Source organism: Streptomyces sp. NPDC107471 (assembly GCF_055582845.1).
Genome location: NZ_JBVJPC010000005.1, coordinates 602323 through 716476 on the forward strand (window position 1 = coordinate 602323; position 114154 = coordinate 716476).

General features: G+C 72.1%; 98 protein-coding genes, 2 tRNA genes and 1 pseudogene (1 of these 101 cut by a window edge). 70 read left to right on the forward strand and 31 right to left on the reverse strand.

Annotated features, from left to right (window positions below; genetic code table 11):
* The 20 genes and pseudogenes from ACZ66S_RS20220 to ACZ66S_RS20315 all read left to right on the forward strand — a co-directional run.
* Positions 1-438 (forward strand): annotated as a pseudogene (locus tag ACZ66S_RS20220) (NAD-dependent epimerase/dehydratase family protein); the annotation flags it as partial.
* 347 nt (positions 439-785) lie between these two features.
* A complete protein-coding gene (locus ACZ66S_RS20225; protein ID WP_469902862.1) occupies positions 786-1409 on the forward strand; it encodes a TetR family transcriptional regulator in 624 nt (207 codons plus the stop codon).
* 30 nt (positions 1410-1439) lie between these two features.
* A complete protein-coding gene (locus ACZ66S_RS20230) occupies positions 1440-2201 on the forward strand; it encodes an SDR family NAD(P)-dependent oxidoreductase (protein WP_469902863.1) in 762 nt (253 codons plus the stop codon).
* 71 nt (positions 2202-2272) lie between these two features.
* On the forward strand, positions 2273-3079 hold the full coding sequence (locus ACZ66S_RS20235) for a carbon-nitrogen family hydrolase (RefSeq protein WP_469902864.1): 807 nt from the start codon (positions 2273-2275) through the stop codon (positions 3077-3079).
* Between the two features lie 263 nt (positions 3080-3342).
* Positions 3343-4026, forward strand: a complete 684-nt coding sequence (locus ACZ66S_RS20240) for a hypothetical protein (protein ID WP_469902865.1) — start codon at positions 3343-3345, stop codon at positions 4024-4026.
* Positions 4023-4226: a hypothetical protein gene (locus ACZ66S_RS20245; protein ID WP_469902866.1), complete on the forward strand. Its 204-nt coding sequence runs from the start codon at positions 4023-4025 to the stop codon at positions 4224-4226. The genes ACZ66S_RS20240 and ACZ66S_RS20245 overlap by 4 nt, the downstream gene beginning before the upstream one ends.
* Before the next feature lie 186 nt (positions 4227-4412).
* On the forward strand, positions 4413-6104 hold the full coding sequence (locus tag ACZ66S_RS20250) for a GH3 family acyl-acid amido synthetase (RefSeq protein WP_469902867.1): 1692 nt from the start codon (positions 4413-4415) through the stop codon (positions 6102-6104).
* A 37-nt stretch (positions 6105-6141) separates the two neighbouring features.
* The gene (locus tag ACZ66S_RS20255; RefSeq protein ID WP_469902868.1) at positions 6142-7023 is read left to right on the forward strand and encodes an alpha/beta fold hydrolase; all 882 of its coding nucleotides are present in this window, start codon (positions 6142-6144) and stop codon (positions 7021-7023) included.
* The gene (locus ACZ66S_RS20260) at positions 7013-8158 is read left to right on the forward strand and encodes an enolase C-terminal domain-like protein (RefSeq protein WP_469902869.1); all 1146 of its coding nucleotides are present in this window, start codon (positions 7013-7015) and stop codon (positions 8156-8158) included. The genes ACZ66S_RS20255 and ACZ66S_RS20260 overlap by 11 nt, the downstream gene beginning before the upstream one ends.
* Positions 8159-8192: 34 nt before the next feature.
* Complete coding sequence (locus tag ACZ66S_RS20265; RefSeq protein ID WP_469902870.1) at positions 8193-9059, forward strand: FAH family protein; 867 nt, start codon at positions 8193-8195, stop codon at positions 9057-9059.
* On the forward strand, positions 9056-10348 hold the full coding sequence (locus tag ACZ66S_RS20270; RefSeq protein ID WP_469902871.1) for a hypothetical protein: 1293 nt from the start codon (positions 9056-9058) through the stop codon (positions 10346-10348). Before ACZ66S_RS20265 ends, ACZ66S_RS20270 begins: the two co-directional genes overlap by 4 nt.
* 154 nt (positions 10349-10502) lie before the next feature.
* Entirely contained in the window at positions 10503-11975 is a 1473-nt protein-coding gene (locus ACZ66S_RS20275) for an IS701 family transposase (RefSeq protein ID WP_469902872.1), read from the forward strand.
* On the forward strand, positions 11975-13216 hold the full coding sequence (locus ACZ66S_RS20280; protein WP_469902873.1) for an MFS transporter: 1242 nt from the start codon (positions 11975-11977) through the stop codon (positions 13214-13216). The genes ACZ66S_RS20275 and ACZ66S_RS20280 overlap by 1 nt, the downstream gene beginning before the upstream one ends.
* A gap of 6 nt (positions 13217-13222) precedes the next feature.
* Positions 13223-13978 (forward strand): SDR family NAD(P)-dependent oxidoreductase, encoded by a 756-nt coding sequence (locus ACZ66S_RS20285; protein WP_469902874.1) that lies wholly within the window; start codon positions 13223-13225, stop codon positions 13976-13978.
* A 50-nt stretch (positions 13979-14028) separates the two neighbouring features.
* Complete coding sequence (locus ACZ66S_RS20290) at positions 14029-14331, forward strand: YciI family protein (protein ID WP_469902875.1); 303 nt, start codon at positions 14029-14031, stop codon at positions 14329-14331.
* Positions 14332-14414: 83 nt separating this feature from the next.
* The gene (locus tag ACZ66S_RS20295) at positions 14415-15815 is read left to right on the forward strand and encodes an aminotransferase-like domain-containing protein (RefSeq protein ID WP_469902876.1); all 1401 of its coding nucleotides are present in this window, start codon (positions 14415-14417) and stop codon (positions 15813-15815) included.
* Entirely contained in the window at positions 15812-17086 is a 1275-nt protein-coding gene (locus ACZ66S_RS20300) for an ATP-grasp domain-containing protein (protein ID WP_469902877.1), read from the forward strand. The genes ACZ66S_RS20295 and ACZ66S_RS20300 overlap by 4 nt, the downstream gene beginning before the upstream one ends.
* A gap of 49 nt (positions 17087-17135) precedes the next feature.
* Positions 17136-18245: an LLM class flavin-dependent oxidoreductase gene (locus ACZ66S_RS20305; RefSeq protein ID WP_469902878.1), complete on the forward strand. Its 1110-nt coding sequence runs from the start codon at positions 17136-17138 to the stop codon at positions 18243-18245.
* Positions 18246-18561: 316 nt separating this feature from the next.
* Positions 18562-19038 (forward strand): flavin reductase family protein, encoded by a 477-nt coding sequence (locus ACZ66S_RS20310; RefSeq protein ID WP_469902879.1) that lies wholly within the window; start codon positions 18562-18564, stop codon positions 19036-19038.
* Positions 19039-19382: 344 nt separating this feature from the next.
* Positions 19383-20357: a ScbA/BarX family gamma-butyrolactone biosynthesis protein gene (locus ACZ66S_RS20315; RefSeq protein WP_469902880.1), complete on the forward strand. Its 975-nt coding sequence runs from the start codon at positions 19383-19385 to the stop codon at positions 20355-20357.
* A gap of 246 nt (positions 20358-20603) precedes the next feature.
* Here the strand turns inward: ACZ66S_RS20315 and ACZ66S_RS20320 are convergent, their stop codons facing one another.
* Positions 20604-20792, reverse strand: a complete 189-nt coding sequence (locus ACZ66S_RS20320) for a hypothetical protein (protein WP_469902881.1) — start codon at positions 20790-20792, stop codon at positions 20604-20606.
* Positions 20793-21389: 597 nt separating this feature from the next.
* Here ACZ66S_RS20320 and ACZ66S_RS20325 point away from each other — a divergent pair.
* Positions 21390-21962 (forward strand): dihydrofolate reductase family protein, encoded by a 573-nt coding sequence (locus ACZ66S_RS20325; protein ID WP_469902882.1) that lies wholly within the window; start codon positions 21390-21392, stop codon positions 21960-21962.
* 266 nt (positions 21963-22228) lie between these two features.
* Here ACZ66S_RS20325 and ACZ66S_RS20330 read toward each other — a convergent pair whose 3' ends face one another.
* A complete protein-coding gene (locus ACZ66S_RS20330; protein WP_469902883.1) occupies positions 22229-22705 on the reverse strand; it encodes a lamin tail domain-containing protein in 477 nt (158 codons plus the stop codon).
* 529 nt (positions 22706-23234) lie between these two features.
* Between ACZ66S_RS20330 and ACZ66S_RS20335 the strand changes: the two genes are divergently transcribed.
* The gene (locus ACZ66S_RS20335) at positions 23235-23552 is read left to right on the forward strand and encodes a hypothetical protein (RefSeq protein WP_469902884.1); all 318 of its coding nucleotides are present in this window, start codon (positions 23235-23237) and stop codon (positions 23550-23552) included.
* 191 nt (positions 23553-23743) lie between these two features.
* On the opposite strand, the gene ACZ66S_RS20340 is transcribed toward ACZ66S_RS20335, so the two are convergent.
* The 3 genes from ACZ66S_RS20340 to ACZ66S_RS20350 all read right to left on the reverse strand — a co-directional run bounded on the left by ACZ66S_RS20340 (position 23744) and on the right by ACZ66S_RS20350 (position 25741).
* Positions 23744-23817: transfer RNA gene (locus ACZ66S_RS20340), tRNA-Pro, on the reverse strand.
* A gap of 34 nt (positions 23818-23851) precedes the next feature.
* The gene (locus ACZ66S_RS20345; RefSeq protein ID WP_469902885.1) at positions 23852-24637 is read right to left on the reverse strand and encodes a Pr6Pr family membrane protein; all 786 of its coding nucleotides are present in this window, start codon (positions 24635-24637) and stop codon (positions 23852-23854) included.
* Positions 24638-24814: 177 nt separating this feature from the next.
* The gene (locus tag ACZ66S_RS20350; protein ID WP_469902886.1) at positions 24815-25741 is read right to left on the reverse strand and encodes a metallophosphoesterase; all 927 of its coding nucleotides are present in this window, start codon (positions 25739-25741) and stop codon (positions 24815-24817) included.
* Between the two features lie 100 nt (positions 25742-25841).
* Between ACZ66S_RS20350 and ACZ66S_RS20355 the strand changes: the two genes are divergently transcribed.
* Positions 25842-26306: a GatB/YqeY domain-containing protein gene (locus ACZ66S_RS20355; RefSeq protein WP_469902887.1), complete on the forward strand. Its 465-nt coding sequence runs from the start codon at positions 25842-25844 to the stop codon at positions 26304-26306.
* Between the two features lie 125 nt (positions 26307-26431).
* Here the strand turns inward: ACZ66S_RS20355 and ACZ66S_RS20360 are convergent, their stop codons facing one another.
* Positions 26432-28717 (reverse strand): transglycosylase domain-containing protein, encoded by a 2286-nt coding sequence (locus tag ACZ66S_RS20360; protein ID WP_469902888.1) that lies wholly within the window; start codon positions 28715-28717, stop codon positions 26432-26434.
* A gap of 507 nt (positions 28718-29224) precedes the next feature.
* On the opposite strand from ACZ66S_RS20360, the gene wblA reads away from it, so the two are divergent.
* Positions 29225-29563: a transcriptional regulator WblA gene (gene wblA / locus ACZ66S_RS20365; RefSeq protein ID WP_030324083.1), complete on the forward strand. Its 339-nt coding sequence runs from the start codon at positions 29225-29227 to the stop codon at positions 29561-29563.
* A 132-nt stretch (positions 29564-29695) separates the two neighbouring features.
* Here wblA and bagB read toward each other — a convergent pair whose 3' ends face one another.
* A complete protein-coding gene (bagB, locus tag ACZ66S_RS20370) occupies positions 29696-31093 on the reverse strand; it encodes an ATPase BagB (RefSeq protein WP_469902889.1) in 1398 nt (465 codons plus the stop codon).
* Positions 31090-32067: an ATPase BagA gene (gene bagA / locus ACZ66S_RS20375; RefSeq protein ID WP_469902890.1), complete on the reverse strand. Its 978-nt coding sequence runs from the start codon at positions 32065-32067 to the stop codon at positions 31090-31092. Before bagA ends, bagB begins: the two co-directional genes overlap by 4 nt.
* A 117-nt stretch (positions 32068-32184) precedes the next feature.
* On the opposite strand from bagA, the gene ACZ66S_RS20380 reads away from it, so the two are divergent.
* The 4 genes from ACZ66S_RS20380 to ACZ66S_RS20395 all read left to right on the forward strand — a co-directional run bounded on the left by ACZ66S_RS20380 (position 32185) and on the right by ACZ66S_RS20395 (position 34852).
* Positions 32185-32349 carry a DUF4177 domain-containing protein gene (locus tag ACZ66S_RS20380; RefSeq protein WP_007383662.1) on the forward strand — a complete coding sequence of 55 codons (165 nt, stop codon included), beginning with the start codon at positions 32185-32187 and terminating at the stop codon, positions 32347-32349.
* Entirely contained in the window at positions 32346-32816 is a 471-nt protein-coding gene (locus ACZ66S_RS20385; RefSeq protein WP_469902891.1) for a RidA family protein, read from the forward strand. The genes ACZ66S_RS20380 and ACZ66S_RS20385 overlap by 4 nt, the downstream gene beginning before the upstream one ends.
* A gap of 339 nt (positions 32817-33155) precedes the next feature.
* A complete protein-coding gene (locus ACZ66S_RS20390) occupies positions 33156-34025 on the forward strand; it encodes an NUDIX hydrolase (RefSeq protein WP_469902892.1) in 870 nt (289 codons plus the stop codon).
* On the forward strand, positions 34022-34852 hold the full coding sequence (locus ACZ66S_RS20395; protein ID WP_469902893.1) for an MBL fold metallo-hydrolase: 831 nt from the start codon (positions 34022-34024) through the stop codon (positions 34850-34852). Before ACZ66S_RS20390 ends, ACZ66S_RS20395 begins: the two co-directional genes overlap by 4 nt.
* Here ACZ66S_RS20395 and ACZ66S_RS20400 read toward each other — a convergent pair.
* Positions 34845-35669, reverse strand: a complete 825-nt coding sequence (locus ACZ66S_RS20400; RefSeq protein WP_469902894.1) for a nucleotidyltransferase domain-containing protein — start codon at positions 35667-35669, stop codon at positions 34845-34847. The two genes, ACZ66S_RS20395 and ACZ66S_RS20400, sit on opposite strands and share 8 nt — an antisense overlap.
* 231 nt (positions 35670-35900) lie before the next feature.
* Complete coding sequence (locus ACZ66S_RS20405) at positions 35901-36575, reverse strand: Crp/Fnr family transcriptional regulator (protein ID WP_007383667.1); 675 nt, start codon at positions 36573-36575, stop codon at positions 35901-35903.
* A gap of 336 nt (positions 36576-36911) precedes the next feature.
* Between ACZ66S_RS20405 and nth the strand changes: the two genes are divergently transcribed.
* The 3 genes from nth (at position 36912) to ACZ66S_RS20420 (ending at position 40110) form a co-directional block, all read left to right on the forward strand.
* Positions 36912-37844: an endonuclease III gene (nth, locus tag ACZ66S_RS20410; protein ID WP_469902895.1), complete on the forward strand. Its 933-nt coding sequence runs from the start codon at positions 36912-36914 to the stop codon at positions 37842-37844.
* 286 nt (positions 37845-38130) lie between these two features.
* Positions 38131-38820, forward strand: coding sequence for an NUDIX hydrolase (locus ACZ66S_RS20415; RefSeq protein WP_469902896.1), 690 nt, complete (start codon positions 38131-38133; stop codon positions 38818-38820).
* Positions 38821-38910: 90 nt separating this feature from the next.
* Positions 38911-40110, forward strand: coding sequence for a MarP family serine protease (locus tag ACZ66S_RS20420; protein ID WP_469902897.1), 1200 nt, complete (start codon positions 38911-38913; stop codon positions 40108-40110).
* 22 nt (positions 40111-40132) lie between these two features.
* Here ACZ66S_RS20420 and ACZ66S_RS20425 read toward each other — a convergent pair whose 3' ends face one another.
* The 6 genes from ACZ66S_RS20425 to ACZ66S_RS20450 all read right to left on the reverse strand — a co-directional run bounded on the left by ACZ66S_RS20425 (position 40133) and on the right by ACZ66S_RS20450 (position 48542).
* On the reverse strand, positions 40133-40318 hold the full coding sequence (locus ACZ66S_RS20425; protein WP_356462429.1) for a hypothetical protein: 186 nt from the start codon (positions 40316-40318) through the stop codon (positions 40133-40135).
* A gap of 127 nt (positions 40319-40445) precedes the next feature.
* Positions 40446-41387: an alpha/beta fold hydrolase gene (locus ACZ66S_RS20430; protein WP_469902898.1), complete on the reverse strand. Its 942-nt coding sequence runs from the start codon at positions 41385-41387 to the stop codon at positions 40446-40448.
* Entirely contained in the window at positions 41384-41890 is a 507-nt protein-coding gene (locus ACZ66S_RS20435) for a phage holin family protein (protein WP_469902899.1), read from the reverse strand. Before ACZ66S_RS20435 ends, ACZ66S_RS20430 begins: the two co-directional genes overlap by 4 nt.
* Before the next feature lie 75 nt (positions 41891-41965).
* Entirely contained in the window at positions 41966-43384 is a 1419-nt protein-coding gene (gene nhaA, locus ACZ66S_RS20440) for a Na+/H+ antiporter NhaA (RefSeq protein WP_469902900.1), read from the reverse strand.
* A 150-nt stretch (positions 43385-43534) separates the two neighbouring features.
* Complete coding sequence (gene acs / locus ACZ66S_RS20445; RefSeq protein ID WP_469902901.1) at positions 43535-45493, reverse strand: acetate--CoA ligase; 1959 nt, start codon at positions 45491-45493, stop codon at positions 43535-43537.
* 640 nt (positions 45494-46133) lie between these two features.
* Positions 46134-48542 (reverse strand): bifunctional SulP family inorganic anion transporter/carbonic anhydrase, encoded by a 2409-nt coding sequence (locus ACZ66S_RS20450; protein WP_469902902.1) that lies wholly within the window; start codon positions 48540-48542, stop codon positions 46134-46136.
* Between the two features lie 297 nt (positions 48543-48839).
* On the opposite strand from ACZ66S_RS20450, the gene ACZ66S_RS20455 reads away from it, so the two are divergent.
* Entirely contained in the window at positions 48840-50111 is a 1272-nt protein-coding gene (locus tag ACZ66S_RS20455) for a polysaccharide deacetylase family protein (protein ID WP_469902903.1), read from the forward strand.
* A 70-nt stretch (positions 50112-50181) separates the two neighbouring features.
* Here the strand turns inward: ACZ66S_RS20455 and ACZ66S_RS20460 are convergent, their stop codons facing one another.
* Positions 50182-51168 (reverse strand): ATP-binding protein, encoded by a 987-nt coding sequence (locus ACZ66S_RS20460; RefSeq protein WP_469902904.1) that lies wholly within the window; start codon positions 51166-51168, stop codon positions 50182-50184.
* A gap of 101 nt (positions 51169-51269) precedes the next feature.
* On the opposite strand from ACZ66S_RS20460, the gene ACZ66S_RS20465 reads away from it, so the two are divergent.
* Entirely contained in the window at positions 51270-52094 is an 825-nt protein-coding gene (locus tag ACZ66S_RS20465; RefSeq protein WP_469902905.1) for a Fic family protein, read from the forward strand.
* Positions 52095-52429: 335 nt separating this feature from the next.
* Here ACZ66S_RS20465 and ACZ66S_RS20470 read toward each other — a convergent pair whose 3' ends face one another.
* The gene (locus ACZ66S_RS20470; protein ID WP_053848156.1) at positions 52430-53263 is read right to left on the reverse strand and encodes an HAD family hydrolase; all 834 of its coding nucleotides are present in this window, start codon (positions 53261-53263) and stop codon (positions 52430-52432) included.
* A 608-nt stretch (positions 53264-53871) separates the two neighbouring features.
* Between ACZ66S_RS20470 and ssd the strand changes: the two genes are divergently transcribed.
* The 7 genes from ssd (at position 53872) to ACZ66S_RS20505 (ending at position 59871) form a co-directional block, all read left to right on the forward strand.
* Positions 53872-54996, forward strand: coding sequence for a septum site-determining protein Ssd (ssd, locus tag ACZ66S_RS20475; protein ID WP_469902906.1), 1125 nt, complete (start codon positions 53872-53874; stop codon positions 54994-54996).
* On the forward strand, positions 54993-56363 hold the full coding sequence (locus ACZ66S_RS20480) for a TadA family conjugal transfer-associated ATPase (protein ID WP_469902907.1): 1371 nt from the start codon (positions 54993-54995) through the stop codon (positions 56361-56363). Before ssd ends, ACZ66S_RS20480 begins: the two co-directional genes overlap by 4 nt.
* 85 nt (positions 56364-56448) lie before the next feature.
* Entirely contained in the window at positions 56449-57384 is a 936-nt protein-coding gene (locus ACZ66S_RS20485; protein ID WP_469903038.1) for a type II secretion system F family protein, read from the forward strand.
* Positions 57381-58169, forward strand: coding sequence for a type II secretion system F family protein (locus ACZ66S_RS20490; RefSeq protein WP_469902908.1), 789 nt, complete (start codon positions 57381-57383; stop codon positions 58167-58169). The genes ACZ66S_RS20485 and ACZ66S_RS20490 overlap by 4 nt, the downstream gene beginning before the upstream one ends.
* A 139-nt stretch (positions 58170-58308) precedes the next feature.
* Entirely contained in the window at positions 58309-58530 is a 222-nt protein-coding gene (locus ACZ66S_RS20495) for a DUF4244 domain-containing protein (protein ID WP_037717709.1), read from the forward strand.
* Positions 58517-58882, forward strand: a complete 366-nt coding sequence (locus tag ACZ66S_RS20500; RefSeq protein WP_469902909.1) for a TadE family type IV pilus minor pilin — start codon at positions 58517-58519, stop codon at positions 58880-58882. The genes ACZ66S_RS20495 and ACZ66S_RS20500 overlap by 14 nt, the downstream gene beginning before the upstream one ends.
* Positions 58883-59430: 548 nt before the next feature.
* Complete coding sequence (locus ACZ66S_RS20505; RefSeq protein ID WP_469903039.1) at positions 59431-59871, forward strand: Rv3654c family TadE-like protein; 441 nt, start codon at positions 59431-59433, stop codon at positions 59869-59871.
* Here ACZ66S_RS20505 and ACZ66S_RS20510 read toward each other — a convergent pair.
* Positions 59777-62290 (reverse strand): DEAD/DEAH box helicase, encoded by a 2514-nt coding sequence (locus tag ACZ66S_RS20510; RefSeq protein ID WP_469902910.1) that lies wholly within the window; start codon positions 62288-62290, stop codon positions 59777-59779. The genes ACZ66S_RS20505 and ACZ66S_RS20510 overlap by 95 nt on opposite strands.
* An 80-nt stretch (positions 62291-62370) precedes the next feature.
* On the opposite strand from ACZ66S_RS20510, the gene bldG reads away from it, so the two are divergent.
* The 12 genes from bldG to ACZ66S_RS20570 all read left to right on the forward strand — a co-directional run bounded on the left by bldG (position 62371) and on the right by ACZ66S_RS20570 (position 81335).
* Positions 62371-62712, forward strand: a complete 342-nt coding sequence (gene bldG / locus ACZ66S_RS20515) for an anti-sigma factor antagonist BldG (RefSeq protein WP_006132569.1) — start codon at positions 62371-62373, stop codon at positions 62710-62712.
* 120 nt (positions 62713-62832) lie between these two features.
* Positions 62833-63270, forward strand: coding sequence for an ATP-binding protein (locus ACZ66S_RS20520; RefSeq protein WP_469902911.1), 438 nt, complete (start codon positions 62833-62835; stop codon positions 63268-63270).
* A gap of 290 nt (positions 63271-63560) precedes the next feature.
* Positions 63561-65966 (forward strand): sodium-translocating pyrophosphatase, encoded by a 2406-nt coding sequence (locus ACZ66S_RS20525; protein WP_469902912.1) that lies wholly within the window; start codon positions 63561-63563, stop codon positions 65964-65966.
* Between the two features lie 197 nt (positions 65967-66163).
* Positions 66164-66781, forward strand: coding sequence for a small secreted protein (locus ACZ66S_RS20530; protein WP_469902913.1), 618 nt, complete (start codon positions 66164-66166; stop codon positions 66779-66781).
* A gap of 204 nt (positions 66782-66985) precedes the next feature.
* Positions 66986-68512 carry a DUF7059 domain-containing protein gene (locus tag ACZ66S_RS20535; RefSeq protein WP_469902914.1) on the forward strand — a complete coding sequence of 509 codons (1527 nt, stop codon included), beginning with the start codon at positions 66986-66988 and terminating at the stop codon, positions 68510-68512.
* Between the two features lie 197 nt (positions 68513-68709).
* Positions 68710-71010 (forward strand): serine/threonine-protein kinase, encoded by a 2301-nt coding sequence (locus ACZ66S_RS20540; RefSeq protein WP_469902915.1) that lies wholly within the window; start codon positions 68710-68712, stop codon positions 71008-71010.
* A 276-nt stretch (positions 71011-71286) separates the two neighbouring features.
* Complete coding sequence (locus ACZ66S_RS20545) at positions 71287-71484, forward strand: hypothetical protein (RefSeq protein WP_053853023.1); 198 nt, start codon at positions 71287-71289, stop codon at positions 71482-71484.
* A 259-nt stretch (positions 71485-71743) separates the two neighbouring features.
* Positions 71744-74566, forward strand: coding sequence for a type I DNA topoisomerase (topA, locus tag ACZ66S_RS20550; RefSeq protein WP_469902916.1), 2823 nt, complete (start codon positions 71744-71746; stop codon positions 74564-74566).
* Between the two features lie 149 nt (positions 74567-74715).
* A complete protein-coding gene (gene tmk / locus ACZ66S_RS20555) occupies positions 74716-77943 on the forward strand; it encodes a dTMP kinase (RefSeq protein WP_469902917.1) in 3228 nt (1075 codons plus the stop codon).
* A gap of 234 nt (positions 77944-78177) precedes the next feature.
* Positions 78178-79383 (forward strand): DNA polymerase III subunit delta', encoded by a 1206-nt coding sequence (locus tag ACZ66S_RS20560; protein ID WP_469902918.1) that lies wholly within the window; start codon positions 78178-78180, stop codon positions 79381-79383.
* 103 nt (positions 79384-79486) lie between these two features.
* Positions 79487-81154, forward strand: a complete 1668-nt coding sequence (locus tag ACZ66S_RS20565; RefSeq protein ID WP_469902919.1) for an alpha/beta hydrolase — start codon at positions 79487-79489, stop codon at positions 81152-81154.
* A gap of 107 nt (positions 81155-81261) precedes the next feature.
* Positions 81262-81335, forward strand: a tRNA-Thr gene (locus ACZ66S_RS20570).
* A 64-nt stretch (positions 81336-81399) separates the two neighbouring features.
* Here ACZ66S_RS20570 and ACZ66S_RS20575 read toward each other — a convergent pair.
* Together ACZ66S_RS20575 and fxsT are read right to left on the reverse strand one after the other, a co-directional pair.
* The gene (locus ACZ66S_RS20575) at positions 81400-84684 is read right to left on the reverse strand and encodes a family 78 glycoside hydrolase catalytic domain (protein ID WP_469902920.1); all 3285 of its coding nucleotides are present in this window, start codon (positions 84682-84684) and stop codon (positions 81400-81402) included.
* A 97-nt stretch (positions 84685-84781) separates the two neighbouring features.
* A complete protein-coding gene (gene fxsT / locus ACZ66S_RS20580; RefSeq protein WP_469902921.1) occupies positions 84782-87847 on the reverse strand; it encodes an FxSxx-COOH system tetratricopeptide repeat protein in 3066 nt (1021 codons plus the stop codon).
* A gap of 1411 nt (positions 87848-89258) precedes the next feature.
* Here fxsT and ACZ66S_RS20585 point away from each other — a divergent pair.
* Both ACZ66S_RS20585 and ACZ66S_RS20590 read left to right on the forward strand, forming a co-directional pair.
* The gene (locus tag ACZ66S_RS20585) at positions 89259-91469 is read left to right on the forward strand and encodes a glycogen debranching N-terminal domain-containing protein (RefSeq protein WP_469902922.1); all 2211 of its coding nucleotides are present in this window, start codon (positions 89259-89261) and stop codon (positions 91467-91469) included.
* A gap of 75 nt (positions 91470-91544) precedes the next feature.
* A complete protein-coding gene (locus ACZ66S_RS20590; protein ID WP_469902923.1) occupies positions 91545-92714 on the forward strand; it encodes a glycosyltransferase family 4 protein in 1170 nt (389 codons plus the stop codon).
* A 20-nt stretch (positions 92715-92734) separates the two neighbouring features.
* Here the strand turns inward: ACZ66S_RS20590 and ACZ66S_RS20595 are convergent, their stop codons facing one another.
* Together ACZ66S_RS20595 and ACZ66S_RS20600 are read right to left on the reverse strand one after the other, a co-directional pair.
* Entirely contained in the window at positions 92735-93022 is a 288-nt protein-coding gene (locus ACZ66S_RS20595) for an SCO4225 family membrane protein (RefSeq protein WP_469902924.1), read from the reverse strand.
* Between the two features lie 129 nt (positions 93023-93151).
* Positions 93152-93289: a hypothetical protein gene (locus tag ACZ66S_RS20600; protein ID WP_469903043.1), complete on the reverse strand. Its 138-nt coding sequence runs from the start codon at positions 93287-93289 to the stop codon at positions 93152-93154.
* Positions 93290-93439: 150 nt separating this feature from the next.
* On the opposite strand from ACZ66S_RS20600, the gene ACZ66S_RS20605 reads away from it, so the two are divergent.
* The 4 genes from ACZ66S_RS20605 (at position 93440) to ACZ66S_RS20620 (ending at position 99965) form a co-directional block, all read left to right on the forward strand.
* Positions 93440-93634, forward strand: coding sequence for a hypothetical protein (locus ACZ66S_RS20605; RefSeq protein WP_469902925.1), 195 nt, complete (start codon positions 93440-93442; stop codon positions 93632-93634).
* 1007 nt (positions 93635-94641) lie between these two features.
* On the forward strand, positions 94642-95064 hold the full coding sequence (locus tag ACZ66S_RS20610; protein WP_469902926.1) for a DUF3052 domain-containing protein: 423 nt from the start codon (positions 94642-94644) through the stop codon (positions 95062-95064).
* Between the two features lie 152 nt (positions 95065-95216).
* Positions 95217-96110 (forward strand): glycosyltransferase family 2 protein, encoded by an 894-nt coding sequence (locus ACZ66S_RS20615; protein WP_469902927.1) that lies wholly within the window; start codon positions 95217-95219, stop codon positions 96108-96110.
* Between the two features lie 363 nt (positions 96111-96473).
* The gene (locus tag ACZ66S_RS20620) at positions 96474-99965 is read left to right on the forward strand and encodes a BTAD domain-containing putative transcriptional regulator (protein WP_469902928.1); all 3492 of its coding nucleotides are present in this window, start codon (positions 96474-96476) and stop codon (positions 99963-99965) included.
* Here the strand turns inward: ACZ66S_RS20620 and ACZ66S_RS20625 are convergent, their stop codons facing one another.
* The 3 genes from ACZ66S_RS20625 to ACZ66S_RS20635 all read right to left on the reverse strand — a co-directional run bounded on the left by ACZ66S_RS20625 (position 99966) and on the right by ACZ66S_RS20635 (position 103695).
* Positions 99966-101657 (reverse strand): bifunctional 3'-5' exonuclease/DNA polymerase, encoded by a 1692-nt coding sequence (locus ACZ66S_RS20625; protein WP_469902929.1) that lies wholly within the window; start codon positions 101655-101657, stop codon positions 99966-99968.
* A gap of 605 nt (positions 101658-102262) precedes the next feature.
* On the reverse strand, positions 102263-103006 hold the full coding sequence (locus ACZ66S_RS20630) for a Clp protease N-terminal domain-containing protein (RefSeq protein WP_469902930.1): 744 nt from the start codon (positions 103004-103006) through the stop codon (positions 102263-102265).
* A 59-nt stretch (positions 103007-103065) separates the two neighbouring features.
* Positions 103066-103695 (reverse strand): LysE family translocator, encoded by a 630-nt coding sequence (locus tag ACZ66S_RS20635; protein ID WP_469902931.1) that lies wholly within the window; start codon positions 103693-103695, stop codon positions 103066-103068.
* A gap of 66 nt (positions 103696-103761) precedes the next feature.
* Between ACZ66S_RS20635 and ACZ66S_RS20640 the strand changes: the two genes are divergently transcribed.
* Complete coding sequence (locus ACZ66S_RS20640; RefSeq protein ID WP_469902932.1) at positions 103762-105003, forward strand: DUF2786 domain-containing protein; 1242 nt, start codon at positions 103762-103764, stop codon at positions 105001-105003.
* Here ACZ66S_RS20640 and ACZ66S_RS20645 read toward each other — a convergent pair.
* From ACZ66S_RS20645 to rpmB, 4 genes are all read right to left on the reverse strand, one after another.
* Positions 104984-105523, reverse strand: a complete 540-nt coding sequence (locus ACZ66S_RS20645) for a DUF4232 domain-containing protein (RefSeq protein ID WP_469902933.1) — start codon at positions 105521-105523, stop codon at positions 104984-104986. The genes ACZ66S_RS20640 and ACZ66S_RS20645 overlap by 20 nt on opposite strands.
* A gap of 182 nt (positions 105524-105705) precedes the next feature.
* Positions 105706-106197 carry a hypothetical protein gene (locus tag ACZ66S_RS20650; protein WP_469902934.1) on the reverse strand — a complete coding sequence of 164 codons (492 nt, stop codon included), beginning with the start codon at positions 106195-106197 and terminating at the stop codon, positions 105706-105708.
* Positions 106198-106262: 65 nt separating this feature from the next.
* Positions 106263-106568 (reverse strand): 30S ribosomal protein S14, encoded by a 306-nt coding sequence (gene rpsN / locus ACZ66S_RS20655; protein ID WP_469902935.1) that lies wholly within the window; start codon positions 106566-106568, stop codon positions 106263-106265.
* Between the two features lie 21 nt (positions 106569-106589).
* The gene (gene rpmB / locus ACZ66S_RS20660; protein ID WP_053850665.1) at positions 106590-106826 is read right to left on the reverse strand and encodes a 50S ribosomal protein L28; all 237 of its coding nucleotides are present in this window, start codon (positions 106824-106826) and stop codon (positions 106590-106592) included.
* Between the two features lie 62 nt (positions 106827-106888).
* Here rpmB and rpmG point away from each other — a divergent pair, with 62 nt between their 5' ends.
* From rpmG to ACZ66S_RS20700, 8 genes are all read left to right on the forward strand, one after another.
* On the forward strand, positions 106889-107053 hold the full coding sequence (rpmG, locus tag ACZ66S_RS20665) for a 50S ribosomal protein L33 (RefSeq protein ID WP_015658813.1): 165 nt from the start codon (positions 106889-106891) through the stop codon (positions 107051-107053).
* A 2-nt stretch (positions 107054-107055) separates the two neighbouring features.
* On the forward strand, positions 107056-107304 hold the full coding sequence (locus ACZ66S_RS20670) for a type B 50S ribosomal protein L31 (protein ID WP_469902936.1): 249 nt from the start codon (positions 107056-107058) through the stop codon (positions 107302-107304).
* Positions 107304-108482, forward strand: a complete 1179-nt coding sequence (locus tag ACZ66S_RS20675) for a CobW family GTP-binding protein (RefSeq protein WP_469902937.1) — start codon at positions 107304-107306, stop codon at positions 108480-108482. The genes ACZ66S_RS20670 and ACZ66S_RS20675 overlap by 1 nt, the downstream gene beginning before the upstream one ends.
* Complete coding sequence (rpsR, locus tag ACZ66S_RS20680) at positions 108482-108715, forward strand: 30S ribosomal protein S18 (RefSeq protein WP_469902938.1); 234 nt, start codon at positions 108482-108484, stop codon at positions 108713-108715. The genes ACZ66S_RS20675 and rpsR overlap by 1 nt, the downstream gene beginning before the upstream one ends.
* A 65-nt stretch (positions 108716-108780) precedes the next feature.
* The gene (locus tag ACZ66S_RS20685; protein ID WP_469902939.1) at positions 108781-109152 is read left to right on the forward strand and encodes a VOC family protein; all 372 of its coding nucleotides are present in this window, start codon (positions 108781-108783) and stop codon (positions 109150-109152) included.
* A gap of 10 nt (positions 109153-109162) precedes the next feature.
* The gene (locus tag ACZ66S_RS20690) at positions 109163-109531 is read left to right on the forward strand and encodes an ArsR/SmtB family transcription factor (protein ID WP_469902940.1); all 369 of its coding nucleotides are present in this window, start codon (positions 109163-109165) and stop codon (positions 109529-109531) included.
* Positions 109528-109989: an SRPBCC family protein gene (locus ACZ66S_RS20695; protein ID WP_469902941.1), complete on the forward strand. Its 462-nt coding sequence runs from the start codon at positions 109528-109530 to the stop codon at positions 109987-109989. The genes ACZ66S_RS20690 and ACZ66S_RS20695 overlap by 4 nt, the downstream gene beginning before the upstream one ends.
* 148 nt (positions 109990-110137) lie before the next feature.
* A complete protein-coding gene (locus ACZ66S_RS20700) occupies positions 110138-110380 on the forward strand; it encodes a DUF397 domain-containing protein (protein ID WP_031042736.1) in 243 nt (80 codons plus the stop codon).
* An 88-nt stretch (positions 110381-110468) separates the two neighbouring features.
* Here ACZ66S_RS20700 and ACZ66S_RS20705 read toward each other — a convergent pair whose 3' ends face one another.
* Positions 110469-110969, reverse strand: coding sequence for an ATP-binding protein (locus tag ACZ66S_RS20705; RefSeq protein WP_469902942.1), 501 nt, complete (start codon positions 110967-110969; stop codon positions 110469-110471).
* A 365-nt stretch (positions 110970-111334) separates the two neighbouring features.
* On the opposite strand from ACZ66S_RS20705, the gene ACZ66S_RS20710 reads away from it, so the two are divergent.
* From ACZ66S_RS20710 to ACZ66S_RS20720, 3 genes are all read left to right on the forward strand, one after another.
* Positions 111335-112159 (forward strand): helix-turn-helix domain-containing protein, encoded by an 825-nt coding sequence (locus tag ACZ66S_RS20710; RefSeq protein ID WP_469903040.1) that lies wholly within the window; start codon positions 111335-111337, stop codon positions 112157-112159.
* A 112-nt stretch (positions 112160-112271) separates the two neighbouring features.
* Positions 112272-113732, forward strand: coding sequence for an aldehyde dehydrogenase family protein (locus ACZ66S_RS20715; protein WP_469902943.1), 1461 nt, complete (start codon positions 112272-112274; stop codon positions 113730-113732).
* A 115-nt stretch (positions 113733-113847) separates the two neighbouring features.
* Positions 113848-114154, forward strand: the 5' portion of a protein-coding gene (locus ACZ66S_RS20720; protein WP_469902944.1) for a DinB family protein. It continues 230 nt past the right edge of the window; only the first 307 of its 537 coding nucleotides appear in the window; its start codon is at positions 113848-113850; the stop codon falls past the right edge of the window.

Sequence of the window (114154 nt, forward strand, 5' to 3'; positions counted from 1 at the left end):
GTGGTGCCCGGCCTCCGCGAACTGCTCCGGCGGGTCCCGGCCCGCTGGGACGGCGGGCGCGGGCAGCTCTCCCTGGTGGCCGTCGAGGACCTGGCGCGACTGGTCGCGTCCCTGGCCACCGCGCCGGACGCCGTGCCGTCCGGAACCTTCCACGCCGGCCATCCGGTGCCGGTGCGCAGCGGCGACCTCATGGCGAGACTCGCCGAACTGGACGTACTGCCCCCGGTCACCGACGAGTTGACCTGGGAGCAGTGCCTGGAGCGGTTCCGCCGGGCGCCCGGCCGGATCAGCGAGCGGCAGTTCGCCCTGCTGGCGCTCGACCACTGGTACCGGAGCGAGGAGATCTGGCGGCTCGCGGGCTGCGCGCCGGGCCCCGGACCGCTGGAGCGGCTGGCCGGGGCGGCACCCTGGTACCGGGCCCACCTCGCGGCCGCCTGACCGGCCCGCCGCGCCGCTCCGTACCTCTCCTGGCCGGCCCGCCGCGACGGCTCCGTACCCCTGTCGAAGTCCCTTGCGGATCGGCGCAGTTGTGCGGAAGCCGGGTGGAAACCGGGGAAGTCGCGTCCAACTTGGCCAAGTCGTCGCGGAGCCGGGCACGGGAGGTGTCCGCGCGGTGAACCGGCGGTACGTTCGCAGCACCGGGGCCGGCGGCCTCCCGTCATCCACAGCGGCGCGGGCGGACGGGAGGCCCACGACGGGCCCCCTCCTTGGGCACCCGGCGCGCAGCACCGCTGCCCGGGCGGCCCGTGGAGTCAGTTCCCGTGATGAATACCGAGGTCAGGCCCATGGTCAAGCAGGTGAGAGCGGAGCGCACCCGCCAGGCGCTGATCGCGGCGGCGGCCATCGAGTTCGACCGGCACGGATACGCCGGCACCTCGCTGTCCGCCGTGCACCGGGCCTGCGGGATGACGATGGGCGCGCTCACCTTCCACTTCCGCGCCAAGGCGGACCTGGCGAGCGCGGTCTGCCAGGAGGCCGAGGCCATCACCCGGGGCGCGCTGACCCGGCTCACCCCGATGGGCGCCCTGCTGCCGGTCGTGGAGTTCACCCTCGTCGTGGCCCGGCTGCTGGACGAGGAGGTCACCGTCCGGGCGGCGGCCCGGCTGACCCAGGAGCGGGCCGTCCCCTCCCGGTGGCACACCGTCTGGCGGGCCGTCCTGCGCGACCTGGTGGCCCTCGCCCCGCCGGGCCCCGACTGCGGGCCCCGGCCCGAGGAACTGGAGCTGCTCGCCGTCTACTTGACGGCCGGCGCCGAGGCGGCGCTGCGGGAGGGCCGCACCGGCAAGGAGGTGCTCGCCCAACTGGAGTGCCTGTGGGCCCTGGTGCTCGTCACCGGCTCACCGCTGGGCGCCGACGAGTGCCCGGCGGTCGCCGCACCCGTCCGCGACCCGTCCCGCCCCTCCCCCTGATCCGCACCCCTCCACGAAAAGGCTCGATCCATGACTCGACGCTGTGCGCTCGTCACCGGCGGCTCCCGGGGCATCGGGGCCGCCATCGCGACCGAACTCGCCGCCGCGGGGCACCGCGTGGCCGTGCACTGCCGTGCCGACTCCGCCGCCGCGAAGGACGTCCTCGACGCCCTGCCCGGCACCGGACACGTCCTGGTCACCGGCGACGTCGGCGCCCCCGGCGCGGCCCGGGAGATCATCGACGCCGCGGTCGCCGGGCTCGGCACGGTCGACGTGCTCGTCAACAACGCGGGCGTGTACGCCGAGCAGCCCGTCGCCACCACCTCGTACGAGGACTGGCAGGCCGACTGGCGCCGCCTGGTCGACGTCAACCTGCTGGGCCCCGCCGACCTGATCTGGTGCCTGGTCGACCATCTGCGGCACCGGATCCAGGGGCCGCAGGGCGCCTGTGTCGTCAACGTCGGCTCGCGAGGCGCCTATCGCGGCGAACCCGACGCCCCCGCCTACGGGGCGACCAAGGCCGCCCTGCACGCCCTGACCCAGTCGCTCGCCCAGTCCCTGGGACCGCTCGGCATCGCGGTGACCGCCGTGGCGCCGGGGTTCGTCCGCACCGACCTCACCGAACCCGTGCTCGTCGGAGCCGTCGAGGAGGAGGTGCGCAGCCAGAGCCCGCTCGGCAGGATCGCGGTGCCCTCGGACATCGCGGCCGCGGTGGCCTGGCTGAGCAGCGCCCGGGCCGAGTGGTGCAGCGGCGCCGTACTCGACGTCAACGGCGCCTCCCACCTGCGCTGACGACAGCCCCGCCGACCCGCCTGCCGACCGGACGTCCCACCGCCACGCCCCGACCACGAAACGGAGACCCCGTGCGCGTCTCAGTCCTCCAGATCGCCGTACGACCCGACGAACCGGCCGACGAGCGGCGTGCCCGCGTCTTCGAGCTGGTCCGCCGGCAGCACGACAGCGACCTGGTCGTGCTGCCGGAACTGTGGACCGTAGGGGCGTTCGCCTTCGACGTGTTCGCCGAGCACGCCGAGCCGCTGGACGGCCCCACCGCCCGCGAGATGAGCGCCGCCGCCGCCGCGGCACAGGTGTGGCTGCACGCCGGCTCCCTCGTCGAACGCGGCCCGGCGGACGAGCTGTACAACACCTCCCTGCTGTTCGGACCCGACGGCCGGCTCGCCCGCACGTACCGCAAGATCCACCGCTTCGGCTTCGACCGGGGCGAGGCCGCCCTGTTGGCCCGGGGCGACGAGACCGTCACCGCCGTGCTCGACGGGGACGGGACCGCGGGGCTCACGGCGGGCCTCGCCACCTGCTACGACCTGCGCTTCCCCGAGCAGTTCAGACTGCTGGTGGACGCCGGTGCCGAACTCCTCCTCGTCCCGGCCGGGTGGCCCGCGGCGCGCCGCGCCCACTGGTCGCTGCTGGCCCGCGCCCGTGCCGTGGAGTCACAGGCGTACGTCGTGGCCTGTGACACGGCCGGCACGCACGCCGGTGTGGAGCAGGCCGGCCACAGCGTGGTCGTCGACCCGTGGGGCGAGGTCGTCGCCGAGGCCGGACCCGGCGAGGAGACGCTCGTCGTCGACCTCGATCCGGCGCTCGTCACGAAGACCCGGGCCGAGTTCCCCGTCCTGCGCGACCGGGTGCTCGGTGTGCCGGTGCCCCGCTGACATGTGCCCCGAGACGGCAGATGCCGTCCGCCCCGCGACGGCCGGGCGGACGGCATCTGCCGTCCTCGTTCTCCCGCGCCGCATCTCTTCCGTCAGCCCCTTGCGCCCGTCGCAGCAGCCGTGTAACACTCTTTCGCGAGGCAGTCTGCCTTCTTCCAGGAGTCCTCGCAGTGCCGTAGCGCCGCCATCGAGCGGCGCTTTTTTGTTGCCCGGGTTCTCCTTTTCCTCCTGTTTCCACCGGAACTCCCGAAGGTGAGGCGACCATGGCCGTCCCGACGTCCCGACGCTCCCTCCCGGCGCAGTGCGCCTCCGACCGCTGTCACCGCGCGGCCCGCTCCGGGGTCCTGCGACGCAGGCCCGCGGAACCGGGTGCCCGGCTCTGCGGCCCGTGCCGACGGGCCCTGGCCGCCGACCTGGCCGCCCTGCCCGCCCTCCACCACGACAGCGAACAGCACCTGGTGCTCCCCGCCCGGCAGGGCGGCCTCGCCCGGGTCACCGGCCACCGTCCGGACCCCCCGCCCGTGAGCGAGACGGCGCTGGAGGCCCGGCACGACGCCGTCGTCCAACTGGCGTCCTGGGCCCGGCTGGTGCTGGACGCGACCGGGGACGGGCAGCCGCCGGAGCGGACCGTGCCCGCGCTGGCAGCCTTCCTCGGCCGGCACGTCGGCCTGCTGGCCGCCCACCCCGCCGCGGGCCCGGCGGCCGACGAGATCGCCCGCGTGGCCACCGCCCTGCGCCTCGTGGTCGCCCCGCCGAAACCCGGCCTCGTCCCGCTCGGCACCTGCGTCGAACCGGGCTGCGAGGCCGAGGTGACGCTGCCCGAGCGGGGCGGCGAGGGCCTGGTGCTGCGCGGACCGATGTGCGGCGCCGGACACGTCCTGACGCCACGTCAGTGGCTTCTGCTGAACCGACGCCAGTCGATGTCCGAGGTCAAGGAGACGGCATGAACAGCGCACACCCCGCCCCCGGCAGGCGCGTCCCCACCGCCCTCGCGGCACTCGCCCTCGACGTCCGCGAGGGCACGATCCGCCAGTGGGCCCGCCGCGGCAAGCTCACCCGTTACGGGACGCGCCGCCAGGCGCTGTACGACCTGAACGAGCTGGCCGCGCTCGTGGCCGGCGAGAGCGCCCCGGCGCGCGACGCCTGACGAGCGGCCCTCCCGCACCCGCACCTCACCCACCCGCACCTCCGCACCCGCACCTCACCCACCCGCACCTCCGCACCCGCACCTCACCCACTCCATCCACCACCCCACCGTCCGGCCACCGCCGCGCGGTGCCGACCCATGCCCGAAAACGGGCCGTCGGCACGGTTTTCCCGAGGAGAGACAGCAGTGGACACAGCCCAGACCCCCCAGCTTCCGCAGACGTCCCCGTGGCAGCAGCACTGGCAGACCCGGCGCGACCCCTTCGTCGACGAGTGCCTGCGGGCCCGGCAGAACCTGCTCGCCGACCTGAAGGACCCGGCGGCCGCCCAGGCCCGCGTCCTCGACGACCTCATCGACATCGGCGCGGCCTCCCTGCACTGGAAGGAGAAGGGGTACGACGTGATCGCCGCCGACCCGGACGGCTTCCGGTCGGTCCTGCCGGTCATGCGCTACAACGACTTCGTCGAGGAGATCGACCGGGAGACCCGCACCAAGGGCGGCATCCTCTCGTGCAGCCCCGTGCTGCGCTGGCTCAAGACCAGCGGCACGACCGGCACCCCCAAGCGGGTCCCGTACACGCTGCACTGGCTGCTGACGTACCGGATCCCCGCGATGAAGGCCATGTGGGGCACCTGCCTGGAGCTCCACCCCGAGATCCTCGCGCACCCCTGGGCCACCCTGGACACCCAGACCGTCCGCGAGGACGTCTTCGACTTCGTGCACGGGGTCGAGCACCAGGCCATCAGCAACCGGCACCCGCAGCTCAACAGCCGGGACTGGAACCCGCCGTGGTACGAGTCCCCCTGGTTCGGCCCCGACGCGCCCACCGGTCACGCCGGGCGGATGTACCACCGGGTGCGCAACCTCGTCGGCAAGGACCTGCACTACATCTCGGCCATCAACCCCAGCACCCTGGTCTCGCTGCGCGACCTGATCGCGGAGCACGGCGCCGAGCTGGTGCGCGACCTGCGCGCGGGCACCCTGCACGGCAGGCCGTGGACCGACCCCGACGAGCGGGCCGCCGCCCACCTCGAACGCGTGCTGGCCGAGGGCGACTTCAGCCTCGTCGACGTCTGGCCGTCCCTGACCCTGTATAGCTGCTGGCTGTCCGCCTCCGCCGAGCTGTACCGGCCGCGGCTGGACGCCGTCCTGCCCGGCGTCGCCAAGCTGCCGTTCATGAGCTGCGGGACCGAGGGCGTCACCACGATCCCCGTGGACGACACCCTGGAGAGCCAGCCGCTCGCCGTCAGCCAGGCGTACTTCGAGTTCGTCCCCGCCGACGTGCCGCTGGGCGCGCTCCTGGACGCCGGCGAGACGGTCGAGACGCTGCTGTACGACCAGGTGGAAGCGGGCCGCGACTACCACCTGATCATGTCCCAGGGAAACGGCCTGTACCGGCTGTGGACCGGGGACATCTACCGCGTGGACCGGATCGTGGACGGTACGCCCTGGATCCACTTCACCCACCGCGACGGCGTCTTCCACTCCTTCACCGGCGAGAAGATCACCGAGGGCCAGGTCACCCAGGCCATCCGCCAGGGCCTCGCGGCCTGCGGTCTGGACACCGGGCTGTACATGTGCGGCCCGCGCTGGGACGAGCTGCCGTCCTACACCGTCGTCGTCGAAGTGCCGCAGCCCGGCGTGGAGTTGGACCGGGAACTGTCCGGCGCGATCGACCGTGAGCTGTCCGTCATCAACATCGAGTACGCCTCGAAGCGGGACAGCGGACGCCTCGCGGGACTGCGGGTGCGCACGGTGGCGCAGGGCGCGATCGCCGCGTACGTCGAGTCCCGGCGTCAGCAGGGCAACGCCACCCAGTACAAGTACAAGCCCTTCCAGCAGGACGTCGACTTCGTCGACGCCCTCGTCACCGACTGAGCCGCCCCAACCACCCTTTCGACAAGGAGAGTTCACTGTGATCGAGACCATCAGGCCCCCGCAGAACATCCGCCGCGAGATCGTCGACGTGCCGTGCGGCGACACCCAGCTCGCCCTGCACGTGTGGCGGCCGGAGCGGATCAAGGGAGCCGTCTTCTACTTCCACGGACTCCAGAGCCACGCCGGGTGGCTGTGGGAAGTGGGCCCGCGCTTCGCCGACAACGACATCGCGTTCTTCGTCCTCGACCGGCGCGGCAGCGGCATCAGCCCCGGCCCGCGGGGCGAGATACCCGACGCCGACACCGTCCTCGGCGACTACGCGCAGGCCCTCGCGTCCGTCCGGGCGATGATCGGCGACACCGTACCCCTGTCCCTGTTCGGGCACTGCCTCGGCGGGTCCTTCATGGCGGCCCTGATGTGCCACGAGGGCTTCACCACCTCGTACGACGCGGCCGTGTTCTGCTCCTCCTGGCTCGGCCGGATGCACGCCACCCTCGACGCGGACACCCGCGAGGCGATCGCGGCCGACCGCAGCGAGCAGTGGTGGGACGCGGGTCTGCGGGCCGGCGACTTCACCGACGAGGTCAAGTACCAGCACTTCATCGACCACGACGACCTGGCCGTACGGCAGTTGACGCGCCGGTCGCGGGCCGTGCTGCTCGACCTGGAGGAGCGCTATCTGACCGGCGGGCCCACCATCGCGCCGGTGCCCGCCGCCACCTTCGTCTCCGGGATCACCGACCCGATCGTCGACCTCGACGCCGCCCAGTCCGTCTTCCAGGACCTGGTCGCCGGGCGCGGGGCGCTCATGCGGTTCCCCACCGACCGGCACTACCTCTTCTACACCGACGTCAGCGACGACCTGGTCGACTGGACGTCGACGTACACCCTGCTCCAGGGGGTGAACCGTGGCGTCTGAGGCCGGGCGGGCCCGGCTGTACCACGTCGAACTGCCGATGCGGACGCCGTTCGACCACCCCGCCGCCCGCCGGCGCACCTCCGACAGCCTGGTCCTGAGCCTCACCGCCGGGGGAGTGACGGGACTCGGCGAGTGCGCGCCGCGCTCGTACGTCACCGGTGAGACCACCGCGAGCGTGCGCGGCGCGCTGGAACAGACCGACCTCGACGCCCTGTTCGCCCGGCTGACCGGGCACCCGCCCGAGGAGACACTGGAGTCGCTGCACCGGGACGGCTTCGCCGCTGTCTTCGGTGTCGACGGGGGCAACAACCTGCTCTGCCTGCTGGAGACCGCGGTCCTCGACTGGCTGGGCCGCGCGCTCGGGGCGGGCGCGCGGGACCTGCTGCCGCCCGGACCGGCCGCCGGGGCGGAGTCCCCGTCGCGCCTTCCCGTCTCCCAGGTGCTCGATCTCAGCCTGGACGCCGAGGAGTTCCTCGCCACCCGCGGTCCCTTCCACTTCGTGAAGATCAAGGCCTCGGACGACGTCGAGCACGACGCCCGGACCGTGCGCACCCTCCGCGACAAACTCGGCGACGACGTCCCCGTCATGGTCGACGCCAACATGAGCTGGACCCCGGCCGACGCGGTCGGCCACGCCCGCCGACTGCGCGAGGCGGGCGTCGACTACGTGGAGGAGCCGCTGCCCAAGGGCTCCTGGGAGGCACTGCGCGTGCTGCGCCGGGACGGCGGGGTGCGGGTCATGCTGGACGAGTCGGTGTGCACGGCCCGGGACGCCCGGACGGCGGTCGAGTCCGGGGCCTGCGACGCGTTCAACATCCGCGTCTCCAAGAACGGCGGCCCGCTGCCGGCCGCCGGGCTCGTCGCGTACGCCCGGGAGAACGGGATCCGCTACCAGTTCGGCGTCCAGGTCGCCGAGGTCGGCCCCCTCATCAACGCGGGCCGGGCCCTCGCCTTCGCCCACCCGGACGCGCTCACCGTCGAGGCCGGGCAGTCCGACCGCTTCTTCCCGCAGATGATCGTCGCCCCGCCGCCTGCCGTCGACCGGGACACCAACACCCTTCGCCCCGCGGGCGGCACCGGCTGGGGCATGGACCTCGCCCGGCACGCCGAGCGCTGGGCCGTACGGGACCTGTGACCACCTCTCTCATGCCGGAAAGGCAGGAACTCCCATGACCGTACTGTTCGAATGCACCTACCGGGGTCGCCGTCACGTCGGGCTCGGTCTGCCCCGGGACGGCGAGCCGCTGCGCCTCGTCCCGCTCGGCGACCGCAACCTGGCCGACCTGTTGCTCGCCGGTGACGAGCTCGCCGACGCCGAGACGGTGACCGTCCCCGCCGGCGAGGTGACCCTGCGGCCGCCGCTGCTGCCCGAACACCCCGGCGGCGCGATGGTCGGCGGCTTCATGCAGACCCACAACGTCAAGGTGGACGCGGACACCCCGGCCCAGCCGAACTGGTTCCTCAAGGGCCTCGGCGACGTGCTGAAACTGCCCGGACAGGAGCTGCGCGCCCCCGTCGGGTCGGTCGCGCTGACCGAGGAGGCGGAGGTCGTCCTCGTCCACGTCACCGACGCGGCGGGCCGACCCCGGTACGTCGGCTACACCTTCGGCAACGACCTCACCGACATCGGCCGCTTCCGGCGCCACCGCGGCCACCTGTCCTACGCCAAGCTCTGCGACGCGGCCGTCGCGCCCTGGCTGTTCCTGGGCGAACCCCCCCGGCACGTCACCGGGCACGTGACGATCGAGCGGGACGGCGGGCCGTGCTGGCGGGGCGAGTTCACCACCGGCACCAAGGCCCTGCACTACGGCCTCGACGACATCATGTCCGAGCTGTTCTCGTACGACGTCCTGGGCGTCCCGGGCCGGGTGCACTACGTCTACCTCGGCGCCGACCGCAGCAGCTTCCACGACGGCTTCCGCATCGCCGACGGCGACCGGGTCACCCTGGACTTCGCGAGCCACGGGGTGACGGTGTCCAACACCGTGCGCTGTGCGTCGCCGGCGCTCTCGGCCGGCGCGCCCGAGGGATCATGAGCGCGGAGCAGGCAGAGCGCCGACTCAGCACCACGGAGGCCGAGTTCGCCTGGACCCACGCCCTCATGCCGGGCAGCGGCCGGCTCACCACCTCGTTCACCGTCCGGGGCACGTTCGCACCGGAGCGGGTCGAGCGGGCGGTGCGGCGGTGGCTCGGCCGGCTCCCGCTGCTGTCGCTGCGGATCACCGGCGCGGACGGCGGGCTGTGCTTCCGGCCGGGGACGCCGGCCGGCACGGACTCCTCCCGCACGGCACCGGCCGGTACGGACGGCGGGGTGGCGGGGGAGCGGCTGTGGCGGCTGCGGGCCGGACCGGGACCGGGCGGCACGACGCTCTTCCGCCTCACCCTCCACCCCGCGATCTGCGACGGGTACTCCGTCGGCCGGCTCGTACGGCCGCTGCTGGACGCCCTGTTCGACACCCCGGGCCCCGACGCCGCCGACCGCGCGACGGAGGCCCTGCCGCCCGACACCGACGAGCTCACCTACGAGGGCGGCGGGTGCGGGTGCGGGGCCTGCGGGGCCGGGGCGATGCGCGGGGGACGGCGGACGGCGGTGCGGCACCGGGACGGGCACGACCGCGGACACGGTGACCGGCGTACGCCCGGAGCCGCGGCGCCCGGGGTCGTGGCGCCCGAGCCGGGGACGCCCGGTGTCGTGACGCTCGCGCTGACGCCGTACGAGAGCCGTCGGCTGCGCGAGTGGTGCGGGGCCGGGCGGGTGACGGTGGGCGGGTTCCTCACGACCGTCCTGGCGGACGCGCTCGCCCGGGAGACCGGACGGCCGGAGGTCACCGTGGTCACCGCGATGTCCCTGCGCCGCCGGTACGCCGAGCGGACGCTGATCGCCGAACCGGGCTGTGTGCTGGGCCTGGTGAGGGCTCGGCTGGGTGCCGGGGCGGCGGTCGGTGACCCGCTGGACCGGGCGCGGGAGGACGCGGCGGTGCTGTGCTCGGCCGCGCGGACCTGGCGGCCCGAACGCCGGGCGCACACCGGCATCCGGCACGCCGTCGAGCGGACGGCGAAGGCCCGTGGACCGGAGGTGCGGGTCGTCGACGCCGGTTCGGTGGACACCGCGCTCGGCCCGCACGCGGCGCGGATCACGGGACTGCGTACGGTCGCGGCCCGCGGGGCCGGCGGCGGGCCAGGGAGCTCCCTGTACCTGTCCTCCTTCAAGGGCGCGCTGACCGTGGCCGTCGCCTCGCGGGGACTCGGTGCGGGCTGGGCGGCCCGGGCGGAGCGGGAGCTGGGCGAGGCGGCGCTGCTGCGGCCGGCCTTCTCCCCTTTGTGAAAACCGCAGGTGACAGCGGTGCGTGCGGTCGGACTCGGCAAAGTCGTACTCGGTGGGGCACTCCCGTCTTGAAAACAAAGAGTTCGTTCTCTATTTTTTTGGGGCGGGCTCCGAACCGGCGGAGTCCGCCCAGTCAGAGAGAGGGGGACGCGACATGGTGAGGGCGCTTTCCACGGTGGCCCCCGGGCCCGCCGCGCCGCGAGTCCGGACCGGCTCCCCGGACCACTCCGCCCACCCGGCACACCCCGCCCACGACGCCTTCGACGCCTTCGTCGCGGAGATCTTCGAGCGGCTGCCCCGCGCCGACCAGCGCCGATGGGCCCACGTCTACACACGGGGCCTGCTGACCACGCCCGGCCGCAAGACCGTACGGCGGCTCGCGGCCACCGTCTCCGACTCGGCCACGGCGGCCCAGGCCCTGCACCAGTTCGTCAACGCCAGCCCCTGGGACTGGGAACCGGTCCGCGCCCGCCTGGCCGACTGGGTGGTCCGCAGGTCCGGCCCCCGCGCCCTGCTGCTCGGCACGGCGGTGCTGCCCAAGCGCGGTGACCGCTCCTGCGGGGTGCACCGCCGTTTCGTCCCGCAGGAGGGCCGTACCGTCAACTGCCAGGTCGGCATCGGCGCGTTCCTCGCCGGGGACCGGGCCACGGTCCCCGTCGACTGGCGGCTGCTGCTGCCCGGAGCGTGGTCCGCGGACCCGCTGCTGCGTGACCGGGCGCGCGTTCCCGAGGACACCGCCGGCACCCAGGACTCGGCCGTCGCCCAGGCGCTGGACCTGGTCGACGGGGTCGACCTGACGCGTTCCGGACCCGGTACGGACGGCGTGCCGGTCGTCGCCGACCTGGTCGGGTTCGCGGACACCACCGCGCTGGTCGCCGGGCTCGTGGCCCGGGGACGCCGCTTCGTGGTGGCCGTGGCCGGCGACCTGGCGGTGCTGACGGACGGGGTTGTGCCGGCGGGGGCGGCGTCCGGAGTGTCCGGTGGGCTCGGTGCCTCCGGCAAGGCCGGGGTGTGGCCCGGGATCGCAGGTCCGGGCGGGGCGGGCAGGTCGGCCGGTGCTCCCCGGGCCATGTCCGTGTCTGCGCCCACGCGGGCCGGTGGCGCCACAGCCGTACGGACCGGAACCGGGACTCTGCCCCTGCGGGCCGGCCGCGCCGGTACCGGCGGTGGGCGCGTGCGGGAGCTCCTCACCGCTCACGACGCCCGGCTGCCGGGCGGGCTCCCGGTGGCGCCCGTGGTACCGGTCCGCCTCCCCGGCGTGCCCGTTCCCCTGCGGCTGACCGTGGAGCGCCGGCCGGACGAGGCCGGTGGCGACCGGTTCTGGCTCACCGACCTCGTGGACCGGCCCGCCCGGGAGACACAGGCCCTCGCCCGACTGCACACCGGCGCCGCCGACACCGTGGAACGGCTGGCCGACGACTTCGGGCTGCGGGCCTTCGAAGGGCGTTCGTACCCCGGCTGGCACCACCACATGACCCTGGTCTCCGCCGCCTTCGCCTACGGCGCCCTGGGCCGCACCGGCGCACCCCCCACCCACCCCTCCCGCGCCTCGCGCGGACCCCAGCCCGGCCGGCCGCCACGCCGGGCGCGGACCCTGACGACACCGACACGAACGGGATGCTCCTGATGGCCCTCCCCAAGGCGTTCTGGCTGCTGTGGTGCGGCCAGACCGTCAGCCGGCTCGGCACGCTCGCCCCCGCCTTCCTCGTCCTCTACCTGGAGCAGAACGACCTCGTCGCACCCGGCACGACCCCGCTCGTCGTCGGCCTCTTCGGCGCCGGAGTGGTGCTTTCCGGGCTGGTGGGAGGGGCGGTCGCCGATCTGATCGGCCCGCGCCGCACCATCGTGGCGGCCCAGCCGTTCACCGCCGCCATGGCGCTGCTGTTCGCCGTCGCCGACAACGTGGCGGCGCTGTGCGCACTGTCGTTGATCACCGGGTTCCTGTCGGCCGTCGACCGGCCCGCCGGGGCCGGACTGATCTCCGCGATCGTGCCCCAGGAGCAGTTCTCGAAGGCGTACAGCCTCTTCCTGGTGGGCTTCAACATCGGCATGTCGCTCAGCCCGGTGCTCTCCGGGTTCCTGCTCGAAGTCAGCCCCGGAGCCCTCTTCGTCGTCTGGGCGGTCTCCAGCCTGATGTACGCGGCCCTGGTGTTCGCGGTGCCCGCCGACCCCCCGACCCGGGCCGCCGACCGGCCCGCCGGGGCCGCGGCCGCCCTCGGATCGGCCGCGCGCGGCATCGCCGAACCCTTCCGCACCCCGGTCCTGCTCGCCTTCCTGCTGCTGACGTTCCTGCTGGCCTGCATCTACCTCCAGGTCAACTCCGCGCTCCCGCTGGACATGCGGGACAGCGGGCTCACCGCGGGGGGCATCGGGTTCGTCCTCGCCGTCAACGCGGTGCTGTCCGTCCTGCTGCTGCCGCTGGTGCCCCGGCTCGTCGGCGGACTGCGCGCGCACGTCCCGCTCGTCATGGCCGCCGCCTTCATGGCCGTCGGCTTCGGCGCCAACGTCCTGGCCGACGACATGGTCTCCTTCACCCTTGCCACCGTCGTGTGGACGCTCGGCGAGGTGCTGTGGGCCCCCATGTCCGCGACCTTCATCGCCGACCGGGCGCCCGCCGGACGCAGCGGCTCCTACCAGGGCTCCTACTTCTTCGCCTGGAACGCGGCCTTCGTCGTCGGCAGCCCCGCCGGCCTCGCCCTCGCCCACGCCCACGGCTACGGGGCGCTGTGGCTGTCCGTGCTCGGCCTCGGCTGCGCGGTGGTGCTCGGCTTCGCCCTGCTGCCACGGCTCGCGGGCTTCACGAAGGCCCCCGCCGTCCCGACCGACCACCTCGACACCGCTGAAGAACTGACCCGAGAGACAAGGTGAACCGGCATGTCCGCACCCACCCCCCGCACCGCCCTGCTGATCGGCGCCGCCGGAGGCATCCTCAGGGAGACCTCGCGCGAACTCGCCGAACAGGGCCACACCCTCGTCCTGTTCGACCGCGACGCGGCGGCCGTGCACCGGCTCGCCGAGGAACTGGGCCGGATCACCAAGGTCGAGGCGGTCGTCGGTGACATCACCGACATCCCGTCCGCGGAACGCCAGTTGACCGACATCGTCGAGCGGTTCGCCCCGTCGATCCTGGTCAACGGCGTCGGCGGCGACACCCGGGTGATCGGCTACGCCGACCTGACCACGGACCACTTCGACCGGACGTTCCTGGAGAACGTCGTCAGCAGTTGGATCGCGGTCAAGGTGTGCGCCCCGCGGATGGCCGCCGACGGCTACGGCCGCATCGTCAACTTCGCCTCGGCGGGCGGCCGTACCTACAGCCACTTCAACAACGCCGCGTACGTCGCCGCGAAGGCCGCCGTGATCGGCATGACCAAGCAGATGGCGTACGAGCTGGCCGGCACCGGAGTGGTGGCCAACGTCGTCGCGCACGGCCCGATCGCCACCGACCGGGTGGCCGGCGCCTTCGAACGCCGTACCGAGGAGTCCAAGAAGGACGTCATGTCCCGTCTGCCCATGGGGCGTTACGGCACGGTCGCCGAGGCCGTCGGCAGCGTGCTGCACCTGTGCTCCGAGAGCGCCGGCTACTCGACCGGCTCCGTCATCGACATCAACGGCGGCCTCTACATGTGAGCCCGCCCCCGACGCCGTCCCCGATCCGCACCCCGCCCCAGGAGGCACCCATGGCGAAGTTCGTCGTCGAACTCGAGTACAACGTCGACCGCGCGGGCCGGGAGCCCCTGCACCGCGCCCACACCGACTACCTGCGCACCCTCACCGACAGCGGTGTGCTCCTGCTCGCCGGCCCGCTCCAGGACACCAACGGCGGCCTGCTGGTCTACGAGGCCGAGGACCGCGAGCGCCTCCAGGAGATCCTCGCCGCGGAGCCCTACGTCCAGGGCGGCATCGTCTGCCACGTCCGCGTCCGCCAGTGGGCCCCCGGCAAGGGCACGTGGATCGCCGCGCTCGAGCCCTCGGCGGCCTGACCCCGCCCACACCCGGCTTCTCATCACCCGCGCATTCCCCGCCCGTGAACTCCCCGCCCGTGAACCGGAAGGATCCAACTGACGTGTCCACTACGCCAGTCCGGCAGGACACCGCCCTGCCCCGTGAAGCGCTGCACGCCGGCATCGTCGATCCCGACATGGACTCCATGCGCCTGCTCAGCGAGACGGCCATGCGGTTCCCCGAGGCCCTGTCGTTCTCCTCGGGAGCGCCCCACGACGGCACCCACGACCTCGCGAAGCTCTCGTACCACGTCGACCGGTACATCAGGCACCTGCGGCAGCGGGGTGTGCCCGAACAGCGCATCACCCGGCTGCACTTCCAGTACGGACCCGTCAACGGGTTCATCCAGGAAGAGGTCGTCCGCATGCTCGCCCGGGACGAGGACATCGATGTCGAACCCGAAGCCATCATGATCACGCACGGCTTCCAGGAGGCCGCGCTGGTCGCCCTGCGCGGGCTGTTCCGCTCGCCCGACGACGTGCTGCTGTCCGTGTCCCCGGCCTATGTCGGCATCCGCGGCGCCGCCCGCATGCTCGACATCCCGGTCAAGGGCATCACCGAGGGCCCCGACGGCCTGGAGCCCGAGGCCGTGGCCGCCGCCGTACGGGCCGTGCGGGCCGAGGGCAAGCGCCCCGCCGCGCTCTACCTGGTCCCCGACTTCTCCAACCCCTCGGGCACGGTCGTCCCGCTGGAGGCGCGCAGGCGACTGCTCGCGCTGGCCGCCGAGGAGGGCTTCACCATCCTGGAGGACAACCCGTACGGGCTGTTCGCGAGCGACGAGGAGCGGCTGCCCACGCTGAAGTCGCTGGACACCCGCGGTGACGTCGTCTACCTGGGCTCCTTCGCCAAGTCCGCGTTCCCCGGCGCCCGCCTCGGCTACCTGGTCGGTGACCGCGAGGTCGTCGGCGAGGACGGCGTGCGCCGCACCCTCGCCCAGGAACTCTCCAAGGCCAAGGCCATGTTCACGGTCGGCTCGTCCTCGCTGTCCCAGGCGGCGATCGGCGGCATCCTCGTCGACGCCGACCACGACCTGCGCTCCGCCACCCGCGATCTCGCCGCGGTCTACCAGGAACGGCTCGCCGCCACCCTCGACGCCCTCGCCGAGCACTTCCCGCCCGAGCGGTACGCCGAGCACGGGGTGCGCTGGAACCGCCCGCGCGGCGGGTTCTTCCTGGTCGTCGAGGTGCCCTTCGAGGCCGACCTGGTCGCCATGGAACGCTCCGCGCGCGACTACGCGGTGAGCTGGGCGCCGATGAGCATGTTCCACCTGGAGGGCGGCGGCGAACGCGCCCTGCGCCTCGGCTTCAGCAACCTCACCCCGGCCGCGATCCGCGAGGGCATCGGCCGTCTGGCCCGCTTCATCAGGGCCGAGTCGGCGGCCGGCCCGGTCCTGGAGGTCGAGCCCGCGGCCCTGCCGACGTCCCTGCCCGAGTTCGTGTCCGCATCGGAGGCCCACGCATGAGCACCGCGTCCCCCGCACCCGGCCCGCGCCGCGTCGCCGTCGTCGTCGACGGCTACTCCGCCGGCAACTTCTACCCCGCCGCGTTCGCCGCGTACGACACGGCCGTCGTCCACGTCCAGAGCACCCCGGAGCTGATCCCGGCGATGGCCCCGCCGGATCTCACCGCGTACGACGACACCCTCACCGCCACCGACGAGGCCGAGCTCGTCGAGGTGCTGCGCGGCCTCGACCCGGTGTGCGTGATCGCCGGCCAGGAGTCGTCCGTGCCGCTCGCCGACCGGCTGAGCGAGGCGGTCGGCGTCCCGTCCAACGGCTCGGCGCTGTCCGCGGCCCGCCGGGACAAGTACGAGATGACCGAGACCCTGCGGCGGGCCGGTGTGCGCTGCGCACGGCAGTTCAAGACCGACGACCCGGAGGCCGCGGTGGCCTGGGCCGAGGACCAGGGCAGCTTCCCGGTGGTCGTCAAGCCGCTCAGCTCGGCCGCCTCCGACGGCGTCGTCGTCTGCGCCGGGCCCGACGAGGTCCGCGCCGCCGCCCACGCGGTCCTCGACGCCCCGAACATGTTCGGCGTCGCCAACACCGAGATCCTCGTGCAGTCCTACCTCAAGGGCACCGAGTACATCGTCGACACCGTCAGCGGCGGCGGCGAGCGCTATGTGTGCGGGGTCTGGGAGTACGAGAAGACGCTGCTGCCGTCCGGCAAGAACATCTACAACCGCGACCTGCTCGCCGACCCGGACGGCAACCCGGTCGTCGCCGCGCTCACCGCGTACGTCGACGAGGTCCTCGCCGCACTCAACGTCGCCTGGGGACCGGCCCACGCCGAGGTCATCGTCACCGACGAGGGTCCCGTCCTGGTCGAGATCGGCACCCGCCTCAACGGCAACATCAGCGCCCCCTTCCACGACGTGTGCCTGGGCCACAACCAGGCGGCGCTCACCGCGCAGGCGTACACCCGCCCCGAGGAGTTCCGGGCGCGGTACGGCGGCCGTACGTACACCCGGCTCCAGCCGGCGGTCGTCTACAACACCCCGACCGAGCTCGACGGTGTCGTGGAGTCCGTCGACGAGACGGCGGTGGCGGAGATCCGCTCCCTGGAGAGCGTCTTCTCCGCGACGGTCAAGCTCGCCCCCGGCGCCCGGATCAGCCCCACCGTGGACCTGCTGACCACCCCCCTGCGGGTCTACCTCACGGCACCGGACGAGCCGACGCTCACGGCCGGCTACGAGAAGGTCCGCGCCCTGAAGGACGCGGTGTACCGCGTCGCCTGAAGCCCGCCCCCCTCTCTTCCCTTCCCTCATCTCTCTCAGGAGGCTCATCGTGCACAGCCGTATCGGTCTGTTCCTGTCCCCCGTCCACGAGACCGGTCAGGACCCGAACCTGGCGATACGCCGGAACCTGGACCTCGTCGAGTACGTCGACGACCTCAACTTCGACGAGGCGTGGTTCGGTGAGCACCACACACTGGGCTGGGGCCTGGTCGGCGCGCCCGAGACCCTGATCGCCGCCGCCTCGCAGCGCACCCGCCAGATCAAGCTGGCCCACGGCGTCGTACCCCTGTCCGGCCACCACCCCTTCCACGTGGCGAGCCGCGCCGTCCACCTCGACCACCTGACCCGCGGCCGGTACATCCTGGGCGTCGGCCCCGGCGTGCCCTTCGACGCGAAGATGTTCGGCCTGGAGCAGCCCGTGCAGCGCCGCCGCCTGGAGGAGGCACTGCCGACGGTCCTCGAACTCGTCAACGGCGAGGAGCGGATCACCCAGCAGACCGACTGGTTCGACCTGCGCGATGCCAAGCTCCAGCTCCCGCGCTTCTCCCCGCAGGGCATCGAGGTGGCCGTGGCGACCTCGGGCACCTCGCAGTCCAGCCCGCGCCTGATCGGCCAGTACGGCCTCAGCATGACGTCCTTCGCCCTGCCCTTCGCCCTGCTGACCCCGGGCGCGCCCGCCCACATCAACCTCGCCCACCAGTGGAAGTACGCGGAGGAGGCGGCCGCCGAGCACGGCCGGACCCTCGACCGCGCCAAGTGGCGCATCGCCCTTCCGGTGCATGTGGCCGAGACCCGGGAGGAGGCCTACGCGGACGTCCGCGAGGGCTACGACCGCTGGCTGTTCGAGTACTTCGGCAAGGCGGCCGGCCGCGAGGTCCTCAGCCCGGACGTACCCCGGGAGCGGGCACTGGAGGCCCGGGTCGAGGCCGGGGGCGCGCTCGTCGGCTCCGTGGACGACGTGGTCGCCGGCATCGAGCGACTTCAGGAGATCACCGGCGGCTTCGGCACCCTGCTCGTGTACGTCGCCGACTGGACGTCCTGGGAGAAGACCAACCGCAGCATGGAACTGCTGGCCCGCTATGTCTCACCGCGCCTCACGGGGTCGGCGGCGCGGCCGCAGGAGGCGGTGGACTTCGCGATCGCGAGCCGTAAGGGGTAGGCGGGGTTGGGGGCGGAGGTCGGGAGGGCGGGTCCGTGGGGCCGGGGACTGGTGGTCCGCGGGCCGGGGCCGGGGCCGGGGGAGTCCGGGCCGGGGCCGGTCGGAGGACGCGATGGACCTGGCGATCGTTGGTCACCTACGGCTGCCTCGCGCAGAGCTCCCCGATACCCCAACACCCCGGCTATTCGCACCCCCTGCCACCCGACCCCCACCCCACCCCCCACTCCACTTCATGTCACGTCACTCCATGTCACGTCACGCGCGTCGGGTCGGTGCCCTGACCCGGCCGGGCGTCCCGTCCGAACGGAAAGAACTCATGCTGGAGCAACGCTCGTTCCGCGACATACTCGGCCGGTTCACCACCGGAGTGGTGCTGATCACGGCCGACACCGCCGACGGCCCCAAGGGCATGGCGGTCAACTCCTTCACCTCCGTCTCCCTGACCCCGCCGCTGGTCGCCCTGTGCGCCGCGGACACCTCCTCCACCTGGCCGGCCATCCGCGAGACCGGACACTTCGCCGTGACGATTCTTGGCGACGGACACGCGGAACTGTGCAGGCTGTTCAGCACGAAGGGCGCCGACCGGTTCGCCGGCGACGGCTGGTCGAAGACCCGGGCCGGACACCCGATCCCGACCGACGGACTGGGCTGGCTGGACTGCCGTATCAGCACACTGCACCGGGCGGGCGACCACGAACTGGTCATCGCCGAGGCCCTGGAGGGCGCCGTGACGGACCAGGCGGGACCACTGGTCTTCCACGCGGGCCGCTTCACGGCACTGGCGGCGGCCTGAGGACCGTCGAAGCGGGCCCGGTCGTGAGGTGGAGGCCAAAGAAGAACCGCTGACAGCCCCGACTCCGACAAGACCCCAGCCCCACCTCACACCCCCCTCCACCTGCTTCCCCTGCCTGCTTTCCTCTTCCTCCTCTGCCTTCCTTCTCTGCCTTCCTTCTTCCGCCCGTCGCTGCTCGTAGCCGCCCGACGCCACCGGCCCGGCCCGCTCCACCGGCCCGAAGCCACCGCCGCCTTCGGTCCGGTCCGGCAGGACCCGGCCGTCCTCGCCCGGCCCGGTCCGCCCGGCACCCGTACCGGTTCCACCGCGCCTCCGCGTCGACGCCCATGAGAAAGGCAACCCGCGTGTCCCCCATCGACCCCGCACCCATACCCACCCTTCCCCTCCCACCGGACGCCGGCGTCAGGGCCGAACTCGACACGGGCCTGAACTTCGTCCGGACGGCACCGCGCCACCTCGTGGCCCGCAGCGCGGTGGCCGAGGTACTGATCACGGACTGGCGGCAACTGGGCCCCGACACGTTCCGCCTGGGCGCGCAGTGGCCACGCGGCCACCACTTCTACGCACCGATCGCCGGCACCTGGTACGACCCGTTGCTGGCGGCGGAGTCACTGCGCCAGGCATCCGTCCTGGTAGGGCAGACGTATTACGGAGTCCCAGCGGATCACCGTGTCACCCTCACCGAACTGGAGTTCGAGGTAGTTCCGGGCGCCTTGCTGCTGGGCTCCCGCCCGGCGGAGATGCGCCTGGAATTCGCGGCCACGGAAGTGCGACGGAGAGGCGGCACCGTCAGCGCCCTCACCCTGGAGGCGGATCTGCTGCGCGGAGGGGACTTCGCCGGGGCGGGCCGCCTGACCGTGAGGGTGTCGGACCGCCGCGACCCCGCCGCTGGGGAGGGCGGCGGGTACCCGCCCCTGCCGGAACCGGTCCCGCCGGCGATCGTGGGCCGCCTGGACGAACACGACGTGGTGCTGGGCGTCCCGAGCTCACCGGCCGACCGCCGGGGCCTGTCCTGGGAGCTGCGGATCGACCCGGGCCACCCGGTTCTCTTCGACCACCCGACGACGGACGTCCCCGGCATGGTCCTCCTGGAGGCCGCCCGCCAGGCCATCCAGGCAGCCTGCGCCCCGTACCGGGTCCTCCCCGTTGAAGTGCGCAGCGCCTTCCACCACCCCGTGGCCCTGGCCACCCCCTGCCACATCTCAGCAACCCGCCTTCCCACCCACGACGCCACAGAGTCCCCAGCCCTCCGCGTCACGGCCTGGCAGTCAGACCGCCTCGCCTTCGACAGCCTGGTGGTGGCAACGGTGTGCGGCTGACCTTCCCCTCAGGGGCCCGGTCCGAAACGGATCAGGCCCCTGAACCGAGCTCATTGCCAGTGGCCTCGTCCCAGGGCCGGGCGGTCCAAGACCCGGACTGATCCCAGGAGCCGAGGCGCGTCACTACAACACACCGTGAGCGAGCCTGGCCAACTGGACTGGGCACGGCGGCTGCCGGGGCGAACGACGCGATGCTCATCTGGCTGGACTGAGCGCTACGGCCGCGGTGTCCCGCCCTGGCGGCATCTACCGCTTCTGGGCCCGGTAGCGCTTCATCAGCTCAGTGATCCTCGCGTGGTCCGCACGACCATTGAGTTCGCTCAGGAGGTCATCAGGGCACAACGCGTAGAGCTCACCCCACCAACGCCGCCCCCGGTTGTCCCAGACCCGATAACCACCGGGCACACCCCGGGCAACGTAACGCCTCCTGCTCACCTTCCCAATCCAAATGCATCCCTCCGCTCGGGACTCCCCACTCGAGCAAACTCACCTGGAGCCTCCGCACAGTGAGCGGATCACTTCCTGCGACGCCTGCCGGCACGCTTCTTGAGTTCGGCTTGGCCACGCTTCGTCCAGTCACCCTGATGCAGGTAGCAACGTGCCGTCCCCTTAAGCGTCTTGTTCTGACAACGCCTCCCGGCCGCCGTCGGCCAACCGCACTTCCCTTGCTTCCACTCACCCACGGTGTACCCCTCCCGTTGGTTCGCTTCATGTCCGGGCCTCCAGCGTCGGACACACAGCGGATGCCGAGCAGGGCGCGGAGGCGGCGAAGTCATTCGATGAGGGCGCACGCGGTCCGTACGTCGGGTGATAGACGGCGTGGGGTATGTCCTGTGGCGCCCGCCGCGCCCCCCACCAGAGGACAGATCCGGCCCGTTCCTCCGCTGGCGACGAATGGGCGATGTGTAAGTTGAAAATGCCTGGTCATCGGGGTTGGTCTCGGTGGGTGGCCGGCAGCCCGATGAGTAACGCCGACCCGCCAGGTCTACACACATCGAAACCAGTTCTGGAGGAAGCCCACAGGAGGTCGAAGTGTCCAGATCAGTGCTCGACATGTCGGTGTCACTCGACGGGTACATCGCAGACACCGACGATTTCCTCGGCGGCGATGACGGCGAGCGGCTGCACAAGTGGGCCGACCCTGACGGGGAGACCGGCCGGCCGTCCGGGCCGGCTGCGCAATTCCAGGACGAATGGAATGCGGCCGGTGCGGTGCTCGCGGGACGGCGGACTGCCGAGCTCATGGATCACTGGGGTGGCGACCACGGCGGTCTCCCGATCTTCGTGCCCAGCCACCGCCCGCCCGGGCCTGCCGCTCGCTGGGGTTATCCACTGGTGACGTACGTGACCGATGGGATCGAGAGCGCGATGGCACAGGCCAAGGCTGCAGCCGGCGGCAAGGACGTACAGGTGCGTGGCGCGTACACGGCGCAACGGGCGCTCGAGGCCGGGGTGCTGGATGAGGTGCAGATCCATCAGATCCCGGTGCTCCTCGGACGTGGCCGTCGCCTGTTCGACGTGTTGCCGTCAGAGATCGAGTTGGAGATCGTCCAGGTGATCGACACTCCGCAGGCCACCCACATCCGCTACCGCGTCCGCCCGTGACGAGCACGAGCACGCGATCAACTCCAAGTTGCAGAAGCCTCTTCGTAGTCGTCAAGACCTGGTCCAGGCCCTGGCCGGAGTGGCGGGGCGGCGACCTGGACAGCTTGAGAGGCTCAGGTGACTGAGCGCGGCCGCGGCCCTGACCGGTAAGCCGGTCAGGGCCACAGCCGTATTTGTGAGAGCGAGGAGCGTCCGCGGGGCTCAGCGCGTGGCCCGGCAGGCCGGACCGGCCGGACCACGCCCTACGCCCTCGCCGTCACGAGGGGTCAGTGGTGGTGGCGGCCACCGTCGCGGTGGTGGCGGCCGCCCCAGGAGGCGTCGTCGACGAAGCGGCCGTGGTCGTTGCGCAGGGTGGCGGTGTCGGAGTGGTTGTCCCACACGTAGTTGTGGCGGTCCATGTACAGGTCGCTGTCGGTGTCGCGGCCCTCGCCGGTGTGGATGCGGACGGTGGCGCGGCCGTCGAGGCGGTAGTGGTTGAAGGTGTAGGTGCGGCCGTCCCCGTTCTTCAGGGTCCAGCCGTCGAGGTTGACGGTGCGGCGCGTGGTGTTGGTGAGCTCCACCCACTCCTTGTTCAGCGAACGCCGCGAGCGGTCCTCGGGGCCGGGCGAGTCGTACTGGACCGCGCTGATCTCCACCTTCGGCCGCTCGGGCCGGGCGTGGTCGGCCGCCGACGCCGGCAGCGCCACCGCCCCGACGATCGCGGCGGCCGCGAGAGCGGCGGCGGACAGACGACGGGCGGTCACCGTGGAAGAAGACACAAGGCCCCCAGGCTGTACGGGCACCCGGCCGTCCTCGGCCCCGACCCTATGGCCGGGCGGAACGGGCTGGTGCGGTGTGCGGGTTGCGGCCGGCTTGGCCGCGCACTCACACCATGGCCACCACGTGCGGGTTGTGAACCCGATACGGGCGCTCCGTTACCGTTCGCCCATGTTGTCGTGACTCTCGCCTGTAACGTCCATTCATGCGCCGTATGCGCGAAGTTGACGCCCCACCACACGAACCCTCCGTACAGGCCCTGGCCGCCCGCCGCGATCGCCAGGACGCGCCACCCCAGCAGCCGCACCGCCCGCCACCCGAAAGTGCGTAACAGCCCCCCGACGCCAATCCCCTACGGCGGCTGGGCACGCGCGGCCCGCGTGCTGCTGTGTTGGTCGGAGAAGACGATGAGCCGCCGATGACGCCGTCGGCGTGATGTCATCCGGAAGCCGCAACCGCCGACGGACATGGAGGGCTCTCCCTACGCACATCCACCCGCTGCTGGAGGAGACGGACATGACCATCGCTCTGGAACACCACACGGCGCAGACCTTCGTCGACCCCTACGCCGCCGACCCGGCACAGGCCCCCTGGCCTCCGGTCGCCGCCTCAGCAGGTCCGGACATGGACTACCTGCTCCCGCCGCCCAACCCCTCCGAGCGCCTCAGCACGCTCATCGCCCCCCGCGACCAGCGCCGCCTGGCCCTGCACGCCGCGCTGACCACTGCCGGCATCCCCCCACGCCCCGAGGACCGCGAGGCCATCAACCAACTCAGCGCCCTGCCCGCCGGCATCAACACCACCCTGCAACGCTGGCTGAACCACACCCCATGAGGCTTCGTGTCCCTGCTCTACGGCCGAAGCATCCCGCTGGAGGAAATCCTCCGGCTCGCTCGTCGAGCACTCCGGTACGGCGTTCACCGGGCAGGTCCACCGGAAGCAGATTCGATCCGACGCGTCAGTCACGCAGAAACAGGTGAGGCACCTAGGAACGTTCCTAGGTGCCTCACCTGCTGTTTCGGCTGTCGGGGTGGCGGGATTTGAACCCACGACCTCTTCGTCCCGAACGAAGCGCGCTGCCAAGCTGCGCTACACCCCGATCGTCGCTGCTCGTCGCGGCGACGTCGTTTACTTTAGCCCACCGGTGGCTGGAGACGAAATCCGGTTTTGGCGCGGTGGCGGATGGGGTTCGGGCGGGCGTGGTCGAGGGCGACCAGGAGGATCGCGAGGGCGTAGAAGGAGAGGCCGAGCAGGAGGGCGTTGCCGAGGACGTTCTTGTAGCCGTGGAGGTCCACGTCCAGGAAGGGGTAGAGGTAGCGGCCCGGTGTGCCCGGCGGGATCAGTTCGCCTCGGATGAAGGAGAACAGCAGGTACGCCAAGGGGTACAGGAGCCACGTCGCCGCCTGGCGCAGGTGCAGGCGGCCGGGGGGCGTCAGCAGGAGCCAGTCAGCCAGTGCCGCCGCGGGGATCGCCGTGTGCAGGAGGTGGGCGGTCACCGCGTGCCAGCCCGTCGGGTGCGCCGCCTCGCCCGTCAGGAGGAAGGGGCTCGCCGCGTTCGCCAGCAGCACGTGGTGCACCAGCGCCGTGATCACGACGTACAGCAGCGCCGCGCCCGTCAGGGCGGACGACAGGGGGCGGCGGGCGGTCCATGCCCTGCGGGCCGACAGCAGGAGCACCAGCGCCAGCAGGATCGTGCTCTGGATCGCGAAGAGGCTCAGGGTGCGGACCGCGCTGCTCAGGAGCAGCTCGACGGTCACGGTTCCCGCGGCCACCAGTGCCACCAGGACGCGGTAGGCGGCGGCCAGGGGGTGGCGTACGGGAGCCACCACCGCCGTGGCAGGGACGGTCGAGGGCAGGAAGGTGGGCATGCCCGGGAGAGCGGGGAGGTCCGGGAGGTCCCTCGGTATCGGCGCGGTCATGCCCTCACGGTAGGCAAAACCGACATAAGGGGCGATTCGGGTGGGCTGGGTGGGTTAACGCCGCCCTTCGCACACCTCTCGGCCCGCGCACCTCTCAGCCCGCCGACCTCAGAGCCAACCCGCCGATTAGCTCACCCGCCGATTGGCCCACCCGCCCCCCACTCAGTCGCCCACCCCTCAACCCCCGCTCACCAACGTCATCAACGTCACCTCCGGCGGGCACGCGAACCGCACCGGCGTGTAGCGGCTCGTGCCGCAGCCCGCCGACACGTGCAGGTACGACGTCCTGCCCTCCGCGGTGTGCCGGGACAGGCCCTTCACCCGGTCGGTGTCCAGGTCGCAGTTGGTGACGAAAGCGCCGTAGAAGGGGAGGCAGAGCTGGCCGCCGTGGGTGTGGCCGGCCAGGATCAGCGGGTAGCCGTCGGCGGCGAACGCGTCCAGCGCGCGCAGATACGGCGCGTGCACCACGCCCATCGAGAAGTCGGCCCCGCCCGACGGGCCCCCGGCCACCTCGGCGTAGCGGTCCCGCTTGATGTGCGGGTCGTCCAGGCCGGTCAGCTCGACCGACGCACCCTCGATCTTCAGCATGCCCCGCGTGTTCGTGAGGTTCTGCCAGCCGGCCGCGTCGAAGCCGTCCCGCAGGTTCTCCCACGGGTTGTGGATGACTCGTACGGCGGGGGCGTTGCCGTTCAGGCCGTGGCGGCCCTGGGCCTTCTCGTACAGATAGCGGGCGGGGTTGCGGAACGTGGGGCCGTAGTAGTCGTTCGAGCCGAAGACGTACGCGCCCGGGAACTCCATCAGCGGGCCCAGCGCGTCCAGGACCTCCGGCACGGCCTCCGGGTCCGAGAGGTTATCGCCCGTGTTGATCACGAAGTCGGGGCGCAGGCCCGCCAGCGAGCGCAGCCACCGCTGCTTCTTGCGCTGGCCGCCGACCATGTGGATGTCGGAGACCTGGAGCACTCTCAGGGGCCGCATGCCGGACGGCAGGACGGGGACCGTCACTCGTCGCAGCCGGAAGGAACGGGCTTCGAAACCCGCCGAGTAGACGAGGCCGGCGGCGCCAACCGCCGCGATTCCCAGGGGAACTCCGTATCGCGCGCGCATGCCTCCATCGTGTCAGATCGTTGCGGCATCCTTGACCGTCGGCCGCCCTCGGGGTAAATGCGCGGGCGCCCATCGACCCGCACCTGCGACAATCACCCCCATGACCACGCTCAAGTCGAAGCTGCAGGAAGACCTCAACGCCGCGATCAAGGGGCGCGACGAGCTGCGCTCCTCGACGCTCCGGATGACGCTCGCCGCGATCACCAACGAGGAGGTCGCGGGCAAGGAGAAGCGCGAGCTCTCCGACGCCGAGGTGCTGAAGGTGATCGCCAAGGAGGCGAAGAAGCGCCGTGAGGCCGCGGACGCCTTCGCCCAGGGCGGTCGCGCGGAGTCCGCGGAGCGGGAGAAGGCGGAGGGCGGGGTCCTCGCCGAGTACCTGCCCAAGCAGCTCAGCGACGACGAGCTGAACGACATCGTGGCCCAGGCCGTCGAGGAGGCGAAGGCGGCCGGTGCCGAGGGCCCGCGGGCCATGGGTGCCGTCATGAAGATCGTGAACCCGAAGGTGGCCGGCCTGGCCGAGGGCGGCCGCGTCGCCGCCGCGGTGAAGAAGCGCCTGGCCGGCTGAGTCCGGAGACCGACAGTCGTACGAGAGCCCGGTCCCGCGTACTGCGCGGGGCCGGGCTCTCGTCCGTCACGTGGGCCTGTCGTCTGTCACGTGCGCCTGTCGTCCGTCACGTGGGCCTGTGGGCGTCAGCCGCGCCCGCCCCCGTTGCCGTTCCCGTTGGTCGTGCCCTGGATGAAGTTCTCCGGGATCGAGAAGGTCGGCGTCGGGAAGTCGGTGTTGCCGTCGTCTCCGCCGTTGTTCCCACCGTTGTCGTTGCCGCCGTTGCCGTTCCCGCCGTTGTCGTTCCCGCGGTTGTCGCCGTTGTCCCCGTCGTCGCCCTTGTCGGGGTCTTCCTTCTTCATGTCCGGGATGTAGACGGTGTTGAACTGCGGGGCGTCCTTGCCCTCCAGCGCGCCGCTCATCATGTCGCGCCAGATCGGGCCGGGGACCTTGCCACCGAACACCTTCTGGTATCCGACGCCACCGATGGTGATGTTCTGCATCTTGCGCTTGTGCGCGGGGTCGCCGACCCAGACCGCGCCGGCCATGTTCGGGGTGTAGCCCACGAACCAGGCCGCGTAGCGCTCGTCGGTCGTACCGGTCTTGCCCGCGCTGGCGCGGCCGCCGCCGAGGCCCGCCTCGGAGCCCGTGCCGTCCTCGACCACGCCCTTGAGGAGCGTGTTGATGGTGTCGGCGGTGTTCTCCGACATCGCCCGCGAGCAGGTCGACTTCGGCACCCGCAGGGACTTCGACTTGTCACCGACCCGCTGGGTGATCGACTCGATGGCCACCGGGGTGCAGTACATGCCGCGCGAGGCGAAGGTCGCGTACGCGTTCGCCATGGTCAGCGGGGACATCTCCTGGGTGCCCAGGGCGATCGACGGGGCCTGCTGGATCTTGCCGCCGTCCGCGCGCTCGACGCCCATCTTCGCGGCCATCTCCGTCACCGGGCAGATACCGATGTCGCTGATCAACTGCACGTAGTAGGTGTTGACCGACTTGGCGGTCGCCTCCTTCATGTCGTACGGGCCGACCTCGGACTCGTTCTCGTTGGCGACCGGCACGCCCTTCTCGTTCCACACCTTGCCGTCGCAGGCCTGGACCGGGGCCGGGTAGTCCATCTCGTACGGCGAGGGGTACACCTTCGTCGCCGGCATCCCGCCCTCTATGGCGGCCGCGGCCACGATCGGCTTGAACGTCGAACCGGGCTGGTAGCCCGCTCCGCCGCCCATGGACCCGTTGACCGAGAGGTTGATCGTCGTCTCGTTCTTCTTGTTGTTGATGCCGTACGGCCGCGACTGGCCCATCGCCAGGATCTTGCCGGTGCCGGGCTGCACGATGGTGGCCGCGGTGGCCACGTCGTCGTCCTGGTAGACGTGCTCCTTGATGGAGCTCTGCACCGACCTCTGGGCCTGCGGGTCCATGGTGGTGCGGATCGTCAGACCGCCCTGGTTCCAGACCTTGGCCCGGGCCTCCTTGCTCTTGCCGAAGACCGGGTTGGTCAGGAAGACCTCGCGGACGTAGTCGCAGAAGAAGCCGGCGCCCTTGACCGCGGTGATGCAGCCGTTCTTCGGCTTGCTGACCTTGAGGCCCAGCGGCTGCTCCTTGGCCTTGTCGGCGTCCGCCTGGGAGACGTCACCGACCTCGGCCATGCGCTGGAGCACGGTGTTGCGCCGCTTGGTCGCCTCGGCCTCGTCGTTGACGGGGTCGTAGCGGCTCGGGGACTGGACGATGCCCGCGAGCAGCGCCGACTGCTCCAGGTTGAGGTCCTTGGCGTGCCGCGAGAAGTAGCGCTGGGCGGCGGCCTCGACGCCGTACGCCTGCTGGCCGAAGAAGGTGATGTTCAGGTAGTTCTCGAGGATCTTCTTCTTGCCCAGTTCCTCTTCGAGCTGGATCGCGTACTTCAGCTCGCGGATCTTGCGGCCGATGGTCTGCTGGGTGGCCTCGGCGACCTTCGTCGGGTCGTCACCGGCCTCCTCCACCGCGACGTTCTTCACGAGCTGCTGCGTCAGCGTGGAGGCGCCCTGGGCGACCCCGCCGCTCTGCGCGTTCTTGTTGAGCGCGCGCAGGACGCCCTTCAGGTCGACCGCGCCGTGCTGGTAGAAGCGCGAGTCCTCGATCGCGACGATCGCCTTCTGCATGTACGGCGACATGTCCTTGAGGTCGACCACCGTGCGGTCGCGTGAGTACACCGTGGCGATGGTGCCGCCCGCGCTGTCGAGGATGGTGGTGCGCTGGCTCAGCGGCGGGGTCTTCAGGTTGGTGGGGAGTTCGTCGAAACTCTCCACCGACCCCTTGGCCGCGAGCCCGAGCGCGCCGGCCGCGGGCAGTGCGATGCCGGCCATCACCGCTCCCGCGAGGACACTGACACCGAGGAACTTGGCGGCCTGCTGCGTGGGTGACAGACCGCCGCCCGAGCGCTTCTTCGACATAGGGGGCAGCCTAATCCGTACTCATGAGCGTTCAGAGGGAGCCCGTGTCACGGCATGGCGACGGAAAAGGACACGACCGCGTCGGAGCGGGCATGACGGCAGGAGCGCCCTACCTTCCCATTCGCCGGACACGCGCACAGGCGTTGGCCTAAGCTGCTCTCAACTGTCACAGCAGTAGGGCCACGTATCAATACGTCCGGCGACCCCGAATCGTTCCGGAGGTTCCCCGACTTTTTGGTGGGGGCGTGTCCGAATCCGCCTCGTGTGTCATTAGGTGCCCGTTGTGACGCAAGACAAGTGTCCTGGTTTGCCGGGATAGTCATGTATGTCGCGGGCTCACTCCCCCGGGTGATCTGCCGCTTACGCATAGTCCGTTCGGGCCATTCAAGATTGGGCCCGAAGGGGGTGTTGCGCTGTGCCTGCCTTCCGTAACGTCCTCAACTGGCGGCGGTGAATATGCCGCTGCCGCCGTGGGGGAGCCTCGATTCGGGAGAGGACGGCGCCGGTATGGGCTGGGTAGTCGACTGGAGTGCGCAGGCGGCCTGCCGCACTACCGATCCGGATGAACTGTTCGTTCAAGGAGCAGCGCAGAACCGGGCGAAGGCGGTGTGCACCGGATGTCCGGTGCGCACGGAGTGCCTCGCCGACGCGCTGGACAACCGCGTCGAGTTCGGCGTGTGGGGAGGCATGACAGAGCGCGAGCGTCGCGCCCTGCTGCGCCGGCGGCCGACGGTGACGTCGTGGCGCAGGCTGCTGGAGACGGCGCGCGTCGAGTACGAGCGAGGGGTCGGCATCCTGCCCCTCGAGGACGACGAGATCTACGAGAACTACGCGGCGGTGAGCTGAGCGGGGCGACGCCCCCTGAGAGGGACGTCCCCCTGCTGAGGGGGACACACTCCTGCTGAGGAGGTGACCCCTCGAATCAGCCGACCCAGGTCAGCCGATTCGGGTCAACCGACTCAAGTTGGTCGACTCGGATCAGTCGACGGCGGTCTCGGGCAGCTCCGGCCGCCCGGCCGCGAGCCGGTTGCCGATGTCCCGCAACCCCGCGAGGTCGTGCACGTCCCCGGGTAGCGCGGCCACTTCGGCCACCGCCACCTCGGGGTGGAGCGCGGTGAAGCGGTCACGCGTGCGCTGCTCGCGGGAGAGCAGGTGCATACGGTCGGCATGCAGCCTCAGCAGGCCTGCGGTGAGCTGGTCGACGGACCGGTCAGCCGACGGGGCGGACCGCTCCTGCTCCGTGCGCTTCGAGTCTGCGTTCTCCGGGTCGGCGGGGGAGCCTTCGTCAGGAACCGGGGCCTCGGAAGCGGGAGATTCTGAACTGCCGTACGTGTCGGGAGAGTTACGAAGTCCAGCTTTCCCACCCTCCTGATCGACAATGCGGGGCTCTTCAAGATTTTCCGCGGCCTCGAGGTTCTCCGCGGCGGCGAGCGCCCGCTCGGCCGAGAGCCGGTCGGCGCCGCTGCCGTGCACCCGGTTCAGCACCAGGCCGGCGAGGGGCATGCGCTCCGCGGCCAGCCGCTCCACGAAGTACGCGGCCTCGCGCAGCGCGTCCCGCTCCGGGGCCGCCACCACCAGGAACGCCGTCCCGGGCGCCTGGAGCAGCTTGTACGTCGCGTCCGCGCGCGTGCGGAACCCGCCGAAGGTGGTGTCCATCGCCGCGACGAACGTCTGGACGTCCTTGAGGAGTTGACCGCCCAGCAGCTTGCCGAGGGTGCCGGTCATCATCGACATCCCGACGTTCAGGAACTTCATCCCCGCGCGGCCGCCGAGCTTGGCCGGGGCGGTGAGCAGCCGGATGAGCCGTCCGTCGAGGAAGGAGCCGAGCCGCTTCGGCGCGTCCAGGAAGTCGAGGGCGGAGCGCGAGGGCGGCGTGTCGACGACGATCAGGTCCCACTCGTCCCGGGCCCGCAACTGCCCGAGCTTCTCCATCGCCATGTACTCCTGCGTGCCCGCGAAGCCCGCCGAGAGCGACTGGTAGAAGGGGTTGTTCAGGATCGCGGCCGCCCGCTCGGCGTCCGCGTGCGCCTCGACGATCTCGTCGAAGGTGCGCTTCATGTCGAGCATCATCGCGTGCAGCTCGCCGCTCGCGGAGTCGTCGAGGCCCTTCACCCGGCGCGGGACGTTGTCCAGCGAGTCGATGCCCATCGACTGGGCGAGCCGGCGGGCCGGGTCGATGGTGAGGACGACGACCTTGCGGCCCCGCTCGGCGGCCCGCAGCCCGAGAGCCGCCGCGGTCGTGGTCTTGCCGACGCCGCCCGAGCCGCAGCACACCACGATGCGGGTGCCCGGATCGTCGATCAGCGGATCGAGATCGAGCACGGGGGCGGGAGTAAGACGGCGGTGCCGGTCCTGCGCGTCGGCGTCCGGGCTCATGACATCCCCTGCTTCCGCAGCTCGGTGGCCAGTTCGTACAGACCCGCCAGGTCCATGCCCTCGGTCAGCAGGGGCAGTTCGTGCAGCGGCAGCCCCAGCTCGCCGAGGACCGAGCGCTGTTCGTGCTCCAGGGCGTACCGCTCGGCGTACTCCTCGGCCTGCTGGATCAGCGGGTCGACCAGCTTCTCGGCGTTGCCCCCGCGGCGGGCGCCGCCGAGTCCGACCGAGGACAGTGCCTTCGCCACCGCGGAACGCTGTGTGGTCCCCACGAGTTCCAGGTCGGTGCCGTCCAACACCTCCGGGCGCACCATGTTCACCACGATCCGGCCGACCGGGAGGTGGGCGGCCCGCAGCTCGGCGATGCCGTCCGCGGTCTCCTGGACGGGCATCTCCTCCAGGAGCGTCACCAGGTGGACGGCCGTCTCCTCGGACTTCAGCACCCGCATCACGGCCTGCGCCTGATTGTGTATCGGGCCGATCTTGGCGAGTCCCGCGACCTCGTCGTTGACGTTCAGGAAGCGGGTGATACGGCCGGTGGGGGGTGCGTCCATCACGACGTAGTCGTAGACGAAGCGGCCCGACTTGCCCTTGCGGCGGACCGCCTCGCACGCCTTGCCCGTCAGGAGGACGTCCCTGAGGCCGGGCGCGATGGTGGTCGCGAAGTCGATCGCGCCGAGCTTCTTCAGGGCGCGTCCCGCTCCGCCGAGTTTGTAGAACATCTGGAGGTAGTCCAGAAGGGCCAGTTCGGGGTCGATGGCCAGTGCGTACACCTCCCCGCCCCCTGGAGCGACGGCGATCTTCCGCTCCTCGTAGGGCAGCGCCTCCGTTTCGAAGAGCTGCGCGATTCCCTGGCGACCCTCCACCTCGACGAGAAGCGTCCGCTTCCCCTCGGTGGCGAGGGCCAGCGCGAGGGCTGCGGCGACCGTCGTCTTTCCGGTCCCGCCCTTGCCGCTGACGACCTGGAGCCTGCTCACGTATTCGAGCGTAACCAGTCGGCGGGGAACCTAAGCAGGAGGCTGTGGACAACGCGGGCACCGGCTGTGGACGCAGCGGCTGAAAGCCCGCGGTGAGCAGCGGCTAAAGTCGGCCGCATGACCAAGAAGTGGGAATACGCGACCGTGCCGCTGCTCGTCCACGCCACGAAGCAGATTCTGGACACCTGGGGCGAGGACGGGTGGGAGCTCGTGCAGGTCGTGCCCGGGCCGAACAACCCCGAGCAGCTCGTGGCGTACCTGAAGCGGGAGAAGGCGGCGTGAGCGGGGCCATCGAGGCGCGCCTCGCGGAGCTGGGGCTGACGCTGCCGGAGGTCGTGCCGCCGCTGGCCGCGTACCAGCCGGCCGTGCAGTCGGGGGTGTACGTGTACACCTCGGGGCAGCTCCCCATGGTCGAGGGCAAGCTTCCGGTCACCGGGAAGGTGGGCGCGGAGGTCACGGCCGACGAGGCGAAGGCGCTGGCCCGCACGTGTGCGCTGAACGCGCTGGCGGCGGTGAAGTCCGTGGCCGGTGATCTCGACCGGATCGCCCGGGTGGTGAAGGTCGTGGGGTTCGTGGCGTCGGCCTCGGACTTCACGGGACAGCCGGGTGTGATCAACGGCGCGAGCGAGCTCCTGGGCGAGGTGCTCGGCGACAAGGGCGTGCACGCGCGCAGCGCGGTGGGCGTGGCGGTGCTGCCGCTGGACGCGCCGGTCGAGGTCGAGGTCCAGGTGGAGCTGGCTTCCGAGTAAGCCTGCGGTGTTTGGGCGGGCGGGGTCGTCGTACGGCTGCGGGTTCGGTGGGGGCGGGCGTTTCGCGCAGTTCCCCGCGCCCCTGGACCCCTGCGGCGCCCGTCCGGGCGGGCGAGGTGACAAGGGGTCCGTCGTGGCACGGCTGACTCAACTCCTCGGCCGACTGCAACTCCGCAGGGGCGCGGGGAACTGCGCGAACAGCCCCCACCGGCCCGCACCCGCCCCACAACCGAACCTGCCCCCCCAGGCGCCCGACCAGCCACAACGGGCACCCACCCCACGCGTCACTCTATGGGTGCCCCTCTCGAACATCCGCGCCCCAGGAGTTAGCCTCCGGCCATGGCAAACGGGCAGTGGTACCCAGCGGAATGGCCGGACCGTATCCGCGCGCTCGCGGACGGCGCGCTCGTGCCGGCCGTGCCCAGGCGCGCCGCCACCGTGATGCTGCTGAAGGACGGGCCGGCCGGGACCTTCGTGCACATGCTGCGCAGACGGTCCTCCATGGCGTTCGCCGGTGGCGCGTACGCCTACCCCGGCGGTGGCGTGGACCCCCGCGACGACGAGCACCAGGTCCACTGGGCGGGCCCCACGCGCGCGTGGTGGGCGGCTCGGCTCGGGGTGGACGAGACCACGGCTCAGGCGATCGTCTGCGCGGCCGTGCGGGAGACGTACGAGGAGGCCGGCGTCCTGCTGGCCGGGCCGACGGCCGAGTCGGTGGTCGGTGACACCACGGGCGCGGACTGGGAGGCGGACCGGGCCGCCCTGGTGGCCAGGGAGCTGTCCTTCGCGGAGTTCCTGGAGCGCCGGGGGCTCGTGCTGCGGTCGGATCTCCTCGGGGCCTGGACGCGCTGGATCACCCCCGAGTTCGAACCCCGCCGCTACGACACGTGGTTCTTCGTCGCCGCCCTCCCGGAGGGTCAGCGCACCCGCAACGCCTCGACCGAGGCCGACCGCACGGTGTGGATCCGACCCCAGGACGCCTGCGAGGGCTACGACAAGGGCGAGCTGCTGATGATGCCGCCCACCATCGCCACCCTGCGCCGGCTCACCGCGTACGGCACCGCCGCCGAAGCGCTCGCCGCCGCGCCCGACCGTGACCTGACCCCTGTGCTCGCGCAGGCCCGGCTGGTGGACGGCGAGATCGTGCTCTCCTGGCCGGGGCACGACGAGTTCACCAAACACATCCCGACCGGTGGAGCCCCCGCATGACCGACGCCGCAGCCCTCCCCGGCCAGCCACGGGGCGGGGTCCTCTCGGGCCCCGCCACGGCGCGAGCCGTCAACGTCCTAGCGCCCAACGCCTCGGCGATGACCCTGGACGGCACCAACACCTGGATCCTGTCGGAGCCGGACTCCGAACTGGCGGTCGTCGTCGATCCCGGTCCGCTCGACGAGGGGCATCTGCGGGCCGTCGTCGACACCGCCGAGGCCGCCGGCAAGCGGGTCGCGCTCACGCTGCTCACCCACGGCCACCCCGACCACGCCGAGGGCGCCGCCCGTTTCGCCGCCCTGACGGGCACCAGGGTGCGGGCCCTGGACCCCGCGCTGCGCCTGGGGGACGAAGGGCTCGGCGCCGGGGACGTGGTGCGGGTCGGCGGGCTGGAGCTGCGCGTGGTCCCGACGCCCGGGCACACCGCCGACTCGCTGTGCTTCCATCTCCCCGCCGACCGGGCCGTCGTCACCGGTGACACCATCCTGGGGCGCGGTACGACCGTCGTGGCCCACCCCGACGGCCGCCTGGGGGACTACCTGGACTCCCTGCGCCGCCTGAGGTCCCTGACGGTCGACGACGGCGTCCACACCGTCCTGCCGGGCCACGGGCCCGTCCTGGAGGACGCCCAGGGGGCCGTGGAGTTCTACCTCGCCCACCGGGCCCATCGGCTCGCCCAGGTGGAGACGGCCGTGGAGGACGGACACCGGACGCCCCAGGCCGTCGTGGAGCACGTGTACGCGGATGTGGACCGGTCGCTCTGGCCCGCCGCCGAGCTGTCGGTGCGGGCGCAGCTCGAGTACCTGGAGGAGCACGGGCTCATCTAGGAGCCTTCACGCCGTGCACGCGCGCGTACTCGTCCGCCAGCCAGGGGCCCAGATCGTCGACGTACGCGCGCAGTACGGCCATGTCGGCGGCCGGGGCGCTGCCCAGGACGGCCGCCGCCCGTAGCTGCTCGGCGCGCTCGGGGTAGTACGCGCCGAAGACCTGCGCCATCTCCGCCAGATCGCTCGTCCAGCCGTTCCAGCGGGGCATGACCAGGGTGAACGCGGTGCGGACCAGGTGCCGCGACATGAAGCGGACCAGGCGAGTCCGGGACTCGTCCGAGTCCGCCGTCTCGATCCGTTCGCGCCAGCGGGGGAGCAGGAGGGCGAGGTCGCCGTTCGTCTCGCGGGCCAGGAGCGAGTCGGGGCGGTAGCGCGGAAGGTACTCGGCCAGGTCGTCGCCGAGCAGCGGGGTGCACAGACAGGCCACGAACCAGCCCAGGTCGTGGCGTTCCGGGTCGCTCAGCAGGAGCTCCCGGCTGTACAGCAGCGTCCCGACGCCGTCGATCTGCGGGAACTCCTTGTCCAGCGCCTCCCCGAGCTCCCGTACACCCTCCTGGTCCGCGTCGGTCGGTTCGTCCCGCAGGGCGAGCAGGAGGTCGAGGTCGCTGCGGCCCACGCGCGCGGTGCCGCGCGGCACGGAGCCGTACAGGTACGCGCTGTGCAGCCTCGGCCCGAACAGGTCCAGCACCCGGTCGCGGGCGGCGGCGACGACCGGACGGAACGGCTCCGGGATCCGCCCGAGGGAGCCCTCGCGCTCGATGTACCCCTGGGCGTCGAGTCCCTTGGGGGTGAGAGGAGGAACTGTTTCGGCGGTCATGGGATCACTGTGCCCGGGGCCGGGCCCTGGAACAGCTCATTTACGGCCCTGGGCGGCCCGTGTGGGGCCGAACGTGGTCACCGGGGGGAAACGGGCGTGCGGGGAGCGGGGTGCCGCGGGAGCGGCAGCAGTGGCGATCATGAGCGTCGCCGGGACCGGCTCCCGCCCCGGGGACACGACAAGGGCCCCGCCACACGGCAGGGCCCTTCGATGTCGTACGACGGTCCGCGCTCAGCGGGAGCGCTTCGCGAGCCTCTCGACGTCCAGGAGGATCACCGCGCGGGCCTCCAGGCGCAGCCAGCCGCGCTGGGCGAAGTCCGCCAGGGCCTTGTTGACCGTCTCGCGGGAGGCGCCGACGAGCTGGGCCAGCTCCTCCTGCGTGAGGTCGTGGACGACGTGGATGCCCTCCTCGGACTGCACGCCGAAGCGGCGGGAGAGGTCGAGCAGCGCGCGGGCCACGCGACCCGGCACGTCCGAGAAGACCAGGTCGGACATCTGGTCGTTGGTCCTGCGCAGACGCCGCGCGATGGCGCGCAGCAGGGCGGAGGCCACCTCGGGGCGCGCGCTCAGCCAGGGCTGGAGGTCGCCGTGGCCGAGGCCGAGCAGCTTGACCTCGGTCAGCGCGGTGGCGGTCGCCGTGCGCGGGCCCGGGTCGAAGAGCGACAGCTCGCCGATGAGTTCACCGGGGCCGAGGACGGCCAGCATGTTCTCGCGGCCGTCGGGGGAGGTGCGGTGGAGCTTCACCTTGCCCTCGGTGACCGCGTAGAGCCGGTCGCCCGGGTCGCCCTCATGGAACAGGGAGTCGCCACGCGCGAGAGTCACCTCACTCATGGAGGCGCGCAGTTCCGCGGACTGCTCGTCGTCGAGTGCCGCGAAGAGCGGGTTGCGCCGCAGAACGTCGTCCACGAGTTCTCTCCTTGTCGACCTGCTCAGGGGATCTTGTTCCCCCTTGGTACCAGGGGAACCCGGTGCCCATTTTGCCGGACGGTCCAAACAGTGTGATCTGTCACAAGGATGCCGCACACATGTCCCGGGGTAAGCGGCAGGGGTCCAATTGGGGGCCGGTCTTCGGGGTCCGGGGCGGATGTCAGTGCCGGGCTCTAGGCTGGCCGGGTGTCCAAAACGCCGGTGAGAGCACAGGCCAAGGGGGCTGGGCGAGTGGTTGCACGGCGCGATTCCGCTGTGGGCGAACAGGGCGCCGGGGGCGGCAGGAAAACGGCAAAAGCGGCAGGGAAGGCTCCGGTGGAGAAGAGGGCTTCGGCGAAGAAGACGGCGAAGAAGGCGGCTCCCGTGCGGAAGGCGGCCGCCGTGAAGGAGGCGACCGTCGCCCCCAAGAAGGCGACGGCCGCGGTGAAGAAGGCGTCGGCCACCAAGGCGGTCGCCGCGAAGCCGCCGAGGGACGAGTCACGGACCGCCCTCGTCCGCCGCGCCCGGCGCATCAACCGAGAGCTCGCGGAGGTGTACCCGTACGCCCACCCCGAGTTGGACTTCGAGAACCCCTTCCAGTTGATCGTGGCGACGGTCCTGTCCGCGCAGACCACCGACCTGAGGGTGAATCAGACGACCCCCGCGCTGTTCGCCAAGTACCCGACCCCAGAGGACCTGGCCGCGGCCAACCCCGAGGAGGTCGAGGAGATCCTCCGGCCGACCGGGTTCTTCCGGGCCAAGACCAAGTCGGTGATAGGGCTCTCCAAGGCGCTGGTGGAGACGTTCGGCGGCGAGGTGCCGGGGCGCCTGGAGGACCTCGTCACGCTGCCCGGTGTGGGCCGCAAGACCGCCTTCGTCGTCCTGGGCAACGCCTTCGGGCGGCCCGGCATCACCGCCGACACGCACTTCATGCGGCTGGTCAGGCGCTGGCAGTGGACCGACGAGACCGAGCCCGACAAGATCGAGGCCGCCGTCTCCGCGCTCTTCCCGAAGAGCGACTGGACCGACCTGTCGCATCACGTCATCTGGCACGGCCGCCGTATCTGCCACGCCCGCAAGCCCGCCTGCGGCGCGTGCCCCATCGCCCCGCTCTGCCCGGCCTACGGCGAGGGCGAGACGGACCCCGAGAAGGCGCAGAAGCTCCTCAAGTACGAGAAGGGCGGCTTCCCGGGCCAGCGGCTGAACCCCCCGCAGGCCTATCTGGACGCGGGCGGCAAGGCCGCGCCGCCGCTGGGGGCCACCGGGTGAGGGCAGGGACGGCACGGACGGCCGGGACACGCCCCGGGGACGAGCCGGGCAGGCCGGGTGAACTGGGGTCGCCGGGCTGCCGTACGGCGGAAGTGCCCGTGCGAGGGCGGTCGCTGGGCCGGACCGGGGCGCCGAACCAGTCCGGCACGTCAAGCAGAACCGGACCGCGGAGCAGGACCAGGACGTCAGGCAGGACCGGGACGTTGCGCCCCGGCGTCCGTGGTGGCCCGGTGGAACGATCTAGGGCCCGTCAGGCGTTGGGCAGGGCAGGACGACGGGGGTGGCGATGACACGGGCGAGTCATACGGAGGGCGTGACGCTCAGCAAGGACGGCCTGCCGGGCTGGCTGGACCCGGTGGCGCACGCCGCGGAGACGGTCGAGCCGCTCCAGCTCAGTCGCTTCCTGCCGCCGGCGAACGGCGCGGGTCGGCAGTCGGCCGTGCTGGTCCTGTTCGGCGAGGGCGAGCGCGGACCCGAACTGCTGCTCATGGAGCGGGCGAGTTCGCTGCGGTCGCACGCCGGGCAGCCGTCCTTCCCGGGCGGCGCGCTCGACCCGGAGGACGGTGACCCGCAGGGCGACGGGCCGCTCCGGGCCGCCCTGCGCGAGGCCGAGGAGGAGACCGGCCTCGACCCGTCCGGCGTCCAGCTCTTCGGCGTGCTGCCCAAGCTGTACATCCCGGTCAGCGGCTTCGTGGTGACCCCGGTGCTGGGCTGGTGGCGCGAGCCGACCCCGGTCGGGGTCGTCGACCCGAACGAGACGGCCCGCGTCTTCACGGTCCCCGTGGCGGATCTCACGGATCCGGACAACCGTGCGACAACCGTCCACCCCAGCGGGCACCGAGGTCCGGCATTCCTGGTCGAATCGGCCCTCGTCTGGGGCTTCACCGCCGGGATCATCGACCGGATCCTGCACTTCGCGGGCTGGGAGCTGCCCTGGGACCGCGAGAAGCAGGTCCCGCTCGACTGGCGCGCATGACAGGGTGGCGTCCGTGCTGTGTCTTCCCGGGGACAGCCCCCGACGGCCGACCTGTGGTGAACGCGAAGTGATGAGGCGAGGCTCGAACCGGTGAACGTGCTGGACATCCTGTTGCTGGTCGCCGCCGTGTGGTTCGCGATCGTCGGCTACCGCCAGGGCTTCGTCGTCGGCATCCTGTCGGTGATCGGTTTCCTGGGCGGCGGCCTAGTCGCCGTCTACACCCTCCCCGTCGTCTGGGACGCCGTGACCGACCACGCGGAGGTCGGCACGGTCGCCGCCGTCGTCGCCGTGGTCGTCGTCATCGTCTGCGCCTCCATCGGCCAGGCCCTGACCACCCACCTCGGCAACAAGCTCCGCCGGTACATCACCTGGTCACCGGCGCGCGCCCTGGACGCGACCGGCGGCGCCCTGGTCAACGTCCTCGCGATGCTCCTGGTCGCCTGGCTGATCGGCTCCGCGCTCGCCCAGACCACCATGCCGACCGTCGGCAAGGAGGTCCGCAGCTCCAAGGTGCTCCTCGGGGTGCAGGAGGCGCTGCCGGGCGCGGCCGACACCTGGTTCCAGGACTTCACCTCGGTCCTCGCGCAGAACGGCTTCCCGCAGGTCTTCAGCCCGTTCTCCAACGAGCCCATCAAGGAGGTCCAGCCGCCCGACCCGAAGCTCGTGAACAGCGCGGTCGCCGTCCGTGCCCAGCGCTCCATCGTCAAGGTCATGGGCACCGCCCAGAGTTGCGGCAAGGTCCTGGAGGGCACCGGCTTCGTCTTCGGCGACCGCCGCGTCATGACCAACGCGCACGTCGTCGGCGGCGTCGACGAGCCCACGGTCCAGATAGGCGGCGAGGGCAGGAAGTACGACGCCACGGTCGTCCTCTACGACTGGCGGCGCGACATCGCCGTACTGGACGTGCCCGACCTGGACGCGCCCGCGCTTCGGTTCACGTCCGAGGACGCCGCCAGCGGGGACAGCGCGATCGTCGCGGGCTTCCCGGAGAACGGCTCGTACGACGTCCGCTCCGCGCGCGTACGCGGGCGCATCGACGCCCACGGACCGGACATCTACCACCGCGGCACCGTGAACCGCGACGTCTACTCCCTCTACGCCACCGTCCGCCAGGGCAACTCCGGCGGCCCGCTGCTCACCCCGGAGGGCAAGGTGTACGGCGTGGTCTTCGCGAAGTCGCTCGACGACCCCGACACCGGGTACGCGCTCACCGCGGACGAGATCCAGGAGGACATCGCCAAGGGGCGTACCGCGAACCAGCAGGTGGACAGCGATAGCTGCGCGCTGTGAGAAGTCCCGCGGGACGGGCGCGTCAGCCGCGGGGGTGACGCAGGCGCACCGAGACCCAGCGGGCCCGGCGGCGCAGGATGCGCGGAATGCCCACCCTGAGGTCGGTGCCGCCCGCCAGTTGCGGGGCACCGCCCTGGTGGTGGGAGCTCAGAGCAGCGCCCGAGCGTCGATTGCGTGCCGCGTCACTGTAGTCGTGCGTCCAGCCCATACCCGGACGTGTGCCCCCGCCCCAAGGTCGATAACCGCCCCCACGCCCCCCAATTGGCCTATGCGCCGGGCAAGTGGCCGTTCGTAGGACAGGCGTTCAGATCCGGATACCGGGCGCGACCTTTCGGTCACCGATCAGGCTCGGGATCCTTCAGCCAGTTGATCAGTTCTGTCGAGAAGGCGACCGGATCCTCCTCGTGCGGGAAGTGGCCGAGGCCGTCGAACAGCCGCCAGCGGTACGGCGCTTCGACGTACTCCCCGGAGCCCGCCGCGCTCCTGGTCCGCATCACCGGGTCGAGCGAACCGTGCAGATGCAGGGTCGGCACCCGGACGGGCCGCTTCATGCGCCGGTTGAACTGGATCCCGTCGGGCCGGGCCAGGGAGCGCACCATCCAGCGGTACGGCTCGATCGAGCAGTGCGCCGTCGCGGGGATGCACATCGCCGCGCGGTACGTCTCCACCGCCTTGTCGTCCGGCAGCCGCGGGCCGGACCAGTCCCGGATCAGCTCGGCGACCAGCGCGCCGTCGTCCGCGGTGAGCTGCCGCTCCGGCACCCAGGGGCGCTGGAACCCCCAGATGTAGGAACCGGCCCGCGTCTGCCTGAGGTCCGCGAGCATCGCCGAGCGCCAGCGCCGGGGATGCGGCATCGAGGCGACCGCGAGCCGTCGTACGAGCTTGGGACGCATCGCGGCCGCCGTCCACGCCAGGTAGCCGCCCAGGTCATGGCCGACCAGCGCGGCGTCCGGCTCGCCGAGGGAGCGGATCACGCCGGTGACGTCGAGGGCGAGGTTGGCGGGGTCGTAGCCGCGCGGGGTGCGGTCGCTGCCGCCGACCCCGCGCAGGTCCATGGCCACGGCCCGGAAACCGGCGTCGGCGAGCGCCTCCAGTTGGTGGCGCCAGGTCCACCAGAACTGGGGGAAGCCGTGCAGGAACATCACGAGCGGTCCGTCGCCCATCTCGGCGATGTGGAAGCGCGCGCCGTTGGCCGCCACGTCCCGGTGCGTCCAGGGACCGTCGGGCCGTACGAGGGAGGCGGGCTGCTGCGCCGAAGGGGTGGCGGGGTCGGTCATGACGACGAGCGTGCCACAGCCTCGATGGCCTTCGTCTCCCGGACCCGCTCCTCCAGGACCTTGGCGTCGCTGTCGGGACGCGGGTGCGGCTTGGCGTTCTGGAGCACGCCGGCCGTCTCCTTCACCGAGGCGGCGACCTTCTGCGGGCCCTTGCCCTTCTGCGCCTTCTTCGCGAAGACGACACCGATCAGCGCGAGGACCAGCGCGACGAGGACGTTGGCGGCGAAGGACAGCAGGAAGCAGACCGCGAGGTTCCAGTCGCTCCAGGTCCGGATGCCGTACGCGAGCGCGAAGTTGAGCATCGGCAGGGAGAACAGCAGCACCCCGCCGGCCACGCTGAACGCGCCGCCGCTCATCGCGCCCCGCTTGACGTCCTGCTTGAGCTGCGCCTTCGCCAACGCGATCTCGTCGTGCACCAATGCCGACATCTCGGTCGTCGCCGAGGCGAACAGTTGGCCGATGCTGCGTTCGGCGCCGACCGGGCTGCCGTCGGGTGCGCTCATCGCGGTCTCCCTCTTCACTGACTCGGTGTGGGACGTGACTCTGTATGTCCGTGTCTTTGGTACCGTCCCGTCAGATCATGCCCGACGGTCGTCCTCCTCGCCTGCCCCGCCCGTCACTTCGGCAAGCCGCTCGGCGGTCTGGCGCTCGGCGATCCGGCGGTGCTCGGCGGCCTTGCGCTCGTGGATGGCCGCCATCCGCAGGTGGTACGCCGGGTCGTCCTCCTCGTACACGTCCGGAATCCCGTCCAGGTCCTCGTCGCGCTCCTCGGCCTCGTACAGCCTGCGGTACTTGGCATTGCGCAGCTTCAGCAGCACGGTCGCGAGCAGGGCCGCGGTCAGCGAACCGACGAGTACGGCCGCCTTGACCTCGTCGGTGAGCGTGGCGTCGCCGTCGAAGGCGAGCTCCCCGATGAGCAGGGACACGGTGAAGCCGATGCCGGCGAGCGTCGCCACCGCGAACACGTCGGCCCACGCGAGGTCGTCGCTGAGCGAGGCCCGGGTGAAGCGGGCCGTCAGCCAGGTCCCGCCGAAGATGCCGAGCGTCTTGCCGAGGACCAGTCCGAGCACCACGCCCAGCGTCTCCGGCCGGGTGAACACATCGCCGAGCGTGCCGCCCGACACCGAGACACCGGCGCTGAAGAGGGCGAACAGCGGGACGGCCAGGCCCGCCGAGAGCGGCCGTACGAGATGCTCGATGCGCTCGCCCGGGGAGCGCTCCTCGTCCCCCCGCCGGGTGCAGCGCAGCATCAGACCCATCGCGACGCCCGCGATCGTGGCGTGGATGCCGCTGTTGTACATCAGCGCCCAGATCACCAGCGCGAGCGGGACATAGACGTACCATCCACGCACGCCCTTGCGCAGCAGCGCCCAGAAGACCACGAGGCCGGCGGCCGCGCCGCCGAGCGCGGCGAAGTCGATGTCGGCGGTGAAGAAGACCGCGATGATCAGGATCGCGAAGAGGTCGTCGACGACGGCCAGGGTGAGCAGGAAGGCCCGCAGCGCGCCCGGCAGCCAGGTGCCGATGACGGCGAGCACGGCGAGCGCGAAGGCGATGTCGGTGGCGGTGGGCACGGCCCAGCCGGCCAGGGAGCCGCCGCCGGTGAGGTTGGTGAGGGTGTAGACGAGGGCCGGTACGGCCATGCCGCACAGGGCCGCCACCACGGGCAGCGCGGCCGCCCTGGGGTCCTTCAGGTCGCCGGCGACCAGCTCGCGCTTGAGTTCGATGCCGGCCACGAAGAAGAACACCGCGAGGAGTCCGTCGGCGGCCCAGTGCTCGATCGACAGGTTCAGTCCGAGAGCCGCGGGGCCCAGGTGGAAGTGGCTGACGCTCTCGTAACTGTGGTGCAGCGCGGGGATGTTCGCCCAGATCAGGGCGGCGACGGCGGCGACGAGGAGCAGCACACCGCCGACCGTCTCGGCGCGCAGCGCGTCCGCGACGAAGGTGCGCTCGGGAAGGGAGAGGCGTCCGAGGACCTTACGGGTGGGCGCGGGCATCGGGGGGACCTCCGGTCGGTGGGCAGGGCAGTGCTACTCGCCGACCAGACTTCCCGGCACACCTTGAGGGTCACGCAGTTTTCTTTACTTTACCTAAAAGGGGCGCCCGGCGCGTTCTCGCGCCCGGCGCCCCCTGGTGCCTGCGGCCGGTCAGTCCTCGCTGGGCGTGGCCGGCAGCTTGGCCTGGATGAGGTCCATGACCGTGGAGTCCGTCAGCGTGGTGACGTCACCGAGCTGGCGGTTCTCGGCGACGTCCCGCAGCAGACGGCGCATGATCTTGCCGGAGCGGGTCTTGGGCAGCTCGGCCACCGGCAGGATCCGCTTCGGCTTGGCGATCGGGCCGAGGGTGGCGCCCACGTGGTTGCGCAGGTCGTTGACGAGGCCCTCGTCCTCGGCGTTCGCCGTGCCGCGCAGGATCACGAAGGCCACGATGGCCTGCCCGGTCGTCTCGTCGGCGGCACCGACGACCGCCGCCTCGGCGACCGAGGGGTGGGAGACCAGCGCGGACTCCACCTCGGTGGTCGAGATGTTGTGGCCGGAGACCAGCATGACGTCGTCGACGCGGCCCAGCAGCCAGATGTCGCCGTCGTCGTCCTTCTTCGCGCCGTCGCCGGCGAAGTACCGGCCCTCGAAGCGTGCCCAGTACGTGTCGAGGAAGCGCTGGTCGTCGCCCCAGATGGTGCGCAGCATCGACGGCCACGGCTCGGTGAGGACGAGGTAGCCGCCTCCGCCGTTGGGGACCTCATTGGCCTCGTCGTCGACGACGGTCGCGGAGATGCCGGGCAGCGGGGTCTGCGCGGAGCCGGGCTTGGTCGCGGTGGCACCGGGCAGCGGGGAGATCATCATCGCGCCGGTCTCGGTCTGCCACCAGGTGTCCACGATCGGCGTCTGGTCGGCCCCGATGTGCTTGCGGTACCAGATCCACGCCTCGGGGTTGATCGGCTCGCCGACCGAGCCCAGCACCCGCAGGCTGCTGAGGTCGAACTTCGCGGGGATGTCGTCGCCCCACTTCATGAACGTACGGATCGCGGTGGGAGCCGTGTACAGGATCGTCACCCCGTACTTCTGGATGATCTCCCAGAAGCGGCCCTGGTGCGGGGTGTCCGGGGTGCCCTCGTACATGACCTGGGTGGCGCCGTTGGCGAGCGGGCCGTAGACGATGTACGAGTGCCCGGTGACCCAGCCGACGTCGGCCGTGCACCAGTAGACGTCGGTCTCCGGCTTGAGGTCGAAGACGGCGTGGTGGGTGTACGCGGTCTGGGTGAGGTAGCCGCCGGAGGTGTGCAGGATGCCCTTGGGCTTACCCGTCGTCCCGGACGTGTACAGGATGAACAGCGGCTGCTCGGCGTTGAACGCCTCGGGCGTGTGCTCGGCCGACTGGCGCTCGACGATCTCGTGCCACCACACGTCCCGGCTGTCGTCCCAGGCGACCTCCTGGCCGGTGCGGCGGACGACCAGCACGTGCTCGACGTTGCCGGCCTTGCCGGCCGCCTCGTCGACGGCGGGCTTGAGCGCGGACGGCTTGCCGCGCCGGTAGCCGCCGTCGGAGGTGATGACGACCTTGGCGTCGGCGTCCTGGATGCGGGTGGCGAGGGCGTCCGCCGAGAATCCGCCGAAGACCACGGAGTGCGCGGCGCCGATCCGGGCGCACGCGAGCATCGCGACGGCCGTCTCGGGGATCATCGGCATGTAGACGGCGACCCGGTCGCCCTTCTGGACGCCCAGCTCCAGCAGGGCGTTCGCGGCCCTGGAGACCTCGTCCTTGAGCTCGGCGTAGGTGATCGCGCGGCTGTCGCCCGGCTCGCCCTCGAAGTGGATGGCGACCCGGTCCCCGTGGCCCGCCTCGACATGCCGGTCGACGCAGTTGTACGCCACGTTGAGCTCGCCGTCCTGGAACCACTTGGCGAACGGCGGGTTCGACCAGTCCAGCGTCTCGGTCGGCTCCTTGGCCCAGCTCAGCCGGCGGGCCTGCGCGGCCCAGAAACCCAGCCGGTCAGCCTTGGCCTGCTCATACGCCTCCGCCGTGACGTTGGCGTTGGCGGCCAGGTCGGCGGGGGGTGCGAACCTGCGCTCTTCCTTGAGCAGGTTGGCCAGGCTTTCGTTGCTCACGGCATCTGCCTTTCCCAGGGTGTCCGTTGTGTCCCAGGCCACAGCTCATCAGACCGCGGATGCGATGACAAGGGTCGACTGGAAATTGGTTTAGACCTGTGGACCCATCGAGTCCGGCGGACCGGGTCATCCGTACCCACGGACGCCGACCAGGCGGAGTTCAGTACGTATGACGCCTTTCACACTCCTGCCGCCCGCGTCCGGGTACGTGGGGGGGGCGCCGCCGGCGTCGGGCGCTGCGAGTGGGGAGCGCGGGCGGCCGGGATACGGGGGCGGCGGGGTGCGTCGGAGGCGGACGGCGGGCCGGGACTGTTGGAGGTGTGCTGTCGGCGTCATCCGGGCGCGGTGACGTTCATCGGGGCTCGGCGTGTCGCGGACCTGGAAGCGGTGACGGCCGGCGTGGCTCGGACGCGGTGACATCCGGCGTGTCCCTACGTGCGTGGGTCTGCGTGCCTGCCCCTGCGTGCGTGCGTGCGTGGCTTGGCGTGGCCCCGGCGTGTCGCGCCCGTGGGCCCGTGGCCCGTGACCCGCAGGACCGTGTCCTTGGTCCTGCGGCCCGCACGCGGTCGCCGACCACCCCGCGCCCGGGCAGTGTGCTCGGGGTGCGGCCCCTCCTGGAGGGACCGCACCCCGCGACGGCTCACGCCGACAGGTCCGCCGCCTCCACGTGCTCGAACAGCCCGTCTCCGTCCCCGCCGGTGAGCAGGTACGCCTGGGCCTCGCCCACGTGGAAGTACATCCCGTGCAGCTCCAGCTTCCCCTCCCGCAGGGCCCGGGCGACCGAGTCGTGGGCGCTCAGGTGCTCCAACTGCTGGACCACGTTGGTCAGACAGAGCTGCTCGACCGCGTCGGCGGGCGCCCGCCCGGCGAGCCTGGCCCAGGGCCGGCCGCCGTCGGCCATCCGCTCCAGACTGGGCAGCCCGTGCCGCAGCCAGCGCTTCAGGGGGGTACGGGCGCCGCCCGGCTCGGAGTTGAGCAGTGCCTGCATGGCCCCGCAGCCGGAGTGCCCGCACACCGTGATGGAGCGCACCTTCAGCACGTCCACCGCGTACTCGATCGCGGCCGCCACCGAGTCGTCGCCGCTCTCCTCGCCGGGCCGGGGGACGAGGTTGCCCACATTGCGCACCACGAACAGGTCACCCGGACCACTGGAGGTGATCATCGAGGTGACGAGCCGCGAATCGGCGCAGGTGAGGAAGAGCTGGTCCGGTTGCTGGCCCTCGCGCGCCAGCCGGGCCAGCTCGCCCCGCACGATCGGCGCGGTGTTGCGCTGGAACGCGCTGATGCCACGCGCCAGGTCGTGCCCGCTGGACTCCCGGGACCCGCCCGGAGTCTGCGCGGCACCGGGCTCACCGGAGGCATCCGCGCCCGCGACGGCCTGCGCGGTGTACGGCCGCTCGCACTGATGGTTGCGCCAGGCCGTCCAGGGGCGGCAGCGGCAGTGCCCGTCGTCGGACGGCTCGGCGATGCGCGTCCCCGGTCTGCGACCGGTCAGCTCGACGGAACCGCCCTGTGCGGTGTGCGTCTTCTGCCAGTCGTGCAGCGACTCGTACGCCGCGTGGTCCATGAACGACCCGTCCAGCTCCACGACGGCGGCCGCCCCCTGGGGGACCAGGTGCAGGGCCCGGCTGAGCCGCGGCACCGCGAGGAAGGTCAACTGCCCGCGTACATGGACGTGATGGACGCCTTCTCTCTCGCAGTGCGTGATCCGGGTGCGGGTGAGGCGGTGCAGGGCGACTCCGACGGCGACGGCGATGCCCAGCGTCACGCCCTCCAGGACGCCGAACACGACCACGCCGACGGTGGTGACGGCGTAGACCAGGACCTCCCGGTGCCGCGTCACCGTGCGGATGTGGTGCAGGGACACCATCTGGATGCCGACGGCCATCACCAGGGCGGCGAGCGAGGCGAGCGGGATGAACTCGAGGATTGGGACCATCAGCAGCGCGGCGATCACCACGAGAACTCCGTGCAGCATCGTGGAGTTCCGGCTGACGGCACCCGCCTGGACGTTGGCGGAACTGCGCACCGCCACACCGGCGACGGGCAGTCCGCCGAGGGAGCCGGAGACGATGTTGGCGGCGCCCTGGCCGAGCAGTTCGCGGTCCAGGTCGGAGCGGCCGACACGGGCCCCGCGGCCCGCACCGCTGCTCGCGGCGATCAGGTCGGGGCGTCCGGACGCCAGCTTGTCGACGGCCACCGCGCCCAGCAGCGACTGCACGCTGCACACCAGGGTGGTGGTCAGTACGGCGGCGACGAGCCCCAGCACGGGCCCCTCGGGCAGTCCGGCCAGCGCATGGCTGCTCCAGGACGGCAGGTCGACCTTCGGCACGGCCAGACCGGCGAGGCAGGCGGCGGTGGTGGCTCCGGCGACGGCGACGAGCGCGGCCGGGATCTTCCGCAGGAGTTGCCCCGCGCGACCCGGGATGCGCGGCCAGAGGAAGAGCAGCGCCAATGTCAGCACGCTCACCGAGACCGAGGCGGGTTGCAGCCGTGCCAACTGGGCGGGCAGGGCGCGGAGGTTGTCGAGGACGGAGCTCTGCGGGGTGCCGCCGAGGACGATGTGCAACTGGGCGACCGCGATGGTGACGCCGATGCCGGCCAGCATGCCGTGCACGATCGCGGGGCTGACGGCGAGCGCGGTGCGGGCCACGCGCAGGCAGCCGAGGCCGAGTTGGGCCACTCCGGCCAGCACTGTGATGGCGCAGGTGGTCCGCCAGCCGTAACGATGGATCAGGTCGGCGGTGACCACGGTGAGGCCGGCGGCAGGACCGCTGACCTGGAGCGGGGAGCCGCCCAGCTTGCCGGCGACGATCCCTCCGACGGCGGCGGCCACGAGGCCGGCCTGGAGGGGTGCGCCGGTGGCGAGGGCGATGCCCAGGGACAGGGGCAGGGCGATCAGGAAGACCGCGATCGATGCCGACACGTCGGCGCCCGCGATGCGGAAGCGGCGGGGCGGGGTCGGCGGGGGGCTGTGGGCAGGGTGGATGCGCCTCGTGTGGTGCGAGTCGCTCGGGTCGGTGGCGCGGGTGGGAACACAGGCTGACATTTTTCCCGTCTCCTCCGGGGCAGCGCGGTCGCGGAACAGGTGGTCCCCCGTGTGGGACGGGGGTCGGGTCGCGGCCGTGGGTCACGGCGTGCAGCGGCGGGATGAATCAACGCTCGGTAAATGGATCGTAATGCAGAGTAAAGGACAGGCATAGACTTTCCGGGCAAATGGGTTAACAGTCCACCTGAATGGGTGAAGTGGCAATTTCATCGGCTTGTCGTACTAATTCCTTCCCGGGCTCATGCGAACTTGGCGGCGCTGTCGTTGCCCCGAGAGAAGGAAGAAGGTGGGCGGAACATGGCCGCCACCCACAGGATTGCCGCGGGAGCCGTGGTCGCCGCGGTCTGCGCCGCCTCGCTCGCCGGTTGCGCCACCGACGCCTCCGAGGGAGGAGCCGCGGGCCCGCAGAAGGCGAAGCCCGCCCAGGCCCCGCCCAAGCGGGTGTTCCGTCTGATCGGTGACGGATCCACCGCCTACACCGGAGCGCAGCCGCACCTGCCCCGAGCCCAACGCCTCAAGCCCGGCGAGAAGCCCCCGCAGTTCGTGGTGTTCTCCTGGGACGGCGCCGGCGAGGACAGCCAGAAGCTGTTCTCGCACTTCCGTGAGGTCGCCAAGGCGAACCACGCGACGATGACGTACTTCCTGAGCGGCGTGTACATGCTGCCGGAGGACAAGCGCGCCGAGTACCGGCCGCCGCAGCACTCCCCGGGCCGCTCCGACATCGGCTTCAACGACGAGCAGGGCATCGCCGACACCGTCAAGCAGCTCCGCCTCGCCTGGCTGGAGGGCAACGAGATCGGCACCCACTTCAACGGCCACTTCTGCGGCAGCGGCGGCGGGGTCGGCCAGTGGTCGGTCGAGGAGTGGAAGGACGAGATCGCCCAGGCGAAGAAGTTCGTCAAGTCCTGGAAGACCAACACCGGGATGACGAAGGCCGCCCCGCTGCCCTTCGACTACGACAAGGAGCTCATCGGCGCCCGCACCCCCTGCCTGGAAGGACAGAAGAACTTCATGCAGGCCGCCCGCGAGCTGGGCTTCCGCTACGACACCAGCGGGGTCAACGAGCAGCTCTGGCCGAAGAAGAAGCAGGGCCTGTGGGACCTGTCGATGCAGCTCGTGCCCTTCCCCGGGCACTCCTACGAGCAGCTCACCATGGACTACAACTTCATGGTCAACCAGTCCGGCACCCGGACCCAGGGCGACCCTGGCAAGCACGAGTTCTGGGGCGACCAGATGCGCGACGGCCTCCTCAAGGGCTTCCGGCGTGCCTACGACGGCAACCGCGCGCCGCTGATCATCGGCAACCACTTCGAGTCCTGGAACGGCGGCACGTACATGCGGGCCGTCGAGGAGACCGTCGAGCAGGTGTGCAACAAGCCCGACGTGCGCTGTGTCTCCTTCCGGCAGCTCGCCGACTGGCTGGACGCCCAGGACCCGAAGACCCTCGAGAGGATGCGCACCCTCGGGGTGGGCGAGGCGCCCCGGCAGGGCTGGCCGGCCTTCCTGTCGGGCCGGCCGGCCCCGGCACCGAAGGGCGTACCGGGAGCACCGGCGGCCAAGCGGCCGTAGCGGTCGTGGAAGGTCGCACGCTGCAAGGCGGCCGGGCGGGGCGGTCGCGGTCGTCGGACGGCGGTGGCCGTCAGACGCTCGCGGCCGGCACCGCGCTCTCGCCGAGCACGAACGAGGGGTCGATCTGCGCCGCCAGGTCGGCCCCCGTGCGCTCGTTGCCCCAGGACCGGGCGTTCTTCAGGTGGAAGTGCACCATCTGCTGGGTGTAGCGCTCCGCGTCCCGCAGGCCGTACGTCGCGTCGACGGCCGTCCGCAGCCGGTGCAGGGCGCGCCGGTTGACGTCCTCCAGGAGCGCGAACCGCGGCGGCCGGCCCTTCTCCAGGGCGCGCACCCACTCGGAGTGCCCGACGGTCACCAGCAGGTCGTCCCCGACCTCGGCGCGGAGGAAGTCGAGGTCGTCCTGGCCCTGCACCTTGTTGCCGACGACCTTCAGGACGACGCCGAAGTCGCGGGCGTACTCCTTGTACTGGCGATAGACGGATACTCCCTTCCGGGTCGGCTCGGCGACGAGGAACGTGATGTCGAAACGGGTGAACATGCCGGAGGCGAAGGAGTCCGAGCCCGCCGTCATGTCCACCACGACGTACTCGTCCGGCCCGTCCACCAGGTGGTTCAGGCACAGCTCCACCGCTCCCGTCTTGGAGTGGTAGCAGGCGACCCCGAGGTCGGCGTCCGTGAAGGGGCCGGTGACCATCAAACGGACGACGTCGCCGTCGAGTTCCACCGGTCGGGCGCAGGCGTCCCAGACCGGGTTGTCCTCGCGCACCCGCAGCAACCGCGAGCCCGCGCCGGGTGGAGTGGTCTTGATCATCTCCGCGGCCGAGGCGATCCGCGGATTGGTGCCGCGCAGGTACTCCTTGATCAGCGGCAGCCGCTCGCCCAGGGCGGGCAGCGCGGCCGCCTCCGTCTCGTCCAGGCCGAGCGCCGGCCCCAGATGCTGGTTGATGTCGGCGTCGACGGCCAGCACCGGCGCTCCGGTGGCCGCGAGGTGGCGGATGAACAGGGAGGACAGGGTGGTCTTGCCGCTGCCGCCCTTCCCGACGAAAGCAATTTTCATGTTCACCAAGAGTAGTCGGGTGATAGCTCTACGTGGCAGACGTGCGTGAAGAAGACCACTCCATCGAGGGGCGCGGCTCCGGGTTGCGTAGTGTCGTACTCATGAGTACGACAGGCGCGAACGCCGATCCGCTCGCGGCCCTGGGCTCGCTGCCCGGTGTGGCCGAGTCCGTGGAGTCCGTGCGCAAGTCCGTGGACCGGGTCTACGGACACCGTGTCATGCGGCGCCGCAGCAACGAGATCACCTCCGAGGCCGCCCTGCGCGGCGCCCGCGGCTCTGCCGCGCTGTCCGGCGCGGACTGGGCCCTCGAAGAGGTGCGCCGCCGCTCCGACTTCGGCGTCGACGGCGAGGCACGCGTCATGGGCGCCGCGCTCAGGCTCACCGCCGAGGCCGGCCAACTGCTGTCCATCTGGCGGCAGTCGCCCCTGCGGGTGCTGGCCCGGCTGCACCTGGTCGCCGCGGCCACCGACGAGGACGAGGTCGGGCGCCCCCGCCAGGCCGGCGAGAGCGTCGACGAGCCGCTGATCGAGCTGCCCCTGCCGGGCGCGGCGGAGGTCTCGGGCCGGCTGGAGGGCCTGTCGGAGCTGATCATCGCGGGCACCTCGGCCCCCGCCCTGGTCACCGCCGCCGTCGTACAGGGCGAACTGCTCGCCCTGCGACCGTTCGTCTCCCACAACGGCCTCATCGCGCGCGCGGCCGCGCGGATCGTCCTGGTCGGCAGCGGTCTCGACCCCAAGTCGGTCTGCCCGGCGGAGGTCGGTCACGCCGAACTGGGCCGTGCGGCCTATCTGGCGGCACTGGACGGCTATGTCTCCGGCACCCCCGAGGGCATGGCCGCCTGGATCGCCCACTGCGGCAGCGCGATCGAACTGGGCGCGCGCGAGTCGACGGCGGTCTGCGAGGCGCTCCAGCGCGGGGCGGCGTAGGACCCCCTGAACAGGGTTGCGGCGGTACGAGGATTCGTACCGCCGCTGGCATGTTCACCGCGTTACCAAGCGTCCTCGATATGTTGCCCATCAGGTCGGGAACTTTGCCCGTCACCTGGTGCGGCTGGCCCGTAATCGACGGGTCGACGTCGCGTGGGTGCCCGGTGTCCATGCTCGGTCCGTGGGGCCAAATGCGTTTTTAAGGTGATCCTCTCGGATGTCCTTGGTCTCGCGGGCCGTTAACCCCTTTGTACTCCCGGACCGCGGCAAGCGGAACCCCTGGCCGCCGTTCTTTACTTTTGTGCGCAAATAGGTTTCAAGTGGCCGGAATCACGTCAGGCGACCGTCGACCGCCGCCGATTCGCGTACCAGACGAGACCTGCTGTCGCTGCCGCCGCTCCTATCGCGGCGACCGCGACGAGGGCCGGGCGGGGCGGTACCGCGAATCCGGGCAGCCGCTGCTTGAGCCGGACCGGCCGGTGGAAATCGAGAATCGGCCACCCGCGCGCGAGGGCCTCGCGACGCAGGGCCCGGTCCGGGTTGACGGCGTGCGGATGACCCACGGCCCGCAGCATCGGCAGGTCGGTCGCCGAGTCGCTGTAGGCGTAGCACCGCTCCAGGTCGTACCCCTCGGACTCGGCCAGCTCCTTGACGGCCTCGGCTTTCGTCGGGCCGTAGGCGTAGTACTCCACCTCGCCGGTGAAGCAGCCGTCCTCGCCCACGACCATGCGGGTGGCCACCACCCGGTCGGCGCCCAGGAGTTCACCGATCGGCTCGACCACCTCGGCGCCCGACGTGGACACGATGACGACGTCCCGGCCGGCGGTGTGGTGCTCCTCGATGAGGGAAGCGGCCTCGTCGTAGATGATCGGGTCGATCAGGTCGTGGAGGGTCTCGGCCACGATCTCCTTGACCTGCTGGACGTTCCAGCCGCGCACGAGCGCGGAGAGATACTCGCGGGTGCGCTCCATCTGGTCGTGGTCCATACCGCCGACGAGGAAGACGAACTGGGCATATGCGGTCCGCAAGGCGGCCCTGCGGTTGATCAGGCCGCCTTGGTAGAACGACTTGCTGAACGTGAGCGTGCTCGACTTCGCAATGACCGTCTTGTCCAGGTCAAAGAAGGCCGCTGTGCGGGGCAAGGAGTGGTTTTCCACGACCCCGAGCATAGGCGCAGCCCATTCGGCGTAAGGTGAGGCGCGTGGGTTTGCCTGAGAGGGCTCTCGGGTACACCATGGAAGTCACGGATCGTTCGCGACCGTGCTAACGCGGTCCGGCTCCTCCCCCCCCGAGTCGGCCGTGGAGACGACCCCCACTCTCCCCCCCGGTGGGGGTCGTCGCATGTCCGGGTGGGTTTTCTTCTTCCGTACGCGGTTCTGTGATCCCTGCGAGGCGGCTTCGGCCGCCCTTTCGGCATGCTCATGATTCGTCACTCTGGGTAGCCGTCACGCTGCTCTGCGGGAGTCGTACACAGGCGGCACACCCTCACCGGTATGGGTGACGGCGATATTCACAGGCGTCGAGTTGTCCACAGTTATCCACCAAGATCCACACGATTTCCGGGATGGCTGCACCGTGATTCCCACACGTCCCGCTCCGGCCGACTTCATGGCCGGTTCTGGTTTGTCGGGTGTGTTTGGCCGGTTCGTATCGGCCGTTCATATGGAGGCCGGTTGCCGGTTCTTCACATGTTTGGGAATCGCGGGGCCGAAGGGGCCTCGGGGGAGAGGCGCCGGGCGGGCCCCTGGAGGGGCCTCGCACGGCGCGGTGAAGGGGGATGGAGACCGTGACCGCAGCCGTCACACACGAGGGACAGCCCACCGCCGGAGGGCGGCCGGGCCGGCCGTTGATCGTCACGGAGGACGCGGACCTGCTCGACGACCTGCTGCGGCTGTGCGCGGCGGCCGGGGCGACGGCCGAGGTCCATCACGGGATGCCGCAGCCCAGAGGAAGCTGGGAGGCCGCCCCGCTCGTCCTGGTGGGCGACGACGCCGCCCTGCGGGTGCGCGGGGCCGCCCGCAGACGGGGAGTGGTCCTCGTCGGCCGGGACCAGGACGACTCCGGGGTGTGGAAGCGGGCCGTCGAGATCGGCGCCGACCACGTCCTGATGCTGCCCGACGGCGAGCAGTGGCTGGTCGACCGGATCGCCGACGTCACCGAGGGCGTCGGCCGGCCCGCTCTCACCGTCGGAGTCATCGGCGGCCGCGGCGGGGCCGGGGCCTCCACGCTCGCGTGCGCCCTCGCCGTCACCTCCGCGCGTGAGGGCCTGCGCACGCTCCTCGTGGACGCCGATCCGCTGGGCGGCGGACTCGACGTACTCCTCGGCGGCGAGAGCACCGAGGGACTGCGCTGGCCGGCGTTCGCCGCCTCGCGAGGACGGGTCGGCGGGGGCGCCCTGGAGGAGTCGCTGCCGCAACTGCATTCGCTGCGGGTCCTGAGCTGGGACCGCGGCGACCGCATCGCCGTCCCGCCACAGGCCGTACGGGCGGTGCTCGCCGCGGCCCGGCGCCGAGGCGGCACCGTCGTCGTCGACCTGCCCCGCCGCCTCGACGACGGCGTCGCCGAGGCCCTTGCCCAGATCGACCTCGGGATCCTCGTGGTCCCCGCCGAACTGCGTGCCGTCGCCGCGGCCGGTCGCATGGCCTCCGGCGTCGGCATGGTCCTGCGCGACCTGCGGGTGGCGGTACGCGGCCCGTACGCCCCTGGTCTCGACGACCGCGAGGTGGCCCGCCTGCTGGGCCTGCCGCTGGTGGGTGAGATCCCGGTCGAGACGGTGCTCCAGCGACCCCAGGGGAGCGGATCACCGCCGGGTGCGGCCGCACGGGGACCGCTGGGTCGGTTCTGCAAGGAGTTCTGGGAGCGCGCGCTGGCGGAGACGGGGACGGGGGCGGGGACGGCATGAGCGGGTTCTCGGGGTTCTCGGGGGTCGGACGGGTGGAGGGCGTCGGGGGCGGCTCCGGCGAGGTGCGGCAGGCGGCGCGCCCGGTGGCGGGTTCCGTCGAGCGGCGGCGGTCGGGTTCGGCGCCGGTCGATGCTCCCGCGCGGCCGCGGACAGCCTCGGCGGGTGGTTCCACTTCGTCCTCGGCGGCCGGCGCGGACACGGCTCCGGGACTGCTGGACGGCGTACGGCAGTGGCTGGCCGAGAGCGGGGCCGAACCGACCCCCGCGCGCGTGGCCCAGGCGCTGCGCGAGCAGGGACGGGTCCTCGGGGACGCCGAAGTGCTGGGCGCGGCGGAGCGGTTGCGGTCCGAACTGGTCGGCAGCGGCCCTCTGGAGCCGTTGCTCACCGACCCGTCGGTGACGGACGTCCTCGTGTCGGCACCGGACCGGGTCTGGGTGGACCGCGGCGGCGGACTCGAACTGACCGCCGTGTCCTTTCCCGACGCGGCCGCCGTACGACGGCTCGCGCAGCGGCTCGCCGCGGTGGCGGGGCGGCGCCTCGACGACGCACGGCCCTGGGTCGACGCCCGGCTGCCGGACGGCACGCGGCTGCACGCGGTCCTCCCTCCGGTCGCCGTCGGCTGCGCCTGTCTGTCGCTGCGGGTCGTACGGCCGCGCGCGTTCACGCTGGACGAACTGGTCGCGGCCGGCACGGTCCCGCCGGGCGGGGACCGGGTGCTGCGGGCGCTGCTCGACGCCCGGCTGTCCTTCCTCATCAGCGGTGGGACGGGCACCGGGAAGACGACGCTGCTGAGCGCGCTGCTGGGGCTCGTCGGGCCCGGCGAGCGGATCGTGCTCGCGGAGGACTCGGCGGAGCTCAGGCCGGACCACCCGCACGTCGTCCGGCTGGAGACGAGACCCGCCAACCAGGAGGGCGCCGGACTGGTCACCCTTGAGGACCTGGTGCGCCAGGCACTGCGGATGCGGCCGGACCGACTCGTGGTGGGTGAGGTGCGCGGACCCGAAGTGGTGCACCTGCTGGCCGCGTTGAACACGGGCCATGAGGGCGGCTGCGGGACCGTGCACGCCAACGCGGCGGCCGATGTACCGGCCCGCCTGGAGGCGCTGGGTACGGCCGCCGGGCTCGACCGGGCCGCGCTGCACAGCCAGTTGGCGGCCGCGCTGTCGGTCGTCCTGCATCTGGTGCGCGACCGGACCGGGCGGCGGCGGATCGCCGAGGTGCGGGTGCTGGAGCGGGATCCCACAGGGCTGGTGCGCACGGTGCCGGCGCTGCGGTGGGGAGCCGAGGCGTTCGCGTACGAGCGGGGGTGGGAGCGGTTGCGGGGCCTGCTCGGGGATGCGATGCGGGAGGCGGGAAAGGGCGGATGACCGTGCAGGTGGGCGGCTCGAGTGCGTGGGCGGTGCCGGGGTGGCGTCGCGCGGTCCTGGACGGTGGGAGGACGTGGTGATCGGGATGGGGGAGATGTCGGTGGGGTCGACGGGAGTGGCCGTGGGGTGCCTCGGGACGGCTGTGTGGCTGTGGGGCGGGCGGCGTTCGGGGGTGCGGCGGGCGCGGGTGCTGCTGGCCGGTGGCGAGGTGGTGGGAGTCGGGCCTCCGCCCTGGCGGCGACTGATGGGTGAGCTGCGGCGGGTTCGTGGGCGGCTGGGGTTCGAGTGGTGGGCGGTGGTCGCCGGGCTGGTGCTCGCCGTGCTGGGGGCCTCGGTGCTGCCGGTCGTCGCGGGGGCGGCCGGGGTGCCGTTGCTGAGGCGGGTGCGGCTGGCCGGGCAGGAGCGTCGGGTGCGTGAGCGGCGGGCGGCCGCGGTGATCGCGCTGTGTGCGGTGGTCGCCGGGGAAGTGCGTGCGGGACGGCAGCCGGGGGAGGCGCTGGTGCGCGCGGTGCGGGACTTCGAGGGGCCGGGGGACGACGGGATTGGCTCGGGCTCGGGTGGGTCGGGGTCCGGGGCGCCGGAGTTCGGCGGCTTCGGGGAGACGCAGGCGGTCGTGCTGGCGGCGGCCCGGTTCGGTGGGGACGTGCCGGGGGCGCTCGCGGGGGCGGCTCGGCGGCCCGGTGCCGAGGGCTTGCTCGGGCTTGCCGCGTGCTGGCGGGTGGCCGTGGACCAGGGCGCGGGGCTCGCGGCGGGGCTCGACCGGCTCGAAGGGGCGTTGCGGGCCGAGCGCGACCAACGGGCTGATCTGCGCGCCCAGTTGGCGGGAGCGCGGTCCACGGCGTGGATGCTCGCCGCGTTGCCGGTGCTGGGCCTCGGTCTCGGTGCCGCATTAGGCGCCGATCCCCTGCACGTGCTTCTGCACACCGGGACCGGGCTGGGCTGCCTGCTGGTCGGTGGCCTGCTGGAGGGCGTCGGGATGTGGTGGGCGACGCGGATCGTACGGGGAGCGGAGGAGGCATGAGCGGGGAAGTTGTCCACAGGCTGGGGGCGGTTCTGGGGACCGCACTGCTGGTGGCCTGGTTCATCCGGTGGGCCGTGGCGGTGCGGCGCGAGCGCAGACTGCGGCGGCGGCTCGGGGAGTTGCTGGCCGTCGCGGAGGCCACGGCTGAGGGCCCGCGCTTCGAGGGACGTGAGTTCGCGCGGCGGTGGCTGCCCGTGCTCAGCGTCGGGTGTGCCGGGTGGGTGCTGGTCGGCGGAGTCGCCGGTGTCGTGCTCGGAATGGTCGTCGCGGCGGGCTTGTGGCGGTGGCGGCTGCGGCAGACGGCCGGCGTGGACGCCGGGGAGGCCGACGCGCGTGAGGCGGCCCGGCAACTCCCCCTCGCCGCCGACCTGCTGGCCGCGTGTATCGCGGCTGGTGCCGGTCCCGTCATCGCGGCGCAGGCCGTGGGCGAGGCACTGGGCGGACCCGTGGGAGAGGCGCTGGCCCGCGGGGCGGCCGAGGTACGGCTCGGCGGCGAACCGGGTGAGGCCTGGCGAAGGCTCGCCTCGACACCGGGCGCCGGGGCGCTGGCCCGGCTGCTGGAACGCGCCGATGTGACCGGGCTGCCCGCGGCCGGGCCGGTCGCCGGGTTGGCGGCGGACGCCCGCGCCGACTGGGGGCGCGCCGCCACGGCACGGGCGCGGAGGGCCGCTGTGCTGGTCACCGCGCCGGTGGGGCTGTGTTTCCTGCCCGCGTTCATCGCCGTCGGCGTGCTGCCGATCGTGATCGGACTCGCGGGAGGAGTGCTGGGGGGAGGGGGTGGGTGAGGGCGGCCGACGGTCGGTGAACCGGCCGACGAGCAGGCGGACGAGTGGTCGGAGCGTGTAGCCGGGCGAGCAGTCAGGCGAGCGATCCGGGCGAGCAATCAGACGGCAATCAACAGGACTGGACCTTACGGGGGTTGAGATGTACAAGGCGGTACGGGCGCGGATGCGTGCCCTGGTGTGCAGGACGGTGTGCCGGGTGCGGTCGATGCGCGGGGACGAGGGCATGGTCACCTCCGAGTACGCGATGGGGATCGTGGCGGCGGTGGCCTTCGCGGTGGTGCTCTACAAGGTGGTCACGAGCGGGGCCGTCAGCGCCGAACTCCAGGCCATCGTGAAGCGGGCGCTCGATGCGAAGGCGTGAACGGGCCGGGGACGCGGGGTTCGTGACGGCGGAGTCGGCCATGGTGCTGCCCGTGCTGGTGATGTTCGCGATGGCACTGGTGTGGGGGCTGCTCGTGGTGGCCGCCCAGATCCAGTGCGTGGACGCGGCCAGGACGGGCGCCCGCGCGGCGGCCCGGGAGGACTCCGCCGAGGCGGTTGTCCGGGTGGCCCGCGACACGGCACCGCGCGACGCGGAGGTGACGGTCGCCCGGGAGGGCGACCAGGTCCGCGTCGTGGTCGTGGCGAAGCCACCCGCGCTGCAGGGCCTGCCCTTCGAGGTGCGGGAGGAGGCCGTGGCACTGGTGGAGGCGACGGTGGGGGAAGGGGGATGAACGAGGAGGTTCGTGAGCTCGGGGGTGCCGCCGGGCGGGGCGCGGTTGCTCGGTCCGGGGGTGAGTGGTCCGTCGGCGCGGGGTTGGCGGGGAGGGTTGACTCCCGGTTCGCGGGGGTGGGCGTGGCCGCCGAGCCCAGGGTCATAGGGGCGGGTGAGGCCGAGTCCCGGTGCTCAGGGGCGCCTGGGGCAGGCACCCAGCTCGCGGGGGCGGGCGTGGCCGAGTCCCGGTGCACAGCGGTGGGTCGGGCCGACACTCAGGTCGCAGCGGCAGATTCGGCCGACTCCCGGTTCGCAACAGCGGGGGTGGCCGAGCCCAGGTTCACCGCGGCGGGTCGGGACCAGTCCCAGCTCGCAGCGACAGGTGGGGCCGATCCCCGGTTCGCAGAGGCGGGCGTGGCCGAGCCCCGGCGGACAGCGGCAGGCCTGGCCGACACCCAGCTCACCGCGGCGGGCTGGGTCGGCTCCCCGCCTGCCGAAACCGGGCCAGCCCGCTCGCCGTTCTCCGCCGCACCCCTCGGCAGAGCGCTCGTCGTCAAAGCCCGACGCCTGGGCGGACGTTGGGTTCGTGTCGCCACTGCCCGCCTCGCCGCCGGCCGTTCGGATCGGGGTTCCGCCACCGTGTGGAGTGTGGGTGCCATCGCGGTGCTGTGCGTGGTGTTCGGGGGCGTGCTGGCTCTAGGGCAGGCCGTCGTCGTACGGCACCGGGCGGCCGGTGGGGCGGATCTGGCGGCGCTCGCGGCGGCCGACCACTGGGCCGACGGGCCGGAGACGGCCTGTGCCCGGGCGGAGGACGTGGCGCGGGAGCAGGGGGTGCGGCTCGTGCGGTGCGTGCTGGTCGGCGAGGTCTCCGATGTGACGGCGGCCTCGGGGCGGGGGCCGTTCACGGCGGAGGTCAGGGCGCGGGCGGGCCCTGCGGGGCCGGTGCTGCCGGCTCCCCGGGAAGCGCCTCCTCCGGTGTCTCCGGCGCCCCCCGCAGCAGCACCGTGAGGAGCCGTACCGCTCCCCTTTTGTGCAAGGGGTCGTTGCCGTTGCCGCACTTGGGGGACTGGATGCAGGACGGGCAACCGGCGTCGCACTCGCAGGAGGCGATGGCCTCACGGGTGGCGGTGAGCCAGGCGCGGGCGGTGTGGAAGGCGCGCTCCGCGAAGCCCGCGCCGCCCGGGTGGCCGTCGTAGACGAAGACCGTGGGGAGCAGCGTGTCGGGGTGGAGGGGGATGGAGACCCCGCCGATGTCCCAGCGGTCGCAGGTCGCGAAGAGGGGGAGGAGGCCGATGGAGGCGTGTTCGGCGGCGTGCAGGGCGCCGCCGAGGATCTCCGGGTTGATCCGGGCCTCGTCGAGCTGGTCCTCGGTGACCGTCCACCAGACCGCGCGTGTGCGGAGCGTACGAGGAGGGAGGTCGAGTTTCGTCTCGCCCAGCACTTCACCGGTGATGAGGCGTCTGCGGAGGAAGGAGACGACCTGGTTGGTGACTTCGACGGAGCCGTAGCACAGGCGTCCGTCGCCCCAGGGGATCTCGGTGTCCGTCTCCAGGACGGTGATGGCGGTCGTGTCGCGGGCGACCGTCGAGTAGGGCGGGTTCGCCTCCTGGACCAGGGCGACCGCGTCCTCCAGGTCCAGGGAGCGGACGAGGTAGGTGCGGCCCTGGTGGAGGTGGACCGCGCCCTCGTGGACGGCCGTGTGGGCGGAGCCCGCGTCGACCGTGCCGAGGAGGCGGCCCGTGCCCGACTCGACGATCTGGATGGGCCGGCCGCCCTCCCCGCGGATGTCGGTGAGGTCGGCGGCCCGTTCGCGGCGGGTCCAGTGCCAGGCCTTGGTGCGGCGGCGCAGCAGCTTCGCGGACTCCAACTGACCCAGCAGGCTCTCGGTCTCCGGTCCGAACAACTCCATGTCCTCGTCCGTCAGCGGCAGTTCGGCCGCGGCCGCGCACAGGTGCGGGGCGAGGACGTAGGGGTTGTCGGGGTCGAGGACCGTGGACTCCACGGGCCGGTCGAACAGGGCTTCGGAGTGGTGGACGAGGAAGGTGTCCAGCGGGTCGTCGCGGGCCACGAGGACCGCCAGGGCGCCCTGGCCCGCCCGTCCGGCCCGGCCGGCCTGCTGCCACAGGGACGCGCGTGTGCCGGGGTAGCCGGAGATCAGCACGGCGTCGAGCCCCGAGACGTCGATGCCGAGTTCCAGCGCAGTGGTGGCGGCCAGGCCCAGCAACTCTCCGGAGTGCAGTGCCTGTTCCAGGGCGCGGCGCTCCTCCGGGAGATAGCCGCCGCGGTACGCGGCCACGCGGCGGGCCAGGGTGCGGTCGACCTCGGCCAGCCGCTCCTGGGCGATCACGGAGATCAGCTCGGCGCCGCGCCGGGAGCGGACGAAGGCGACCGAGCGCACCCCCTGCACGGCGAGGTCGGTGAGGAGGTCGGCCGTCTCCGCCGTGGCCGTGCGGCGGACCGGGGCGCCCTTCTCGCCCTGCAGCTCGGTGAGCGGGGGCTCCCAGAGGGCAAACACCAGTTCGCCGCGCGGTGAGGCGTCGTCGGCCACCTCGACCACCGGGAGGCCGGTGAGGCGGCGGGCGGCGACCGACGGCTCGGCGGCGGTCGCGGAGGCCAGCAGGAAGACGGGGGAGGCGCCGTAGCGGGCGCAGAGGCGGCGCAGACGGCGCAGCACCTGGGCGACGTGGGAGCCGAACACGCCCCGGTAGGTGTGGCACTCGTCGATGACGACGTACTTGAGCGCCTTCAGGAAGGAGGACCAGCGGGAGTGGGACGGGAGTATCCCGCGGTGCAGCATGTCCGGGTTGGTCAGCACGTAGTTGGCGTACTGGCGGATCCACTCGCGTTCCTCGAACGGCGTGTCGCCGTCGTAGACCGCGGGGCGCACGGAATTGGCCAGCGGTTGTGAAAGTTCCTTCACCGAGCGGCACTGGTCCGCGGCGAGGGCCTTCGTGGGGGACAGGTAGAGCGTGGTGGCGCCGCGGCCGTTCGGGGCCTCCGAGCCGTCCAGGAGCGTGGAGAGGACCGGTACGAGGTACGCCAGGGACTTGCCGGAAGCGGTGCCGGTGGCGACCACGACCGACTCGCCGTCCAGCGCGTGCTCGGCGGCGCGTGCCTGGTGGGCCCAGGGGTGTTCGATGCCGCACGCCTGGACGGCCGCGATGACCTCCGAGCGGATCCGGTCGGGCCAGACGGCATGGCGACCCGCACGTGGGGGCAAGTGCTCCGTATGAGTGATGCGCGCAGCCCGGCTCGGCCCGGCGGCGAGCCGGTCCAGGACCGTGCTCGGTGTGGGGCGGGGACCGGCGTCCGTCGAGGGTCGATCGGATCGGAGATTCTTGGCCATCGGCACCGAGTGTGTCACTGGCGTGACGGACAATGGGACCAAGGCGTCGTGCACGCCTGCCGGTAAGTGATTGAATGCCATCGCGGCTGGCGAACCGTCCCGGGGGCTCTGCCGAGGTGTCCCGAGGGGCGACCGCTCGATAGCAAGGTGCTGGAGGATCCGTGGACCTGTCCCTGTCGACCGAGACCGTCGGCGATCGCACGATCGTCAGGGTCGGTGGCGAAATCGACGTATATACCGCGCCCAAGCTGCGCGAGCAGTTGGTCGAGCTGGTGAACGACGGCAGTTTCCACCTTGTCGTCGACATGGAGGGCGTGGACTTCCTCGACTCCACCGGACTCGGCGTACTGGTCGGCGGACTGAAGCGGGTGCGTGCCCATGAGGGCTCGCTGCGCCTGGTCTGCAACCAGGAGCGCATTCTCAAGATCTTCCGAATCACCGGCCTCACCAAGGTGTTCCCGATCCACACCTCGGTCGAGGAAGCGGTGGCGGCGACCGACTGATCCGTTCCCGGGCCCGTGTGCCCGGAGCGGCAGGAGGACGTCGACAGAAGCAAAGGAGGGGGGCCGGGCTTTCGGCGGCCCGGTCCCCCGACAGCACGCCCGTAGTTCCGAGGGGGACGCATGGCCACCGTTGAACTCCGTTTCAGCGCGCTGCCCGAGCACGTCAGGACCGCCCGACTGGTGGCGGCAGCGGTGGCGCGCAGGGCCGGAGTGGACGAGGCCGTCCTCGACGAGGTCAGGCTCGCCGTCGGCGAGGCCTGCACCCGTGCCGTCGGACTGCACCAGAGCGGCGGCATCACCGCGCCGGTCAAGGTGCTGCTGATCGAGGAGGAGAAGCAGTTCTCCATCGAGGTCGGCGACGAGGCACCGCGTTCGGCCCCGGGCGACCGGGCACCGGGCGCACCGGGCGAGGAGCCCGACGTGGAGACCGAGGAGGACGAGATGGGCCTCGCGGTCATCAGCGGCCTCGTCGACGACGTCGAGGTCACCGCAGGGGAGCATGGCGGACAGATCCGTATGACCTGGCCGACCACGCCGCCGGCCGCAGTGCTTCCCTGATTTTTCTCCCCGGTTCGTATCAAATTTCTGTTCGACATGCGGAAGGGCCCCACCACTCCGGTGGGGCCCTTCCGCATGTCGGCGTGGGCTTTGTGTGCCTACAGTGGTCTGGTGCGATGCGTTTCGTGAATTGGTTCACGATCAAGATATCGGCCGTGAATGCCTTCGGGGCATTACTGCTTTCAGGTTCTGTAAAGGCCAATTCCGTTTACCGCGCCCTGTTTTGATCAGGGCGGGGTACCTACAATCCGTCCACATCTTGAGCTCAGCCCAAGCGTCAAGGAGGACGAATGGCGGGGCTTTCTACCCCTGATCAGTTGGACCAGCCCACTACCTTCGCGGCCGCGGTGCTCACCGACGACAACCGGGTGCTGATCGCGATCATCGCGGTCGTCGCCCTGGCGGCGCTCGTCGTGGCAGGCGTCCTGGTACGCCAGGTGCTCGCGGCCGACGAGGGCACCGACAGCATGAAAAAGATCGCGGCGGCGGTCCAGGAAGGCGCGAACGCCTATCTGGCCCGCCAACTGCGCACGCTCGGCGTATTCGCCGTCGTCGTGTTCTTCCTGCTCATGCTGCTGCCCGCGGACGACTGGAATCAGCGCGCAGGCCGATCCGTGTTCTTCTTGATCGGCGCGGCGTTCTCGGCAGCCACCGGCTATATCGGCATGTGGCTCGCCGTGCGCAGCAATGTGCGTGTGGCCGCGGCGGCGCGAGAAGCCACTCCGGCGGAAGGCGAGCCGGAAAAGGATCTCACCGCCGTCTCGCACAAAGCCATGAAGATCGCTTTCCGTACGGGCGGCGTCGTCGGCATGTTCACAGTGGGGCTCGGTCTGCTGGGCGCCTCCTGCGTGGTGCTGGTGTACGCGGCCGACGCGCCGAAGGTCCTGGAGGGATTCGGCCTCGGCGCGGCACTCATCGCGATGTTCATGAGGGTCGGCGGCGGCATCTTCACCAAGGCCGCCGACGTCGGCGCCGACCTGGTCGGCAAGGTCGAGCAGGGCATCCCGGAGGACGACCCGCGCAACGCCGCGACCATCGCCGACAACGTGGGCGACAACGTCGGCGACTGCGCGGGCATGGCGGCCGACCTCTTCGAGTCGTACGCCGTGACCCTGGTCGCCGCGCTGATCCTCGGCAAGGCGGCCTTCGGCGACTCCGGACTCGCCTTCCCGCTGCTCGTCCCGGCGATCGGCGTGATCACCGCGATGATCGGCATCTTCGCGGTGGCCCCCCGCCGCTCCGACCGCAGCGGCATGTCCGCGATCAACCGCGGGTTCTTCATCTCCGCGGTGATCTCGCTCGTGCTGGTCGCGGTCGCCGTCTTCGTCTACCTCCCCGGCACGTACGCCGACCTCGACGGGGTCACGGACACCGCGATCAGCGGCAGGGACGGCGACCCGCGGATCCTCGCGCTCGTCGCGGTGGCCATCGGCATCCTGCTCGCCGCCGTCATCCAGCAGCTCACCGGCTACTTCACCGAGACCAACCGCCGGCCGGTCCAGGACATCGGCAAGACCTCGCTCACGGGGCCCGCCACCGTCGTCCTCGCCGGTATCTCCATCGGTCTCGAGTCGGCCGTCTACACCGCGCTGCTGATCGGCCTCGGCGTCTACGGCGCCTTCCTGCTCGGCGGCACGTCGATCATGCTGGCGCTGTTCGCGGTGGCGCTGGCCGGCACCGGCCTGCTCACCACGGTCGGCGTGATCGTCGCCATGGACACCTTCGGGCCGGTCTCCGACAACGCCCAGGGCATCGCCGAGATGTCCGGGGACGTCGAGGGCGCGGGCGCGCAGGTGCTCACCAACCTGGACGCCGTCGGCAACACCACCAAGGCCATCACCAAGGGCATCGCCATCGCCACCGCGGTCCTCGCGGCGTCGGCGCTCTTCGGGTCGTACCGAGACGCGATCACGACCGGCGCGCAGGACGTCGGCGAGAAGCTCAGCGGGGCCGGCGCGCCGATGAGCCTGATGATGGACATCTCGCAGCCCAACAACCTCGTCGGGCTCATCGCCGGCGCGGCGGTCGTCTTCCTCTTCTCGGGGCTGGCGATCAACGCGGTGTCCCGGTCGGCGGGCTCCGTGGTCTACGAGGTGCGGCGGCAGTTCCGCGAGCATCCCGGAATCATGGACTACAGCGAGGAGCCGGAGTACGGCAAGGTCGTCGACATCTGCACCAGGGACGCGCTGCGGGAACTCACCACGCCCGGGCTGCTCGCCGTGATGGCGCCGATCTTCATCGGGTTCACGCTCGGGGTCGGTGCCCTCGGCGCGTTCCTGGCGGGCGCGATCGGCGCGGGCACGCTCATGGCGGTCTTCCTGGCGAACTCCGGCGGTGCCTGGGACAACGCCAAGAAACTCGTCGAGGACGGCCATCACGGGGGCAAGGGCAGCGAGGCCCATGCCGCGACCGTGATCGGCGACACCGTCGGCGACCCGTTCAAGGACACCGCGGGCCCCGCGATCAACCCGCTGCTGAAGGTGATGAACCTGGTGGCGCTGCTGATCGCACCCGCGGTGATCAAGTTCAGTTACGGCGACGACAAGAGCATCGGCGTACGGATCCTCATCGCCGTTCTCGCGTTCCTCGTGATCGCCGGCGCGGTCTTCGTCTCCAAGCGGCGCGGCATCGCCGTGGGTGACGAAGACAACGAGAAGAAGGTGGCCAAGTCGGCGGACCCCGCGGTGGTTTCGTAGGTCCCGGCACGAGGCCCAGCTCAAAGGGCGGGCGTGCGGCGCGCGTTCATGCGCCGCACGCCCGCCCTGTGCGTGTGCGCCACTCGGCCGTGAGGCTTCTCTCGCCTGGTGCAAACAGCCGCAAAAGGTACCTTTACCGGATTTTCGGTGTGGGGGTGCGGTGCGTGCGCTGTGTAAGGTCCGGGGGCTGAGAGGCCATGGAAGGGACCGATCCGGTGAAGAAGAAGCTCGCGGCCGCACTGTCCGGCGGTGCGGTACTGGTACTGGCGCTGACGGGATGCGGTGGCAGCGAGGACAACAAGGAACTCGACGCCTGGGCCAAGAAGGTCTGTGACCTGGTGCCGGCCCAGAACAAGAAGATCACGGCGGCCTACGACGCGATCACCAAGGCCGCCGAGGACACCGAGAGCACCCCGGCGGAGCTCCAGAAGGCCGACTCCCAGGCCTTCCAGGACCTGTCCGACGGCTACAAGGCACGCGCCACGGTCATCAAGAACGCCGGCGCGCCTCCCGGGGCCGAGGACGGTGCGAAGAAGCTCCAGGAGGCCGTCAAGCAGCTCACGGCCCTCTCGGCGTCCTACGCCGACATGAAGACGCAGGTGGACGGGCTCAACACCAAGGACCAGGCGAAGTTCGCGACCGGTCTCAAGGACGTCTCCGCCGAGATGCAGAAGGTGGAGGCGCAGCGCCAGACCGCGCTCTCCGCGCTCAAGGACCTGGAGTCGGGCGACACCAAGCAGGCACTGTCCGAGCAGTCGGGCTGCAAGCAGGCGTCCACGTCCTCCGGGGCGTCCGCCCCGGCGACGGACAGCTAGACGCACCGGGCGACCGACAGCCAGGCACGCAGGGCGGCGGACGGCCGGGCGGGTCCGGTGACGGACGGCGGGGCGCGTACGCGGCGCCCCGCGGCCGAGCCGTGTCGTGAGTCCGCCGCCGGACGTGCCGTGAGCGCGGCCGAGTCGTGCCGTGAGTCGTCCGCCGAGGCGTGTCGCGGGGCGGGCGCGGGCCACAATGGGGGCGTGAGTACCTCCAGTCTGCCCACGCTGCCCACCGCCCCCGCTCCCGGCCTCCCCGATGTCACCGCGCGGCTGCGGGACGCCCTGCTCGGGGCCTCCTTCACCGCCGACGGGCTGCTGGAGCTGCTCGGCGCGCCCGCCTACGCGGCCCTCGCCCGCAGCGAGACCGTGCCCGCGCTCCGGGCCACTCGCGGGGACACCCCGCTGGAGGTGCTCGTACGCCTGTTCCTCCTGCAGCAACCGGTGCTCCACGCGCGCGTGGCGGACGTCCTGCCCGTCGACGCGTGCCTGGAGAGCGGCTGGCTGGTGCGTTCCGGCACGGACCAGGTCACCGCGACGGTGGACGTACGGCCGTACGGCGGGCCCGACGGCGAGGACTGGTTCATCGTGTCGGACCTGGGCTGTGCCGTCGGCGGCGCCGGTGGCATCGGCAGCCGTGACGAAGGGGTCGTCCTCGGCGTCGGCGGCGCCTCCACGACCCTCGCCGGCATCACCGTCCGTACGCCCGTCGGCGCCGCCCTCGACCTCGGCACCGGCTCCGGGATCCAGGCCCTGCACGCCGCGCAGCACGCCACGCGCGTGACGGCGACCGACCTCAACCCGCGCGCGCTGCACATCACCGCGCTCACGCTGGCCCTGTCCGGCGCCCCGGCGGCCGATCTGCGGGAGGGCTCGCTGTTCGAGCCGCTCAAGCAGGGGGAGACGTACGACCTCGTCGTGTCGAACCCGCCCTTCGTGATCTCGCCCGGTGCGCGGCTGACGTACCGGGACGGCGGGATGGGCGGGGACGATCTGTGCCGCTCGGTCGTTCAGGGGGCGGGGGAGCTGCTGAACGAGGGCGGGTTCGCACAGTTCCTCGCCAACTGGCAGCACGTCTCGGGGGAGGACTGGCAGGACAGGCTCAGGTCGTGGGTGCCGCGCGGCTGCGACGCGTGGATCGTGCAGCGCGAGGTCCAGGACGTCACGCAGTACGCCGAGCTGTGGCTCAGGGACGCCGGTGACCACCGCGGCGACCCTGCCGAGTACCAGGCGCTGTACGACGCGTGGCTGGACGAGTTCGAGGCGCGCAAGGTGAAGGCCGTGGGCTTCGGCTGGATCACCCTGCGCAGGACCGGCTCGGCCGAGCCCTCGATCACCGTGGAGGAGTGGCCGCACCCGGTCGAGCAGCCGCTCGGGGACACCGTCCGCGCGCACTTCGAGCGCCTCGACTACCTGCGCGCCCACGACGACGCGGCCCTGCTGGAGGCGCACTTCAAGCTCGTGCCCGAGATCGTCCAGGAGCAGGTCGGGCTGCCCGGCGCGGAGGACCCCGAGCACGTGGTGCTGCGCCAGCACCGGGGGATGCGCCGGGCCACCAAGGTGGACACCGTCGGCGCGGGCTTCGCCGGCGTGTGCGACGGCTCGCTGAGCGCGGGCCGCATCCTCGACGCGATCGCCCAGCTCATGGACGAGGACCCGGTCCTGCTGCGCGACCGTACGCCCGCGCAGATCCGGCTGCTGGTGGAGCAGGGGTTCATCGAACCGGCGTGACCGCGGGCGTTCCCCCGCGCTGCTGCTGAGGCGCCCTCGCGCTCCTGAGGCCCCTGTGCCCGCTCTGGCGGGATTGCTCCGGAAAAGGGCTGCTGTCAGTGGCAGGTGCGAAGCTACCTTCGAGAGACAGAGCTGACGCGTTCTCGGGGGAGGCGCGCTGTCTCTGACCCGGTGCTCGGGTCTCGGGGGGAGGCGTGATGGCGGGGGAAACGCCGGATCGGGGCGAAGGCAGGACGATCAACGGCCGCTACCGGCTGCTGCGCACACTCGGCGCGGGCGGCATGGGCCGCGTCTGGCTGGCGTACGACGAGGAGCTGGCCTGCGAGGTCGCGATGAAGGAGATCGCGCTTGCGGACACGGCCGTGGACCCGCCCGCGGACGCGCGCGAGCCGGCCGTCGAGGGCCTCCCGCCCGAGCGGAGCCGGGAGTGGGAGAGCATCGCCCGGGCCCGCAGCGAGGCCCGGCACGCGGCCCGGCTGCGCGGCCATCCGCATGTGGCGACGGTGCACGACGTGGTGGTCCACGAGGGACTGCCGTGGATCGTCATGGAGTACGTGCCGGACGCGACCGACCTCCAGGCCCTCGTACGACGCTCCGGGCCGCTGTCGCCCGGTCAGGCGGCCCGTGTCGGTCTCGCCGTCCTCGACGCCCTCACCGCGGGACACCGCGTCGGCATCCTCCACAGGGATGTGAAACCGGCCAACATCCTTCTGGCGCCGGACGCTTCGGGCGACCCCTACGCGCGCGTACTGCTCACCGACTACGGCATCGCCCTGCGGCCCGGGTCCCGCGAACCCCGGCTCACCGCCACGGCCGGCATCCTCGGCACCCCGGGCTACCTCGCGCCGGAGCGCGTCCGGGGCGAACCGCCGACCCCGGCCGCCGACCTGTTCTCCCTGGGCGCCACGCTGTACGCCACCGTCGAGGGGCGCGGCCCCTTCGACCGTCACGGTGAGTACGCCACGCTGACGGCCCTGCTGGGCGAGGATCCCACCCCACCTGTCCGGGCCGGCGAACTGACGCCGGTGCTGCAGGGGTTGCTGGTCAAGGACCCTGTGCGCAGGTTCTCCCCGGAGGCGGCGAAGCGGGGCCTGGAGCGGGTCGTGCAGGGGGTGTCCGGGGCGGGTGCGGTCGCGTCGGGGCCGGAGTACGGGGCCGCCGGGGAAGGGTTCGGGCCGCCCGCCGACAGGGCGGCCGCTGACAGGGCGGCCGCCGGGAACTGGGGTCCGGTCGCAGGCGCGCCGCCGACGCCGCGCACGCCAGGGACACCGGCAGGTACCCCGGGGGACGCGGCCGACGGCGGCCATGGACCAGGGGGAGCGTTCACACCGGGCGGGACACCGGGCTCCGCACCGCCGTACAGCGCGTGGCCGCCACCCGCCGGGCAGGGACCGGAACCGAACAATCCGTACGCCCAGGGAGCGAGTTCGCCTTCGCAGTCGCCGCCCTATGCCGGCGGGGGCTCAGCGTCCGCGTACGCCGGGGCCCGGCCCTACGGCGGGGGCGTTCCGGCCCCGTACTCGCAGCCGTACGGGGGCGGATCGCCGTTCACCCCGCCCCGGTCCTTGTCTCCGCCTCCGTCCCCGCCGTCACCCCCCGCCTCCCGAGAGCGGCTCGCCGTTGTCGCTCTCGTCGTCGGCGTGCTGCTCGTGGTCGCGGGCGGTGTGTGGGGCGTCATGTCGGTGACCGGGGACGACGGCACGAAGGACACCGCGACCAAGTCGTCGCCGAGCGCGGGCGCGAGCCGGTCGCAGGGGGCGTCCCCGACCGGGTCCGCGCTGCCGTACGGCGAGGTGGTCGGGCTCGACGAGCCCCTGGAGGCCGGTGACTGCGTGCATGCGGTGTGGTCGGGGACGCCCTTCGCGTCGGCGCCCAACCTCGGGGTCGTGGACTGCGCGGACGACTGGCCCGACGGCCAGGTCGTGGCGGTCGACACGGCGGCCGACTTCGCCGACGCCCGGACCCGGGGCGCGCGGCGCTGCGCGAACCTGAGCCGGCCCGTCGTGGACGCGTTGCCGGACGCGGCCGGGTACGCCGTCGTGCCGACCGAGGCGGGCTTCCGCGCGGCCGGCCGCGGTACGGCGTGTCTCGTGCTCGGCCGCCATGCCGCGATAGGCGGTGAGGTGGGCCGCTTCCGGGACCTGGGCACGGACCTGTGGGTCGGTCAGATGAGCGTCGGCGACTGCTGGGTCTACCAACAGCTCGACGACGGCTACCGGGCTCCGCTGACCGACTGTTCGAAACCGCACACCGACCAGGTGATCGGCACGGTCCGGGCCCCCGCCGGAATGAGCCAGAAGAAGGGCAGCGACAACGCGACGAAGTTGTGCGGCAACAAATTCGAGTCCGCCTGGGCGCCCGACCGGGAGCGCCTTGTGTACGGCTGGGTGGCGGACGAGGACGACTGGAAGAAGGGATTCGACAAGATCGTGTGCACGGTCAGCCTGACCGACAACAAGAAGTCGAGCGGGAAGATACCCCCGCCCGGCGCGGTCTGAATCCGGTCGGTTTCCGTACCGAATCCGATGCCCGCCCGGTCGCGGAAGTGCGGGAACCCGGTGAGAAGCGGGCGAGAACCGGACGGGTCCCGTGGGCGTCCGGGACAGCCGCGGTGACCCTCGGGCGAGCGGGCGGGGACGGGACCGGGGCCGGACAGGCGGACCTCGCGGGCGGGTGGGCGCGGCGTTCACCCGGGGTTCGTCTGTGCGCCGCCCGGGCGTGCCAGTCTCCATCGAAGGTGCACGCGCGGACGGAGAAAAGGGGCACGGGGAGCCATGGAGAGCGGACCGGCGATCTTCGCGGGAACGGTGTTCGCCCTGTTCGGTGGCGGGCTGCTGGTGTGGACCGCGGCCCGGGTACGGCATCGCGAGCCCGTGGCGCACGGTGTGAGTCCCGTCGCATCCGCGACCCTCGCGACCGTCGCCGCGCTCCTCACGCTGGCCCTCGGCGCATGGTGCTTCACCGGCCTCTAGGACGGCTCCTGGGAGGTCGACGCGAACGGGCCGACCGGTAATGGGGAGATCGCCCTCCGGATGAGTGCGAAAAGGCCGGTGGGTACTCCGGGCGGCAGAAATGGCGGTAGTCGGGTTACCGTTCGAGTGGCCGTTGCGGGCTTTTCCCGTTTGACACGGGGGCGGGATGTACCGTCACACTCCGCAAGCGTCCATATGACCCGACCCCGGGAACCAAGGCCTGGGGAGACCCCAGCGTCGACCGGAGAGAAGAGCGAAGTTGTCCCCGACCAGCGAGACCGCACAGGGCGGCCGCCGACTCGTCATCGTCGAGTCGCCTGCCAAGGCGAAGACGATCAAGGGCTATCTCGGCCCCGGATACGTCGTCGAGGCGAGCGTCGGGCACATCCGCGACCTCCCCAACGGCGCCGCCGAGGTGCCCGAGAAGTACACCGGCGAGGTCCGCCGCCTCGGTGTGGACGTCGAGCACGACTTCGAGCCGATCTATGTCGTCAACGCCGACAAGCGGGCCCAGGTCAAGAAGCTCAAGGACCTGCTGAAGGACTCCGACGAGCTCTTCCTCGCCACCGATGAGGACCGCGAGGGCGAGGCCATCGCGTGGCACCTCCAGGAAGTGCTCAAGCCCAAGGTCCCGGTCAAGCGGATGGTCTTCCACGAGATCACCAAGGCCGCGATCCAGGCCGCCGTCGCCAACCCGCGCGAGCTGAACCAGAAGCTGGTCGACGCCCAGGAGACCCGCCGCATCCTCGACCGCCTCTACGGCTACGAGGTCTCGCCGGTCCTGTGGAAGAAGGTCATGCCGCGCCTGTCGGCCGGCCGTGTCCAGTCCGTCGCCACCCGGCTCGTCGTGGAGCGGGAGCGCGAGCGCATCGCGTTCCGTTCCGCCGAGTACTGGGACCTGACGGGCACCTTCGCGACCGGCCGCGCGGGAGACTCGTCGGACCCGTCGTCGCTGGTCGCGCGCCTGCAGACCGTCGAGGGCAGGCGGGTCGCGCAGGGCCGTGACTTCGACTCCGTGGGACAGCTCAAGAGCGCGAACACCCTGCACCTCGACGAGGCCGACGCCCGTGCCCTGGCCGCGGCCCTGGAGCAGACGCGGTTCGCGGTCCGCTCGGTCGAGTCCAAGCCGTACCGCCGCTCGCCCTACGCCCCGTTCCGTACGACGACCCTCCAGCAGGAGGCCTCGCGCAAGCTCGGATTCGGCGCGAAGGCAACCATGCAGGTGGCCCAGAAGCTGTACGAGAACGGCTTCATCACCTACATGCGTACCGACTCCACGACCCTGTCGGACACGGCGATCACCGCCGCCCGCGCCCAGGTCACCCAGCTCTACGGCGCCGACTACCTGCCGTCGAGCCCGCGGACGTACGCCGGGAAGGTCAAGAACGCCCAGGAGGCGCACGAGGCGATCCGCCCCTCGGGTGATCGTTTCCGCACGCCCGCCGAGACCGGTCTGACCGGCGACCAGTTCAAGCTGTACGAGCTGATCTGGAAGCGGACCGTCGCCTCGCAGATGAAGGACGCGACCGGGAACTCCGTCACGGTGAAGATCGGTGGCGCCGCCGCCGACGGCCGGGACGTCGAGTTCAGCGCCTCCGGCAAGACGATCACCTTCCACGGCTTCCTCAAGGCCTACGTCGAGGGCGCCGACGACCCGAACGCCGAGCTGGACGACCGCGAGCGCCGGCTCCCCCAGGTCAGCGAGGGCGACCCGCTGACCGCCGAGGAGATCACGGTCGACGGGCACGCCACCAAGCCCCCGGCCCGCTACACCGAGGCCAGCCTGGTCAAGGAGCTCGAGGAGCGCGAGATCGGCCGCCCGTCGACGTACGCGTCGATCATCGGCACGATCCTCGACCGCGGCTACGTCTTCAAGAAGGGCACGGCCCTCGTGCCGTCCTTCCTGTCCTTCGCCGTGGTCAACCTCCTGGAGAAGCACTTCGGGCGGCTCGTCGACTACGACTTCACCGCCAGGATGGAGGACGACCTCGACCGCATCGCCCGCGGTGAGGCCCAGTCCGTGCCGTGGCTGAAGCGGTTCTACTTCGGCGAGGGCAACGGCATCGGCGGCGCGGCCGAGGCCGGCAACGGCGACGGGGACCACCTCGGCGGCCTCAAGGAGCTGGTGACCGACCTGGGCGCGATCGACGCGCGCGAGGTCTCCTCGTTCCCGGTGGGCAACGACATCGTGCTCCGGGTCGGCCGCTACGGCCCGTACATCGAGCGCGGCGAGAAGGACTCCGAGAACCACCAGCGCGCCGACGTGCCCGAGGACCTGGCACCCGACGAACTGTCCGTCGAGCTCGCGGAGGAGCTGCTGGCCAAGCCCAGCGGCGACTTCGAGCTGGGCGCCGACCCGGTGACGGGCCACCAGATCATCGCCCGCGACGGCCGCTACGGCCCGTACGTCACCGAGGTGCTCCCCGAGGGCACCCCGAAGACCGGCAAGAACGCCGTGAAGCCGCGTACGGCCTCGCTGTTCAAGTCGATGTCGCTGGACACGGTGACCCTGGAGGACGCCCTCAAGCTGATGTCGCTGCCGCGTGTCGTCGGCGCCGACGCCGAGGGCCAGGAGATCACCGCGCAGAACGGCCGCTACGGCCCGTACCTGAAGAAGGGCACGGACTCGCGCTCGCTGCAGACCGAGGAGCAGCTCTTCACGATCACCCTCGAAGAGGCGCTGCAGATCTACTCCCAGCCCAAGCAGCGCGGCCGCGCGGCCGCCAAGCCGCCGCTGAAGGAGCTCGGCACCGACCCGGTCAGCGAGAAGCCGGTCGTGGTCAAGGACGGCCGCTTCGGGCCGTACGTGACCGACGGGGAGACCAACGCGACCCTGCGCTCCGGCGACAGCGTCGAGGAGATCACCCCCGAGCGCGGCTTCGAACTGCTCGCCGAGAAGCGGGCCAAGGGGCCCGCCAAGAAGACGGCGAAGAAGGCGCCCGCCAAGAAGGCCCCGGCCAAGAAGGCGACGGCCGCCAAGAAGACCGCGGCGAAGAAGACCACGACGGCCGCGAAGAAGACGACGGCGAAGAAGACCACCGCGAAGAAGGCGACGGCTTCCAAGACGGCGTCCGAGGACTGAGCCGGCCCTCCTCGGGAGCCGGGTCCTCCGGTCCGGTTCCTCCACCGAGGCTTCGCGAAACGAACGCCCCGGCATCACTTTGGTGTCGGGGTGTGCGCACCCGCGGACGCACTCCCCTGGCTGTCGGTGCCTCCCGATAGGCTGAATGCATGACCCGTGCCGAGCAGCCAACGGCCCTTCAGCCGGCCCCCGACGATGCCCTGGTCGCGGACTCCCGCGAGCGCGCCGTCCGCGCCCTGCTGCGCAGGCCCCAGCTCAAACGCCTGTGGAGCGCCCAGCTCGTGGGCGGGATCGGCGACACCCTCGCCCTCCTGGTGCTGGTCCTGCTGGCCCTTCAGGCGGCGATCGCCGAGGGTTCGTTCAGCGGCGGCTACCGCGGCGCGGCGTTCGCAGTGGCGACCGTCTTCGGTGCGCGCATCCTGGCGACGCTGCTCTTCGGCGCCGTCCTGCTCGGCCCGCTGACCTCGCTCACCGCGCAGGAAGGGCCGCTGGACCGCCGTTGGACCATGGTCGGCGCGGACGGAGTCAGGCTCGCCCTGCTCATCGTCGCGCCGCTGTGGATCGACTGGATGCCGGACGACGCCCTCACGATGATCCTGGTCACCGTCTTCGTGACCGGTGTCGCCGAGCGCTTCTGGACGGTGTGCCGCGAGAGCGCGGCGCCCGCCCTGCTGCCGGCCCCGCCTCCGGAGGGGGCGACGGTACGACCGCTGCCGGACCACCTGGACGCGCTGCGCCGCCTGTCGCTGCGGACGACCTTCGTGGCGATCCCGCTCGCCGGTGCCGCCCTCGTCGTGGCGGCCCTGCTCAACAACCTGCTGGGTTCCGGCATCGACTGGTTCGGCCAGCACCAGGCGGCCCTCGCCTCGTACGTCGCGGCTGGACTGTTCGCCGCGAACGTGTCCCTGCTGACCTTCCTGGAGCTGCCCGACACCCGCACCCCGCGCGCGCGTTCGCCGCTGGAGGGGCTGCGCCGGCCCAAGACGGGCACCGGCGTCGACAAGGGCCGCACCGGCGCGATCCCGCTGCTGGTGCCGGCCTGTGCCGCCGTCGCCGGGGCGATCGCGGCGGCCGTGGCCGTCTCCGTGCTGCACGCCCGGGACCTCGGCGGCGGCCCGGTGATGTACGGCCTGATGGTGGCCGCGTTGACCGGCGGTGTCGTCGTCGGCGTCCGTACGGCGCCCAGGGTGCTGGTCTCGCTGTCGCGGCGCCGGCTGCTCGCGCTGGCGATCGCCTTCACCGGTGTCGCCCTGCTGGCCGCCGGGCTCGTCCCGGACGTCACCACCGTGCTGCTGATCGACGCGCTGGCCGGTGTCGGCGCGGGCGTCGCCGCCAACACCGGGCACACCCTGCTCGACCAGGAGACCGAGGAATACCGCCGGACGCGGACCACCGAGCACCTGCACGCGGTCGTGCGGGTCGGTGTGGCGGTCGGCGCGCTGGTCGCCCCCCTGGTCGCCGCGGCGATCGGACCGCACCGGCTGGAGAACGGCAAGTTCGTGTTCGCGCACGGCGGCGCCGCGTTCACCCTGATGCTGGTCGGCGCCCTGCTGCTGCCGGTGGCCGCGCTGGTGCTCGCCAAGGTCGACGACCGGTCCGGCGTCCCCCTCCGGCACGACCTGCGGGACGCGCTGCTCGGCGGCGACGACCCGGAGACGGTGCCCGCCGGCACGGGGTTCTTCATCGCCCTCGAAGGCGGCGACGGGGCCGGCAAGTCCACCCAGGCCGAGGCGCTCGCCGAGTGGATACGCGCCAAGGGCCACGAGGTCGTCGTGACGCGCGAGCCGGGCGCGACCCCGGTGGGCAAGCGACTGCGGTCGATCCTGCTGGACGTGTCGAGCGCCGGACTCTCGCACCGCGCCGAGGCGCTGCTGTACGCGGCGGACCGCGTGGAGCACGTGGACACCGTGGTCCGGCCCGCCCTGGAGCGGGGCGCGGTCGTGATCTCGGACCGGTACATCGACTCCTCGGTGGCCTACCAGGGTGCCGGACGCGACCTGTCGCCGACGGAGATCGCCCGCATCAACCGCTGGGCGACCAACGGACTGGTGCCGCATCTGACCGTCCTGCTGGACGTGTCCCCGGAGATCGCCCGCGAGCGGTTCACCGAGGCGCCGGACCGGCTGGAGTCGGAGCCCGCGGAGTTCCACGCGCGCGTGCGGTCCGGGTTCCTCACGCTGGCCGCCGCCGACCCCGGCCGCTACCTGGTCGTGGACGCCGGGCAGGAGCCCGAGGCCGTCACGACCGTCGTGCGGCACCGCCTCGACCAGATGCTGCCGCTGTCCGAGCAGGAGATCCGGGAGCAGGAGGAGGCGCGCCGCAAGGCCGAGGAGGAGGCGCGGCGCAAGGCCGAGGAAGAGGCCGCGCGCAAGGCCGAGGAGGAGCGCCTGGAGCGGGAGCGCCAGGAGCAGCTCGCCCGGCTGAAGGCCGAGGAGGAGGAGCGCAAGCGGCGCGAGCTGGAGGAGGCACAGCGCCGCGAGGCCGAACGCCAGGCGGAGGAGGCCCGGCTGCGGGCCGAGGAAGCGCGCAGGCGGGCCGAGGAGGAGCGGGCACGGCTGCTCGCCGAGGAGAAGGCCCGCGCGGAGGAGGAGGCGCGGCGCAAGGCCGAGCAGGAAGCCGCCCGCAAGCGTGCCGAGGAGGAGGCGCGGCTGCGGGCCGAGGCCGAGGAGCGGCGGCTGGAGAAGCAGCGCAAGGCCGAGGAGGCCCTGCTGCGCGCGGAGGAGGCCCGACGGCTCGCCGAGGCCGCGGCCGCCGCGGCCGAGGAGGGGCCCAGGCAGGCCGCCACTCCCGCTGCGGGGCTGGACGCGGCGACCGTGCCCACCCCGGTGGTGGCACCGACGAACGCGTCGGGCGGACCGGTCGACGAGACGGCCGTGCTGCCCCGCGTGTCCATGGAGAAGGACGACGAGGATTCCTCCACGGACGGGGACGGCGACGGGCACGGTGCCGGGGCGTCCGGTGCGGCCGTGTCCGACGCGGAGGTGACGGCCGAGCTGCCGCAGCCGCCGGTTCCGCCGGGGGCTGCGGACGAGACGGCGGTGCTGCCTCCCGTTCCGCCGGGTGCCGCCGACGAGACGGCGGTGCTTCCGCCGGTCGTGCCGCCGGGTGCCGCCGATGAGACGGCCGTACTGCCGCCCGTGCCTCCGGCGCCGGGGGAGGGGACCTCGGACCGGGTGCCGCCGGGATACTTCCGGGACGAGGAGCGGACGCGGGAGCTGCCGCAGGTCGACGCGGAGGGCGCGCCGCGGCGCAGGACCCGGTCGGACTGGGCCGAGGAGACACCGCTGGACGACCTGCCCACGCTGGCCGACGAACTGCTCGGACCGCACGACGAGGGGTACGGCGAGGACCGGGGACGGCGGGGCCGGGGGCGGTAGCGGTCGTTCTGCGGGTGCGGGTGCGGGTGCGTTGTGGCTGGTCGCGCAGTGCCCGCGCCCCTCACTGGTCGGTGCAGTGCACGTCGGCCCGACCGCACCCGCCCAGGGGCGCGCGGAACTGCGCGACCCGCCCCCACCGGCCCGTGGTCGACACGCAGCCGTCGGACCGTTGTCAGTGCCGGCCCGCACAATGGACCCCACAGCACCGGTAGCAACGAAAGGGCGGCGTGACCCATGACCGTATGGGACGACCTGGTCGGCCAGGAGAGGGTGAGCGAGCAGCTCGCCGCCGCCGCCCGGGACGCGGACGCCCTGGTCACCGCCGTCGCCACCGACGCTCCGCCGCCCGAGGCGTCGAAGATGACGCACGCCTGGCTGTTCACGGGCCCCCCGGGAGCGGGCCGCAACCAGACGGCGCGGGCCTTCGCCGCCGCCCTGCAGTGCGTCAGTCCCGACCGGGCCCTCGGCGGAGCGCCCGGCTGCGGCTTCTGCGACGGCTGTCATACGGCACTCATCGGCACCCACGCCGACGTCACCTCCGTGGCCGCCGTCGGCACCCAGATCCTCGCCGACGACATGCGGGACACCGTCCGGAAGTCCTTCACCTCGCCGGCGACCGGCCGTTGGCAGATCATCCTCGTCGAGGACGCCGAGCGGCTGAACGAGAAGTCGGCCAACGCCGTCCTCAAGGCCGTGGAGGAGCCCGCACCCCGCACCGTCTGGCTGCTGTGCGCGCCGTCCATCGAGGACGTCCTGCCGACGATCCGCTCCCGCTGCCGCCACCTGAACCTGAGCACCCCCTCCGTGGAGGCCGTCGCCGACATGCTCGTGCGCCGGGAGGGCGTCGAGCCGGCCGCCGCGATGGCCGCCGCCCGGGCCACCCAGGGCCATGTCGACCGGGCCCGCCGTCTCGCCACCGACCCGGCCGCCCGCGCGCGCCGGGCCGCCGTGCTGAAGCTGCCCCTGCGGATCGACGACGTCGGCGGCTGCCTCAAGGCGGCCCAGGAGCTCGTCGACGCGGCGGCCGACGACGCCAAGCAGCTCGCCGAGGAGATGGACGGCAAGGAGACCGAGGAGCTGAAGGCGGCCATGGGCGCCTCCCAGGGCGGCCGCATGCCCCGCGGCACGGCGGGCGTGATGAAGGACCTGGAGGACCGGCAGAAGCGCCGCCGCACCCGGACCCAGCGCGACAGCCTCGACCTGGCCCTGACCGACCTCACCGCGTTCTACCGGGACGTCCTCGCCCTCCAGCTCGGCTCCCGGGTGGCGATCGCCAACGCGGACGCCGAGGACGCCCTGGAGCGGCTCGCCCGCGGCAGTTCCCCGGAGGCCACGCTCCGCCGTATCGAGGCGATCGGCGCCTGCCGCGATGCCCTCGACCGCAATGTGGCCCCGCTGCTCGCGGTGGAGGCCATGACGATGGCGCTCCGAGCGGGCTGAGCACCGGGGCCGGTGGGTGATCATGCGTTTGACCGGGTCACTCGTACGGGCCGCTTTGTTCACGCAGGGCACGCGTGTCGTTGCGGAGAGTTACGCTCGCTCGATGCACATCAGGCGCAATCCCCGCCCCACCGGCCGGAAGCTCCCCCTTCCGCGGCCCGAGGTGCCGACACGGACGCCGGCCCCGTCCTCGGCGCCGTCGTCGGCTCCGGCGCGCACGGCCCGTACCGGCGGCGCCCTCCTCGCCGTCGCGGCCCTGCTCGTCTCCGCCTGCTCCGCGGGCGCCTCCACGAGTTCGGCCACCTCGGCCGCCGACGTGGCCCTCGGCGCCCTGCCGCGGTCGACACCGGCCGCCCTCGCGCGTTACTACGGACAGAAGCCGCACTGGCGGAGCTGCGGGGTCCCCGGTTTCGAGTGCGCCACGGTCAGGGCGCCGCTCGACTACGACAAGCCGGCCGGCGGGGACGTCCGGCTCGCCGTCACCCGCAAGAAGGCCACCGGGCCGGGTGAGCGCATCGGGTCGCTGTTCGTGAACCCGGGCGGACCGGGCGGCTCGGCGGTCGGCTACGCCCAGGCGTACGCCGGGATCGGCTACCCCGCGGAGGTGCGGGCCCGTTACGACATGGTCGCGGTGGACCCGCGCGGAGTCGCCCGCAGCGAGCCCGTCGAATGCCTCGACGGGCGGGACATGGACACGTACACCCAGACGGACACCACCCCCGACGACGCGGGCGAGACCACCGAACTCGTCGACGCCTACAAGAAGTTCGCGGAGGAGTGCGGCGCGCACTCGGCGGACCTGCTGCGACACGTGTCGACCGTCGAGACGGCCCGGGACATGGACATCGTGCGGGCGGCACTGGGCGACGCGAAGCTGAACTACGTGGGGGCGTCGTACGGGACGTTCCTCGGCGCGACGTACGCGGGGCTGTTCCCCGGCCGCTCGGGGCGGCTGGTGCTGGACGGCGCGATGGACCCCTCGCTGCCCGCGCGCCGGCTGAACCTCGACCAGACGGCGGGCTTCGAGACGGCCTTCCAGTCGTTCGCCAAGGACTGTGTGCAGCAGCCCGACTGCCCACTCGGGGCCAAGGGCACACCGAGCGCGCAGGTCGGCCGCAACCTCAAGGCGTTCTTCCGCAGGCTCGACGCCCACCCGATCCCCACCGGCGACGCGGACGGGCGCACCCTCGGCGAGGCCCTCGCCACGACCGGTGTGATCGCGGCGATGTACGACGAGAGCTCCTGGGCGCAACTGCGGGAGGCGCTGGGCTCGGCGATGAAGCAGAACGACGGCGCCGGTCTGCTGGTCCTCGCCGACAGCTACTACGAGCGGGACGCCGACGGCAGCTACAGCAACCTGATGTCCGCCAACGCGGCGGTGAACTGCCTCGACCTCCCGCCCGCCTACGGCAGCCCCGAGGAGGTCGAGAAGGCCGTCCCGGCCTTCGAGAAGGCGTCCCCCGTCTTCGGCGAGGGCCTCGCCTGGGCCTCCCTCGGCTGCGCGTACTGGCCGGTCGCACCCACGGGTGAGCCCCACCGCATCGAGGCGCGGGGCGCCGCCCCGATCGTCGTGGTCGGCACCACCCGCGACCCGGCCACCCCCTACCGCTGGGCCCGCGCCCTGGCCACCCAGCTCACCTCGTCCCGCCTGCTCACCTACGAGGGCGACGGCCACACCGCGTACGGCCGCGGCAGCGCCTGCATCGACGCGGCGATCAACGCCTACCTGCTCCGCGGCACCCCTCCCGCACCCGGCAAACGCTGCTCCTAGCCCGGTCTCCGGAGCGTCCGGGGGTGCCCCCAGGGCTGGTGCGGAGCACCCCCGGAAACTGTGTAGACTTACCGACGTTGCTGATCGCACCATAGTGCGGACAGCGCGCCGCCTTAGCTCAGATGGCCAGAGCAACGCACTCGTAATGCGTAGGTCTCGGGTTCGAATCCCGAAGGCGGCTCCGGAAAGAAGGCCAGGTCGCAGGCTCTGTGACCTGGCCTTTTCCGTTGGTCGGGGGGCGTCTCTCAGGCCTCGCCGGTGAACTCCCACTCGCCGTGGTTCACCCGGTACAGCACGAAGCCCGGTTCGGTGCGCAGGTAGTGGGCGGTCGGGGGAGCGGTCACCCGGGAGCGTTCGGAACCCGGTACGTGGACGTCCGCCGTGGCGCCCACCGGGACCCCCACCGTCAGGCGCAGGCGGTCGTCGACGCGGGTCCAGGAGGCGGCGGCGGGGCCGCGTACGGTGCGGATCGAGGTGCGGGCCCAGTTCACGCCCGTGCGGGCGTCGGGGCGGACCGAGAAGGTGCGCCAGCCCGCGTCGCCGGGGCGCAGGCCGGCCACGTTCTCGTAGAGCCACTGAGCCACCGTGCCCTGGAAGTAGTGGTCGCGGGAGCGGGAGTCGAGGGGCCACATCTCCCACATGGTGTCGGCGCCGTTGTCGTGCCAGTAGCCCCAGCTCGGGTAGGTCCGCTGGGTGGCGATCGCGTGCGCCACGTCCGGCCGGCCCTGCGCGCACAGCACGCGCAGCAGCACGCTGGTGCCCAGGGCGCCCGTGTTGAGGTGGTTGCCGCGTGCCTCGATGTCCCGCACCAGGCTGTCGAGGACGGAGGCCCGGGCGCCGGCGGGCACGAGTCCGAAGGCGAGGGGGAGGGCGTTGGAGGTCTGCCGGTAGTCCGGGTCCTTCGCCGTGCGGTAGTGGCCCTCCGGGGCCAGGAAGGTCGCGTTGAAGGCGGTGCGCAGGGCGTCCGCGGCCCGGCGGTAGCGGTCCGCCGTGGTCTTCTCGCCCAGCAGGTCGCCCAGTTCGGCGGTGTGCAGCAGGGCGCGGTGCAGGTACGCCGTCGCGGTCAGCCGGGTGTCCTCGGGCGGGTTGCCGCCGTAACCGGGCGGCAGGTAGTCGCCGAGCGCGGTGATCGCGAGGCCGTCCTTCAGGCGGGACAGCTCCCAGTCGAGGTAGCGCACCAGCGGGGCCCAGTGCTGGCGGGCGGCGCGCTCGTCGCCGTAGGCCCGGTACATCTCGCGGGTCACGAAGGGGTACACCGTCGTCCACTCCGGGGAGGGCCCGAGGTCGCCGTAGCCCCAGCCGCCGCTCGGCACGATCACCGGGAGCCGGCCCTCCCCGGTCTGGCTGTCGGCCAGGTCGCCGAGCCACTTGGACAGGAAGCGGTGCACCCCGAAGGCGTAGGTCATGACGGGCGTGCCGAGCTGGGCGTCGCCGGTCCAGCCGTTCTTCTCGTACATCGGGGTGTCGGTCGGGATGCCGTGCAGGTTGTTGAGGACCGTGCGGCGCATGGCCCCGTCCAGCCACTCGTAGAACGGCTCCGAGCAGGCGAAGGAGCTCACCTCCTCGACCCGGGTGCGCACCACCCGGCCGAGCACCTGGTCGGGGGCGGGGCGGGCGGGAAGTCCGCTGATCTGCACGTACCGGAAGCCCTTGTAGGAGAACGACGGCTCCCAGACCTCGTCCTCGCCGCCGCCCGCGCAGACGTACTCGTCCGTCTGGAAGCGGCCGGGCACGTGGTCGGTCTGGGCGTGCACATTGCCGTCGGCCTTGAGTTTCTCGCCGTGGGTCAGGCGTACGACGGTCCCCGCCGCGGCGCCCCGTACGGTCAGCCGCGTCCAGCCCGCCATCGTGCGGCCCATGTCGACGAGGTACACCCCGGGGAAGGGTTCGCTGATCGCGGTGGGCCGTACCGTCTCGACGATCTCGATGGGGTCGTGGGGCTGGGCGCGCAGCTCGCCGCGCGGGGCCGGCTGGACTCCCGCTGCGCGCCAGCCGCTGTCGTCGAAGCCCGGACTGCTCCAGCCGGCCGGTGCCAGGCGGGCGTCGTAGGTCTCGCCCGCGTAGAGGGAGTTGGAGCGGGTCGGGCCCTCGGTCAGGCGCCAGTCGCCGTCCGAGACGACGGTGGTGCGGGAGCCGTCCGGGTGGTCGATCTCCAACTGGGCGAGGAGGCGGGGCTCGCCGTGCCAGGGCGGGTTGTGCCAGTTCCAGACGTTGGGGGTGGTCATGCCGAAGAAACCGCGGCCGAGGGTGACGCCGAGGGCGTTCTCGCCGCGGCTCAGCAGGTCGGTCACGTCGTGGACGGCGTACAGGACGGTCTCGTCGTAGTCGGTGAAGCCCGGGTCGAGGACCTGGTGCCCTACGCGGCGGCCGTTGATCTCCGCGACGTAGTAGGCGAGTCCGCTGATGTACAGCCGGGCCCGGGAGATCTTGCGGGGCACGGTGAAGGCGCGGCGGAGCAGGGGTGCGGGCTGTTCCGGCACCACGACCGTGACGCCGGCGCCCCAGGGGCCCTGACCGTACGGCGCGAGGACGACGGCCTGCGCCCAGCCGGAGTCGTCGAAGTCCCCTCGCGTCCAGCCCGGTTGTTCGGTCTCGGCGGTGCGCCAGCCGGGACCGGTGACCAGTTCATGGCGCTGCCCGTCGGCCGTGTCGACGATCAGGCGGACCAGCAGCCCGCCCGGATTGACGGAGGCCCCGCCGCGGTTGGTGGCGAGGGCGGCCAGGACGACCTCCGGCCCTGCGCCCCGCACCCGCTCGGTGACGTCCGCGGTGCGGCCGGTGCGCCAGCCGTCGGTCTGCTGGGGCGCGTCGAGCACCTGCGCGCCCCCGACCCACAGCGTGAAGTCGTCGTCGGCGGTGGCGACCACGGTGGCCCGCCGTACGTCCGTGCCCGCGGGCAGCGGCAGCCGGGCCCGGAACCACCGCGGCCCCTCGGGCGCGTCGGAGGTGGTGGCGCCCGGTGCCCAGATCCACGAGGCCCCCTCGAAGGAGGGCGGCTGTTCGGGGGCGTCTGCGCCGATCCAGCGGGCCCGCCAGTCGGTGGCGGACAACGTTGTCTCCCACCAGTGCGACTCGCTCCAGCGGGACGCGCGCCCCGCCGCGTCCCACACTCGGACCCGCCAGTGGCAGCGGGTGCGGGGGAGCAGGGCGGGGCCGTCGTAGGCGATGCCGACCGTCCGGTCGGAGGCGACCTTCCCGGAGTCCCAGACCTGCTTGCCGTTCGGACGGTCGCGGGTCACCCGTATCTGGTACGCCGTCTGGTGGGCACCGTGCCCGGGGGCCGCCAACTCCCAAGTGAACCGGGGGCGTTCGACGTCGGTGCCGAGGACGTTCTCGGCGTACTCCACGCTGGTCCGTACGATGTGCAGCCCGGACGGCGGCCACTCCCGCGCACGGACTGACCCTGGCGGCAGCCCGCTCTCCCTCGGTGTCGCGGCCGCGGCCGGTGGGCCCGTGGTCGCCGCGACGATGCCCGTTCCCGCCGCCGCGGTGCCCTGCAGGAAGCTCCTGCGGTTCCATCTCTCACCCATGCGCGTCCCTCGCTCGTCATTGAAACGATTCAGTCCGCTGTGCCGGGCGCGATCCTACGAAGCCCGCGGAGTGCGCTACAAGGGATGTGACGGAATCTCAGGGGTGCCGGTCGCCCGCGGGGCCGCCCGGTGCGGGGCCGGAGCCGTCCTCCGACTCCCCCTCGATCCGCGGGACGAGCCGATCGGGACCGTCCTCCAGTTCCGCCTCGATCCGCTGGATGAGCGGGTGGTCCGTGGGATGAACCCGCAGGTAGATGTCCCGAGCCGTGGTCAGGTCCTCTCGCCAGCGGGGTGGCTGGCCTCCGCTGCCCTTGCGGATGAGAGCCCGGCGGTAGCGGGCCTCGGCCACGTAGGGGTGCTGGGAGCCGTACTTCTCGGTGTAGATCCGGATGGCGTTCTTGACCTCCGTCAACGCGGCCTCGCTGTTGCCCTGGTCGTGCAGGAGGTGCGAGTAGCGGACCAGCGCGCAGGCCCGGTCCGGGTGGTCGCGGTCCCCGTCCATGTGGGGGGCCGACAGCACCTGGTCGAAGATCCGTTTCGCCTCGGCGAGCAGCCGCTCGGCCTCCCGCTCTCCCGGCGAGGAACGCTCGCGGGCCGGAGAGCGCCGGTCGTCCCGTCCCCGGTAGCGCGCCGCCCGCTGCCGGAGCGTCTCGCCCAGATGCACCGACGAGGACAGCACGATCGGATGGCTCACCGCGTACCCTGCGCACTCCAGGACCTCCAGCGCGCTCCTGAGGTGCTGCTCGGCCCCCTCCAGGTCCTCGGAGTCCAACAGGGCAAGCCCGAGGGCCTGGTGGACGAAGGCCGTACGGTTGCGCCGCGCGGGCTCGCCGTCCCCGGGGGCGCGCTCCAGCAACTGGAGGGCCTCCCGGTGCAGGTTCAGCGCCTCGTCGAGCCGGCCCTGCCGCCAGCGGACCAGGCCCAGGTCGCACAGCCCGTCGGCGATCTTCACCGGGTCGGTCTCCGACAGCCTCCGCAGCCGCAGCAGCGTCTGGGCCGCGGCCTCGGACGCCCCGTCGAAGTCGCCCAGCTCGCGCAGGACCCGGCCGAGCTGCATCCGGCTCTCCAGCGTGCGCGGGTCGCGGTCGCCGTCGAGACGCAGCCGGATCTTGAGGGCGTCCTCGGCGAAGCTGCGCGCCTCGGGCAGCTCGGCGCTGAGCACCTTGAGCCGGCTGAGGGAGACCAGCGTGTTGGCGACCAGCGAGTTCTGCCGGCCCCAGAGGTTCTCCCGCTGACGCAGGGCGTCCGCCAGGAGCCGCTCCGCCTCGGTGCGGTCGCCCTGTACACGGAAGTACTCGCCCATGCTCTGCAACAGGGTCGAGGTGTTCTCGTCGACGACCCCGAGCCGTCCGCAGTGGTCGAGCACCACCCGGGCGTGCGGGAGCAGTTCGACGCACCGGGACCAGGTGCTCTCCTGCTCCGGGTCCTCCGGGAACCATCCGTTGACCAGGCAGGCCGCGGCCGCCGCGTGGAAGGTCTGCTCGGTCTGGGGCATCTCCTCGCGGATCACGGCCTGCACCTGGGTGTGCATCACCAGCTTCGCCTCGCCGGTGAGCAGCGAGGAGTTCCTGGCCGTGTCCTTGATGCGGCGGTCGCGGGACGGCTGGGCGAGCCCCTCGGCCAGGGGTCGGGGCAGCAGGTCGGTGCGCTGGCTCTCGGCCTCGAAGAAGTAGCCGGGTATGCCCTGCGGGGCGAGGAAGGCGCACAGCCGCAGCAGCAGTCCCGCGAGGGCGTCCTTGGTCTCGGCCTGGTTGAAGGAGTGGATCCAGGCCGGGGCGCCGCTCGGACTGGTCTCCGGACGGGCGGAGGGCGCGACCTGCGAGGGGAGGTCCAGGGCCTGGAGGTAGGCGTCTATGTCGGGTTCGTCGCGCAGGGAGGCCGCCGCGGGTTCCAGGGCGAGGGGCAGCCGCCCCAGCCTGTCGACGATCTTCGCCAGTCCGGCCGCGTCGTCGATGCCGCTCTCGTTGCGCAGGAAGGACACGGCCTCCTCGGCGGTGAACGCCTCCAGGGCGATGCGGTGGTGGGGCGCGCTGCGCTGCCAGACCGGGTTGACGGAGGTGATGAGGACCTGGCCGCCGTGGCCGGTGTCGGGCAGCAGTTGCCGGATCGTGGAGTCGTCCTCGGCCCCGTCGTAGATCAGCAGCGCTCTGGTCCTCGGTAACTCGTTGGAGAGCAGGTGCTGGAGCGTCTGTTCGGGATCGCGGTCCTCGTGCTGGGCCCGCGACCCGGCCTGCTGGTCGCGCAGGTCCTGGAGCCGGTGCGCCAGGGCGAGCAGGCTCGCACGGGCGGTGGGGGCGTGGGCCGCCTCGACCCGCCAGATGACGTCGAAGAGATCCTCGTAGCGGCGGGCGTACTCCAGGGCCAGCCGGGTCTTGCCGATGCCGCTGAGACCGTGGATGGCGCAGGTGCGGCCGCCGCCCGAGACGTTCACCGTGCCGAGGACCGCGCGCAGCAGGGCGAGTTCCTCGCGGCGCGCCGCGAAGTGCGACACCGCCCGTCTGTCGAAGTTGGTGACGAGGGGGCCGAGGGCCGGGTACCGGGGTTCGACCTCGCCGACCACGTGGGAGGCCGTGTACTCCGGCAGCGGGACCGCGCCGGCCTGGTGCAGCCGCGCGTCGATGGTGGCCGCCGCGTCGTCGGCGGTACGGCCGGCCAGCGTCAGCACCTCGCAGCCCGCCCACCGGGTGAGCGGGGGATCCTGGTGCGCGGTCACCAGGGCGAGGACGGACCGGCCGCGGGCGCGGGCCACGCGCGTGTGCTCGGCCGAGTGGTCCACGTCGTCCAACGCCCGCGACACGATGACCAGTTCGTGGTCGGGGGCGACCTCCGGCGGGGGCGGGAACAGGTGTTCCGCCGGTGCCCACGGCCGCGTCGAGGTGAGATACCCGATGCGCCGGAGCCGCCAGGCCAGCCAGTGCGCCCAGGGCTCGTCGCCGTGCGGATGGCTGATCAGCACCTGCGGTGGGGTGCCGGCGGCGCGTGCCCGCAGGGAGTTCCCCGAGTAGGCGCCCAGGCCGGTGCCCGCGGCCAGCAGGCAGATCACCAGGAACTGCGCCCATCCGCCGACGAACTTCACCCCGGCGAGGGCGCCCGCGGCCACGGCCGCGCCCGCGACGGCCAGCACCTGGTCCAGACGTCGCCTGCCCCGACTGTTACGGCGCATGGGATCCCCCCGCCCGACACCGTTCCCCCATGTGAGGCAACAAGTATGGGGCGAGGAGGGACTTTTGGCGCCCTGGTTGCACAAGTCGGGGGGCGGGGGGTGCCATGTGGGCGTCTGTCGCAGGTCGGCTTCCGGCTTGTGTTCGCTGCCGGCTTGCGTGCCGCTTCGCTGGGGTCTGGGCGGGAGGCGGCTGGTGGTTTGCCTGTCGTCCGCTGGCCTCCGGCCGTGCGCTGGTTGCTGGGGGCGCCTGTCGTCCGCTGGTCTCTCGACATGCGTCGGCCGCTGGTTTGCCTGTTGTCCGACGGTGGGGCGCCGCGTGCGCGCCGGTCGTCCGTCGGACTCCTGGCATGCGGCCGCTGCTGGGTTGCCTGTTGACGATGGCGGTTCGGCGCGTGCGCGCACGTCGCCCGCTGGTCTTCCGCCGGTGCTTCGCCTGCCGTGCGCTGGCCTCCTGCCAGGCGCCGGCCGCTGGCTTGTCTGTCGGGCTGACGGTGGCACGCCGCGTGCGCGCTTGTCGTCGGCCGGTCTTCCGCCACGTGCCGCTGACCCACCTGTTGTCCGGTCTCCGGCTACGCGTCCGCTGCTGGTTTGCCTGTCGGCTGACGGTGGCTCACCACGTGTGCGTCGGTCGCCCGTTGGTCTCCGGTCACGCGTCCGCCGCTGACGCGCCTGTCGTCCGCCGGTCGTGCCCACACCCGCCTGCCGTCGCCGGTGGTCCGCCATACACACGGTTGTCGTCGGCCGGTCTTCCTCCACGTGGCCGCCGCTGGTCCGTCTGTTGTCCGCCGATGGTGCGCCGCGTGTGTGCCTGTCGTCCGCCGTCCTCCTGCTACGCGTCCGCTGCTGGTTTGCCTGTCGGCTGACGGTGGCTCACCACGTGTGCGTCGGTCGCCCGTTGGTCTCCGGTCACGCGTCCGCCGCTGACGCGCCTGTCGTCCGCCGGTCGTGCCCACACCCGCCTGCCGTCGCCGGTGGTCCGCCATACACACGGTTGTCGTCGGCCGGTCTTCCTCCACGTACCCCGCCGTTGACCCGCCAGTGGATCCCCACCCACGCGCCTGTCGTCGGCCGTCGCCCGCCAAGCGCTCACCGGACTACGGCCCTTCACCCGCCGCCGGCTCGGCTGTCGTCCGCCAGGCTTCGGGCCACCCGCCAACCGTTGACGCACCCGTCGCCCGCCGGTATTTCGCCTCTCGTGCGCCGGTTCCCCGCGACTCGCCCGCCCCCGGCTCGTTCGACCTCGGATGATGGCTGCGGGGGCGGCCAGCCGTTATCGTGGCTCCCCATCAAGCGGCTGCTCGGGTGTTTTGTCCGGCACCGTCCTCGCCACGTGCGAGGTCGCGACGACCGCCCGACGGGCCGGGCCAGCACGGTCGCAGTGGGCCCCGCGGCGCTTCGGAAAGGTACATCAGTGAACGACTCCGCCTCCCCTCAGACGGGCCGACAGCCGTTTCTGGACGACACGGTGATCTGCCTGGCCGCGCCGTCGTTCGCGCTGTCCGCCGCGGACGGACAGCTACGGGGGACCGGGGTCGACGGCTTCTACGACCAGGACCGCAGGCTCCTGCACACGCTGAGGCTGCTGGTCGACGGCCGGGAGCCGGAGCATGTCGCCCACCGTCCGGAGGGCTCCCGGGAGGCGCTGTTCCGGGCGGTGTGCCGGTCCTCCGAGGACCCGACGTCCGCCCCCTGGCTGCTGGTCGCGCGCGAGCGGGCCGTACGGCGCCCGGACCGGGGCGAGTCGAGCGACGCCGTGCTGGTGCAGAACGTCAGCGGCCGGGCCGCCCGGTTCACCCTCTCGGTGCTGGCCGCCACCGACCTCGCCGACGTCGCCACGATCAAGGCCGGCCTGCCCGTCGACGACGTCCCGTACGAGCAGGTGGAGGGTGTCGTGCCCGCCGTGCGGTGGCACAGCCCGTACGACAACAGCGAGGTCGTGCTGCGGACCGAGCCCGTGCGGCCGGCCGGGGGCGGGGCCCGGCCCGGGGGCACCGAGTCCCAGGGCGGGACCCCGCCGGTCATCACCCCGGTCGAGGATCGCCCCGGCCACGTGGAGCTCCGCTGGGAGCTGCTGCTGGAGCCGGACGAGGAGTGGTCCGTGCACCTGCTCGTGCACGGCAAGACCACGACCGTCGCGGGCTATCCGGTGCCGCCCCGCCAGGACGCCCCCTGGCAGCAGGCCGGGGTGGTCGGTCACGACCGCATGGCCGCGCTGCTGGAGCGGGCGCTGGCCGACCTGGAGGCGCTGCGGCTCGCCGACCGCCACAGCTCCGACGAAGAGCGCGAGGACCAGTTCGTGGCCGCCGGATGCCCCTGGTTCCTGGGGCTGTTCGGCCGTGACAGCATCTGGGCGGCCCGCATGATGCTCCCGTTCGGCACCGGGCTGGCCCGCGGCACGCTGCGGGCCCTCGCCAGGCGGCAGGGCACCCGTCACGACGCCTTCACCGAGGAGGCCCCGGGCAGGATCCTGCACGAACTGCGGCCCGCGGAGACCCGCCACGGCGACGGCATGGTGCTGCCCGCCCGCTACTACGCCTCCGTGGACGCGACCCCCCTCTTCGTCGTGCTTTTGCACGAGGCATGGAAGTGGGGTCTGGGCGAGGAGGACGTCAGGGCACTGCTGCCGCACGCGACGGCCGCGATGGGCTGGGTCGAGCGGGCGATGGACGCCAACGACCTGATCAGCTACGGCAAGGGCCGCGCGGACGGCCTGCTCCACCAGGGCTGGAAGGACTCGCCGGACGCGATCCGGGACGCGGAGGGACGGCGGGTCGACCCGCCCATCGCCCTGTGCGAGGTCCAGGGATACGCGTACCAGGCCGCCACCGGATACGCCGAACTCCTCACCGTACTCACCGGGGAGGAGGAGAAGGCCGCCCGCTGGCGGGACCGGGCCGAGCGGCTGCGCGCCGCCTTCCACCGGTTCTTCTGGATCGAACGGCAGGACGGCCGACGGTATCCGGCCATCGCCGTCGACGGGAGCGGACAGCCGGTCACCGGCCCGGCCTCCAACATGGGGCACCTGCTGAACTCCGGCATTCTCCTGGACGACAAGGAACACCGGTGGGTCGCCGAGACCCTCCTGTCCGAGGAACTGCTGACCCCCTGGGGCATCCGCACCCGGTCCGCGCACCTGGCCGGATTCAACCCGTTCAGCTACCACGGCGGTTCGGTCTGGGCCCACGACTCCGCCATCGCCGTACACGGACTCGCCACCGCAGGCTTCGCCGAGGAGGCCGCGACCCTGCTGGGCGGCATGCTCGACGCGGCAGCCCACTTCGACTACCGGCTGCCCGAGCTGTACGCGGCCTACCCGTCGTCCCGGTTCGGGCGGCCGGCGCCGTATCCCCCCTCCTGCAGGCCGCAGGCCTGGGCGGCGGCGGCCGCGGCACTGCTCTGCTCGGCGATGCTGCGACCGGATGTCGATGTTCCCGCCCGCCGGCTGGCGCTACGGCCGATCGCGCCCTCACTCATGGGACTGAATTCCCCCTACTCTGTTCGGGGATTGAGGCTCGGCGAACGCTCGGTCGACGTGCGCGTGGACCTCGACGGCGGCACGGACGTGCTGGGCGTCGACGACGAGGAGTGGCGTATCGAGACATCCGGGTTCCGCACGACCTGACGCAGACGGTCCCCGACGAGAGGGAGATACGTGGTAGGCGGTGGGCCAACCGAAACGCGGTGCTCCATAGTTCTCGTGCACTGGGCCTTCCCGCCTACGGTCGGAGGCGTCGAGTCACATCTGGCCGACTACGCCGCCCTGTTGGCACGCCGGGGATACCGGGTGACCCTGCTCACCGGCGAGAAGCGGCCACAGCCGGTCGACCAGGTCGAGATCCTCACCCACCCCCTGCTGCGGCTGGCCGAGTACCACCGCACCGCCCTGCACGCGGGGCGCAGACACCTGACACCTCTCGAACAGCGGCAGGCCGCCGACCTGTTGGAATGGCTCACGCGAACCGTGGAGAGCCGGGGCGTCCAGCTTGTGCACGGACACAACCTGCACCACTTCTCGCCGGTCCCGGCGCTGGCGCTGAGCCGGCTCCGGGAGCGCACCGGGAAGCCGCTGCTGCACACGTACCACAGCATCTGGCCCGAGGACCCGTGGACGGCCCGGTTCTGCCGGTCCTGGGACGGCCACTACGTGGTGTCGGACTACCTCGCGTTCGCCTGCCGCACGCATCTGGGCATCCGCGCCCGGCGCACCTACCTGGGGATCGCCACCAGCCGGTTCCGCGATCTGCCGCCGCCCCGCCGCGACGGCTCCAGCACCGTGCTGCTGCCCGCCCGCCTCATCCCGGACAAGGGCGCGGAGCTGGCCGTACGCATGATCGGCAGGCTCCGCCGGACGGGTCTGCCGGTGCGGCTCGTGCTGACCAGCCCGCACGAGGTCGTCGACTGGCACGAGGAGCAGCAGGGGTTCCTCCTGCGGCTCAACCGGCTCATCGACGACCTGAACCTGCGCTCCCACGTGGATCTGGTCCCCACCCCCAAGGAGCTCATGCCCCGGCTGTACGCGCAGTCCCACGTGGTCGTGTACCCGTCGGACTACCCGGAGCCGCTCGGCCTTGCGCCGCTGGAGGCGATGTCCGCCGGACGGCCCGTCGTCGTCACCGCGACCGGCGGTCTGCCGGAGGCCGTCATCCACGGCAGGACGGGTTACGTCGTGACGCCGGGCGACCTCGACCAGCTCGGCGAGCGGGTGCGCAGCCTCGTCCTCGACCCGGAGCTCTCCGGCAGGTTGGGACAGCAGGGGCGCCGGCACGTGGAGCGCCAGTTCAACCTCCACACCTACGTCGACAAGATGTCCGCGCAGTACGCGGCCTTCGTGGAGGACCGCGTCGAGGGCCTGCCCCGGAGCGGCTGACGCGCCGGCCGCGCGCCTCCTCAACGGCTGGGGTGGCCCCGGCGCATTGCCCGCGCGCACCAGCCGATGAACACCGCGTTGACCAGCGCGCCGAAGGCCACCGCGAACACCACCGTCAGGGGCCCGTCCGGTAGGGCGAGGAGGACGAGGCTGAAGGGGGCCGTGGCGAGCAGGGGGATGACACCCGCCATGGACTCGCCGGAGCTGTCGCCGACGGACACGCCCACGGCCCAGATCAGCAGGGCGGCACACAGGGCCAGGTAACCGAGGGCGGCCGGGTGGGTGAGGGCCTTGCGCAGGGCGGTCATGGGGGGTCCCTTGGACGGGGGCGGTTGGAGGTGGGGGCAGAGGTGAGGGGGGCAGAGGTCGCGATCACAGGTGGCGGTCACAGGTGGCGGTCAGAGGTGGCGGTCGGAGGTGAGGGTCCGAGGCCGTGATCACAGGTGGCGGTCGGAGGTGGGGCCGGACGGCTGCGGGCCGGGTCGGGTCGGGCCGAGGTCGTAGGCGAGGATCGTCGCCTGAACGCGGTCGCGCAGGCCGAGTTCGCGCGGCAACGCCTTCACATGGGACTGCACTGCACCGTGCCCACGGTGATGCCGAGTACGCACGTGCGTCGGCACGGGCCGGACGCTGTTGCGATTTACCCGTTACCGCCAATAACCACCCGCCCGCTTTGGCGGTCCGCCGCCCTGCGCCACGGATCGCGCCGCCGCTAACGTCCCGGCATGAGGCGACGCAAGCGCATCGGAACGAGCCGCGCCACGTCCTTACGGCGGGTGCGGGACAGGACGATCCAGCGCCGGGGCGACCTCCGGCCCGGCGGCTGGCGCAGACGCTTCGGGCGTCGGGCCGAACAGGCCCGCCCCTGGCTCCAGTTCCTGGCCGACCTCGCCACGCTGCTTGCGCGGGTGGTGCGGTAGCCGTTACGGCATGGGGCCTGCTCAGGGTCGCTGTGTTCGGACGGGACATCCTCTGGCCCGTCCTGGGCCGCTGTGTCCGGAGGGACGTCCTCCGTCTGCGGCGGCCTGCTGTGTTCGTGCGGGCATCTTGCGGCTGCCTTCGCCACGCTGCTCGCGCGGGTGGTGCGGTAGCCGTCAGTGCATGGGGGCCTGCTCCAGGGTGTTGTGTTCGGGCGGACGTCTTCCGGTCTGCCGCTGGTCACTGCGTCGGGGCGGACGGTCTCCGGCCTGCCCCGGGGCGCTGTGCTCGGACGGACATCCTCTGACCTCTGGCCCGTCCTTGGCCGCCGTGTCCGGACGGACGTCCTCCGGTCTGCGGCGGCTGCTGTGTCCGTCCGTGCGGGCGTCTTCCGGCCTGTCGCGAAGTGCTGTGTTCGGGCGGGCATCTTCCGGCTGACTTCGCCACGCTGCTCGCGCGGGTGGTGCGGTAGCCGTTACGGCATGGGGACCTGCCCCCGGGGTGCTGCGTCCGGGCGGACGGTCCGCCGGTGGTGTCTGTGCTGGGGTGGACGTTCTCGGGCCTGCCGCCAACCGCTGTGCTGGGGTGGACGTTCTCGGGCCTGCCGCCAGCCGCTGTGCTGGGGTGGACGTTCTCAGGTCTGCCGCCAGCCGCTGTGCTGGGGTGGACGTTCTCGGGCCTGCCGCCAACCGCTGTGCCGGGGTCGACCTTCTCCGATCTGCCCAGCCGCTGTATCCACGCAGACGTCCTCCGCCCGCCTCCGGCAGCCATGTCGAGGTGGGCATCCTCCGGCCCGCCTCCGCCCACCCCGTATGGGCGAACATGCTCCGGCCGCCCCCCCCCGGCCGCCGGTGCATGCACGAGCTTCCTCCGGCCCGCCAGCCCCGGGACATCTGCCTCCAGACAGGCATCCCCCGACCCGCCCCTGCCACCGCGTCCCGACGGGCATCCTCCGCGTGGCCCGTCACGATGGGGTGGACGGGGCCGGATCAGCGCGCGGAGGTGGCGTATGTCAGGAACCGGGTCGCCGGGGGGCTACTCCGCCACGCCCCTCGCCAGGAAGCTCGGCATCAAGGCGGGGCACCGGGTGCACCTGGACGGTGCCCCCGACGGGTGGGACATCCCCGGGCTGCCCGACGACTGCGAGGTCACCGCCGGAGGCCCGCGCGGCGCGGACGTCGTCGTGACCTTCCACCGCGAGTACGCGCGGCTCGCCGCCGGGGCGGGGGACCTGGTCACCGGCCTCGCGGACGACGCCGCCCTGTGGGTCGCCTGGCCGCGCAGGGCTGCCGGGCACGTCAGTGACATCACCGAGAACGCCCTGCGGGAGGTCTTCCTGCCGCTCGGCGTCGTCGACGTGAAGGTCGCGGCGCTGGGGGAGGACTGGTCGGGACTGAAGTTCGTGCGCCGGAAAGAGAACCGGCGAGGGTGAGGAAGAGGGACGCAGGGGGCCAACCCCGGCCGGGCACCGCCCCGCCGCGCACCCCCATACCCGAGAAGTCCGCACCGTGAACGGCTAGCATCGCGCCGGTTGACGCCCGTCGGGACGACGGGGACCAGGGGACGCAGGGACGAGGTGAGGACATGGGCGCGCCGAGGATCGCCGTGGCCGTCGTGACGATGGGGAACCGGCCCGACGAGGTCGACGCCCTGTTGCGGTCCGTGGCCAAGCAGGACCTCGCCCCGGCCCGGATCGTGATCGTGGGCAACGGCTGCCGGCTGCCCGAGTTCGCCGAGCGGCTCTCCCTGCCCGGCGAGGTCACCACCCTCGACGTCGAGGAGAACCTCGGCTGCCCCGGCGGACGGAACGTGGCCCTCGCCCGGCTGCGGGACTTCGGCGACATGGACGTCGTAGTGGAACTCGACGACGACGGACTGCTCGTGGACGCCGATGTGCTGCGCCGCGTACAGGAGTTGTTCGCGGCCGACGAACGGCTCGGCATCGTAGGGTTCCGCATCGCCGACGAGAGCGGCGAGACCCAGCAGCGGCACGTGCCCCGCGTCGGCGCCTCCGACCCGATGCGCGGCGGCTATGTCACCGGTTTCCTGGGCGGTGGGCACGCCTTCCGCACGGCCATGCTCGCCGAGACCGGTGACTGGCCCGCCGAGTTCTTCTTCGCCCACGAGGAGACCGACCTGGCCTGGCGGGCCGCCGACCGCGGCTGGCGCATCCTGTACGCCCCCGAACTGCTGCTCCAGCACCCACGTACCTCGCCGGCCCGGCACTCCATCTACTACCGGGTCAACGCCCGCAACCGCGTCTGGCTGGTCCGGCGCCGGCTGCCGCTGCCGCTCATCCCCGTGCACCTCGGCGTGTGGACGGCGCTCACCCTGCTGCGGATCCGTTCGGTGAGCGGGCTGCGCGCCTGGTTCGGCGGGTTCGTCGAGGGGCTGCGGGAACCGGCCGGCGAACGGCGGCCGATGAGGTGGCGCACGGTGTGGCAGCTCACCAGGCTGGGGCGCCCGCCCGTGATCTGAGGAGGGCCCGGGGCCGGGACAGGACGAGGGTCCCGGTCGTTCACCTCCGCCGACCGGGACCCTCTCGCGTCCCACGGATCCGGCCACGACGGCGACACTCCCCCGAGTTGCGCGTCGTACGCGCGCGCCCTCGGGCCAGATCCGATGATGTGATCACATCAGGTTGCGCCAACAAATCGCTAACATGTGGCCAACGCATCTACGTCTTGTGAGCAGCCGGTTGGCGTGAAGTAGACGGCGGCGATGGGGGACCGACGGTGGGCAACCGCGGGGCGACAGTGGATTCCGGCAGTGGCCGGTGGCGTACGGCTGGCGGGAAACCGCCGTGAAGAGGGCGGGTTTCCGCCAGAAACGGGCGGCGTGATGGGGCGCGGATCGCAGTCGGGGCTGCGGTTCGGACTGCTCGGGCCGCCGATTCTGTACGACGGCCAGGGCGGCGCCGGTGTGCGCGTGGTCGGCAGCCGCAAGCAGCGGATCCTGCTGGCCGCCCTGCTCCTCGAAGCCGGCCGGGTCGTCTCCACCAAGTCCCTCAAGGAGGCGCTGTGGGGGAGCACCCCGCCCGCTTCGGCGAAGGCCTCGCTCCACAACCACGTCTCCCGGCTGCGACGGCTGCTCGACGACCCCGAACGCCTGCAAGCCGTGGCCCCCGGCTATCTGCTGCGCGTCGCGCCCGGTGAACTCGACGTCCAGGTCTTCGAGACCCACGCCGCCCGGGCCCGCGGCGCGCACGCCGAAGGGAACTGGACCGAGACCGTCCGGGCCTGTGCGGCCGCGCTCGCGCTGTGGCGGGGCGCCCCGCTCAGCGGAGTCCCCTCCGAACTCGCCGGATACGCCCTGGTCCAGCGCCTGGAGGAGGCCCGGCTGCTGCTCCTGGAGTGGCACTACGACGCCGAGCTCGCCCTCGCCGACACCCGGCCGGGCGCCCTCGTCCCCGAACTCTCCGCACTGGCCGCCGAACACCCGCTGCGCGAGTCCTACCACCGCCAGCTCATGCTCGCCCTCCACCGCACCGGCCGCCAGGCCGAGGCCCTCGCCGTCCACCGCGACCTGCGCACCCGCCTGGTCGAGGAACTCGGTGTGGAACCGGGCCCGGCGGTCCGCGCGGCACATGTGCAGGTGCTGCGCGGGGGAGCCGGCGACGGCCGGTCCGCCACTGGCGCCAGTACTGGTGTCGGTATCGGTACCGCGCAGCCGACGGCGGACCGTCGCCGACGTCTCCGGCCGGACTCCTCGGAGAGGGGTGAGGCAGCCCGCACGGAGGCAACCGAGCTTCCGGGGCGGGTAGTTGACGCCGACGGGGCTCCTCCGGGGATCCGGTCGGCCCCTCCCGGCGCGCCTCCCGCAAGCGCTACGCGCGGAGACGCCCCGCCGGCGCCCCCTGTCCGCCCGGCGTCCCACCCGGCCTCCCCTCCCTCCTCGGCACCGGTGGCCGATCCGCCGCCCCTTGCCAACAAGACCACGGGCGGAATCGGTTTCGGGACCGAGACCCCCCTCCCTCTGCCCCGGCCCGCCCAACTCCCCCCTCCCCCCGGTCACTTCATCGGACGCGTCACCACCCGGGACGACCTCCGCCGTGCCCTCACCCCCGACGGTGGTCCGGCCGTCGGAGTCGTCAGCGGCATGGCCGGTGTCGGCAAGAGCGCGCTCGCCCTGCATGTCGCCCACGAACTGCGAGACCGTTTCCCCGACGGTCAGCTCTACGTCAACCTCCAGGGCGCCTCCCCGGGCATGACCCCCCTCACCGCGGCCCAGGCCCTCACCGCCCTGCTCCGCGACCTCGGCGCCGATCCGCGCAGCATCCCCGAACACCCGGAGGCGGCAGCCGCGTTGCTGCGCTCGCTGCTGGCGCCCACCCGCACCCTCATGGTGCTGGACGACGCCGCGAGCGCCGCTCAGGTACGGCCGCTGCTGCCGGCCGGCGGCGGCTGCGCGGTGATCGTCACCAGCCGCTCCCCGCTGACCGCCCTCGACGACGCCCACCGCTTCCCGCTCTCCCCCCTCTCGGCCGAGGAGAGCGCGGAGTTGCTGCGCACGATCTCGGGCCGGGACGGCGGGGAGGACCGGGAAAGCCGGGAGGACCGGGAAGGCGAGGAGTACCGCGAAGGCAGGGAGCACCGGGACGGCCAGGAGGCCCCCGGCCCCGATGGCGTCCCCGCCGACGGCAGCACGCCCCCGGCCGCCCACCACACCGCCGCCGCCGATACCGCCCTCACCTCTGCCCCCGCCTCCTCCTCCGATGCCGCCACCCCCATCGACGCCACGCACCCCCTCATAGAACTCACCGGCCGCCTCCCGCTGGCCCTGCGTGTCGTGGCCGCCCGTCTGGCCGCCCGGCACGCCCTCACCCCGGACGTCCTCGCCGACCAACTGGCCGCCGCCGAGCACCGGTTGCGGCACCTGGAGTACGACGACCTGTCCGTCCGCCGCTCCCTGGCCGTCGCCCATGACGCCCTCGCCGCCTCCGGTCGCCGCTCCGACCGTGACGCCGCGCTCACCCTGTCCCGTATCGGCGCCCTCGACCTGCCCACCTACGGCGTCCCCCTCGTCGCCCGCCTCCTCGGCACCGACGGCACCGACGAGTCCCGCGCCGAGGACGCGCTCGACCGCCTCGTCGACGTAGCCCTGCTGGAGGAGAAGGCGTACGGCCGCTACGCCCCGCACGGCCTGGTCCGCGACTTCGCGCGGGAACTCGCGGGCACCGGCCGCGCCCCCGACATCGCCCGCACCGCCCTGCGCTGGTACGCGGCCGTCGCCGAACGCGCCCTCGCCGCGATCGTCGAACCCGGCCTCGACCTGGAGGACCGCCGCCGCCCGACCGCCGCCCACCCGCCGGAGCACGGGGCGCACGTGCTGGCCATCCCGCCGTTCCCCTCCTCGGAGAAGGCCTTCGCCTGGGGCGAGTCGGAGCTGGAGAACATCGTCGCCCTGGCCGAACGGCACCGGGACACCCCCGACACCCGCACCGCCGCCCATCTCTCCACACTGCTGCGGCTGTTGTCGCCCCTCCTCCAGCGCAGCGGCCGGGTCGCCGAGACCGAGGTCCTCGGCCGGGCCGCGCTCACCGTGGCCCGGCGGCTCGGCGACGAGGAGGCCGAGGCGTGCGCCCTGGGCGACCTGGCCGGACTGCACTTCCTGACCGGCCGGCACAGCGAGGCCCTGGCCCTCAACGACCGGGCCCTCGCGATCTGGCGGCGGCTGGGCAGGGACTCCTGGACGCGCCGCTGCCTCAACAACCGGGGCCTGCTGCTCGACGGCCTGGGCCGGCACGCCGAGGCGGGCGAGGCACTGCGCCAGAGCCTCGCCTACGCGCGGCGGCTGAACGACCCCTTCGGCGAGGCCGTCACCCACAGCAACCTCGGCAATCTGTACGAGCACACCGACCCGCGCGCCGCCATCGAGCAGCACCGCCGCTCGCTCGCCATCGGTGAGGAGATGGACAGCGTGGTCGTACGGCACTCGGCGCACTGCAACATCGGGCACGCCCATCTCACCCTCGGCGAACCGGCCGCCGCGGTGGCGCACTTCGAGGAGAGCCTGCGCATCCTCGGCAGCCTCGGCGACTGGCACGGCGAGTCGCAGACCCGCCTCGGCCTGGTCCGCGCCCTGCGCCTGATCGGCCACGGCGAACGCGCCGCCGCGGAGTGCGCGGAACTCCTGCGCCGCGCGGACGCCCGCGCCGACCGCTACACCGGCGCCCTCGCCCGCCACCAGCACGGCCTCCTGCTGCGCGAACGGGGTCGTATCGAGGAGGCGCACGAGCAGTGGCGGGCCGCTCTGGACGCGCTGGACGGCACGGACGAGAGGGCGGTGCTCCAGGAACTCATCGCCCTGCTCGACGACTCCGGTCCACGGTGATCACTTCGCGTCCGCGTAGCACTCCACGACCGCCGTCGTGAACGGGAACCGCACCGGTGTCTCGCCGAACGTCAGCCGCCCCGCCAGGTCCGACGCCGCTCTGATCGCCGCCACGACCGCCTCCGTCTCCTCCTCGGGACAGTGCACGATCACCTCGTCGTGCTGGAAGAAGACCAGTTCGGCGGCCATCCCCGCACAGGTCTGCCGCAGCGCGGCGAGCAGCAGCAGGGCCCAGTCGGCGGCGCTGCCCTGCACCACGAAGTTCCGGGCGAAACGGCCCCGGGCCCGGGAGTTGGTGGAGGCGTACCCGGGCACCCAGCCGTCCTCGCCGGAAGCGGGCGGGCCTGCCGGGTCGTCCTGCGGGATGCCCGCCTCCTCCGCGTCCTCCGCGCCGGCCGCGGGAGGGCAGGTCCGCCCGAGCCAGGTCCGCACCAGCCGGCCCTCCTCGCCCGCGCGGGCCGCGTCGTCGACGTACGCGACGGCCTTCGGGAAGCGGCGTCTGAGGGCGGCGAGGTTCTTCAGGCCGTCGCCGGAGGTCTGGCCGTAGACCGCGCCGAGCACGGCGAGCTTGGCCTGGGCGCGGTCGCCGGAGAAGGCCCGGTCGGAGACGGACTGGTAGAGGTCGGTCTCGCGCCCGGCCACCTCCATGAGCCCGGGGTCGCGGGAGATGGCGGCGAGCACCCGCGGCTCCATCTGGTCCGCGTCGGCGACGACGAGCCGCCAGCCGGGGTCGGCGACCACCGCGCGCCGGATCACCTTGGGGATCTGCAGGGCGCCTCCGCCGTTGGTGACCCAGCGGCCGGTGACCGTGCCGTGGGCCATGAACTCGGGCCGGAACCGCCCGTCCCGCACCCAGTCCTGGAGCCAGGACCAGCCGTGGGCGACCCAGATGCGGTACAGCTTCTTGTACTCGACCAGCGGCTTCACGGCCGGGTGGTCAAGGGACTCTAGCTCCCAGCGACGGGTCGACCGCACCTTGATGCCCGCCTGCGCGAACGCCTTGACGACATCGGCCGGCAGGTCGGGCCGCACCCGGCGCCCGAAGGCCGCGGACACCTCGTCGGCCAGCTCGGCGAGGCGCCGGGGCTCACCGCCGCCGGCATACCGCTCGCCGAGCAGTTCGTGCAGCACCCGGCGGTGGGTGTCGGCGCTCCACGGCAGCCCGGCGCGGTTCATCTCGGCGGCGACCAGCATCCCGGCGGACTCGGCGGCGGTCAGCAGCCGCATCCGGTCGGGGTGCGCGGTGGTGTCGTGCCGCCGCTGCTGGTCGGCGTAGACCTCGACGAGGTCGGTCAGCGGTACGTGGACGCTCTGCGGCTCGAACAGGGAGGACTGCGAGCCCGGTTCGGCGGCGCGCTGGGGCGGGTCGGGGGGTACGGGGCCGCCGCGCAGGCGGGCCAGGGCGGCGGCGGCCGAACGCGGTTCGCCGTACCGCCCCTCGTGGCCGAGCAGGAGGGTCTCGGCGTCCTCGATGTCGTGGCACCGCTCCACCCGTACCCCTGCGGCGAGCAGGCGCGGATAGACCTCGGCGGTGGACCGCCACACCCACCGCGTCACCTCGGGCCGCCCCCGCACGGCCTCGACGAGATCCGCCTCCCGCCGCACCGGCCCGACGGGCAGCCCGTCGCCCCCGAGGACGGCCAGCTCCACACCACCGTCCTCGACCGGAGCGAGAGCCCACCGATCAGTCACACCAGCGAGTCTGCCAGCCACCACTGACAACGGACCTTCCGGACATCGACGGTTGCCGCGCATGTCCGGGGGTTCGGGGGCTGGGGGCTGGGCGGAGCGCGGGCGCCCGGACGTGGGGTGGGGTGCGGTGTTGGACCGCGGGCATCCGGGCCGGGGACGGCTGGGTTGGGCCACGGGCGTCCGGGCCGGGGGGAGCCGGGTCAAGGGCGTCGGGGCGCGGATGGGTGGTTGGGCCGCGGACGTCCTAGGCGGCGGAAGACTGAACTGGACCGCCAGCATCCGGGCGCGGGCGTTGTCGCGGGACCGCGGGCGTCCGGACCGTGGACGGCTGGGTCGGACCGCGGGCGTCCGGGCCCGGGGGGCTGGGGCGCGGACATCGGGGCGCGGAGGGTTGGGTCGGGTCGCGGGCGTCTGGGCCGCAGGAGGGTGAGTTGGGTCGAGGGCGTCGGAGCGCGGGACCACATGCGCCCGGACCGCGGACGGCTGGTTGGGCCGTGGGCGCCCCGGCCCGACCGGAGACCAGCCGCCCAGCCGGACCACCGGCAGCCGGACCGGAGATCAGCCGCTCATCCCCACCGGAGGTCAGCCGCCCAGCCGGAACCCCCTCAGCCCTCCCCGCCCCCTTCTCCCTGCGTCTTGGCGTACCCCTCCAGCGCCTTCGCGAGAGCTGCTTCCACCGGGGTCTTCTCGATGCCCAGCCCCGACAGCACCCCCGTGCCGTGCTCGAACTCCAGCAGGGCCAGCAGGATGTGCTCGGTGCCGATGTAGTTGTGGCCCAGTCGGAGCGCCTCGCGGAAGGTGAGCTCCAGGACCTTCTTCGCGTCGGAGCCGTAGGGGACGAGTTCGGGGACCTCCTCCGCGGCCGGCGGGAGCGCGTCGGTCGCGGCCTGCCGGACGGCGTCGAGGGTGACCCCCTGGGCGACGAGCGCCGTGGCCGCGAGACCCTCCGGTTCGGCCAGCAGGCCGAGGACGAGGTGCTCGGGACGGCCCTCGGGGTTGCGGGCGGTGATGGCGGCGTTGTGGGCGGACATCACCACGTTGCGGGCCCGGGGGGTGTACCGGCTGAAGCCCTGGTCGGCGTTCAGGTCCGCCGACTCCCTCGGCACGAACCGCTTCTGGGCCGCCTGCCGGGTGACCCCCATGCTCCTGCCGATGTCCGTCCAGGAGGCACCCGAACGCCGGGCCTGGTCCACGAAGTGGCCGATGAGGTGGTCGGCCACCTCCCCGAGGTGATCGGCGGCGATCACCGCGTCCTGGAGCTGGTCGAGGGGCTCGTCATGGACCTTCTTGATGGCCGTGATGAGGTCGTCGAGCCGTACGGATGACGTGATGTTGGGGTTCGTCGTCATGCTGTCAACCTTAGGTTGACGCCGTATGGGTGTCAACCAGAGGTTGCCTCTCCTCTCGCCTACTTCGGTGAGGCCGCCAGCCGTACGGCGAGCCCCGTGAACACCGTCCCCGACACGATGTTCATCCACCGGTTCACGCGCGCACTGCGCCGAAGAACGTCCCCGAGCCGCCCCGCGAGCAGCCCCACACCGCCGTCCCAGAGGAACCCCATGACCACGAGCGTGGTCCCGAGCAGCAGCAACTGCCCCGGGACGTGCCCGAGCGACGGGTTCACGAACTGCGGCAGGAACGCCACGTTGAAGAGGATCACCTTGGGGTTGAGCAGATTGGTGACGGCACCCTGCCAGAAGGCCCGCCGCATCCCCGTCCCGCCGCCGCTCTCCCCGCTCTCGCCCGGCACCGACCGGTCCCGGAACGCCTTCACCGCCAGCCAGAGCAGATAGGCCGCGCCGACCCAGCGCAGCACGTGGTACAGCGTCGGCAGCATGTTGAACAGTGCCGACAGCCCGAGCGCCGCCGCCACCGTGTGCACGAGCATGGCGCAGGCCACGCCGAACGCGGCCATCACCCCGGCGGCGGGCCCGCCCCGCCCGCCCATCGCCACGATGAACATCATGTCGGGGCCGGGGGTGACGCAGAGCGCGAAGGCGGCGACCAGAAACGCCGCGTACAGAGACATGTCCACCATGCGGCCATGCTCGAAGCGGCACGCGCGCGTGGGCGACCGATTTTCGAGGAGTGAGACGATCGCCCCGTGAGCAGGAGCACGAGCAGGAGCAGTGGCAAGAGCGGCAGCAGGAGCGGCAGCAGCGGCGGCAAGGGCAGCGCCACGAACAGTGGCCGGCGCGGCACCAAGGACACCGACCCGACCGCCACCGTCGACCGCGCCCTCCACGCCGCCCTCTACACCGACGACGACACCGCCCTGGACACCGGCGCCTCCCTCCTCGCCGCCGACCCCGCCACGGACGCCGAACTGGCCCGGCGCGGTGCGGAGTTCGTCGCGCAGGCCTGGCGGCGCGGCTGGCAGCCCGCTGACGTCGTACGGATCGTGCGCCGTGAACTGGACGACGCCCATGTGCGCCTCGCCGCCGCCCTGATCCGCGCGCAGGCCCCCGACGACGGCCCGCGCGGACCCCGCTGGACCGCCCAGCTCGCCCAGCTCGCCCAGTTGGAGGAGCCCGGCGAGGACACCGCCCGCCCCGACCGCTTCACGCACGCCACCGCCGTACTGGAGGTGTACCGCCTGCTGCTGCGCCTGCCGGGGCTGGAGCCGCTGGAGGACCCCCGGCGGGAGCACGGGGGGCACAAGGGCGACGCCCGCATGCTCGGCCGTATCCGTGCCCTGCTCGCCAAGGCGGAGGCGACCGGCTTTCCCGAGGAGGCGGAGGCGCTCACCGCGAAGGCGCAGGAGCTGATGGCGCGGCACAGTGTCGACGAGGCGCTGCTCGACGCCCGGGCGCCCGCCAAGGACGCCCCCGGCGCCTGCCGGATCGGGGTCGAGCCGCCGTACGAGCAGGCGAAGGCGGTGCTCCTCGACGCGGTCGCCACGGCCAACCACTGCCGGGCCGTGTGGAACGAACCGTTCGCGTTCTCCACGGTCGTCGGCTTCGAGGGCGACCTGGCGTCGGTCGAACTCCTGTACACCTCACTGCTCGTGCAGGCGCAGTCCGCGATGGCGAAGGCGGAGGCGGCCCAACGGGCGGGCGGCCGCAAGCGCACCAAGACCTTCCGGCAGTCCTTCCTCGCGGCCTACGCCCACCGCGTCGGCGACCGCCTGCGGGCCGCCGCCGAGGCCCCGGTGACCGATGACCTGCTGCCGGTGCTCGCGTCCCGCGAGGTCGCCGTCACCGACCGCGTGGAGCGGATGTTCCCGCGGACCACGACGACCCGGCTGCGCGGTGTCAGCGACGAGGCGGGCTGGACCGAGGGCGCCCGGGCGGCCGACCGGGCGCAGGTCGGCAACCGGCCCCGGCTCAGTCACCGGCCTGAGTGAAGGCGCCGACGGAGGCGGTCGGGTCGGTGGCCTTGCCGTCCTTGCCCTGAACCGGCCCGTACGACCACTTGAAGCTCTTACGGGTGTCCGCTCCCGGCAGGCCGATCTCCAGCGTCGTCACGTCGAGGCTCGCCTCGGCGTCGGCCTCGCCGCGCGTGTACGTGAGGGTGAAGGTGGCGGCCGTGCCCTTGGCCAGGGTCAGCTTCGTGGCCGTGGAGCCCTCCGCGGGCGCGAGACTCGCCGAGGAGTCCCCGGCGTGCAGGTCGACGCCGGGGAAGCCGTCCAGCGTGCAGTCGGCGCTCTGGTTGGTGAGCGTGACGGGGATGTTGCCGGTGTCCCCGGCGGCGGGGGCCACGTTGGCGGGGCCGACCTCCACGTCCATGGCGCCGATCCGGCACGTGGTGCCGTTGCTCGGGCTCGCGGTGGCCTTGTCAGCGCCGGAGCTGTCGCTGTCGCCGGAACAGCCGGTCAGGAGCAGGGCCGCGGCGAAGGCGGTGACGGCGAGGGGGGCGGCGCGCATGTGAAGTCCTCTGATGTGAGCGATCCGGTGCATGGATCATCACGCATCCCCCCACCCCACGGTCGCCCACCCCCCACCCGACACCCGCCACCCCACCCAGACCCCGAGCATCGACGTCGTACGTTCCCCCCGGAGCGGCATGGCGCCATCCTGCCCCGAGCGCTACGCCCCCGCCCTCACCCCTACGACCCCAGCCCCGCCGTCGGCAACCCACTCGGGAGCCCGGTTCCCTCGGCCCGGGTGTACGTCTCCGTGCCGACCGTGCCCGACCACTTCACCTTGAGCTTGGTTCTGCTCACCGACTCGACCGTCCCCTCGCCCCGGTCCGTGTTGCCGTCCGCGCACTTGAGGCGGATCGTGCTCGCGCTCGCGCTGCCGCTGCACACCGTGCCGCCGGTGGCGAACAGCCCGGCCTGGTCGCCGTTGACCAGGAGGGCCACCGCCTTGCCGCCGGTGGTGGCCAGCCAGCTCCCCGCGACCTCGCCGGACGCCGAGGACGACGTACCGCCGGTGGTGGGGGCGTCGGAGGACGGCGTGGACGCGCTGGGGCTGGGCGACGCGTCGTCGTCCGAGCCCCCGCCGCAAGCGGTCAGGACGAGCACGCCCACCAGCCCCGCGGCGGCGAGGCCGGCCCGTCGACCCGACACAGTGCGCGAGAAGATCGCCGAAGTCACTGGAAGCTCCCGAGGTGTAGGTCGGCCGGACGACCGCAGCAAGCTACCAGCACCGCCCGTGAGGGCTACCAGGACGATTTGCGGACACCGGGCAGATGTCCCGCGTGCGCGTGCTCGCGCAGCCCCACCCGGGACAGCCCGAAGGCCCGGAAGTAGCCGCGCGGCCGCCCGTCCACCTGGTCCCGGTTACGCACGCGCGTGGCGCTCGCGTCCCGCGGCTGCCGCCGCAACTCCGCCTGGGCGGCGAGCCGTTCGGCGTCCGTGGAGGACGGCCTGCGGATGATCTCCTTCAGCTCGGCCCGCCGTACGGCGTACCGCGCGACGACCTCCTGGCGCTTCTCGTTCTTCGCGATCTTGCTCTTCTTCGCCATGCCGGTTCTCCCCTCGAATCCTCAGACCCGCACACCGCGCGCGCGGATCCGCGCCACGGCCGCCTCGACGCCGATCGAGTCGACGGTCCTGATCCCCTTGGTGCTCAGCCGCAGCCGCACATGACGGCCCTCGCTCGGCAGCCAGTAGCGCTTGGACTGGATGTTGGGGTCGAAGCGCCGCGAGGTGCGCCGGTGGGAGTGGGAGATGCGGTTGCCGAAGCCGGGCTGTGCGCCGGTCAGCATGCAGTGGGCGGACACGGGTGATGCACCTCTCTCGAAGCGGTTGTGTAAATGGAATTCATTTTCAGTAAGATAGCAGCATGGCACGCAACGAACTCCGCCCTGTCATCAAGCTCCGGTCCACCGCCGGGACCGGCTTCACCTATGTGACCCGCAAGAACCGCCGCAACGACCCGGACCGCATGACCCTGCGCAAGTACGACCCGGTCGCCGGCCGCCACGTCGACTTCCGAGAGGAGCGCTGACCGTGCGCGAGGGAATCCACCCGTCCTACGGCCCCGTGGTCTTCCGTGACCGTGCCGCGAACCACGCCTTCCTCACCCGCTCGACGGTGACGAGCGAGAAGACGATCGAGTGGGAGGACGGCCGCACCTACCCGGTCGTGGACGTCGAGATCTCGAACGTCAGCCATCCCTTCTACACCGGCACCGCCCGCGTCCTGGACACCGCGGGCCGCGTGGAGCGCTTCGAGCGCCGGTACGGAAAGAAGGACTGATGCTCTCCGTCGTGATCGTCGGCGGGCTGCACGCCGACGCGCGCAAGGCGGCCGTCCGCCAGTTGCTCGCCGACGTGCCGGGCAGTGTCGTGCTCCACCACGACCTGGCCACGGCCGCGGCCGGCACCGTCGTGCGGACGATCCGCGACGCCACCGGCATCGTGTCCGCAGCCGAGGCACCCCTGGTCAACGACTGCGCGTGCTGCGCGCTCCGGGACGACCTGGTCCCGGAGCTGCGCCGCCTGGACGCGGCCGGGACGCTGCGCCTCGCGGTCGTCGAGCTGTGGGACTCCGTCGAGCCCAAGGCGATGGCCGAGGTGGTCGCGGCCGGCGGCCTCACCGTCACCGGCGTGATCACCGCGGTCGACCCGGCCCTCGTCCTGCCCTGCCTGGGCAACGGCGACGACCTCGCCGACCGTGGCCTCGCCGCCGCGGCCACCGACCAGCGCACGGTGGCCGACACCTTCGCCCGCCAGCTCGAGTACGCCCCCGTCCTCGCCGTACTCGACTCCCCGGAGGCCGACGAGGAGGACCACGAACTCCTCGCCCAGCTCCACCCGACGGCCCGCCAGGTGCCCGTCCGCGACGTCGAGCCGACCGACGGGGCGGGCACCCGGTACCCGGTACGGCCTTCCGCGCACTCGGCCCTGGCCCGCGCCGCCCTCGCCGGGTTCGACGTGGAGTCCGCCGCGGCCGCCCAGCATCCCGCCTGCGCCCTGCTGCCCGCCGAGGCCGACGCGCACGGCGTCGCCACCCTCGTCTGGCACCGCCGCCGGCCCTTCCACCCGGAGCGGCTGTACGAGGCGCTGGAGGACATCACCTGCGCGGCCGCCCGCAGCCGGGGCCGGTTCTGGCTCGCCGACAAGCCGGACGTGCTCCTGCACTGGGACGCGGCCGGCGGCGCCCTGTGCGTGGAGAGCGCGGGTCCGTGGCTGGCCTCGCTCCCGGACGCGGCCTGGGACATGGTCCCGCCGGTGCGCCGGGCGGCCGCCGCGCTGGACTGGCACCCGGAGCACGGCGACTGCTGCCAGCACCTCGTCTTCACCTCGCCCGGCCTCGACCGCGACGGACTCGAACGGCTCCTGGAGTCCTGCCTGCTCACCGACGCCGAGTACGCCGCCGGCCGCGACGCCTGGAAACGCCTCCCGCCCGCCTTCGACACCCTCCTGGAGGTCTGATGCCTCGCAAGCCCGAGCGCAAGCCCGTCAAGAACCGGCCCAACCCGCTGGACGCGGCCAGGATCACCTACATCGACTACAAGGACACCGACCTGCTGCGGAAGTTCGTCTCGGACCGCGGCAAGATCCGCAGCCGCCGCGTCACACGGGTGTCGGCCCAGCAGCAACGACAGCTCGCCCGTGCCATCAAGAACGCCCGCGAGATGGCACTGCTGCCGTACTCCAGCAGGTGAAGCTATATAGGTAGGCGATTCCCTACGGTTGACGCGTAGGGAATCTCCTACCTATTCTCCTGGGCATGGCCATCACGCACGCCTCCTTCGTCACCCTCCCCGTCTCCGACCAGGACCGCGCCCTGCGCTTCTACACCGACGTCCTCGGTCTGACCGTCAGAGCCGACCGGGACCTGCCCCAGGGGCGCTGGCTCCAGGTGGCCCCGGAGGGCGCGCAGACCGTCCTCACGCTCTCCGGTCCGGGCATGGGCGGCTTCGAGCCCGGCTCGGCCCGGGGGATCATGTTGGTCACGACCGACGTCGACGCGGACTGCGCGCGCCTCGCGGAGGCCGGGACCCCCGTGCAGGGGCCCGACGACCTCCCGTGGGGCCGCATGGCCTCCTTCACGGACCCCGACGGCAACGGTCTGATGCTGCTGACGGAGGCACACCAGTAGGAAGGCCGGCATGACCGCACCGGGAGCCGTCGAGGCCGGGACCACCGAGGCCGACGCGGACCGCGTCTTCGCCGCGCTCGCGAGCGCCGTACGCCGCGAGGTGCTGCGGCTGCTGCGCGACGGCGGCCCCCAGCACGTCCAGGCCCTGGCCGACCACTTCGACATGCGGCGCCCGAGCCTGTCCGAGCACCTGCGCGTGCTGCGCGAGGCCGGCCTGGTCTCCGAGCAGCGCTCGGGCCGGCAGCGCATCTACCGGCTGGAGGCGGCCCCGCTCGCCGAGGTGCAGGACTGGCTCCATCCGTACGAGCGGTTCTGGCGCGGCCGGCTGAAGGACCTGGGCGCCCTGCTCGACCGCATGCCCGACGATGACGTGACATGAGCAACGCACCCGACGACGACCTCACGGTCATCCGCGTCGACCAGTTCTTCCCGCACCCGCCCGCCAAGGTCTGGCGCGCCCTCACCGAGCCCGAGCTGCTCGTGCAGTGGCAGATGCAAGGGGCGGAGGCGTTCCGGCTGGAGGTCGGACACCGGTACACCATGACCTCGGTCCCGCGGCCGAACTCCACCTTCTCCGGCACCGTCGAGGTGGAGGTCCTCGCCTACGAGCCGCAGCGGATGCTCAGCCTCCGGTGGACCGACGCCGACCCGGCCAACTCCGCGGACTGGACCGTGACATGGAAGGTGGAACAGGAAGGGCGCGGCACGCGTCTCTTCCTAGTGCACGAGGGATTCGATCCCGACGACCCCGCTCAGCTCATGGCCCGGACGATCATGGGCGGGGGCTGGCGGACGCATGTGATGCGGGCGCTGGGGCAGACGATGGAACGCATGTAGCGGCCCACTCGTCACATCTGTAACCGCAGGAACACCCCTCGTGCACGTGCATCTGCTCATGCATCTGCACGTGAACAGAGCTATGATCCGGACTAGTTGACCGCTGCATCATTGGCCACAAGGCCACCGCACCACCGGGGAGCGACCTGTGGACCTCGACGTGTACAACGGCATGACGGCCACGGATCTGCGCGGGGTGGCCTGGCAGAAGAGCAGGCACAGCAACTCGCAGGGTTCCTGCGTGGAGTTCGCCCGCCTGCCGGACGGGGGAGTTGCGGTTCGCAACTCCCGCTTCCCGGACGGTCCCGCGCTCGTCTACACCCGCGCGGAGATCGAGGCCATGCTCCTCGGCATCAAGGACGGCGAGTTCGACCACCTCATCGCGGGTTGATCCCCCTCGCCCCCGTGACCCGCGGTGATCGTGATCGCGTGTGGAGTAACGCGCGTAGAACCGCGGCGTCGTAAAACGCCGCGGTGTCTCACTCGGCGGACGCCGTGGCCGGACCCGCGTGCGGCCGGAGCCGGAACAGCGCCCAGACCACCTTGCCGCCCAGCGTCCCCGCCATAGGGTGCCACCCCCAGCTATCGCTGAAGGAGTCGACGAGGAACAGCCCGCGCCCCGACTCCGCGGAGAAGTCCTCGGAGTCGCGTGCCACCGGACTCTCCTGGCTGGGATCGCGCACCGCGCACACCAGTCGCCCCGTCCACCGCATCAAGTGCAGCCGCACGGGCGGGTTCTGCTCGGCGGAGTGCACGCCGTGGGCCGGCATCGCGTGCCGCAGCGCGTTGGTGACCAGTTCGGACACGACGAGGCAGATGTCGTCGAAGTGGTCGCTCAGCTCCCACTGGTCGAGCGTTCTGCGGGTGAACCTCCGTGCGTCGCCCACCGCTTCGTAGCGGGCGGGCAGGGAACAGGAGGCGGCGTCGGACACGGCCGCGGGATCCAGCGGCGGAAGGCCCTGCCGTAACGGCTCGAGCATGGTCGATCCATTCATCCCCATGCGAGGCACTCCCGGGAACTCGCGGTCGTTGCGATGCAGCGGTTGCGCGGGACCATGGTTTCGGATGAGCGATGCAGATGCAAGGTGCAGATGCACGTGCAGGTGACCGAATTGGCCCTACCCGTACCGCTTGTTGGCCATTTTTTCCGCCATCTTCTCCTCTGTTTCTTGCCTCTTCCTCCCCACTGTCTGTCCCAGCCCTGTGCAGAAACTTTGGCTTCTTTCCATATCTGTAATCGGACGAGTACTGCTCGGAGTGTTTTAGTGGCAGACTTCGGCCCCTGAAGACGTTGGGGAGGCTGGCGAACGTGAGCGCGGGAGAGCCCGGATCGGTGGTGCGGCGGATGCTGCTCGGCTCGCAACTCAGGCGACTGCGTGAGGCACGGGGCATCACGCGCGAGGCGGCGGGCTACTCGATCCGCGCGTCCGAGTCGAAGATCAGCCGGATGGAGTTGGGCCGGGTGAGCTTCAAGACGCGTGACGTGGAAGACCTGTTGACGCTGTACGGCATCACGGACGAGCAGGAGCGGGCCTCGCTCCTCTCCCTCGCCCGGGAGGCCAACGTCGCGGGGTGGTGGCACAGTTACTCCGACGTCCTGCCGACCTGGTTTCCCACCTATGTGGGCCTGGAGGGCGCCGCCTCCCTCATCCGCGTCTACGAGGTCCAGTTCATTCACGGCCTGTTGCAGACCGAGGCGTATGCACGTGCAGTGGTGCGGCGCGGTATGCAGGGCGCGAGCGAGGCGGACGTCGAGAAGCGGGTGGCGCTGCGTCTGGAGCGGCAGAAGTACCTGGCCGACGACAGTGGTCCCGAGTTCCATGTGGTGCTCGACGAGGCGTCCCTGCGCCGCCCGTACGGCGACCGCCAGGTGATGCGCGGACAGCTCCAGCACCTCATCGACGTCTCCGAGCGCCCCAACGTACGGCTTCAGGTCATGCCGTTCGGCTTCGGCGGGCACTCCGGCGAGAGCGGCGCCTTCACGATCCTCAGCTTCACCGAGTCCGACCTGACGGACGTCGTCTACCTGGAGCAGCTCACCAGTGCGCTCTACCTGGACAAGCGCGAGGACGTCACGCAGTACGAGAAGGCGATGAAGGAGCTCCAGCAGGACAGCCCGGGCCCGGACGAGAGCCGGGACCTTCTGCGAGGTCTCCTCCAACTCTCCTAGGGTTCTCCCCATAAGATTGCTCAGCGTGCCCAACTGGCGTGTCGCGCACGTACGATGACGTGTGATCAGACCGTGACGTTGATCGTGTGTCTGCTAGTGATTTGGGGATCACATGTCGTCGTACTTCACCGACCTGGCCCAGCAGTACATCGACGGTGAGTGGCGCCCGGGCACGGGCTCCTGGGACATCATCGACTTCAACCCGTACGACGCCGAGAAGCTGGCGTCGATCACGATAGCCACGGTGGACGAGGTCGACGAGGCGTACCAGGCCGCCGCCCGAGCGCAGAAGGCGTGGGCCGAGACCAACCCCTACGCCCGCCGCACGGTGTTCGAGAAGGCGCTCCGGCTGATCGAGGAGCGCGAGGAGGAGATCTCCGAGGCGATCATCGCGGAGCTCGGCGGCACCCGCCTCAAGGCCGCCTTCGAACTCCACCTCGCCAAGGAGTTCCTGCGCGAGGCGGTCAACCTCTCGCTGCGCCCCGAGGGCAGGATCATCCCCTCCCCGGTGGACGGCAAGGAGAACCGCGTCTACCGCGTGCCGGTCGGTGTCGTCGGTGTGATCAGCCCCTTCAACTTCCCCTTCCTGCTGTCGATCAAGTCGGTCGCCCCCGCGCTCGCGCTCGGCAACGCCGTCGTGCTCAAGCCGCACCAGAACACGCCGATCGTCGGTGGCTCCCTGGTCGCGAAGATCTTCGAGGACGCGGGACTGCCCGGCGGTCTGCTCAACGTCGTGATCACCGACATCGCCGAGATCGGTGACGCCTTCCTGGAGCACCCCGTCCCGAAGGTCATCTCCTTCACCGGCTCCGACAAGGTCGGCCGCCACGTGGCCACCGTCTGCGCCGCCAACTTCAAGCGCTCGGTCCTCGAACTGGGCGGCAACAGCGCCCTGGTGGTCCTCGACGACGCCGACCTCGACTACGCGGTCGACGCCGCCGTCTTCAGCCGGTACGTCCACCAGGGCCAGGTCTGCATGGCCGCCAACCGCGTCCTGGTCGACCGCGCGGTCGCCGAGGAGTTCACCGAGAAGTTCGTCGCCAAGGTGCGGACGCTGAAGACCGGCGACCCGCGCGACCCCGGGACGGTCATCGGCCCGGTCATCAACTCCTCGCAGGCGGACGCCATCACGGGCGCCGTCGAGCAGGCGATCGCCGACGGCGCGACCGCGCTGGTCCACGGCACCGCGACGGACAACCTGGTGGAGCCCTCCGTCCTCACGGACCTGCCCGCGGACTCGCCGCTCCTCAAGCAGGAGCTCTTCGGCCCGGTCGCCCTCCTTGTCACCTTCGACGGCGAGGAGGAGGCCGTCCGCCTGGTCAACGACACCCCGTACGGCCTCAGCGGCGCCGTCCACACCGCGGACATCGAGCGCGGGGTCGCCTTCGCCAAGCAGATCGACACCGGCATGTTCCACGTCAACGACGGCACCGTCCACGACGAGCCGATCGTCCCCTTCGGCGGCGAGAAGCACTCCGGCATCGGCCGCCTGAACGGCGACACCATGCTGGACTCCTTCACCACCACCAAGTGGATCTCCGTCCAGCACGGCCGGAGCCGCTTCCCGTTCTGACGTCCCGGGTACGACGGCCGCTCACGGGCCCTTTAGGACCGAACCTGTCCTGAAGGGCCCGTAGCTTCGTGGGTGTCGGGGGGAAGCCCCCCGAGCCCGACGAAAGGCGGCTGTCATGGTCACTCACGTTCCCGCGGAGGAGCACGGCGACGAGCGTGGAGCGCTCCTGTCCTTCCTGGAGGAGCAGCGCGGCGGGATCCGCCGGGCGGTGCTCGGGCTGACGGACGAGCAGGCGGCCGCCGAACCCAGCGCGAGCGAGCTCTCCCTGGGCGGGCTGGTCAAGCACGTCGCCGAGGTCGAGCAGAGCTGGATCGCCCGTGCCAAGGGCGAGGAGCCGGCCGTGCACCGGGAGCCGTCGAACTGGCACGAGTGCTTCGCCCTGGTCGGCGACGAGACCGTCGCCTCCCAACTGGCGTACTGGG

What these genes read in the sequence shown, in the direction of transcription:
- ACZ66S_RS20675 (WP_469902937.1), top strand. Translation starts at nt 107,304, where the DNA reads ATGCTCTCCGTCGTGATCGTCGGCGGGCTGCACGCCGACGCGCGCAAG.
- ACZ66S_RS20510 (WP_469902910.1), bottom strand. Translation starts at nt 62,290, where the DNA reads ATGGCATTCAATCACTTACCGGCAGGCGTGCACGACGCCTTGGTCCCA.
- ACZ66S_RS20380 (WP_007383662.1), top strand. Translation starts at nt 32,185, where the DNA reads ATGACCAAGAAGTGGGAATACGCGACCGTGCCGCTGCTCGTCCACGCC.
- tmk (WP_469902917.1), top strand. Translation starts at nt 74,716, where the DNA reads ATGACCCGTGCCGAGCAGCCAACGGCCCTTCAGCCGGCCCCCGACGAT.
- ACZ66S_RS20290 (WP_469902875.1), top strand. Translation starts at nt 14,029, where the DNA reads ATGGCGAAGTTCGTCGTCGAACTCGAGTACAACGTCGACCGCGCGGGC.
- ACZ66S_RS20430 (WP_469902898.1), bottom strand. Translation starts at nt 41,387, where the DNA reads ATGACCGACCCCGCCACCCCTTCGGCGCAGCAGCCCGCCTCCCTCGTA.
- ACZ66S_RS20415 (WP_469902896.1), top strand. Translation starts at nt 38,131, where the DNA reads ATGACACGGGCGAGTCATACGGAGGGCGTGACGCTCAGCAAGGACGGC.
- ACZ66S_RS20395 (WP_469902893.1), top strand. Translation starts at nt 34,022, where the DNA reads ATGACCGACGCCGCAGCCCTCCCCGGCCAGCCACGGGGCGGGGTCCTC.
- ACZ66S_RS20620 (WP_469902928.1), top strand. Translation starts at nt 96,474, where the DNA reads ATGGGGCGCGGATCGCAGTCGGGGCTGCGGTTCGGACTGCTCGGGCCG.
- ACZ66S_RS20710 (WP_469903040.1), top strand. Translation starts at nt 111,335, where the DNA reads ATGCTGCTCGGCTCGCAACTCAGGCGACTGCGTGAGGCACGGGGCATC.
- ACZ66S_RS20265 (WP_469902870.1), top strand. Translation starts at nt 8,193, where the DNA reads ATGACCGTACTGTTCGAATGCACCTACCGGGGTCGCCGTCACGTCGGG.
- ACZ66S_RS20500 (WP_469902909.1), top strand. Translation starts at nt 58,517, where the DNA reads ATGCGAAGGCGTGAACGGGCCGGGGACGCGGGGTTCGTGACGGCGGAG.
- ACZ66S_RS20605 (WP_469902925.1), top strand. Translation starts at nt 93,440, where the DNA reads ATGAGGCGACGCAAGCGCATCGGAACGAGCCGCGCCACGTCCTTACGG.
- ACZ66S_RS20310 (WP_469902879.1), top strand. Translation starts at nt 18,562, where the DNA reads ATGCTGGAGCAACGCTCGTTCCGCGACATACTCGGCCGGTTCACCACC.
- ACZ66S_RS20280 (WP_469902873.1), top strand. Translation starts at nt 11,975, where the DNA reads ATGGCCCTCCCCAAGGCGTTCTGGCTGCTGTGGTGCGGCCAGACCGTC.
- rpsN (WP_469902935.1), bottom strand. Translation starts at nt 106,568, where the DNA reads ATGGCGAAGAAGAGCAAGATCGCGAAGAACGAGAAGCGCCAGGAGGTC.
- ACZ66S_RS20245 (WP_469902866.1), top strand. Translation starts at nt 4,023, where the DNA reads ATGAACAGCGCACACCCCGCCCCCGGCAGGCGCGTCCCCACCGCCCTC.
- ACZ66S_RS20615 (WP_469902927.1), top strand. Translation starts at nt 95,217, where the DNA reads ATGGGCGCGCCGAGGATCGCCGTGGCCGTCGTGACGATGGGGAACCGG.
- ACZ66S_RS20455 (WP_469902903.1), top strand. Translation starts at nt 48,840, where the DNA reads ATGGCCGCCACCCACAGGATTGCCGCGGGAGCCGTGGTCGCCGCGGTC.
- nhaA (WP_469902900.1), bottom strand. Translation starts at nt 43,384, where the DNA reads ATGCCCGCGCCCACCCGTAAGGTCCTCGGACGCCTCTCCCTTCCCGAG.
- ACZ66S_RS20695 (WP_469902941.1), top strand. Translation starts at nt 109,528, where the DNA reads ATGAGCAACGCACCCGACGACGACCTCACGGTCATCCGCGTCGACCAG.
- ACZ66S_RS20540 (WP_469902915.1), top strand. Translation starts at nt 68,710, where the DNA reads ATGGCGGGGGAAACGCCGGATCGGGGCGAAGGCAGGACGATCAACGGC.
- ACZ66S_RS20435 (WP_469902899.1), bottom strand. Translation starts at nt 41,890, where the DNA reads ATGAGCGCACCCGACGGCAGCCCGGTCGGCGCCGAACGCAGCATCGGC.
- ACZ66S_RS20525 (WP_469902912.1), top strand. Translation starts at nt 63,561, where the DNA reads ATGGCGGGGCTTTCTACCCCTGATCAGTTGGACCAGCCCACTACCTTC.
- ACZ66S_RS20390 (WP_469902892.1), top strand. Translation starts at nt 33,156, where the DNA reads ATGGCAAACGGGCAGTGGTACCCAGCGGAATGGCCGGACCGTATCCGC.
- ACZ66S_RS20495 (WP_037717709.1), top strand. Translation starts at nt 58,309, where the DNA reads ATGTACAAGGCGGTACGGGCGCGGATGCGTGCCCTGGTGTGCAGGACG.
- ACZ66S_RS20630 (WP_469902930.1), bottom strand. Translation starts at nt 103,006, where the DNA reads ATGACGACGAACCCCAACATCACGTCATCCGTACGGCTCGACGACCTC.
- ACZ66S_RS20465 (WP_469902905.1), top strand. Translation starts at nt 51,270, where the DNA reads ATGAGTACGACAGGCGCGAACGCCGATCCGCTCGCGGCCCTGGGCTCG.
- ACZ66S_RS20565 (WP_469902919.1), top strand. Translation starts at nt 79,487, where the DNA reads ATGCACATCAGGCGCAATCCCCGCCCCACCGGCCGGAAGCTCCCCCTT.
- ACZ66S_RS20285 (WP_469902874.1), top strand. Translation starts at nt 13,223, where the DNA reads ATGTCCGCACCCACCCCCCGCACCGCCCTGCTGATCGGCGCCGCCGGA.
- ACZ66S_RS20425 (WP_356462429.1), bottom strand. Translation starts at nt 40,318, where the DNA reads ATGGGCTGGACGCACGACTACAGTGACGCGGCACGCAATCGACGCTCG.
- ACZ66S_RS20530 (WP_469902913.1), top strand. Translation starts at nt 66,164, where the DNA reads ATGGAAGGGACCGATCCGGTGAAGAAGAAGCTCGCGGCCGCACTGTCC.
- fxsT (WP_469902921.1), bottom strand. Translation starts at nt 87,847, where the DNA reads ATGCGCCGTAACAGTCGGGGCAGGCGACGTCTGGACCAGGTGCTGGCC.
- ACZ66S_RS20480 (WP_469902907.1), top strand. Translation starts at nt 54,993, where the DNA reads ATGAGCGGGTTCTCGGGGTTCTCGGGGGTCGGACGGGTGGAGGGCGTC.
- rpsR (WP_469902938.1), top strand. Translation starts at nt 108,482, where the DNA reads ATGCCTCGCAAGCCCGAGCGCAAGCCCGTCAAGAACCGGCCCAACCCG.
- ACZ66S_RS20350 (WP_469902886.1), bottom strand. Translation starts at nt 25,741, where the DNA reads ATGCGCGCGCGATACGGAGTTCCCCTGGGAATCGCGGCGGTTGGCGCC.
- ACZ66S_RS20575 (WP_469902920.1), bottom strand. Translation starts at nt 84,684, where the DNA reads ATGGGTGAGAGATGGAACCGCAGGAGCTTCCTGCAGGGCACCGCGGCG.
- ssd (WP_469902906.1), top strand. Translation starts at nt 53,872, where the DNA reads ATGGAGACCGTGACCGCAGCCGTCACACACGAGGGACAGCCCACCGCC.
- ACZ66S_RS20230 (WP_469902863.1), top strand. Translation starts at nt 1,440, where the DNA reads ATGACTCGACGCTGTGCGCTCGTCACCGGCGGCTCCCGGGGCATCGGG.
- bagB (WP_469902889.1), bottom strand. Translation starts at nt 31,093, where the DNA reads ATGAGCCCGGACGCCGACGCGCAGGACCGGCACCGCCGTCTTACTCCC.
- ACZ66S_RS20715 (WP_469902943.1), top strand. Translation starts at nt 112,272, where the DNA reads ATGTCGTCGTACTTCACCGACCTGGCCCAGCAGTACATCGACGGTGAG.
- ACZ66S_RS20355 (WP_469902887.1), top strand. Translation starts at nt 25,842, where the DNA reads ATGACCACGCTCAAGTCGAAGCTGCAGGAAGACCTCAACGCCGCGATC.
- ACZ66S_RS20520 (WP_469902911.1), top strand. Translation starts at nt 62,833, where the DNA reads ATGGCCACCGTTGAACTCCGTTTCAGCGCGCTGCCCGAGCACGTCAGG.
- ACZ66S_RS20635 (WP_469902931.1), bottom strand. Translation starts at nt 103,695, where the DNA reads ATGGTGGACATGTCTCTGTACGCGGCGTTTCTGGTCGCCGCCTTCGCG.
- ACZ66S_RS20690 (WP_469902940.1), top strand. Translation starts at nt 109,163, where the DNA reads ATGACCGCACCGGGAGCCGTCGAGGCCGGGACCACCGAGGCCGACGCG.
- ACZ66S_RS20560 (WP_469902918.1), top strand. Translation starts at nt 78,178, where the DNA reads ATGACCGTATGGGACGACCTGGTCGGCCAGGAGAGGGTGAGCGAGCAG.
- ACZ66S_RS20360 (WP_469902888.1), bottom strand. Translation starts at nt 28,717, where the DNA reads ATGTCGAAGAAGCGCTCGGGCGGCGGTCTGTCACCCACGCAGCAGGCC.
- ACZ66S_RS20275 (WP_469902872.1), top strand. Translation starts at nt 10,503, where the DNA reads ATGGTGAGGGCGCTTTCCACGGTGGCCCCCGGGCCCGCCGCGCCGCGA.
- ACZ66S_RS20645 (WP_469902933.1), bottom strand. Translation starts at nt 105,523, where the DNA reads ATGCGCGCCGCCCCCCTCGCCGTCACCGCCTTCGCCGCGGCCCTGCTC.
- ACZ66S_RS20270 (WP_469902871.1), top strand. Translation starts at nt 9,056, where the DNA reads ATGAGCGCGGAGCAGGCAGAGCGCCGACTCAGCACCACGGAGGCCGAG.
- ACZ66S_RS20300 (WP_469902877.1), top strand. Translation starts at nt 15,812, where the DNA reads ATGAGCACCGCGTCCCCCGCACCCGGCCCGCGCCGCGTCGCCGTCGTC.
- ACZ66S_RS20460 (WP_469902904.1), bottom strand. Translation starts at nt 51,168, where the DNA reads ATGAAAATTGCTTTCGTCGGGAAGGGCGGCAGCGGCAAGACCACCCTG.
- ACZ66S_RS20470 (WP_053848156.1), bottom strand. Translation starts at nt 53,263, where the DNA reads ATGCTCGGGGTCGTGGAAAACCACTCCTTGCCCCGCACAGCGGCCTTC.
- ACZ66S_RS20345 (WP_469902885.1), bottom strand. Translation starts at nt 24,637, where the DNA reads ATGACCGCGCCGATACCGAGGGACCTCCCGGACCTCCCCGCTCTCCCG.
- ACZ66S_RS20705 (WP_469902942.1), bottom strand. Translation starts at nt 110,969, where the DNA reads ATGCTCGAGCCGTTACGGCAGGGCCTTCCGCCGCTGGATCCCGCGGCC.
- ACZ66S_RS20685 (WP_469902939.1), top strand. Translation starts at nt 108,781, where the DNA reads ATGGCCATCACGCACGCCTCCTTCGTCACCCTCCCCGTCTCCGACCAG.
- ACZ66S_RS20610 (WP_469902926.1), top strand. Translation starts at nt 94,642, where the DNA reads ATGTCAGGAACCGGGTCGCCGGGGGGCTACTCCGCCACGCCCCTCGCC.
- wblA (WP_030324083.1), top strand. Translation starts at nt 29,225, where the DNA reads ATGGGCTGGGTAGTCGACTGGAGTGCGCAGGCGGCCTGCCGCACTACC.
- ACZ66S_RS20485 (WP_469903038.1), top strand. Translation starts at nt 56,449, where the DNA reads ATGGGGGAGATGTCGGTGGGGTCGACGGGAGTGGCCGTGGGGTGCCTC.
- ACZ66S_RS20490 (WP_469902908.1), top strand. Translation starts at nt 57,381, where the DNA reads ATGAGCGGGGAAGTTGTCCACAGGCTGGGGGCGGTTCTGGGGACCGCA.
- ACZ66S_RS20225 (WP_469902862.1), top strand. Translation starts at nt 786, where the DNA reads ATGGTCAAGCAGGTGAGAGCGGAGCGCACCCGCCAGGCGCTGATCGCG.
- ACZ66S_RS20240 (WP_469902865.1), top strand. Translation starts at nt 3,343, where the DNA reads ATGGCCGTCCCGACGTCCCGACGCTCCCTCCCGGCGCAGTGCGCCTCC.
- ACZ66S_RS20545 (WP_053853023.1), top strand. Translation starts at nt 71,287, where the DNA reads ATGGAGAGCGGACCGGCGATCTTCGCGGGAACGGTGTTCGCCCTGTTC.
- ACZ66S_RS20595 (WP_469902924.1), bottom strand. Translation starts at nt 93,022, where the DNA reads ATGACCGCCCTGCGCAAGGCCCTCACCCACCCGGCCGCCCTCGGTTAC.
- ACZ66S_RS20400 (WP_469902894.1), bottom strand. Translation starts at nt 35,669, where the DNA reads ATGACCGCCGAAACAGTTCCTCCTCTCACCCCCAAGGGACTCGACGCC.
- ACZ66S_RS20450 (WP_469902902.1), bottom strand. Translation starts at nt 48,542, where the DNA reads ATGTCAGCCTGTGTTCCCACCCGCGCCACCGACCCGAGCGACTCGCAC.
- ACZ66S_RS20335 (WP_469902884.1), top strand. Translation starts at nt 23,235, where the DNA reads ATGACCATCGCTCTGGAACACCACACGGCGCAGACCTTCGTCGACCCC.
- rpmG (WP_015658813.1), top strand. Translation starts at nt 106,889, where the DNA reads ATGGCACGCAACGAACTCCGCCCTGTCATCAAGCTCCGGTCCACCGCC.